This is a genomic window from Phyllobacterium sp. 628 (assembly GCF_014189505.1).
Lineage (GTDB): Bacteria > Pseudomonadota > Alphaproteobacteria > Rhizobiales > Rhizobiaceae > Phyllobacterium.
In genome coordinates this window covers 2810582-2923675 of the sequence record NZ_CP050301.1, presented here as the reverse complement: position 1 = coordinate 2923675, position 113094 = coordinate 2810582, and the positions used below count along the sequence as shown (strand labels likewise).

The window sequence follows — 113094 nt, the reverse complement described above, 5'->3', positions numbered from 1 at the left end:
TCAATGGCAATTGGCGTGTGACCTTCCGTTTCGATGGAAAGGACGTCGAGCTCGTTGATTATCTGGACTACCACTGAGAGGATGCTGCAAATGATGAAGACTCCACCTCATCCCGGTGAACTGCTCCGTGAAGATGTCTTTGAACCGCTCGGCATGAATGTTACCGAAGCGGCAAGCCGGCTTGCCATTTCGCGCGTTACGCTCTCCCGTATTTTGAATGGAAAGGCGGGGATAAGCCCTGATCTGGCTATTCGACTGGAACGGGCAGGCGTCAGCACGGCCAGGTTTTGGCTGACGTTGCAGACCAGCTACGAACTAGCAAAAGCTCTGCAGCACGAACAACCGCCCGTCAAAGCCATTCAGTTGCCCGACGCAGCATAGAGGTATTGGGGTAATTTTCTGGTTTTTTGCCTCTCTTGAGCAATTCATTCTTTGCCAGGGGGCGTTACAGGCGGTATGCGCTTTGGCGCAACGTCGAGACCGCATGATGAAACCGCTCCTGCCCAACCTGAAGCGATTCCTGCCCGCACTGGCACCGGTCAGTGGAATGGAGCGTTTGCGCGCCTGTTTCGGTGCGTTGCTTGGCGTCTTCATCACCGGCATCGTTAGTGAGGCAGCGCTGGGTGCAACGACGGCAGTGCCGTTGCTGATTGCGCCGATGGGCGCTTCGGCGGTGTTGTTGTTTGCCGTACCCTCAAGCCCGCTGGCCCAGCCTTGGTCCATCATTGCCGGTAATACGATTGCGGCGGTGATCGGTGTGACCTGCGCGATTTGGATACCTGATCTCGTTATCGCCTCTGCGGTCGGCGTGTCCCTTGCCATTCTCGCCATGATGCTCACGCGCTCATTGCATCCGCCGAGTGGTGCAGTTGCGCTGACTGCCGTGCTTGGTGGTCCGGTCGTGCACAATCTTGGGTATGGATTTGTGTTGTGGCCGGTTGGCCTCAACTCGCTGCTGCTGCTCGTTGCGGCGCTGGTTTACAACAATCTGACCGGGCGGCGTTATCCGCACATCGTGCCGGTGTCTGCCGCCAATGTGCACAAGACCGCCGATCCCTTGCCGACGCGGCGGCTGGGTTTTACCCCTGCTGATCTTGATACGGTTCTCCGCCAGTACGACGAGGTGCTGAATATCAGCCCGGATGATCTTGATACCATCCTGCACAGGACCGAAATGCAGGCCTATCAACGCCGCTTCGGCGAAGTGCGCTGCGAGCAGATAATGTCAACCGACCTTGCCACTGTGAAAGCCGATACGCCGCTGCATCTCGCTTGGGCTTTGTTGGTCAAGCATCGCATTAAGGCACTGCCGGTCGTCAATGCGCATCGCAATATCATCGGCATCGTCACCCAGACGGATTTCATGGAAAATGCCAATTGGAGCAGGGATGGCGATCTGAACATCGGTCTGGCGCGCCGCTTGCGCCGGGCCGTCAAGCTCGACCGCCGTGCGCAGCGCACCGTTGCCGATATCATGACGGCGGAAGTGCAGTTCGTCCGCCCGCAAACACTGGTGACGGAACTGGTGCCTGCCATGGCCGACCGGGGATTGCATCATCTGCCTGTGGCGGATGATAATGAAAAACTGGTTGGCATCGTCACGCAATCTGATCTGATCGCCGCGCTTTACAGCGGCAACATCACAGCTGAACGGCCGGGCGAACCGGCCATTTTAGCCGGATAAGCGGCCCCTGCATTCAAGGTCATTTTGCAGCGCACAATAAAATCGTTTGCTTTTTTGGCAAAGAGAGCCCATATGCCACCCAGGCGCTTGGACCGGACATATACCGGTCTTCCGATTGCGGACTTCGTGGCGTCTAAGACCTGCTGACACACTGTCACAGGCACGGCTGCGCAAGTCGCATGGAACTTCTTGTTCCTCGCGTCTCGTCGTTTACCTCAAAAATGTTGCATGCGGGTTGCGCCCTGCGATGCGTTTATGGCCCGCAATTTGTATTGCGTTTGGTCAATGAAAGAAGATTGAATTGGAAAATATTGAAAAAACCGGCTTTGCCGCCATGGGTCTGAATGCCATCCTGCTGAAAGCAGTCGAGGCAGCTGGAATGGCTACTCCCAAGCCAATCCAGGAACAGGCTATCCCGGCACAACTCGCCGGTCAGGACATTCTCGGCATCGCCCAGACTGGCTCCGGCAAGACGGCGGCTTTCAGCCTGCCGATCCTGCAGAAGATCCTGACCATCGGCGATAAGCGCAAGGGCAAAACTGCCCGTGCGCTCATTCTGGCTCCAACCCGCGAATTGGCCGTGCAGATCGAAGAGACGGTCCGCAAGCTGTCCAAGGGTGCGCATATCTCCACCGCGCTTGTGCTCGGCGGCGTATCGCGCGTGGCTCAGATCAACAAGATGCAGGGCGGCGTTGACGTTCTCATCGCAACTCCCGGCCGCTTGACCGATCTCGTGCGCGACAACCGCATCGATCTGTCCGAGACTCGCTGGCTCGTTCTGGACGAAGCCGACCGTATGCTCGACATGGGCTTTATCAATGATGTGAAGCGCATTGCCAAGGGCACACACCGCGATCGCCAGACCGCGCTGTTCTCCGCAACCATGCCAAAGGAAGTCGCAACGCTGGCTGAAAGCCTGCTGCGCAATCCGATCCGTGTCGAAGTGGCTCCACAGGGAACCACCGCTGCCGAGATCAAGCAGGTCGTGCACATGATCCCGACCAAGCAGAAGAAGCAGGTTCTTTCGGCCATGCTGAAGGATGAGACCTTGTCTTCGGTCATCGTGTTCACCCGTACCAAGCACGGTGCCGATGCGGTCACCCGTGTTCTGGAAAAGGACGGCTATGACGTGGCTGCCATTCATGGCAACAAGTCGCAGAATGCCCGCCAGCGCGCGCTTAACGGCTTCAAGGACGGTTCTGTCCGTGTTCTCGTTGCCACCGACATTGCCGCACGCGGTATTGATGTTGTCGGCATCAGTCACGTGATCAATTTCGATCTCCCGGATGAGCCGGAAAGCTACGTGCACCGTATCGGCCGCACAGGTCGTAATGGTGCATCGGGCAATGCGATCACTCTGTACGATCCGGCTGAAGAAGCGTCAAAGTTCAAGGCCGTCGAGCGCGTTACACGTATGCGCCTGCCGCTTGCCGATTCGCCGATTGATCTGTCGAGCCTGCCGGCACGTGTTGCCAGCAACGATCAGCGTCCAGCTCGCCGCGAAGGCGGCAATGGCGCACCGGGCAAGAAGCCGCATCGCGGTCAGGGCGCCGGCAAGCCGCGTGAAGCACGTGGTGAAAAAGTCTGGACCAATGATGGCGGTTCGCCTGAGCAGAAGCGTCCATTCCGCCGCAACAAGCGCAAGAGCTTTGGTGCCAAGGCTGCATAAGCTCTGAACCATAAAATCCATCAGGCCGTCGATACACCGTATCGGCGGCCTTTTTGTTGGTTGAGGCAGGTTGTATCCGCAAAACAAAACCGGACATTTCGCCATTCTGCGCTTGAACGGCGTGCATCGGACAAATAGGTTGAAGCCAAGCAGAATGAAGGACTTGGCCTATGTTGAATTCAGTGATCGACGCCATCGGGAACACCCCGCTTATCCGCCTCAGCAAGGCATCCGCTCTGACCGAGTGCGATATTTACGGAAAAGCCGAGTTTTTGAACCCCGGGCAGTCGGTCAAGGACCGGGCAGCGCTCTACATTATCCGTGATGCGGAAAATCGTGGCCTGCTGCGTCCGGGCGGGGTGATCGTCGAAGGCACAGCCGGCAATACCGGCATTGGCCTCACCATGGTTGCCAAGACGCTGGGCTATCGCACGGTCATTGTTATCCCCGAGACCCAGAGCCAGGAAAAGAAGGATGCGCTACGCCTGCTTGGTGCCGAACTCGTTGAAGTTCCGGCAGTGCCTTACAAGAACCCCGACAATTACGTCAAAGTTTCCGGGCGTCTGGCCGAACAGATGGCCAAGACCGAGCCGAACGGCGCGATCTGGGCCAACCAGTTCGACAATGTCGCCAACCGGCTGGCGCATGTGGAAACCACGGCGCCGGAAATCTGGCGCGATACCAATGGCAAAGTCGATGGTTTCATCTGCGCAGTCGGGTCGGGCGGTACGCTGGCGGGGGTTGCAGCAGGGCTGAAATCCCGCAACCCTGACGTCAAGATTGGTCTCGCTGATCCGCTCGGCGCGGCACTTTATTCCTATTACACGACGGGCGAATTCAAATCTGAAGGCGGCTCGATCACAGAAGGCATCGGGCAGGGGCGTGTCACGGCCAATCTGGAAGGTTTTACCCCGGATTTTTCCTATCAGATACCGGATGCCGAAGCATTGGATGTGGTGTTTGATCTTGTGACCGAAGAGGGGTTTTGCCTTGGCGGCTCCTCCGGCATCAACATTGCCGGTGCCATGCATCTGGCCCGCGATCTTGGTCCCGGCCACACCATCGTCACCATCCTTTGCGACTATGGCAATCGTTATCAGTCGAAAATGTTCAACCCGGAATTCCTGCGTTCCAAGGATTTGCCTGTCCCCGCGTGGATGGAGAAAAAGATCAATATATCCGTTCCGTTCGAAAGCAAGAATTGATGGCATACGACACAACAATCCTGTTCCGTGATGAGTCCTATCTGAAGGAAATCGAAGCGACGGTCCTTGCCGTCAACGAGCGCGGCGGCATCCTCACGGACCGGACGATTTTCTATGCCACGTCGGGCGGCCAGCCGGGTGATACCGGTATGTTTGTGCGCGCCGATGGCAGCACCATTGCGATTGCCGCGACCGTCACGGGCGAGACCAAGGAGGAAATCATCCATGTTCCCGCACCCGACCAGCCGGTGCCCGCTATCGGCGAAAAGCTATTGCTGCGCATCGATTGGGATCGCCGCTATAAGCTGATGCGCATGCATGCCGCCTGCCATCTGCTCAGCGTTGTCTGCCCATTCCCGATTACCGGCGCTTCCGTTGCCGAAGATGACAGCCGGGTCGATTTCGATCTGCCCGATGCGGGTGTGACCAAGGAAGGCGTGACGGAAAAGCTGATGGAACTGGTCAATGCCAACCATCCGATTTTCACCCGCTGGATTACCGATGACGAGCTTGCTGCCAATCCCGGCCTGATCAAATCGAAGAACGTGCGCCCGCCGACGGGCACGGGGCGCATTCGTCTTGTCTGCATCGGCAAGGACGCGTCGATTGACTCGCAGCCATGCGGCGGCACCCATGTCGCCATGACGGGTGAAGTGGGCGAAATCCATATCGGTAAAATAGAAAAGAAGGGCAAGGAAAACCGGCGGTTCCGCATCCGTTTCGGTGCCTTGCCGGAAGGAGAATGACCGTGTCTGACAAGAGCGCCTTTGTGGTTTCACCCGACTGGTTGCAGGAACGGCTGGGACAGCCCGGACTGAGCATTCTTGATGCGTCATGGTATTTCCCGTTCCTCAACCGCGATGCTGAGGGTGAATACAAAGCCGCGCATATTCCGGGCGCCGTGTTCTTCGACCATGAGAAATTGTCCGATCCGGAATCATCGCTGCCGCACACATTGCCCAAGCCAGAAGCCTTTGCCGCAGCAGTCAGCAGCATGGGCATCACCAATGATGATACGATCATTGTGTATGATGGCCCCGGCATGAACACGTCGCCGCGTGTCTGGTGGATGCTGCGCGTCATGGGCGCAAAGAATGTGTTCGTCCTTGACGGCGGTTTCGACAACTGGAAGAAAGATGGCAGACCCGTCACCAGTGAAGCCACAAAGATAGCGCCGTCAGCGTTCATTGCGGATTTTCAGGCGGACAAGGTGGCAAATCTCGCCGATATGCGGAAGATCGTTGACAGCAAGTCGCGGCAGGTTGCCGATGCACGCTCTGCCGGGCGTTTTATCGGCAAAGATCCCGAGCCACGCGAAGGGTTGCGGTCTGGTCATATGCCCGGAGCGCGCAGTGTGCCGTCCTCGACACTGGCCGACAACGGTTACCTCAAGGATTTGCCTGCTTTGCGTAAGGTGCTGGACGATGCGGGCGTGGATCTCAATGGACCCATCGCTACGACCTGTGGTTCAGGCATTACCGCTGCTGTGATTACATTGGCACTCGAATCCCTCGGCCATAAGGACAATATCCTTTATGATGGCTCGTGGACCGAATGGGGCGGACAAAAGGATACGCCGGTCGATATCGGCGAAGCGTGATGAGCGATAAACCCAAGATATTAAAGACCCGCGTGACGCTGCTTGAGATGGAGGAGCGGTCAGGCATTTCCGTGCCCATGCCTGCCAGTTTCAAGCTGGCGATCATGTCGGCCAAGCAGATTTCGCTGCCATTCTATCGCTTCCTCTATGAGCAGGTGGGCAAGCCGCATCACTGGTTCGTCCATCGCAACCTCAACGACGAGGCCCTGACGGCGATTATCCATCGCGATTCCGTCGATATCCATGTGCTTTATGTGGATGGTTCGCCCGCCGGATTTTTTGAACTGGTGCTCAATCAGCAGCCCGGCGTTGCCGAAATTCTCTATTTTGGTCTGATACCGGAGTTTCAGGGGCGGGGGCTGGCAAAATTCTTTCTCAGTGAAGCGATTTCCACCGCGTGGATGAGCAATCCGAAAAAGGTCATTATCGAAACCAACACACTCGACAGCCCGCGTGCCTTGCAAATGTATCAGCGCATGGGGTTCAAGCCGGTTGGCTTTGCCGATGCCGAGATTGAGGCTTGGCAGTAAAGTCAAAGATATTTTTTTGGATACTACTTTGGGATCGTAGCCGAAAGACAAATAACCCTTTACAGATTGAATATTATTGATCGGGGGATAGCATATGAACTTGAAGATAGTAGCATCTGGCTTGGCGTTAATTGCGGCGGGCTTTTTCCTTTCCGCATGTCAAACACCTAATCCCCAGGCGACAAAGACCGGTTCCGGGATGGAAAAGGTTTCAGTCAAAGCGGGAACAACAAAAACTCTTTCGGGCTTTTATTCAGTGAATGATGATTGTTCGACGCCGACAGTGCCGACGATGAAAGTCACCTCGGGTCCTTCCCATGGAACGGTCAGTTTTTCCCGTGGTACCGGCCATTCGGCCTTCACCGAAGGAGAGCGGCGGCGCAAGTGCAATTCGCGCACTATTGCGAAAATCTTTGTGAATTATACCCCTGCACCCGGGTTCACCGGCAAGGATTCCGTCTCTGTTTCTTCCAAGACATCGGGCAGCGATTTCTTTTCCTATATCAGTTTCGACATTAACGTTACCCAATAATGGGCACAGCGCGGCGGTCTGTCATTCAGACAGTCAGGCCGCAACGCGCGCCTGCTGTTCGGATTCTAGACTGGCGTTTGCCTGCAGCCGCAGCCCGAAAACGGCAAAAAGAAGCGAGAACCACATCGGGCTCCCGCTTTCGAAAAACACGGTTTCGACACAGGCCGTCAACACGCCATAAAGCCAGATGCGGATGAACAGGCGGGTCAAATAGGGATTGTTCGTGGTTTTGGTGGCCTGGGAGATATATTTCAGCGGCAGGAACACCAGCCATGTCAGTGTCAGCAGCAATCCCGGAATACCTGTTGTCAGCAAAATATCGAGATAGGCATTGTGTCCGTTGAATGCGGCAACGGCCCAAGTTTCAATGGAACCGCCGCCGTAGACAATCTCTTTGGTTCCCCAGAATAGCTGGAACCCGTAACCGGTGATCGGATTCTGGGAAATCGCGGTGAATGCCACCTTCCAAATGTCGGTCCGGTTGGTAAATGATGCATCAATACCAAGGGATGTTACGAAAGCCCGAACGGCCGGGGACACAGCCGAGCCGATCGTGAAGAAATTGATGAGCGCAATACTCCCCACCGCGATCGGAATGCGTGTCCATTTCCACGTCTCAAAGATGAATGCGAGAATGAGAATGCCGGGCAAAGCCGCTGTGGAGGTTTTTCCGCCGGTGTGCAGAAGAAAGATGACGGACAGGACCACGATCAACCCGCCCGTCACGCGCCGCTTCATGCTGTAGACATAAAGACCGAAAAAAACCGCGATAACCATGATTGCCGCTGCGGAATTCTTGTGAACGAACTGTCCGCGCCAGAAGCCTGCCAGCAATGGCTCGCGCACCTCCGATGCTTGGTGAATTGCCCGGACCGGCAGGAAAAACACGCCGAAATAGGCAACGGCAAGCATTATCAGCGTGGCAATCCCCAGCAGTTTGGCGAACCGCTCTTCCGTGGCGGGTAGCAGGAGAAATATGCCGGCATTAATGCAAACCAGCATGGCAAGAACCAGATGCTTCAGCGCTTCGGCGGGATAAGAGGAGATAACGGATACAAACGTATACCAGAGGAACAGGGTGCATAACAAAATGCGCGGCTGCAAAATGGTCTGCCGCATCGGGCTGAACAGCGCGAATAGTAAGTACGAGCCTGACAAAATCAGGATCGACAACTGGTTGATCAGATTGGAATCATTGGCGTTTGACGGGTCGCCCGACAGATCGGGAAAGGGCGTCGTATGAATCCAGAAGAAAAAGTACATCAGCAGGAACAACACTGCACCTGCAGTGCCTGAACTGTATTTGGCCAGTTTATCGCTGCTAATGCTCTCGAGGGTGGTCATGACCGCCTTGCTGCAACTCAATTTCCCGTTGATCTCATCCCCTTACATGGATGCAAATCGGTTGTCGTCCTGAATACGAATCTTTCCCATATGGAGCAGGCCGTCAATTGCGAGCTATGCAAAATCCCGTCGATCATCCCATTCTTAAGCATATGGCCCTGTCATTCAGAGGATTGTGCAAGAATACGCCCGCATCGATCTACCGGGTTTTGCTCTCCATATGGTTGCATGGGGTTCAACCATGGAGACTGGAATGCAAAAGACTTGGTTTATCACCGGTGCCAGCCGTGGACTTGGCGTTCAGATTGCAAAAGCAGCGTTGCGTGCCGGAGATCGTGTGGTGGCCGCTGGGCGCAGGAAAAGCGCGGTAACTGACAATTTCGGTCCGGACAGCGATCAGTTGCTCGCCGTCGAACTGGACGTGACGAATGCCGATCAGGCTCAGTCTGCCGTACAGGCAGCAGTATCACGCTTTGGCGGCATTGATGTTCTGGTCAACAATGCTGGATACGGCCAGTTGGGCTTCTTCGAAGAAAACAATATCGAATCGGTCAAGGCGCAGTTTGAACCAAATGTCTTCGGCGTTTTCAACGTCACGTGGGCTGCTTTGCCGGTGATGCGCGCCGCCCGGCGCGGTCACATCTTCAACATTTCGTCCATTGCCGGGCTTCGCGGCGCTGAGTTCGGTTCGCTTTACAGCGCCAGCAAGTTCGCGCTTGAAGGTTTTTCGGAAGCGCTGGCGCTGGAAATCGCCCCGTTCGGGCTATTCGTGACAATCGTCGAACCCGGCCCGTTCCGCACGGACTTCCTCACGGGCGATTCTCTGCGTATCGGCGATCAGAACGCCATTGCTGATTACGATGAGCGGCGGTCCAGCCTGCGTGCTTCATTTGAAAGCCGCAATGGCTCGCAACCGGGCGATCCGGCGAAACTTGCCGAAGCAATGGTGCTTTTGTCCAACGAAGCCAAGCCGCCTATGCGTTTCGCAGCGGGGGCCATGGCCGTCAACATCGCCACAACGAAATTTACCTGCATGCAGGCGGAGCTTGATCTCCGGCGGCAGCTTTCGCTGAATACGGACGGCGCGGAAGGCGGCTGGTAAACGTCGAAGCCTTTCCTGTAGTGGCGCAAGAAACGGGTGGTTCGCTGTGGTGATTGGGTGTTTTCTTCGGGGTAACGAAGGAGGTTACCATGACCATGATCCGTTTTATTGCAATGCCGACAACACTCGCCCGCCATTATCAGGCGGGCGGCGCCGATGCCAATGGCCAGAAGCCGGAAACCCATGTTTCCGACGGCGACGGCACACCTTGCCGTCACTGCCTGCAGAATGTGAAAGCGGGCGACAAATACCTGATCCTGTCACACCGGCCGTTTCCAGTGCCGCAACCCTATGCGGAAACCGGCCCGATCTTCCTCTGTGCGGAAGAGTGCGAACGGTATGACGAGACGGCTGATATGCCTGAAATGTTCCGCAAGACCAGCGACTATATACTGCGCGGTTATTCTCGCCAGGACCGCATTGTTTACGGCACCGGTGGCGTGATCCGTACCGACAATATTCCAGCGCGCGCAGCAGAATTGCTGGATCGCAATGATGTTGCCTATGTGCACATGCGGTCGGCAAAGAACAATTGCTTCCAGTGCCGGATCGAGTTGGATGAATCGAACTGGACCATTTGACGGCGGATCAAACGCAAAAAGCCCGGGCATGCCCCGGGCTTTTTCTTTGATTTATTGTATCAGGCTGCCAGAACAGCCTTGGCTTCAACCATTTCCAGGCCAAGCGCCTCGGCGACGGCCTGATTGGTGATGCGGCCCTTGTGCACATTAAGGCCATTGCGCAGATGCGGATTATCGATGAGCGCCTTGACGCCGCGATCCGCTAGTTGCAAGCCATATTGCAAGGTGGCGTTGTTCAGCGCATGTGCCGAGGTTACGGGCACTGCGCCCGGCATGTTGGCGACGCAATAGTGGATCACGCCATCAACTTCATAGGTTGGCTCGGAATGCGTTGTTGCATGCGAGGTTTCGAAGCAGCCGCCCTGATCGATGGCAACGTCAACAATGACCGCACCCTTTTTCATGCCTGACAGCATTTCGCGGGTGACCAGTTTCGGTGCTGCAGCGCCGGGGATCAGCACTGCGCCAACCACGATGTCGGCGGAGAAGACTTCTTCGTCCAGTGCTTCGATGGTGGAGTAGCGCGTGTGGATACGGCCACGGAACAGATCATCCAGCTGGCGCAGGCGCGGGATCGAACGGTCGAGAATAGTCACGTCTGCGCCGAGACCGGCGGCCATCTGCGCTGCATTGATACCAACGACGCCGCCGCCGATAATGGTAACCTTGCCGGGAAGAACGCCGGGCACGCCGCCGAGCAGCACACCGCGTCCGCCATTGGCCTTCTGCAGCGCCGTCGCGCCAGCCTGAATGGCAAGACGTCCGGCAACTTCCGACATTGGTGCGAGTAGCGGCAGGCCGCCGCGATCATCGGTGACGGTTTCATAGGCAATTGCGGTGACGCCGGAGGCAAGCAGGCCCTTTGTCTGTTCGGGATCGGGCGCGAGATGGAGATAGGTATAGAGGAGCTGACCTTCGCGCAGCTGCGCCCATTCGGACGGCTGGGGCTCCTTCACTTTTACAATCATGTCCGATTGCTGAAAGACTTCTTCGGCGGTTTTGACAATCTTGGCGCCAGCCGCCTGATAGGCTCCGTCATCGGCGCCTATGCCTGCTCCAGCTCCGGACTGGATAATAACCGTGTGGCCATGAGCGATGTATTCGCGTACGGCCCCCGGAGTGAGACCGACGCGATATTCATGGTTTTTGATTTCTTTCGGGCAGCCAACGCGCATTTATGCCTCCTCTTGAATGTTCACGGGAATTCCCGTTTGTGGCGCATATGACATCATGAATCGCTTCGAATGTCCTTGCTAAGCAGTATCGACCAACGTCATTTTTTCGATTATTCTTGCGCATAACTGCCTCTTCTTCGAAGAAAGATCGAATAATGTCATTGGACAAGATTGATATCGCCATTCTCGATAATCTGCAGAAAGACGGGCGCATGTCGAATGCCACACTGGCGGAAAAAGTCGGGCTGTCACAATCTGCCTGTTCGCGCCGGCTGGATATTCTGGAGAAGACCGGCGTTATCCGGGGCTATCATGCACGGCTTTCCAACAAGATGCTGGGCCATCCCGTCACGGTGATCGTCAACATTTCACTGTCAGGGCAGGCGGACAAACAATTGCGCGAGTTCGAAACGGCGGTGCGCCGCTGTCCCAATGTGCTCGTCTGCTATCTGATGTCGGGTGAATATGATTATCTGCTGCGCATCGCCGCCAAAGATCTGGAGGACTACGAGCGTATCCACAAATTCTGGCTTTCGGCCATGCCGCATGTGACCAAGATCAATTCATCTTTCGCGCTGCGTGAAGTTGCCGACCGCACCGGCCTCGGCGTCGAGACGGCGCTGATTGAAATTGCGGGGAATTAGCGCAAAGATATTCCGGAAGAGATTTGCACCATGGCGTGTGCCGTACAATGGCCGGCCAACTGGATCTGCATATCGGTGGTCATGTGCTTGATATTGGCTGTAGTCCAGGCTGGGCTGCTCTACGAGCAGCTTGGCTTCGTTAAGCATCTAACCCTTCAGGTGACACAATAGCAGCCGAAGCCATAGCAAGCCAAAGGCAGACAGCAAGTTTTCCTCGAAAGCGAGTCTGCTGTCGGGCAAGCTGGGCGGATTGCTGGAATTATGCGTATCCTACCCATCCCCTGAAACTCAGGCCCGCATAGAACAGGCTGACGTTGGAAAACCCGGCCGCGCGCAGCATCGCTTCGTCGTCCTCCGGCGACAAAATGGAAAGTTTCGTTGCGATGGCCCGCTTGGCGCTTTCGGCTTGAGCGGGGTCGATGCCGCCGAATGCAACGTGACGGGCGATCCACATGGACCGCTCGGGCTCGGTCTGAGGAAAACTGATGTGAGCGACGACGAATGGCGCGCCGGGCAGGAGGCGGTGATGAATCTGCCTCAACGTATCGAGGCGTTTGTCACGGGAAATGAAATGGAACGTCAACAGACTGACCGCAGCGTCAAACGGCCCCGCTGGCGCAGCATCTATATAACCCTCATGCAGACGGATCCGCGCTATATGCAATGCCACGATCTGTTCCGCCACCTGAAGCATATCGGCAGATGGATCAATGCCATCAAATGTCCAACCGGGATGATTATCGGCAAGAGCCTTTAATTCCAGACCGCCGCCCGCACCCAAAACCAGCACCCGTCCATGCGGCGAAACACGTTCCGCCAGCAGAAGCGATGTCATGCGATGAAGACTGGCGAAACCAGGCACTTGTCTGGGCGGTCCCTCGGCATAAGCACTCGCGTGGGTCGCGTTGAAAGCGGCAGTATCGCTGTCGGACATATTAGGAAACTGACTTTGACTTTTCATGTAACTACTATTGTTACGTTATGTGCCGCCTATGTCAAGAGGCCGACATCGACGGAGCGGGACGCTCCGAACTTTGCTTGCAGGAAAGATGATTTCGTCAGCGTACTGTTTCAAAAATCGGTTTTGCCGAAGTCCCGGCGGTAAGCATTGAGAACCTTGATGCGGGCGCGAACAAAGTCATCCCAACAGGAGAGCCGCGCATCATTGGCCATTTCGTCGGTTTGCCACGCCGCAACGGAGTAAGTGCAGGAATCATCGGCAAATTTCTTCCAGCTTGCCTGTGCAGCCATCAGCAGGTCTGCGGATTGAGGATTCTTGGCGCGAACGAGGCGCATGGTGCTGTTCAACGTCTCCGCAAGGTCCTCATCGAGGCCGTTGGCGAGACAGGCTCGCACCTCTGCCATGCTGGTCGCGTCTTTCTCACAGTCTTTGGCGCTGACTGGCGATGCGAACCCCACGATCGAGAGAAGGGCTGCACCCGATACAACCAGACGAGATTTCACAACGGATTGTTGGGCCTTGGGTCGGATCATCATCTTCATCCTCCGTATCTGGCTCCGACGGGTATTGCATATCTGCGGGGAACAGGCTCAATCCATTCACAATAGATCAGAGCCCAATTTCCAAAAAGCCGTATGGATCACTAGTGCATGCTGCCCTGGCCCGGAGTAATCCGCTTACTCGGCCGCTATCGCTTCAATAGCGCTGACGCGGAAGTGCTTGTTGTTATATTGCCGGGGCGAACAGCCCATGATCCGCTTGAATGCCGTACTGAAAGCCGTTTCGGATTCGTATCCAAGCGATGGGGCGATGACGGAAATGGGATCTCTTGAGTTTTCCAGTCTGTCGCCAGCCAGCATCATGCGCCATTGCGCGAGGTATTCCATGGGTGACGTACCGACCATCTCCTTGAATTTCTGGGCAAAGGTTGAGCGCGACATCCCTGCACGAACGGCCAGTTCCTGCAGGGTCCAGCGCTGCGCCGGATTATCGTGCATGGCGGTTATGGCGATGCTCATCTGCTTGTCGGCCAGAGCGAACAGCCAGCCGACACCGGTTGCCGATCCTTGCGCCAGATGCAGCCGCAATGCCTCAATCAGCATCATATGGGCGAGGTGCTGAATGATCAGAGAACTTCCCGCCTGCGGCTCGCGCAGTTCCAGCATCGTCCGCTCAACGAACCAGCGCAGCGCCGCCTGTTTATGCTTATCGCGAATGTGTACGGTCGGTGGCAGCATTCGAAGCAATATGTCCGCATGATTGCCGGACAGGGCAAAACGGGTGCTGAGGAGAAAGAAATCGCCGCCGCCATTGTATGTGACGATGTTGCCCTCGCGCGGAGCGGTAAAAATTGGAACAGCATCGGCCGGTTTCAAAGCCATGTCGCTAGCGATGCGAAACGGACGACCGCCGGGCAGAAGGAAACAGTCGCCGGTGTTCAGAAATACCGGATCAGCACTGCCTTCCACCCACAACCAGCACTGACCCGAAACCACGGCGCCACTTTTGATGCCTTTCTGCTGGTCAGGAAACTGAATTGACCATTCTCCACCCGCATCAAAACCCGCAGCCAGATAGTTGCGAGGTTTGAGCAGCGACAGCACGTTTGACAAAGGATCCATAAGGTTTCCGGACGATTGCGAAGGTAATCAGGATTTTACAGCATTGTTCGTCCTTGCTCAACCTCATATCCTGAATGCGAAGCGGCTGCGAAGGCAACTGTGACGTAAAATCATCCAGGAGAAATTGAATGCGTGTTTTTGTAACCGGAGCCACCGGTTTTGTTGGCTCGGCTGTTGTTCAGGAACTTATCGGGGCAGGTCATAAAGTGCTTGGACTCGCGCGGTCGGATGCGGCTGCAGCGTCGCTTGGTGCTGCCGGTGCCTGGGTGCATCGCGGTCAGCTTGAGGATCTGGACAGTCTGAAATCAGGAGCGGCCGCGAGTGATGCGGTGATCCATACAGGCTTTATCCATGACTTTTCGAAGTTCAAGGAGAGCTGCGAGATTGACCGGCGCGCCATTGATGCGCTCGGTTCGACACTTGCAGGCACTGATAAGCCGTTTATTGTCACGTCGGGGACAGGTTTGCTTTCGCCCGGCGAAATAGCAACTGAGGAGACAGTGCCTGCGGATGGCTTTCCCCGTGTTTCAGAACAGACGGCCTTTTCCGTCGCGTCACGTGGCGGGCGCGTGTCTGTCATCCGCCTGCCTCCATCCGTTCACGGCGATGGTGATCATGGCTTCGTCCCCATTCTCATCGATCTTGCTCGTGCCAAGGGCGTTTCGGCCTATGTGGGCGAGGGGCTGAATCAATGGCCAGCTGTCCACAGATTTGACGCTGCTCGCCTCTATCGGCTTGTGCTGGAGAAGGGGATTGCCGGCGCGCGATACCATGCCGTTGCCGAGGAGGGCATACCTTTCCGGGATATTGCCGGTGTGATTGGCCGCCGTTTGAACCTGCCGGTCATCCGCAAGACGAAAGAGGAAGCCGCAGAGCATTTCGGTTGGTTCGCGCATTTCACGGCGATCAACAATCAGGCTTCAAGCCAGCACACGCGCGACGTGCTGGGATGGGAGCCGAAAGAAATCGGTCTCATTCCGGATATCGACCGGCCACGTTATTTCGAGGCGTGATCTCGTAGCACCCGTGCGCGTATATTGTCCGTTACTGGGCGGACGTGCGTGCGCGGACCTGCTGATAGGCTGCCGTCAGACCGGCCAGCACTGCCGAGCTGCATTCCCCATTGGCACCGCGTATCGGGTCATGGATATGGCTTTCGCGCAGCTCGTCCATGAAGGCGTCCCACATTGGCTGGCCGCCTTCCTCAAGCAATTGTGCACGTATGCTGAGGTCTTCGCTGACAGGCAGGTGTTTGCGTCCCCAGGCGCCGATCATGGCGAGCATCGGCACCAGCTGAATTGCCGGCTCGGTGAGGCTGTAGATCGCCTTCTGGCTGTGGCTGGGATCGTCCTGTTTGATGATCAACCCCAATGACAAAAGGTGTTTCAGCCGCGCCGCAAGAATGTTGGAGGCTATGCCTTCCTGGGAATGGTTGAGTAAATCGCGGAAATGTCGTCGGTTGCCGAACATCATGTCGCGGATGATGATAAGACTCCATTTGTCGCCCATCACTTCCAAAGAGAGGTTGATCGGGCATCCCGACCGTTGTTCGATATTCACGTCTGCCATTCTCCGAAAAAAACCAGTTGCATTGTAGGATCAGTCGTGAAATATAGCAACCAATTGTTAAATGCAATCAGTTGGAGGATGGTATGACAAAAGTGCGTGTTGCGGGCTTTTCCCTTTCGACGGATGGTTTCGGCGCGGGGCCGGAACAGAGTTTGCAGGACCCGCTGGGCAAGCGCGGCAAGGAGCTTCATCAATGGGTCTTCGGCACACAGACCTTTCAAGCCATGTTTGGCAAAGACGGCGGTTCGCTTGGCGTTGATAACGATTACGCTTCCAGGGGGATGTCGGGCTTCGGTGCCTTCATTCTGGGACGCAACATGTTTGGTCCCATCCGAGGCGAATGGCCGGATGACACATGGAAAGGCTGGTGGGGGGACAACCCGCCATACCACGCGCCGACATATATCCTGACGCATTATGCCCGCGATCCCATTGTGCTGGAGGGTGGCACGACCTTCTACTTCATCACCGGGGGCATTGAAGCCGCGCTGGAGCAGGCGAAGGCCGCAGCGGGTGAACTGGACGTCAAGATCGGTGGCGGTGTCAGCACCGTGCGCCAGTATCTGCAGGCCGGGCTTGTGGACGAATTGCATTTCGCCGTTGCGCCCGTCGTGCTTGGAAAAGGCGAAGCTATGTTCACGGGCATTGATCTGCCAGATCTCGGTTTTCGCGTGACCGAACATATTGCAACGGAATATGCGACACACATCGTGCTGGCTAAATAGATATCGGCTCAACGCCACTAAAATGAACACTCCCGGCGCAGATATGCACCGGGAGTGTGTTTAAATGCTGCGGTTGTTAGTCCGCCCCCAGACTCTTAAGCACCTGATGCGCGACGGCGACGCGATCCTCATTGGGATAGTATTTGTTGGCCAGAATTACGATTCCCAATTGCTTCTTGGGAACGAACGCCACATAGGCGCCAAAGCCGTTGGTCGAACCGGTTTTGTTGATCCACACGTCGTCTCTTGGCTTCAATGGCGGCGTCAGCTGCTTCACAGGATTGGTCTTCAGGCTCATCTGGGAAGAATTGCTTGCCACCAGTGATTTAAGGCTGACTGGGGTGGCATATTGTTCCCAGATCATGTCTTGAACCATCTCGCCCGTATCGAAATATCCGGTATGCGTATCGGTGATCGCCTGCTGCAGCTTGTCGTCCAGCTTGATCATGTTCATGTTCGCTTTGACGAACCGGATCATGTCGCTGGCGGTGGATTTCACCCCATAAGCTTCCGCTGACAGCGGCGCTGACGTCACGCGGGTTGGCTCGTCTTTTTGCTGTATCCTTGCGCATAGTTGGACATTTGCGTCTTCGGCACATTGATATAAGTGTTTTTCAATCCAAGTGCTGGAAACAATGTGCCCTCTGCCAGCGTGGCGAAATCGCTGTTCATGCTTTTGGCGGTGATAACGCCCAGCATGCCGATGCTCGGATTGGCATAGCTCCGGTAAGTACCTGCTTTGTAAGCAGGTTTCCAGTTTTCAAAATAGGTCATGAGCTGATCGTCATTCTTGATCTCGTCCGGTACCTGCAGCGGAAATCCGCCCGCCGTATGGGTGGCGAGGTGCATCAGGGTAACATCGCCAAACGGCTTGCCCTGCATTGACGGCAAAAATTTACTCGTCTTGTCCGAAAGCGAAAGATGACCATTCACTTGAGCGAGGGATGCCATGGTTACCACGAAGGTCTTGCTGATGGACCCCAGTTCAAACAGGCTGGATTGGTCGATGGGTTTCCATGTTGTTTTGGATGCTACGCCATAATTGAACGTGTAGGTGTCTCCGCCGACAGTAATGCCGATGGCAACACCGGGGATGCCATACTTGTCCATGACGGGCTGTATCGCCTTATCCACGATGGCCTTCACTGTTGCTTCGTCAGCCGCATAACCGCCTGAAATTGCACAGGTCGAAAACAAAACTGCCAGCAAAATGGACTTTGCTCTGAACTTCATCGACGCTTCCTTCAAAATGTCTTAGGTGGGGCGCTTGGCGCCGCTGCACGGTGTGCCCGCGATATGTATGAGGGCTATTCTGCTAGGACAAACGATGATATCTCGGAGGAGCCATAAGAAAAGCTAGGTCATAATGGTTCGACAATATCTCCCGCTCAATGGCCTGAGAGCCTTTGAAGCCTCAGCACGACACCTGAGTTTCACCCGTGCGGCCATTGAATTATACGTCACCCAGGCGGCCGTGAGTCAGCAAGTCAAAAGCCTGGAAAAGCGCTTGAGTGTGCAGCTGTTTCAGCGGCTTCCCAGAGGTTTGAAGATCACGGCCGAGGGCGAAGCACTGTTGCCGACCGTGACCAGCTCGTTTGACCAGATGGCGACCACGCTGGAGCGGATAGAGGGAGGGCAGGTGCGGGAGGTTCTGTTTCTCGGCGCTGTCGGGACCTTTGCCGTCGGCTGGCTCTTGCCGAAATTGCCGGAATTCCAGCAGCGTCACCCCTTTGTTGATGTGCGTCTTTCGACCAACAACAACCGCGTCGATGTTGCGGCTGAAGGGCTCGACTTCGCTATTCGCTTCGGTAACGGATCGTGGCACGGCACGGAGGCGGTGCGGCTCTTCGATGCGCCACTTTCACCTCTATGCACGCCGGAATTGGCGCAGACATTGAAATGTCCCGCAGATATGACCGAATTGACACTTCTGCGCAGCTATCGTGCGGACGAATGGATGGTTTGGTTTGAAGCTGCCGGTATCCCGCCTTCTACTCGCATGAATAGAGGTATCGTGTTTGATTCATCTCTCGGCATGATGGAAGCGGCATTGCAGGGAGCAGGTATTGCGCTGGCGCCGCCGTCGATGTTTTCCCGGCACCTGGCAGCGGGTGCGATCGTGCAACCATTCGCCACCACCATATCGCTCGGAAGTTACTGGCTGACGCGGCTGCAATCGCGCGCCGTAACCCCCGCCATGACAGCGTTCTCAGAGTGGATCAGCTCAAAGGTCTAGGGATCAATGGGTTCTGACGCTAGGCCACAGCCACGATGACGTGTGCCTGAATTTTGGCAGCAACCTCGCCGCTGCCATGTCTGTTCGCAATCGCTGATGCGGCGTAGTCAGTGGCAGCTTGCAGTTTCCCCGCGTCTCTGGCCTCGATCTCGTTGCGAAGAGGAGTTCCCTGACAATAGGCAATAGCCGGATGGCGCGGTGAGGATGCGCGGCTTTGCTCGGCTGTGGTCTCGATTACCACACGGGAGAAACCTGCATCCTCCAACTCTCGACGGATCAGTGCGGTATCGTGGTAGCCATGCGGCGTGCGTGCCAGAAAGCGCGGCGGATTATTTGGAAAAACTTCTGCGAGCGCATTCGTCACATCATCTGCAAACACGTTCTCCTCGATGCGATCCCATACGTTGAATAAAAAATGTCCACCGGGCTTTAGCAAGCGCCTTGCTTCGCGGTAGCCAGCAGTGCGGTCGGGAAAGAACATTGCACCGAACTGGCAACAAACCAGATCGAAGGCCGCGTCTTCAAACGGCAGCGCCAGAGCATCCGCTTGGCGCCATTTGATGCGGGTATCAGGAGCTTGTCGCGAAGCGGCGTAGTCGAGCATCGGCTGATTCAGGTCGGTTACGATATAGTTTGCGCCCTGCGGCAGTCTTGGTGCCAAAGCCCGGGTGACAACCCCACTGCCGGCGGCAGTTTCCAAAACGGCGTTTGGCGACAAGGACGCTGCCCGTTGTGCAATATCTGCAGCGAACGGCTCGAAAATCAACGGCACCATATAGCGGTCATAGTTCTCCGGAATAGAGCCCGCGAACACTTTATCAGTTTCCGGCATTGCTTCTCACTTGTCGCCCGTTTGATGGCGCGCATGTTAGCATATATCTGTCCGCTTCGGGTCGTTCGCTACCAATTTGAATCGGCAGTCATCCGGCCATGTCTGTGATTGCACCGAAATTTATGGAGCTTCACCTCGCGCCAGATGAGGCGGCTATTGCAGCGCGCCGCCCTTGCTGCGGCCCAGCCGCCTGCGTACGGCATCACCGGCGCGGTAGATGAAAGCAGCGGGAGCGGGCAGGGTGCGGCGCATGAAAGCTATTTTCTTGAGATAGGTATCTATTTTCCAGGTTGCCCATGTGCCACCGCGAAAATACGCAACATCACCGGCGCGCAAGGTACGTGTGCCGCCGCCGGAGTCAGTGACATGAACTTCGCCCTCAAGGATGTAGACCGTTTCATCCCAACCGAAATACCAACGGAACGTGCCGTCCGTGCAATCCCACACGGCCGTATAGGCAGCCCGGTCGCGGCTTGCGGATTGTTCGAAGGAGCGGGCTTGCGGATTGCCTGCCAATATCCAATCCGGATTGATGGGAGCGGGCGTTAACTGCATGTCCAGCACGCTGCCGGATATGAGCGCCGGTTGGCTTGATCCCTTGAAAACGTTCGGCATTGTGCGCGTAACAGCAAGCACGGCGCTTGCGAACATTAATTTCCAGGCCATCATTCCCCCCAAAAGAACAGACGCCGCTGAAATACAGCTTATTCGTCAGGATTGCGTTAAAGCAAACGCCGAAATGGTAATGATCGATTGTGCATCTGACTGACGGCCAAGGTGTTACTTTTCATCTTTGCGAACCAGCTTGAGCGAGTAGCAACAGTTTCGTGCGAGATGTCTGGCGGGCGAGGCGAAGAACCAGCTGAATCGCCGGTTCCGGAAAATACGATCCCCCGATCATAAATTTCTCTGGCGCTCATTTTATCTGAAGCTATCTTGATCGCCGAATCTGACAGGTCTAACGGATCAAAGGGAATGTCATGCTGAACTACAGAAGCTCGCTTGTTGCCGCTCTCCTGCTTATCTCCGGCGGCACTCTGGTAAATGCTGCGGAAACCAAACCGAACGTACTATCCATTGAGAAGGAAGCGGGCAAACCTGTTGCCACCTTCACTGTAGAAGAGTTGGCAAACGCGTTTCCATCGAGAGTTCTCGAGACAACGACACCGTGGACCAATGGCGAGAAACGCCGTTACCGCGGCTCTTCACTGAAAGACATTCTCGCCAAGTATGGTTCCACCGATGCCAAGATCGTCACTGGCGTTGCGCTGGATGGCTTTGAAGCCAAGCTGGAGACAAAGGAAGTCAAGGCTTACGACCCGATCATCGCAACCGAAGTTGATTGTTCGGACGCCGATAGATTGGCGGCGACATGCAAGAAAGATCAGGAGTTCAGACCGCTGACCGATGCGGATCGCGGTCCTTTCTACGTGGTATGGCCTTATGAGCAACTGCCCAAATCAGGAAATTCCAACGATGAGAACTATCGCTGGATCTGGTTTCTGGCCGCCCTGCGCCCATAACTGAGAGACCTGTTTTCCATCAGTCTGAAATAATGTGCGGCGGGGCATCAGCAATGCGCGATGGCCCGCCGCTAGACCTATCCCGGCCAGAATAGCGACTAGGCCACCTGTACCGCCCAACATTTTGCCCAATTGCATGGTTCCCCCAGAAACAGCCAAGAACTATTTCTATAGCTTTCCGGTATTGCGAGCATAATATATCGGGAGCTTGCAGCCGTCTGTGATCTGGCGTGCCTTGCTCTGTCATTGCTGGTTTTGGTTAGCGAAGATAACCGGCCAAAGCCCCAACACCCCCACCGAATTGCGGGCCGACATTGACACCCGCCATCAACAATATGGCTGGCGCGCGCCGGATAGCTTCCTCGGCCAGAAAGAACATCGCCGGGTTGCTCAGACCTGCTATGAGCGGCAGAGGTTCAATACCTAAAATCATAGCCGATCCACTGACGCCGCCGATTACACCCGCGCCAGCATCAATATAAACAGTTGCACCCTGGATATCCGAGTACGTCAATTCGCTGCCTTTGAAAAAAGGTGCCATAAATACATAGCCACCGCTGGGAAATGCAGTTGCCGATCCGGCGCCCGAAATACCCTTGCCCTTATAGGTCAGGGCAGGCAATTTGACCTTGGGTATTTTGAATCCCGCCGAAAGGCCGGCTCCCAGTCCGCCATAGTAAAAGGTCTGCTGCACACCGGCTGGGTCAGTAAGAATGATCTTGCCCCCTGAACCCACGACGTAGCCGATACCAGCGCCGCCTGTAGCACCGGTTTCGTAATTCCAGGCACTCCGCCTCAAAAACATCCGCTTATCCTTTCAGGAAGATATGTTAGACAAGCCAGCCCAAGTGAAGCCAGCGCCCAAAACAGACAGAAAAATGGAGAGCGTCCAAATCGCACCAAACCGGTTGAGTGTTGCGCTCTGTTTGGGCGCTTCTGCACGGTAGCGGACTTCGACCTGATCGCCGACTTTTGTACCAAATACCAAGCCGCCTTGCGGATAGGAAATCTGCTCTCCGGCTTGAGTGATAAAGGAGATTTGGGGATGGCTTCCGCCAGCATTGAGCGCAGTGACATTGCCAGACGCCATAATACTGTTCTGCAGAAAACGTGTCGTGGTCACAACGGATACCGCTGCGGCAATCAAAAATCCGATCCCGATCGCCGTAAAAACAATCATTTTGACCACGCGTTTTACCGCCCCTGACCGATCCGGTTGCAGTTATCATACAACCATAATGGTTGTTTACCATGGTACGGAAATGCTGAACAGCTGGCATATGCCAGTTCTGCGGTCGTCCCGCTATACCCGCATTGCCGTTGGCGAACCAGCATGACAAACTCATCATAATTCGGTGATCTCAGGCGACTAACTAGATCGTCCGAACCCCATTGCGCAGGAGCTTAGCCATGCAAGAACCGTCATCTCTCACCCGCCGTTCCTTTCTGGCAAGCACGGCTGCAGCCGGGGCTATGGTCGCCCTGCATCCGTTTTCGGCCTACGCCGCAGCGTCGCAGGCGCATCTGCGCATTGTTGCCACGACGGATCTGCACGTAAACGTCTATCCCTATGATTATTATGCCGACAAGGCCAATGACACGATGGGCCTTGCCCGCACCGCGTCGATTATCGCCAAAATTCGCGCCGAATCGACCAATTCCATTGTTGTCGACAATGGCGACTTCCTGCAGGGCAATCCGATGGGCGATTATATCGCTTATGAGAAGGGTATGAAGGCGGGTGATGTCCATCCGATCATCAAGGCGATGAACACGATCGGCTACGAGGTAGGCACCCTCGGCAATCATGAATTCAACTATGGCCTCGATTATATGGACAATGTTCTGGGCGGTGCCGGTTACCCCTATGTCTGCGCCAATCTGGTCAAGGGCAAGCTCGCGGCAAACCCCGTGGATGATGCACTCTATCTCAAACCTTATCTGATCAAGCGGTATGAAATCGAGGACGGTGCAGGCAAGAAACTGCCTGTCAAAGTCGGGTTCATTGGTTTCGTGCCGCCGCAGATTACGCTGTGGGATGCGCAGAACCTCAACGGCAAAGTCGTCACCCGCGATATCGTCGAAGCCGCCAAGGCTTGGGTGCCGAAAATGAAGGAAGAGGGCGCCGATATCATCGTGGCTCTGTCCCATTCGGGCATTGCCGCCGGTGAGAGCAGCGGTATGGAAAACGCCTCGCTTTATGTGGCTGGTGTGGAAGGCATTGATGCCGTAGTCACTGGTCACCAGCATCTGGTTTTCCCCGATCCGAAGGATTTCGCCGGGATTGAAGGCGTCGATGTCAAGAAAGGCACGCTGCAGGGCAAACCCGCCGTCATGGCTGGTTTCTGGGGCTCGCATATGGGCCTCATTGATCTGCTGCTTGAGCGCGACGGCGAGAAATGGAAGGTTGCTGACTTCACCACCGAGGCACGCCCGATTTATGAGCGCGTCGACAAGGTGGTAAAACCATTGGTGGAAAGCCGTCCGGATGTGCTGGAGGCCGCCAAAGCTGACCATGAAGCAACGCTCGCCTATGTCCGCCGTCCGGTGGGCAAGACTTCGGCGCCGCTCTATTCCTATTTTTCGCTGGTCGCCGATGATCCGTCTGTGCAAATCGTCTCGAATGCCCAGACCTGGTACATCAAACAGATGCTGAAGGACACGCAGTGGAAGGATCTGCCTGTTCTTTCCGCCGCTGCTCCCTTCAAAGCGGGCGGGCGCGGCGGTGCTGATTATTATACCGACGTTCCTGCAGGCGATATCGCCATCAAAAATGTCTCCGATCTCTACCTCTATCCGAACACTGTGCGCGCCGTAGCAATTACAGGTGCGGATGTGAAGGAATGGCTGGAAATGTCGGCGGGTATTTATAAGACAATTGAGTCGGGGAAAGCCGACCAGCCGCTGATCGATACATCATTTCCTTCCTATAATTTCGACGTGATCGATGGCGTTTCCTATGAAATTGATCTGGCACAACCGGCAAAATATGGCTCGAAGGGTGAAGTGGCGCATGCGGACAGCAACCGTATTGTCAACTTGACTTTTGACGGAAAACCCATTGATCCCGCACAGAAATTTGTTGTGGTGACCAACAATTACCGGGCAGGTGGCGGCGGCAATTTCCCGGAATCAATGAGAGCAAGGTGATCTTCGTAGCGCCCGATACCAACCGCGACGTGATCGTGCGCTATATCGTTGATCAGAAGACGATCAACCCATCAGCCGATGACAACTGGAAGTTCGCCCCGGTCAAGGGTGCATCCGTGCTGTTCGATACAGGTCCAAAGGGCAAGAACTTCCTTGCTGACGTCAAGGCGGTGAAGATCGAGGAAGCTGGTGACGGCGAGAACGGTTTCGCCCGCTACCGCATCACCCTTTAGGTTCAAGCAGCTTTTTCATCTTGGCTGGCGCTTTTGCCAGCCAAGCAAGCTTGATGCGGTGGGACAGCTCCGCATCCGAAATCGCATCCAGATGGATCAGAATGTAGGGCCAGCCTTTGAAATGATCCGTCTCGAAATAAATGGCAGGCGCGCTTTCCATCAGCAGTGGCTTTTCCTCGAGCGGGCAATGGATCGCCAAAACATCTGGTTCTCTCAATCGTCCGAGAAATGATGTTTTCACGCGCAATGAGGGTGTGCCAAAGTGCGTGCTCCGGTTCAGCTCCGGCAGATGCAACGCTTCAGCAATCGCCCAGATGCGCTCGAAAGCTTCATTGAGCGAACCTGTTGTCATGATTTGTAGAAGACCTGCCGCACGTCGATATATTCCGAACGGAAACCCGCCTCGCAATAATAGAGGTAAAACTCCCAGAGCTTTTTGAAGCGCCCGTCAAAGCCCAAATGTTTCAGCTTGTCCCACGAACCCCAAAAGCGCTCGCGCCATTCAACCAACGTGCGGGCATAATCCTGCGGAAAAATGTTTTCGCGGTAGAGATGCAGGCCGAAATCCTTGCCGAGGCTTTTCAGCCGCGCCGGTGTCGGCAACATGCCACCGGGAAAGACATAGCGCTGGATGAAATCTGGACGCTTGCGATAGCGCTCGAATGAATTTTCGTTGATCGTGATGATCTGCATGCCGGCACTGCCACCCGGCGCCAGACAGTCCTTCACCTTGCCAAAGAATACCGGCCAGTATTTTTCCCCAACCGCCTCGAACATCTCGATGGAGGCAACGTGGTCATATTTGCCGGTCTCATCACGATAATCCTGAAACTTGATTTCAACCCTGTCCGACAGGCCCGCCTTGCGCATGCGCTCGGTAGCAAAATCGAACTGTTCGCGGCTGATGGTGAGGCCCGTGACATGCGCCCCGATCTCCCGCGCGGCAAATTCGGCAAAGCCGCCCCATCCGCAGCCGATCTCCAGCACCGTGCTACCCTTCGTGATGCCGATATTTCGGGCGAGGGCACGGTATTTTGCAGTCTGCGCGCTTTCCAGATCATTGGCACCTTCGGCAAACAGTGCCGAGGAGTAGGTCATGGTCGGGTCCAGCCATTCACGATAGAAGGCATTGCCAAGATCGTAATGGGCGGAAATGTTCTTGCGTGAGCGTGAACGGGTGTTTTCATTCAGCCAATGGCGCAGCCGCTGCACCGTGTTGACGAACCAGCTGGCACCGCCTGCAATATTTTCGCCGATCTGCTCGTTGACCACGAAGAGTTCGAGAAAAGTGGTCACATCGGGGCTTTCCCAGTCGCCGTCCATGTAGGATTCTGCGACCCCGATGGTCCCTCCGGCAAATGCCCGGCGCGGCAGGTTCCAATTATGCAGGACAAGCGCAGCGTCAGGACCGGATTCCCGTCCGCCCACCTTGAAAACCCGCCGGTCCGGCGTCGTGATGGTGAGCGTGCCACGTGGCAGGTGCGTCGCCGCGCGTAACGCCGCCTGAACCTTGAGGGGCAGGCCTTTCAATACAGCGCCGACATTTTCCGGCGTCAGCCATTTCAGCTGAGCCAATGTATCCGGTGTCGTTGTTCCATTCTGTGCCATGAGTTTGGTCTTTCATGCTTCGGCCGCAATATTTGCCGCCAAAAGACAAATGTTCAAGAGCAATTCATCTGTTGCGAGAGGACTTTTCGGTAAGCCGCCTATTCTTCCCAATACGGAATATCGGGGCGATTGGATCGCTTTGAGTTGCGGATACATGAAGATTGGGCTTGTACACCCCTTGTACATATACATTCGACATATATCAAAAGTAACTGTGAAATACTTTCGTACTCATTTTGCGATTTGCTGAATTACACAAATAATTACGGTGCTTAAATGCAACGGTGTTGGTCGAAAACAATACTTTTATAACAGTAACAAACAGAGTTCATTGTGAACATTCGTATTTTTGTTAAATCAAAAGGTTATTACTTCGACTATAGAAATAAATATAAATCAAAAATATTCAACAATATCAGTATGAAAATATATTTTTTAAATATTAAAAAACTCACAATAGTTAATCGCTTCTGTCGTATTTCGTCCTTTTATACAAAAAGCGACTGTACTTGGTGGAAATTAGATAAGATTTTTGACTGTTCGATAAGTTATTTTAAAGATATAAGAATTAAGTATTATGCAGGGAAGAACTACTGAGTCATTTGTAGTGAATCAGAGGTAGCTGCCATCGGCATAAATACCTTGAGGAGGATGAATGAGTTCCGGATATACCAAACGCAGTGCCATTGCAGTGGGATTTGCTGCTGCTCTTGGCCTCTCCAATCCGGCATTTGCCGCAACGGCCACCGGCAGTTTTACTGTCCAGATCACAATCCAGTCTTCCTGTATTCTGGTTAGTGCTTCGACCCTGACCTTCACGTCAGTCGGCGTGATTTCGGCCAATGATGATTCGAGCAGCGCGCTTTCGGTGCAGTGCACCAACACCACTCCTTACAATATTGGTTTGAATGCCGGCACGGGCGTTGGCGCAACCGTCGCCTCGCGCAAGATGACGGGACCCGCAGGAGCGCTGGTCAACTACACGCTTTATTCGGATACAGCCAGAACGGTCTTGTGGGGGCAAACCATCGGGACTGATACCGTTGCCGGAACGGGCACTGGCGCGGCGCAACCATACACGGTTTACGGGCGCGTTCCGGTTCAAACGACACCGGCTGCCGGTGCCTATACCGACACCGTAACGGTGACGATCACCTACTGAGGATAAGACAAAAAGGAGAACAGAATGCGATCCATGCTTACAGGCATCGGAGCGATGGGGCTCTTTATGCTAATTTGCGGCAGTGCAGACGCAGCTTCGTTGCGTGTCGCGCCGACAAATCTGGAGATGGTTGCGCCGGGAAGTGCGTCAGTTTTGACACTGACAAACGAAGCGAAACGGCCGATCAATGTACAGATCCGGGTGTTCCGCTGGACCCAGACAAATGGCGTCGAACAGTTGGAGCCCACCAATGATGTGGTGGTGAGCCCGCCATCAACGGTATTGTCCGGCAACAAGGACTATCTGGTCCGGGTTATCCGTGTCAGCAAAAAGCCGGTCGTGCGTGAGGAAAGCTACCGTGTGATTGTCGATGAACTACCGGACCCGGCCCGCCGCAAATCCGGAACGGTCGCCCTTGTTGTGCGCTATTCCATACCCGTGTTCTTCAAGGAGCCGGACGCATCGGCACCGAAAGTGACATGGACACTCAAGCGCGTCAATGGTTCGCTGGTGCTTGCCGCGCGCAACAATGGAGATTCCCGTCTGCGTTTGTCTGATTTGCAACTGACACAGGGCGGGCGTGATGTGGGAACACGAAAGGGGTTGGTTGGCTACGTCCTTGGCGGAGCGTCGATGCAATGGCCTGTTGGCAGCGGCAGGTCCGTTTCTGGCGGCTCGGTTGCCTTGAAGGCTCAAAGCGATTCTGGACCACTTGATGTCAACGTTGCGGTCAACGACCGTTAGTCTCCTTGTTTCACTCTGCATGAGCCCGTGCATTCTTACCTCTGGACGGGCTCAAGATACCAATGTTCAAAATACGGAGCAGTCCGTGCCGCAATCGGGTGCAGCCCAGGATGTTTATCTTGAGGTGTTTATCAATGATGAGGCGACTGGCCTGATCGGCGCTTTCCGGCAATTGCCCGATGGCGGATTGGCGGCACAGCCTCAGGAACTCAAAGATGTCGGGCTTGAGCCGGTTTCAGCAGCTTTAGACAAGGACGGATGGGCGCGTGTCGATCATTTGCCCGGTGTCGAGTATCGCGTTGATATCGAGAATCAACGCCTTTACGTGCAAACCAGTGACAAGGCCCGTTCAGCCAAGGTGGTGGACCTTAATCCAAAATCGGATGACGACCGGCCGAAACCGCAATCAAGCTATGGCGCCGTGTTGAACTATTCACTCTTTGCCAGCAGCGACGATCTGTTCTCGCGCAATGCAAAGCCGTTTCAAGGCATTTCCGGCGGCTTTGATGCGCGGTTCTTCAGCCCGTTCGGGACACTCAGCCAGTCATTTACCTCAAGTGTCACCGACAGTGACCTGCAGGGTTTCAAGCGCCTCAACACCACCTACACCTATTCGGATACTGAGCGGTTGATTACCTACCGTGCCGGTGATTTCATTTCCGGCGGTTTGCAATGGACGCGCCCGGTCTATCTCGGGGGCTTTCAGGTTCAGCGCAATTTTCATCTACGCTCCGATCTCGTTACCCTGCCAATGCCTGTTATCTCAGGCTCCGCCGCTGTTCCTTCGACGCTTGAGGTCTATACGCAAAACGTCAAGACCTATAGCGGCACCGTACCTTCCGGGCCGTTTCAGGTCACAAACTTTCCGGTGTTTACCGGCTCGGGACAAGCGCAAATCGTGCTGCGCGACACGCTGGGCCGCGAGACAAAAACCACGCTGCCATTTTATTCATCCAGTCTGCTGTTGCGCAAAGGGCTTCTGGATTTTTCCGGTGAGGTCGGTTTTCCCCGGCGTGATTTTGGCACCGAGTCCAGCGATTATGCCGGTGATGCCATGGGCATTGCAACGGCGCGCTATGGCGTAACCGACTGGCTGACATTGGAGGGGCATTTCGAAGGCGGTGTCGATCTGTTGAACGGCGGCCTTGGCGTTGCCTTTCCCATCGGGGGGTTTGGGGTCACGTCATTGGCTGTTGCCGGTAGCAGCCATGATGGTGATACGGGTTTTCTCGTCAATGGCTCGGTGGAACTGAGTTATCGCAATTATACGGTCTTTGCCCGCATGCAGCAGGCCTTTGGTGATTACGACGATGTGGCTTCGGTATCTGCCGATACCAGCCGCATCTCGATTTTTGATCCGAGCAGCACATTGGTCTATAGCCCGCGCGTACCGCGCTCACTTGCGCAGGTGACCGTGTCCGCTCCGGGACCGTTTGACCGGTCCAATTTCAACCTCTCCTATACGCAGATTGAATCGGCCATCGGCGAAAAGAACCGTATTGTCGGGGCGTCCTACAGCCAGTCGATATTCAAGAACAGTTCGTTCTATGCAACGGCCTTCACAGATCTTGCTGACAGCAAGAGTTTTGGCATTTTTGCCGGGATCACCATACCGTTTGACAACAACATCAACGTTTCCACCGGCTATGAACAAACTGCTGACGGTGCATCGGGCTTTGTCGATATGACCAAGTCCGAACGGCTGGAAGAGGGCAGTTATGGCTGGCGTCTGAGAACACGGGAAGGGGACAATCCGGACCGGCTGGCCTCGGCAAGCTATCGCGGCCGCTATGCCCGCGTGCAGGGGGATGTGGAACAGTTTGGCGGCAATACACGGGCGAGCGCACAGCTTGAAGGCGCGATTGCCGTTGCTGCTGGCGGCGTGTTTGCCACCAACCGCATCAATGATGCTTTCGCGGTGGTTGATGTGGGTGCGCCGGATGTTGAAGTGTTGTCGGAAAACCGGCCGGTGGGCAAGACCAATCGCAGCGGCAAGATTCTGGTGCCTGATTTGAGCTCTTACGAACCGAACACCGTGGCTATCGATCCGAAGAACCTCCCGGTTGATGCTACTATCGGTTCAACGCGCAATATTGTCGTCCCGGCTGACCGGAGCGGCGTTGTGGTTGATTTCCATGTCAGCCAGACCTCGGCATCGGCTGTTGTCGGGCTGGTGGACAAGAGCGGCAAGCCTCTGGAAGCTGGCTTGCAGGGTCATGTCGATGGGGCGCCCGATTCATTTGTCATCGGTTATGATGGTGAGACATTTATCGAAAAGCTGGGTGCGAAAAACAGTGTCACCATCGAGCTTTTGGATGGCGGCACCTGCAAGGCACAGTTTTCGTATCAGCCCAATCCGGGGACACAGGTGAAAATCAGCAACGTGGTGTGTCTATGAGAAACTGGTTGATCTGCTGCATCGGATTTCTCGGCCTATGGCTTTTGCCAAGTCCTGCCTTGGCGCAGTCGTGCCAGTTTACTGTTCCCAGCATGGTGTTTTCAGGCAGCACGATCCCCGGAACTGTCATCAACAGCATGACATCGGTAACCGCCGAGTGTCAGGGGCTGCTCGGACTTGGGCGGAAAGTGCTGGTCTGTCCGGATTTGAATGAAGGCAGCGGCGGTGCCACGGCAGGCGGGCGTAAAATGCTGAACGGAGCCAATGTACTCAACTATCAGCTTTTCCAGGATGCCGCGCGGTCCATCGTATGGGGATCGGCCATATGGCCCTATGCGGCGCGGGCTCCCGGATTTCTGGTGGAGTTCACCACCATTCTCGGACCTCTTCTTGGCGGTGGGTCCACAACGATCAATCTTTACGGGCAGATATTTGCCGGTCAGGCTGCCGCGCCGGCCGGAACCTATCTGTCGACCTTTGCCGGAGCGAATGCGACCTTTCGGTTTCGCTATGATGACGGGGCGGGGTGCGCGACGGCTTCGGGCGCAACCGGTTCGCCCGCATCCTTTACCACGCAAATAACACTCTCCAATGATTGCATGGTCACGGCCCAGAACATCGATTTCGGACCCAAGGGTGTGCTGAACAGCAATGTTGATCAGAGTGGTCAGGTCAACGTGACGTGCACGCCAACCGTGCCTTACAGCATTTCTCTGGGGCTTGGCGGCACCGGGACAAGTCCGACAACCCGCAAAATGACGAAGGCGGCAGAATCGATAACCTACGGGCTTTATCAGGACAGCAACCGGACGGTGCCTTGGGGCAATACGATACCCACCAACACGGTTGCTGGCACCGGTAATGGTACTGCGCAATCCATTACAGTCTATGGCCGTGTGCCGCCCCAGAACACCCCATCGCCCGGTGTCTACAGCGATACGATCATCGTTACCGTGACCTATTGAGCCCTGATCCTACAGCCAGATGACCTTGTTCTTGCCTGTGCGCTTTGCACGGTAAAGCCGCTCGTCTGCCTTGGCGAACAATTGGTCAAAATTCTCACCGTCGCCGGGAAAATTGGCAACCCCAATGCTGACTGTGACGCTCTGCACATTCTGGTAGGGCGTTGCCTCGACGGCGAGGCGCAGACGTTCGGCAAGTGCGGATGATCCCTGACTCGACAGTCCCTGACAGAGACCAATAAATTCCTCGCCGCCATAGCGGTAGAAGTGATCGGTCTTGCGTGTGCTGGCCAGCATTTTCCGCGCGGTCGCCTGCAGCACCAGGTCACCTGTCTGATGGCCATAGGTATCATTGATGCTCTTGAAATCATCGAGATCAATCGCAATCAGGCTGAAAGTGGAGCCCTCCCGGCGTGCCTCGGCAAACAGACGCGGGCCTTCGCTGGTCAAGCTGCGCCTGTCGCGTACGCCCGTCAGGCTGTCACGGCCGGTTTCTTCGAGCAGTCTCTCATATTTTTCGCGGTAGGTGAGCGTTTGGAACACTCCGAGCAGACTTGTCCGGCGCTCGCCTTCCGGCTGTTCCTTGAACCAGCGCAGATAGGCTGTGATCAACAGGCTATAGATTAGCGCGGCGGCCATCTTGGCGATCCAGCCACCATAGAGTGCCGACATGGGCGTGCCGCTGACATAGTGCAGAGCGGTGAAAAACCCGATCTGATCAAAGGTCAGGGTAATTGCCGACACGATGAATATGCGCAAAGTCTGATACCGCGCGAAATGGCGGCCGAGCTTTTCATAAAGCAGAATGATGGCAATGGAATCAACGAAGAGGATCGCTGTTCCCCACACCATCAGGAGACCCATCTCGTCGACAAAGGCAAGATCCGGCTGGCGGCTTGCGGGCAATTGCACGATCTCGTGGTTGCGGGCAATGAAGAGGAGGATGACCAGAAGAACGTTACCGACCAGCAAACCATAAATCGGCTGGCGGACAGTGAGGGCATCTTCCTTGATATAAAGGAGCAGGATCATCATCAGCTTGCCGGTAAACAGAATGGTCGATCCGGGGGAGATAATACCGAACGGCAACTGTATATAGAAGAATGCGGCGAGGTAGGTTTCGAGAAAGTGCATGACGCCAAGCGCGCATAGAAAAATCCCGAGCCCATAACGCTTGCGGTGATGCAAAAGCGCCGTCATGACGGCGAAATAAACCAATGTTTCGGTCAGAAGCAGCAGGATGTTGGATGCAATCATTGTCCGTGGCGCCCTCCAGCCAAGGCATTCAGTGTCGATGAAATCCTAACATAAAGTATTGATACTGGTAGGGAAAATCAAAATTGTTGCTGGAAAAGCAAAAGGCCGGGAGCTACCCGACCTTCCTAAACTTGCCTCAACACCAGTGCCAGTACATCCGTGGTCAAAAATGGAAACAAGCTGTTCGCTACGTGACGATTACTACCCTGGCATTGCGACAGAATAATGACGGCACGAAAATAAGGAAGCGCGTACGCAGTACAAATCGCGCTTGAATTGAAAGTGCCCGATCAAGGTAAAGACAGGGTTAACTTACCAAGCAATTTTATAATCTTGTTTGATAACGTTCCTTGCACGAGCGGCAGGGCGTGGTTCGACAAGCTCACCATGAGGGAGAATGAGGATTGCAGGGAGCTTTATTCTGTCACATGCGTGATTGGTATTGCAGCCAACAATTTCCCTTATGGTGAGCTTGTCGAACCACGCACAACGGCAGGTGCAGCAAATATATGGAACCACATACGTGCTCATCCATTTCTGGCGATAGTGCGTATATACATTTTTGATCGGAGATTGCATTTGCAAAAGTCTGACAGTTTTGGTGACCGGTTGACCCCGTCACTCATTGCTCTTGCTGCGTTGAATTTTTTTCTGGCCGATGCGCGTGATGGGCTGGGGCCTTTCCTCGATGCCTATCTCGCTACCCATGGCTGGACCTCGATGTCATTGGGTATAATCGCCACTGGCGGCGGTATTCTCGGCATGGTGGCAACGCCATTGTTCGGCGCGCTCGTCGATGGCACACCCTACAAACGCGCGCTGATCATCATTCCCGTATTGCTGGTCACCGCTGCTGCATTGCTGACGCTCAATTCTCCCAGTGTCGCCGTGGTGGTGGGCGGGCAGGCAATGACGGCTGTCGTCGGCGCTGTTGTTGGTCCCGCATTGATGGGGTTGACCCTCGGTCTCGTCGGTGAGGCAAAATTTCCCGATCAGGTCTCCGGCAATGAATTCTGGAATCATGCGGGCAATGTTGTCTCGTTGCTGGGGGTCTATATCACCACGGTTCTATGGGGACATTACGGCATTATCGGTATGATGATCGTCACCGCCATCGGCGCCATCGCCGCCACACTGATGATTGATCCGGACAAGATCAACCACAAGGTGGCACGCGGTCTGGCGACCGATAAAGGTGAGCCGGGGCCATCGGGGTATTCCGTGCTTCTGGAAACGCCCGGTCTTATCCTGCTGGCCTTCATTCTTCTCGTCTTTCACTTCGGCAACGCTCCTATGAGCCGCTTGATTGCCCAAGCCTTTTCCATCGAGCTTGGCACGCCGTTCCGCACCACTGCACTGATCACGGGCGTATCACAGCTGACCATGATTGCTGCCGCAGCAACGGCGCCTTGGCTGATCCGGCGCTTCGGCCTGTCCCTGGTGTTTTTTATCGCGCTGGTTGCCTTGCCGGTGCGCGGCATCATTGCCGGTTCTGTAGCGGATTTCTGGTCGGTCTATCCGGTGCAAATCCTCGATGGTCTCGGGGCCGGATTTATTGGCATCGCAACGCCGGTTGCGGCCGAGCGTCTGCTATCGGGCAGCGGACGGTTCAATGTTGGCCTTGCGGCTGTCATGACCGTGCAGGGTATCGGTGCCTCGCTCAGCAACGTCGTTGCTGGCTGGCTGGTTCAGCGCGGCGGCTATAGCCTTGCCTATTATGTGCATGGCGGTGTGGCACTGATTGCGCTTGTGCTGTTTGTCGGCTGGCGGCGGCAGATCGTCGGCGAGGCGCGGGCCATTCCTGTGCCAGCCTGAGATATGTCAGAGTTCGTGCAACCGGCCGATCGCCTTGGCTGCGGCCATGGGCAGATCCTCGGCAATCAGTCCGAAGCCTAGATCATGCGCGGCAGCGGCATGGATATAAACTGCGGCGCAAGCTGCCTCGAATGGCGGCATGCCCTGCGCCATCAACCCCGCCGTAATCCCGGCGAGAACGTCGCCCGAGCCTGCGGTCGCCAGAAGCGGCGTGCCATTGCTGTTGATCGCCGCGCATCCGTCCGGCGTGGCGATCACGGTATCCGCACCCTTGTAAATCACAATTGCATTGGAAAGCCGGGCGGCGGCGCGGGCACGTTCGACCTTCGACGGCGTTTTATCTTCGCCAATTTCGGGGAACAGCCGCTTGAATTCGCCCTCGTGCGGTGTCAGCACCAGCCTGATATCGCCGCGCGCTGCGGCAAACAGTTCGTCGCGGTGTTCCTGAAATGAGGTGATTGCATCCGCATCCAAAACCAGCGGCATCTGCTGTTTCAGCAAGGTCAGAGCGATCGAGCGTGCCCGTGGGCCAATGCCGAAGCCGGGACCGAGCACAAACGCTGCCGGGTTGCGCTTGTCGAGAAACACACGCAACTCATGGTCCGTCTCGCAGCGACTGAGCATGATCGAGGTCAGATGCGCAGTGTTGACGGCAAGGGATTCTGCTGGTGACAACAGAGTAACAGCGCCTGCGCCGCTGCGTGCCGCCGCCAGCGCCGACAGACGCGCCGCCCCTGTCGATGTGGCACCCCCGGAAAATACTGCCACATGGCCGCGTTTATATTTATGCGTATCAGCACCGGGCGAAGGCAAGTGCTTGCGCCACTGCGCCGGTGTGTTTTCGGCGCAAAGCAGTTTGATTTTCGCCAGAACATCGTCGGGTATGCCAATATCGGCGATAATAACCTCGCCGCAGAGAGCGCGTCCGGGATAAAGCAAGTGGCCGGGCTTTTTGCGGAAGAAACTGATGGTGCAGTCGGCGTTGAATGCTGTGCCCAGCGGCTGGCCGGTTGCGCCGTCAAGCCCGGAGGGCACATCGACGGCAATGCGCGTGACCAATGCTGCATTGCTGCGTTCAATGGCGGCAGCGGCGTTGCCGGTGACTGGCTTGTTCAGACCGGCCCCAAAAAGTGCATCAACCACCACGCTACCCGCTTGGGGTTTGAATGCGCTCAGGGCTCCGGCCTTGAGGCTGCAATCCTGCCGGGCAATGGCCGCATCGGAACGGGCTTTAGGCTTGTCATCGGCCCATACATGCACGCTCGCGCCGCTTTCGGCCAGCAGCGTAGCAATGACATAGCCATCGCCGCCATTGTTGCCGGGCCCGCACAGGATATGAAAGGCAGGTGCATCGCCATGATGGTTCAGAATATGGCGTGCGACCGCGTAGCCGGCGCGCAACATCAGCCCATAACCGTTAATAGGGCCTGCTGCGATGGTCAGCCTGGCGGCTTTCTCCATTTCTGCCGGGTTAAGAATCTCATCAGCCATTTCCAAACAATACTCTCTTCAAGAGTTTCCCACCCACTCAAATGGTAAGAGCGGCTTGGCCGGGATACAAGCCCGGCAATTCTTGTGCGCCGATGCATCCAAAATGCGCCTCATGCGTTCCTGATCGGTAATCTCAGGAGAAAAATCATGACTGCAACCCAGATCAAAGAACATATGGAAGTGATCGGCGCTGACGGCGTTCATGTCGGCACAGTGGATCACGTTGAAGGCGCGCGCATCAAGCTGACCAAGAAGGACAGCGGCGAGGGCTCGCATAAGGGTCATCACCACTATATTTCCACGTCGCTTGTCGCGGAAGTCGAGGGCAACAAGGTTCGCCTGTCTGCCAATGCCGACGTCGCTGTGATGTTCGAGGAAGAAGCATCCGACAAATAGCTGAACAATCGATGGCCGCTGCCACCTGCAGCGGTCTTACTGTTTTACAACGCACCCAAACGAGCCAACACCGCCCGTGGAATATTGTAATCCCGGATTGCGTTGTCATGGCTTTTTAAGCCGAACAGTTCCCGCTGGATAAAATAGGCATGGACCGCGCATGCAGCGGCTTTCAGTTGTTTGTCGCGATCCGGTGCATCCGCAGTTGAAAGTTGTGCGAGAGCCTGTTCAACCTTTTGTCCGGCCTGGCCGAGCGATGCTGCTGCTTCTCCCATGATTTCATAGTCAAGCGCACTCAGCACCGTATTCTGGTCGATGCGCCCTAAATTTTGCGGCAATCGAAATGACATGGGCCGTCGTCTTGCTGGTTTGAACGGGCGAAATTCCAGCACAAGAACTAGTAGCAGGCAAGAGGATGGTTTTACCGCGCCCAGACCATCAGCGAAATAATCACCACCAGAACGAAGGTGAAGATGAAAACGGCAATATCCGCTTCGCTGAAACGCGCGCGGCTGGTACCTGTCGTGTGGGGTTTGCGGCGGGGTTTGGCTTGGACAGCCAGCAGAATAACCGCTATGGCCGCGAGCAGAAGGGTAAGGTCATGCATGGTTAGAACCGTTGTTTTTTCTTCGGCTAACCTTAATTCCGGGGCCATAAGGATTCGATTCCGACTGTCATCGGCACACCTCAAGATAATATAAAGAATATTTTATTCTGATTTGGGCGCGGCCTGTTCAATTGCCGCTTGTCTGGGGCGAAGCAGGTATTTGCCCTGGCTATAGGCAGCAATGCCAAGCGACGCCATCACGCCGACGGTGACATCATAAAACGTCTGGGGGATGCTTGCCGGTCGCAGAAATGTAAAAATCAGCCAATTGATCCAGAACGGGTCTATGAGCAGGTAATCATGGCCCACCCATATCCACATGGCCGCCGCAACGAGACAAGCGCCCAAGATCACCAGAAAATATCCCAACGCCGACCGCATGTGCATTCCCCCAACAGTCAATGGTAAAACGTTACGCGGGTCGAAGGGAAGGGAGATTGTTAATGCCAACGCCGTTGTACGTGGTTCGCGCTTCGAAGAGTTCAGGGAGCGCTGCATGAGGGATAGGCTGCAAGATTGTTCCCATCAGCGTTGAACGTCGTGGCCAGCCTGTTCGAGTATCCAATCGCGGAAGCGGCGTACCTTTGGTGATATCTGGCGCGTTTCCGGATAGATCACATAATAATCCGATCCGGTTGAGGCGCAAATGTCGAAGAGTTGCACCAGCCGGCCGGAGTCGATCTCGGTTTGAAAAAAACCGGGGCTGACCAGCGCGACACCGCCGCCGGAGAGCGCCAGTCCGCCGATGATCTGCTGGGTATCAATGCCAACGCCGGGCTTGGTCATTACCAGCGGGCCTTCAACACCGGCCTGACGAAACCAGACCGGCCACCAATCATCATCCGGGGTGATCAGATGATAGTTGAGCAGGTCGGCCGGCGTTTCCGGACGACCATTGCGTTCCAGATAGGCGGGGCTGGCGAGGGCGGTGAACCCGCCCGAAAGCAACGGATGCGCCGTCATGCCCGGCCAATTTCCTTTGCCCGAGCGCACGCCGCAATCGATGCCTTCTGCAGCGTAATTCACCAGATGCGATGAAATATCGAACCGCACGGATATATCAGGGAATTTGGTCTGGAAATCGACAATGCGCGGGGTCAGCCAATTGCTGGCAAATGTGTGAACCACAGAGACCACCAGAACCGAGTTCTGCTCCTCGCGGATAGAGCGAAACGTATCGCCGAGTTCACCCAGCGCGCGGCGGATCACCGGAGCCAGAACCTCGCCCTTGGCGGTCAGCGTGACGCCGCGGGCAAGCCGTTGGAACAGCGGTGCTCCGGCAAATTCTTCCAGCAGTTTGACCTGATAACTCACAGCCGATTGCGTCATGTTCAGCTCGTCAGCCGCCTTGGTAAAATTCTGCAGCCGGGCAACAGATTCGAAAACACGGATGGCTGGAAGCGGCATGGAAGACATGGTTGACCTATTAAATGGCTTGATGGCTCGTGTCTTATTTTACGTTGGTACTCCCAGAAATAAAGAACTATTTCTCATAACACAGAAATGAGACTGATGACTTTAGGAGCCTGAAATGACCGAAGTTCGATATTTTGGCCTGAATCTCTCGTGGATGAGTTTTCCGGCAGCCAAGGAAGCCGCCGGACCTTCCGGCAATCTGGCTGATCTCAGCAGCCATCTCCTGTGCGACATTGACCTGACACCGGGTATGCGTTCGAGCCTGAAGCATTCTGACACGAACCGGCGCTGGCTGGACTATCGCCAGCCGCTTTGATGCCAACCATTTTGATACCTGCAAAACCCCGGATTCCCTCGTGGATGCCGGGGTTTTGTTGTTTTGGCGCGCTTTCGAGCGCGGCGCTGATATAAAGCGTCCGTCGAGATACCGGGATGAGATTCGCGTGGATGAGATCAGGACAGAACGTTTGGTGTTGCGGCGGGCCAGAGCGGACGATCTTGGTGCGATCCATGCCATTTTATCCGACCGGGAGGTGATGCGATACTGGTCCAGCGAGCCGCATCCGGATCTCGAAACATCACGCCAATGGCTCGAATCCATGATCAACGCGCCCAAATCCGAAAGTGATGATTTTATCATTACGCTCGATGGCGTCGTGATCGGCAAGCTCGGCATGTGGCGCACGCCCGAAATCGGCTACATCCTCTCACGCAATGCCTGGGGCAGGGGATACGCCTTTGAAGCGGGCAAGGCGTTCCTGCAATACATCTTTGCTCGCGGCCTTACCCACGCCATCGCGGATGTTGATCCGCGAAATACTGCATCCCTTGCATTGTTGAAACGGCTTGGCTTTACCGAAACGGGCCGGGCGGAGAAGAACATCTTCATCAACAATGAATGGTGCGACAGCGTTTATCTCAGGCTGGATGCACCCTTGGGCATTTGAACTACGGGGCTGACTGCTTGGTTTTCAATTGAGCTGTCAGGAATTTCTCTGCCATGAAGCCATAGCATCGGTGAAATATGAAAAGTGATCCGAGTATGGTGACGACCAGCCCGAGGACAGCCACGATCCAAATGACCGGATCGTTGAAACGGCCGGAAATTCCGCTTATTTCCCACATGTATTGAATGGCCATCCAATACATGGAGGGGCTGACAAGTCCCAATGCGTAAATCAGAGAAATGCAGAACAAAACTGCAATCAGCGTCAGGATTACTGCAAAATACAGAGCGAGGCTGACCCATGCCAAACGCCAGCGTTCGCTGCGCGTGGGAACGCGTCGTTGCTGTTTGACAAACTGCATCGCAGTTATCTGCGCTGATGCGAAAAGCACCCCGATATTCAGACCTACCGACGCGGAGTTTGGAATTGGTCCCACCTTTGCTTCATAGATAAACTGGCCTATGGCGACAACAATTGTCGCTGCAGCCAGTGAAAGCGCAAACCACCAGCAATACCGGCCAAGTGGCACCGGTTCGTCCACACCATTTGCCATCATATTTCCCCGACTTCGCCTTTGCGTGAATTTGTTGAGAGCTCAACGCTTCCTGTCTGTCTGTAATCAGTCGATGCCAATGGGGTTCAATGTGCACAAGACCGGAAGTGCCACTTCATCATATTATTTCATCATCTTTCCCGTGCGATCACCATAGATACTTCGCAGCAATATTTCCGAATGTCGCGCGATGAAGGCTTTTCAAAAGGACTGAAAAAATGGCGCGTCCGTGTTGTGAGGTCGCTTTGTTTCAATCTCGCTCAGTACATAATAGGGATGATAATCTTGGAAATACGACTTCCACACAATTAGCAAAAAGCAGCATAAGGCGAACGTCCCGATATTTGGCGGTCATGGAAATGGCGCAGAGAAAAAATACTGGCCCGATAAAATCTAACACCGCAATGATACCCGCCGATGCGTGAAGACACGTTCGACCGTAATTTTGCCATAGGTCGTTTTCAGATTGGAACAAGTTTCAACGATTTGCGTTTCAAAGCCATGCAAAACGCTCAGTTCAAACCGGTGACGGTTGAGTCACTCCACTCTTGCAAGCTGCGGAACATTGGTTCAGTGGCTGAAGCGGCTGAATTCCTTTCCAGTGACTGGCCAGGCGAACGTGGCAGAATTTATCTGCTTGCCCGGATGGCCTGTACCGAAGCGATGGAAGGCCACGCCACCGCCGCCATGGCGCGCTCGGTGTTTGTCGAGGCGACCATGGAAGCTGATATTTATGTCGAGAACACCACCTGGGTACGATAGCTTCAACATTGCTTGCTTTTGTCGCTGTGTTGTATCAACGCTAAATGCCGTTGATACACTCGCTAGAACTGACTATCGCTCAACTTTGAATGATGGCCCAAAACTCTTGAAACACTTTTGGCTTCTAGGCACCAGCATAAGGCCTTAGGCTGGGCTGTCACAACTGTGGGGAATGCAAAAAAGCTGGAATCTATTAATTGTTCTCTCGTAGAAATCTCAAGGGTATTGCTGGAGTAATTAAAGCTGACGTCGGGAAACTAAATGGCTGAAATCAGTAAAACAGCAGCTTCGCTTTCTATCCAAGGTGAATATTTAGATCACGATATCATTACCCAGAAATTGGGAGTTTTTCCATCTTCTTGGAAGAGGAAAGGCGAGCCTTGGTTTACGCCCAATGGCCAAAAGATGATCGCACGGTTTGGCATGTGGACGCGTAGCGTCCCAAGGCGTGACCCCGGTGATCTGGATGCACAAATCGCCGAGATTTTAAAGCCGCTTTCAACTGACCTGACCGTTTGGAAAGATATAACGTCTCAATTCAAAGCCTATATTTTTTGCGGTCTTTTTATGGAGGAGGGGAACGAAGGCATCAATGTCGCCCCGAAAACACTTGTTGCTCTTGGCTCCCGCGGGCTGAGTCTCGAATTCGATATTTATAGTCCTCCGAATGACGTCAATGACGAATAAATATCGCTGATTGGGGGAAAGGGCGGATTAAACCCGCCCCTCCATATCCCCGATATCAATACCATGCGTGTCGAACCACCATTCAGCCGGTTTGTCCGGATGTTTTGGCTTGAGCTTGGCATAATGCTGGCGCAGCCGTTCCTGCCGGACAAGCTCGTCATGGAAGAACGGATGATCGAGAAAGCCGTCTGACAGCGCCAGCCTTCGCAACAATTTGCGCAGGATATATCCTTGCTCTTTGTTGCCCGGACTGTAGCCGCTGGCAATGATGGACTGGATTGCGTCGATTAGGATCGCCTGCGGGTTTGGCGCAGGTGTGCGATTGACCAGCATATCCAGCCGGTCAAGTCCGAAGCCGGCGTCGATACAGGTGCCAAGCGGATTGACGATATTGCCGATTTCCACACCGTCCCGGTAGAACTCGGTGCAATAGCCGCTGACATTGCCATCGCTCCATATGCATTCCGGATCCGGAACAATGGGAAGACGCCCGCTGTAAAGCGGTCCCCAGTCGTCCAGCTTGTCCGGATGGATCGTGACATGGTCAGGCCATGCGCCGATACCGTCCAGAAAATCCAGCCAGAAGCTGATGGCTTCTGCCAGCGTCATTTGCCGGAAGGAAAACAGGCCGAGCATATTGAAACGGAGAAAATGGGTTCCATCGCCGATCTCATCGAGATCGCCCAATCGCAAACAGGACTGGATATTGGCGAATGTATCCTTGAAGGCAATGTCGGCGAACAATGGTTTGTATTGTTGCATTCCGGCACTACAGAACAGCGTTGTGCTGTCGAACGGTCGAACTGACAGGTTCAGGGAGAAATCGATTCCTCGATCCTGACAGAATCGCTGATATTGACGGATCAGGCGTCCCGCGATGACATAGGCAACCTCCTTTTGTTTGGGTGCAGGTGCAAAGATAGGGTGCGCCGAGAACGATGGCAAGAGAGCAGCCGGCTCTTCCGTCGGCTGTGTTCCGGAGCGCGGGAAACAAAGCAATTGGCCTACGTTTGCCGTGCTGCGCACGGTCACTATTTCAGTCGAAATGCGGAAACAGCAGGCAGGCCACCCAGGTGGCAAGAATGCATAGAATGGTAATGGCAAGCACGGACATCAAATCGTCTCCAAGTGCTTTTGCTAACACAGCGATTTACGACATTCAATCTTGTGAAAATACAAAAGTTCGTTACAGCATACCAAGTACAGGAGGCCTGTCATTGTTCGCGCCGTGTTTCCTATTGGCTGCCGGTCATATATGTCTAATGTTGGCGGGCGGCACGTCAGGCTTGCTTCCCACGATAGGAACCGATGGAACAGAACAATCAATCTGCACGTACTGGAGCCGTGGAAAGCGGGGCTATCTTCGCAACACTGCGTCTCGTTCTGGCTTATTGGATCGTCGAGTTCGTGGTCAGCAGTGTCGTGTGGTGGATCCTTGGTGTCGATCCGCTCGACTCTGCCTTGGGTAAACTCTCGCTGATGGTCATCACCATCGGCCTGACGATGCTCATGTCGGTCGTAATATCCAAAACGAGAAACCGGCATTTTGTGCACCGCGTTGTGCTCTATGTTCTGATGGCTCTGGCCGCTTCAGCTGTGTACCCCATAGCCGATCATATCATCTATATGGTCTGCATGCTGCCAGCGACGGTGTCATTCAATCAGGTCAATTTCGTTCACACCTTTGTCTATGGCTTCGCTCTGTTCAGTGGCTGGTCATGTCTGTATACGGCGCTGCTGAACCATTTTGATATCCGTGATCAGGAACGCAAGCTCGCCGCTTTGCGAGAAGAGGCCCTTTCGGCGCAGATCAGAGCGCTGAATTATCAGATCACACCCAAGTTTCTGTTCACGACACTGAGTTCCATCGCTCAGATGGTTGAAGAGGGGGCGGCCAGCCAGTCTGGCAAGATGGTGCTGCTGCTTGCGGCATTCATGCGGTCCATTCTAGAAATCGACCCGGCACGCGATGTGGCATTGGCAGAAGAACTCGATCTGCAGGCGGGCTATCTCGATATTGAGCGGGAACGTTTTCCCGACCGGTTGCGCGTTCAGATTGAGGTTGAAGCCGGATTGGAGAAGGCGCTGGTTCCAAGCTTCATCCTGCATCCGCTCATTGAGAATGCTGTCAATTTTGGCACGGCCACCATACACGACACGATCGATATCATCATTCGCGCCGACACAAGCGGTGACAATCTTAATCTGTCGGTGGAGCATGATGCCGGCATTGTGCAACGCAGAGATGAGGATATGCACGCGATGCGTGAAAATCTCACCCATGTCCGCCGGCGTATTCCCGAGATTGGCTCGCTGATCACGGGGTTTGTCGCGCCGGGCCGGTTCAAGACGTCTATCCTCATGCCATTGCGGCTGGCCTGATAAAGACTGTAGATTAGGCGTGTCAGCGGTCTGACAGCGCCAGTTTCAAACCAAAGCCGACGAATATCGCACCGGCAAAGGCATCAATGGTCCGCCGCGCCCGCTTATAGGCTCCAGCCACCGACGGGTGGCTGAGCGCAAAAACCAGACCGCCATACCAGATGGTTGATATCAGCACCATGACGACAACGGCAGCCGCACCGTGGGTCCACAGCGTGCCCGGTGCCATGGTGGCAGCAAACAGACTGGCGACGAACAGGGCGGATTTCGGATTGGCGAGATTGGTAGCAAGCCCGAGGCGCCATGCGCCCATCGGTGTCAGGCGGCCTTTGCTTGCCGGAACAGCCATCTCATCGCGCGGACGGCGTACTTGCCACAGCAGCCGCAGGCCGAGCCAGAGGAGATAGACACCACCCGCAATCTTCAAGGCCATATAGGCAATTGGCGCGGCCATGAACAGCGAACCGACGCCAAGCCACCCGGCAAGTCCCCAACAGAGGGTTCCGGTCAGTGTACCCGCAACCGCCGATACCGCGATCTTACGCGAACCGGTGAGGGTGCAGCGCACCACCATGAAAAAGTTGGGGCCGGGTGTCAGTGCCGCAATGGTCCAGATGGCTGCAACGGTCAGCAGAAACATGGTGTCTCCGGGAAATCGATGTTGATCTTTCGCCCCATGTATAACATCTATTGGCCACGTTCGGTAAGACCGCGCGCAGAGTCGGCGAATGAACCGTTATCGGCATGATGCAATGTTAAAAGCGCCGAGTGTGGCGACATTTTATTCGGCTTAGGGGGAGGCCCGACAATAACGGGGGATGGGATTGCCGAGCCTCACGTTGACACTGGAGAGCGACAACACGTAGAAGGTGATTGGCTGATGTGGCATTTTCAAGAAGATGCTGATCAACTATTGTTTATTGCAGGCACTCACTCGGGTGCAGGCATATTCCCGCTTCGTCTAATGGTAGGACACCGCCCTTTGAAGGCGTGAATCGTGGTTCGAGCCCATGAGCGGGAACCAGCCTTCATCAACGCACTGAGGCTGCGTTGCAATAACTCCAATGCATAACGGCGATTTGCCGGACTCGAACGGCACCTTTCACGGCTTGCAGCCCTTCAAAATACCCCGTCAATGATCGTGCTGGTGATGTGCATCGGGGAAATGCGGATGTGTATGGCTCATGGGTGAATGCCGGTGTATGTGCCTGTGTTTTGTTCCCGGTTCAACCGGGTAGTCATGATCGTGCTGGTGATGTTCGTCGTGAACGTGTTCATGTTCATGCTCGATTTCCGCGTGAGTATGCGGATGCTCGTGCTGTTCGGTCAGGTGCAGCCAGATACCCAGAGCCATTAATGCTCCGGCCAAAAGCAATTGCAGGGTGAGGGGGTCGCCAAGAGCAACTGCCAGTATGGCTCCCGCGAAGGGGGCGATGGAGAAATATGCGCCTGTGCGGGCGGTGCCAAGGTGTCTCAAACCAATGACAAACAATGCAAGGCTTACGCCATAGGCGAGAAAGCCAACTGCCATGGCTCCGGCCAGATTGGGCAAAGGTGGCAACACCGCGCCAGCAATAAGTGCCAGCACCAGATTGACCGAACCGGCGACAAGGCCTTTCACTGACGCTATCCATGAGGCATCGGTCAGCGAAACCTTGCGGGTGAGGTTGTTGTCGATCCCCCAAGCCAGACAGGCACCCAGAACAGCCAAAGCTGGCCAGAATCCGGAGAACGTCGCTTCGCCCGGCCAGCTTAAAATAATGGCGCCTACGACAATCGCCACCATGCCCAAAGCGATTCGCCTGTCAAAGTTCTCCTTGAAGGCAAACCAGGCCAGAAGCGCTGTAAACACGCCTTCAGCATTCAGCAGCAGCGAAGCACCAGAAGCGGGCATGCCGAGCAGCCCGGCCATCAGAAGAACAGGCCCGATAATTCCGCCGCACAGGATCGCCCCGGCAAACCACAGTGCTTCGGTGCGCGGCAGCGACACGACGGGCGCTCTGGTGATGCGCCGGTAGAGCCACAGGCCAATGCCCGATCCGAGATAGAGCAAACCCGCCAGCATCCACGGGCTGACTGTATCGAGCAGCAGTTTGGCCAGCGGTGTGCCTGTGCCAAACAGCAGTGCTGCTCCCAGCGCAGCCGGCACACCCGCTCGGCGCAAGCCATCCATCATGATCATGTCAGCTCCTCAATTCTCTGGAATAATGATCTTATCGCAGATGCGGGGCACTGTTCAAAAGCTTTGGGAGCGGCGGGATTCAATTGTTGTGAAACGGGAGGCACGGGGCTGAAAAAGCAAAAGGCTCAGCGATTTCTCGCTAAGCCTTTGAAGTGACTGGCTCCCCGGGCCGGATTCGAACCAGCGACCAACCGGTTAACAGCCGGTTGCTCTACCACTGAGCTACCGGGGAATAGCTACTCAGTCATCAGCGAGTTGGCCTATAGCAAAAGGGTTTCGCTTTTGCAAAGGACCATTTCGCTTTTTTTCACATAAAGTTCACAGGAAAGGATGACATGGAGGGCAACCGTTCCTACATCCGGGGTCTGTTGAGGCAAAAAACGATGGAATGGCTGAGTGACCGAACGCCCCGAAAACGCCGGTAAATATACGTCAAATGGTGCTGGAGAGCATCAGGGCGCGCCGAAACGGCGGCATATGCGTATCTTTGGCCGCCATGTGCCAATTCCGCAGTCGGTGGCAATGCGTCGCACACTTGGCGGCTCGTTGATTGTTGGCGGTATTCTCGGTTTTCTGCCGGTTCTCGGATTCTGGATGGTTCCGCTCGGTATTGTCGTGCTTTCGCATGATTCTGCCTTTGTGCGCCGCAAGCGCCGGCAGCTCGAAGTCAAAATCGGCCGCCGCTGGAAGGGCAACCGGACCTCAACCAGCAATAGCAAAGCCTGATTCTCGTTATTCACTGTCCGATTCACACGTTTGATTCGGCTCCCGCTTGGCGCATATCGCAGCCGCTGCTAAGCCACTATTCTTGATTGTGGTATTGCGGGGAGAGCGGCATGAAGAAATTCGTATCCATTGTGTGCGGGGTCGTCATAGGCTTCGTGGTTCTGGTTGGGGGGCGCTATTACCAATATGTCACCAATACCAGCACGCCCTATGACGAGGTTGGAATCAGCTTGAACAGCTACATGCCTGCGCCAATCAAAAAATGGGGCTGCGATCAGCTGAAGAAGAATTTTGCCAATAATCCGCCGCCCTATGGCTGTGCCGCCGAGATTGGCAGGGACTGGATGTAGCGCTTACTTGGAAATGGGGCTTCTCAGATTCGGCGGCGTGTACTTGCCTCGGTGATTGCCGCAATAAGTGCACGCAGGCCTCGTGTGACAGTCTTGTCCTGACGGATAACCAGCGCCAGTTCGCGGTGCAATTGGGGGATAAGCGGGCGCACAGCGAAGGCGCGGCGCTGTTCCGGTTCGCGCACCGCCATGGCGGGCAGAATCGCCCAGCCTAGCCCGGCGCGCACCAGCTCCTTGATGGCTTCGACACTGCCGAGCGACATGACCGGTTGGAGAGAAACCCCGCTCGCCTCGAACCAACGGTCGATAATGCGGCGCGTGTTGCCGGAGGGCTCGAACAGAATCAATGGGTTCTTCGCCATTTCCGCCGCCGTGACTTCCGGCGGCATGACCGCGCCAGTCGGCGCAACGGCAACAAACTCATCGCGGAGGATCGATTTGATTTCGAGCATCCGGCCAGCAGCAGGCATGGTGACGAGCGCGACGTCGAGCACGTTATCCTCCACCGCCTTGACCATATCGCCGGTATTGCCCGTGCTTACAGTAATGTCGAGCGACGGAAAGCCCTGCCGCAAACTGCGCAGGATCGGTGGCAGTAGATAAATGCAGGCCGTGGCGCCGGTGCCAAGCCGCACCCGTCCGATGGTCTCTGTCGAGTAGCGGGCCATGGCATCAACGGCGCTCGACACTTCGCGGTTTATGCGTCCTGCATGGGCCAAAAGCTCAGCTCCGGCAGCCGTAGGCGTGGCTTTGCGGCCGATTCGCTCGATCAGGCGCACGCCGAGACGTTTTTCCAGTTGGCGCACCTGCAGGCTCACAGCTGGCTGGCTGAGGTTCAGCCGATCTGCTGCGGCGGAAAAACTGCCGAGTTCGATGACCTCAACGAATGTCGCAAGCTGATCCAGGCTGAGAGATGACACAAAGCTTTCCTTATAATTCGTATAGGCCACCAAAGCTTCTTTAATAAGCGAAATGGGGACAAAGTACCACTGCTTGCCACGCCGACGAACGGCGAAAGGAGCTCATGCAGGAGAGATTTTCAGGTGACAGTCCGGAACCACGATATCCGATCCATTTTACAACGCGTTGACTGGTATTTGACGGCCGCGTCCCAGTCCCGATTCCACCAACTGGCCACTTTGCGTACCCTCGAGCCGCACCTTTTGAATGATATTGGTGTGACGCCAATTGAGGCCTTGCGCGGAAAACTGAAAGACAATTCTGAGGATAATCAAATATTTGGCAGGAACACCTCTCGATTTGATTCCGCCACTTTGCATATCCGCCCCGCCCAAGATGGGGATATGGCCGCGGTGCAGGAAATCTATGCTTACCATGTGCTCAACGGTATCGCCTCCTTCGAAGAGCAGGCGCCATCCCTCGATGAAATGCGGGCACGGCGTGCGGCTGTGCTGGCTGCCGGGTTGCCCTATCTGGTCGCCGAGATGAACGATGATGTGGTTGGCTATGCCTATGCAACGCTCTACCGGCCACGCCCAGCCTATCGCTTTACCGTGGAGGATTCGGTTTATATCGCCAACGGTCTTTCAGGGTATGGCATCGGTTCTGCCTTGCTTGGCGAGCTGATCCGGCACTGCGAAGCTGGCCCGTGGCGCCAGATGGTGGCGATTATTGGCAATAGCGGGAATACCGGCTCGCTGAAACTGCATGGCCGTCTTGGGTTTGAAAATATTGGAACCCTGCGTTCTGCCGGTTTCAAATTCGGCCAATGGGTGGATACGGTGCTGATGCAAAGGCCGCTGGGACAGGGCAATTTGTGCGATCCTGCCACCGCCACTGCTGGCAAATCTTGTTGAACGGCTTAATCGTATTAAAACAAATGGTTGGCTGTGCGAACAGCGATCAGCCAGAATATCAGTGCTGATATCGCTCCCGATATTGCAAGGATCAATCCAAGACCAATGCTGAGGCTTGGTGCTGCGAATAGAAGGCCGAGAACAGCGCCGGAGAAGGGAAAGAGCAGGACGGATTTACGCTGCATGGCATTGTCGATGGCCATCGCGAGCAAAGCGGGCAAGGCCGCAATGATGGCGATGAACGGTCCAAGGGAAAATGCATCGCTGCGCAAGGCGCCAACATTTTGGAATTGGTCCCATCCAGCCAGTCCGATGAAAAATCCGGCGCTTGCCACATATGAAGCAATGATGAGACCGATGAAATAAAGCATGACTCTGGCTATGCGTTTTGCAGGGAATCTCCCGGCAAGATGCCGCAATATGCCGTTCTGTTCGGGTGCTGAAGGCGTCGCCATGGCGGTATCCGGTCTTTGCGTAGCAATAATCGACAGAAACAGGGATCCATTCTGCATTCAATCTCTGCCCGCAGATAAATGTCAGAGAACTTAAAGATTCTGCCAATCAATTTTGATGGTTCGCCGACATCTTTTTGACTTCATGCGAAAAGCGAGAACGAATTTCATCGGAATGACTTGACGGCGCTCTGCGGGTTTCCTAGAGAACGGCACCGAAGATTCAACGCTTCCAGCTTGGATCTGAACGGATGAGGCCTCGTGGCGGAGTGGTTACGCAGAGGACTGCAAATCCTTGCACCCCGGTTCGATTCCGGGCGAGGCCTCCAAATCTCCCATCCACTCCCTGCAGATCATAAATGACGTTGGCGATAGCGCAAAAGAAACCCGCACGATCATTTCTGAAACGTGCGGGGTATAAACTGTAACCTTTTATTATTGTGGGAAGGCCCCGGGAACAGCGTCGCCAGGCAGGTTCGGCGCAACGGATGCAAGCGGTTCGCTTGCAGTCTTGTTCTTCGCCAAAGCCTCCCGAAGCAACTGCCATTCGCGCTCGTGGCGCTGATAGACTTCCTGTGGAACGGTTTTGATCGTCATCCTGATCTCCGAAGTTAATTTCCGGTAGTTGAATCGCCGGACATGAAACGATCGAAATAGGTTCCCGTTCCACAGTTCAAATCAACAATTGCGACGATCTTTTACAATTCAGCGATTATATAATTTCAATCGAATTAGATGACATATTCACCCACAGAAAAATATATTGAGCCTAAATTGTATTTAAATTTCAATGAAATTTCCAAGCCAGGCCGTATTCTTTGGACGGCCGGAGAGGTGCCGGGGGAAAGGGCGATTCGAGGGATTTGTTCTTGCCGTTGCTGCGGCGCTGCGATTTATAGCTTACCCGCCAGAGCGGTTCGTATCGCCGGTTCGTCCGTGTCATTGAACTGCAGAAATATGTCATCGCCGACCAATTCGTGGATCTCGCGCAAATAGGGGGCAGCGTTGCTGTTCTGCCCAAGGGCAAGATAGGAGCGGGCAATGGAGAGCGAGGCGAGCGGTTGTTCGTGGCTGAGGCACCATTCGCGCGCCATCTGTGAAATCGCGATGCCTTCGTCATAGCGGCCAGCATCAAAGAGCGCCGCACCGTAACCGCTCTTGATCCAGAAATTGATATCAGCACCCTGAAGATGCTCATCGGCGATGGCCGAGGCTTTTTCCCAATGTTTCACCGCCAGCAAAGGTTCGCCGCTGGCACCCAGCCGGATACCTTCATTGGCCTGATCAAAGGCTTGCCGCTCTTCATCGTTCATGGATATGGTCACTGGTGCATCATTGAACCGGGGCAGGATGTTTCCTGCACTTCTGCCGGATCGTTAAGCGAACCCTGCCGCATATTCTAGCTTGAACGGCGTTCGGAATAACGGCGATAGACACCGCGACCGGCATTCTTGGCGATATAAAGCGCAGCATCCCCACACCAAAGCAGGCTTTCCGGGGTCTGGCCATCGCGCGGTGCCAGTGCAGCACCGATTGTCGCCGCTATTTTGATTGGCGTGTCACCACCAAGATCATAGGGCTGGGATATCGATCCGATAATCCGGTCAGCCACGCGGGCAGTCTCTTCCGCAGTGACCTGAATGAGCACAATGGCAAACTCGTCCCCGCCAAGGCGATAGACGACATCATTCTTGCGCAGGCATGATTGCAGGCGGTCGGCGACGAGCTTCAGAAGGTTATCACCATCGACGCGTCCGTACTGTTCGTTGACCGTCTTGAAGCTATCAATATCTATACAAAGAATGGCAAATTCTATGCGGTCAACGAAGTCGCTCTCGCCGTAAGACGCGCAAAGACTATCAAGATGTTCTTCAAGTGCATCCCTGTCGGCCAGTCCGGTGAGTTCGTCGTGACTGACGGGGAAATCGCCTAGTCCTTTGAAATCAATCATTTACGCCTAATTCCTATCGCCGCTTGCCGATTCCATGTCCCTGCGCGCGAGAATGGCAGGTGCTTGCTATCAGTTCAATCACAGAATCGGGTCGGTACGTGAGCGGAAAACTGTGGCAAGGTAAATAAAACTATCCTTCATACTGTATAGTTTACCACGGATTATCAACCAGTTCGACAGCTGTTTTTGTTTTATCCGTCGGCGCGAAGTCTGGAACACTATAGGCCAAGATTAACGATGGTTGTTTTGAACGGGCTCGTAAACAGCCTGGGGCTTGCCAAAAATATTCGTAAATTCGTGCCGTGAGGCAACGTGGTGCAGACAGAGATTCTGTCCGCTGGCTCATTTCAACCGGATGTATGAGTGCGCCGCCCAATGTTCGTGTCGTCCACTCTTGAAAACGGATGCGAGCGTTGCACAAAGATTACGGCGTGTCAGAAACCAGCGATAATTCTGTACAAATGGCAGCTGTGTCAGCCCGCCACGGCAGACATTGATTGACGATGGCTTAATTTTTTGTCACATCCTCTCTTAAATTATTGCTTCTGCTGGAGTGATCCGGCAGAGGTGTGTTATGCGCTTGCATGCGCTTCATGCTGCAAGTGCCATGTCAGGAAAGCTTGTAGACCATGACGCTGAATTTTGAAGAACTTCGCATCAAGATGGTCGACAATCAGTTGCGTACGACTGATGTAACCGACAAACCCTTGCTTCAGGCGTTTCTGGATGTTCCGCGCGAAAAGTTTGTGCCAAATGCCCGCGCGCCGCTGGCTTACATTGATGATGATGTTCAGGTGTCTGCCGGGTTTGCGCAGTCTGGCCCACGTTATCTGATGCAGCCATCGCCTTTCGCCAAGCTTGTCCAGCTTGCCAATGTCCAGCCCGAAGACGTGGTTCTGGATATTGGGTGCGCAACCGGATACTCGTCAGGCGTGCTTTCGCGAATCGCAGGGTCGGTTATCGCCGTTGAAAGCGAAGCGGATCTGGCCGAACAGGCAACCGCCATTTTATCGGGACTTGGTTATGACAACGTCGTCGTCGTAACCGCGCCGCTGCAAGGAGGCTACGCTTCCGAGGCGCCTTATGACGTCATCCTCATTGAGGGTGGCGTTGATCACGTTCCTGGTCCATTGTTCGATCAGCTCAAGGACGGAGGACGTCTGGTTGCGGTGGAAGGTAGCGGAAATTCTGGCAAGGCAATGATCTACGTCAAGAACGACGGGGTGGTTTCTGGACGTCGTGCCTTCAATTCGGCCGTGAAGCCGCTTCCCGGTTTTGAAAAGGTTGCTGAGTTCGAGTTTTGATTGTCGCATATGAGACAAAAGTGCAACGGTCGGCCACTTTGTTCGGATATAAAAAAATGTCCTGGGTGGTCATCTTGCAAATCGAGCGTGAATGACCGACATGTGGTCGAACCAATCGGTTCGGTCCGGGGTTTCCAAGTTTAGAGAATGAAGGGGTTTATAGTGTTCATAGCGGGTAAGCGAGTACTCACCGCGGCGCTGCTGTCGGCGACGGTCTTGACCACTACGCCTTCAATGGCAGAAACGATCCTTGGCGCTATGGCCAAGGCGTATCAGAATAACTCCACCGTCAATGCTGATCGCGCTGGAGTTCGGGTCACAGATGAAGGCGTTGCCGTTGCAAAATCCGGTTATCGTCCGACAGTTTCGGCGACAGCTGAATTCAATACGCAGGCCAGACGGCTTGACGGCGGTTCGAATAGTCATTCGAACACCGGTACGTTCGGCATCACAATCAATCAGATGCTGTTTGACGGTTTCCAAACCAAAAATAACGTTGCATCGGCCAAGACTCAGGTTCTGGCAGCGCGGGAAAATCTCCGTAACAACGAGCAGAACCTGCTGTTCAGTGCAGCACAGGCCTATATGGACGTCTATCAGGCGCGCCAGATTGCCGTTCTGCGCCAGAAGAACCTTGAATTCCTGGACGAGCAGCTGCGTGCTGCAAAGGCCCGTTTTGACGTAGGTGAGGGTACACGTACCGACGTTGCGCAGGCTGAAGCTGAAAAAGCCTCGGCAATTGCAACGCTCAATGTCGCCCGGGCTGACGTGAAGACAGCGGAAGCGACGTACATCCAGATCGTCGGCGCAGCTCCAAATGGTCTTAAGTCGGCTGGAATGGCCACGAGGAACCTGCCTAAATCAATGGATTCGGCATTCAACGTCGCATCCGCGGGGCACCCGGCGATTTTGGCGACGCAGTATGCGCTCGATGCAGCCGGTTACAGCGTGAAGTCCAATGAGGGCGCGCTCCTGCCTCAAATTGGATTGAGCGGGGTCGTACAGCGCAACGAGTTCTTTTCCGGGACGCAGACAACGGACAGCGTCGATTCAACAACCGCTACTGCAGGGCTCACGCTGACAATTCCGATCTACAGCGGTGGCCGCACTCCCGCTCTGGTTCGTCAGGCCAAGGAAACGGCAGCACAGCGCCGGATCGAGGTTGATGTGGCTCGCGACAGCGTCCGTCAGGCCATTGCCAAGGCGTGGTCGCAAATGGAAGCGGCGAAGGCTTCCATCATTGCGCAGAAGACCGTGATTTCCGCTTCTCAACTGGCGTTGAATGGCGTCATCGAGGAGCGCAAGGTTGGTCAGCGGACAACACTCGACGTGTTGAATGCACAGGCTACCGTTTTGACGGGTCAGATTGCGCTTGCTCAGGCCGAGCACGATAGCGTTGTGACCAGCTATGCTGTTCTTCTGGCTGTTGGCCGGTTGTCGCCATCGCAGATCGGCTTGCAGGTGGCTGAATACAAGCCGCAAGAGCATTACGATGCGGTTCAGGACAAGTGGTTCGGCTTGCGCACGCCAGACGGGCGGTAATAGCTTCAAAATAGCACTGATTTGTCAGCGGCCGGCGGATACCATCCACCGGCCGTTGATTTTTTATCCATCAAATCGTGATTTTTGGCTTTGCCATAAAAGTCTGTGGGTTAGCCCGTAAGATTCGCCCAAGGGATTCTCAAAGCCGACACAAGTCTCTACACTGAATTCAGATTCTGTTGCCCCGCAGCGAAACAAGATGTAGTAGGCGAGAGTATCATGGCACAATCATCTAGTGTGGCGCGCGAACCTTCCATGGAAGAGATTCTCGCGTCCATCCGCCGGATTATCGAAGAAAGCGATACGACACGCACGGATGATGTTTTGCCCACTCCAGTGAATTCCGACATACCCGTCCATACACCCGCTGCCTCAATGCCAGTGCAAACTTTTGACGCGTATGAAGACGAGGAAGAACTTGCACCGCGCGAGGGTATCGCCGTTTCCCATGCCACGCCGCAATCCTATGAAGCGCCCTTGAACCGGCCAGCATCCCCGTTGCAATCCAAGCTGGTTGAGCGTGAACCTGTTGAAGATGAAGTGGTTTTCCAGCCAGAAACTGCCAAAGCTCCGGTACTCACCGCAGCGGAATTGCGGGGACCTGTGGATTATGGTGTTCGCGAACCTGAAGTGTTTGAAGCGCCTGAGGTTGCGGTAGAGGCGCCCGTTGCCGCGACTGCGCCCGCGCCGGAACCGGTTCACGAAACGGTCGAAGCTTCACATGAACCTTCAGAATCCAGTATTGGTGACGAAGTTTCGCTGGATCTGGAACGCGCGCTGGAGCCTATCCTGTCGGAAGCAACCGAACGTCAGGTCAGTGCAGCCTTTGGCGACCTGTCTTTCGCGGTTCAGAATGAACAGCGCCGCTCCTTCGATGACATCGCGCAGGAAATTATGCGCCCTCTGCTGCAGGATTGGCTCGACAACAATCTGCCAAATCTGGTCGAGCGGCTGGTACGTGAGGAAATCGAGCGTGTGGCGCGGGGCGGCAAGCGCTGACATCATCGCACATCGCTGATAATTTAGCGCGTATGGCAAATTTCCTGATAGACCTCGCTTTGGTATCGGAACTCGCTATCTGAGGGCCGTGCAGCCAAGTCACATACTTGGCATTTTCCAAGTCTTCATTGACTTATGTTCAGCCATTCGGTTTACACCGTAGCTAATTCCTTTCCGCAAATGACGGGCTATTTTTATGCTTGATAAGACCTATGACGCAGCGGCCGTAGAGCCGAAGATTGCAGAACGCTGGGACGAAGCCGGCGCATTCAAGGCTGGAGCCGGTTCGAAACCTGGTGCAGATCCCTTTTCTATTGTCATTCCTCCGCCCAATGTGACTGGTTCGTTGCACATGGGCCATGCGCTGAACAACACCATTCAGGACATTCTCGTGCGCTTCGAGCGCATGCGCGGCAAAAACGTCTTGTGGCAGCCCGGTATGGATCATGCGGGTATTGCAACGCAGATGGTCGTTGAGCGCCAATTGATGGAGCGCCAGCAACCCGGCCGCCGCGCGATGGGGCGCGAAAAATTTGTCGAGCGCGTATGGGAATGGAAATCCGAGTCCGGCGGCATTATTGCCGGTCAGTTGAAGCGTCTGGGCGCATCTTGCGACTGGTCGCGCGAGCGCTTTACAATGGACGAAGGGCTGTCCAAGGCCGTTCTTGAGGTTTTTGTAACTCTCTACAAAGAAGGTCTGATCTACAAGGACAAGCGGCTGGTCAATTGGGACCCGAAGATGCTGACGACAATTTCAGATATTGAAGTCGAGCAGCGGGAAGTCAAAGGTCATCTCTGGCATTTCCGCTATCCGCTTGAGAACGTTCCTTTTGATCCGGAAAACCCGCATACATATATTGTTGTCGCAACGACGCGGCCTGAAACCATGCTTGGGGATACGGGGGTTGCCGTCAATCCAAAAGACGAACGTTATCATGCTGTGCTCGACAACAACGTTGTCTTGCCGCTGGTTGGACGTCTCATTCCTATCGTTGGTGATAATTATGCTGATCCGGAAGCTGGCTCGGGCGCTGTCAAAATCACGCCTGCCCACGATTTCAATGACGCGGATGTCGGCAAGCGCAATGGTCTGCGCCAAATCAATATCCTGAATACAGACGCATCTATCTTCCTTAAAGAAAACAACGACTTCTTTGAAGGGTTGGAGAAATCGAGTCACCTGGATCAATTGGTGCATACGCTGGATGGCAAGGATCGTTTTGCTGCCCGCAAGCTGATTGTTGCCATGATGGAAGAGGGTGGCTATCTCGAGAAGATTGATGATCATACCCACATGGTTCCGCATGGTGATCGTGGCGGTGTGCCGATCGAGCCTTACCTCACCGATCAGTGGTATGTGAATGCCGGTGAACTTGCGAAGCCGGCGATTGCCAGCGTACGCGAAGGCCGTACCAACATCGTGCCCAAAAATTGGGAAAAGACCTATTTTGAATGGATGGAAAACATCCAGCCTTGGACGATTTCTCGCCAGTTGTGGTGGGGACACCAGATTCCAGCCTGGTATGGCCCGGACGGGCAGGTCTTTGTTGAGAAGACCGAAGAAGAGGCTTTGAGCGCTGCGGTTCAGCATTATCTGGCGCATGAAGGCCCGATGAAAGCCCATGTGCAGGACCTTCTGGAAAACATGAAGCCTGGCGAAATCCTGACGCGGGACGAGGACGTGCTTGACACGTGGTTCTCATCCGCTCTGTGGCCGTTTTCTACTCTTGGTTGGCCGGACAAAACACCGGAACTGGCCACTTACTATCAGACAGATGTGCTGGTGACCGGTTTCGACATCATCTTTTTCTGGGTTGCCCGGATGATGATGATGGGCTTGCACTTCATGAATGAAGAGCCGTTCCATACCGTTTATTTGCACGCCCTTGTGCGTGACAAGAACGGTGCCAAGATGTCGAAGTCCTCGGGCAACGTTATCGACCCGATCGAACTGATTGATGAGTACGGTGCTGATGCGCTGCGCTTCACGCTTGCCATCATGGCGGCGCAGGGACGCGACGTTAAGCTGGATCCAAGCCGCATTGCCGGCTACCGCAATTTCGGCACCAAGCTTTGGAATTCCACCCGCTTTGCCGAAATGAACGGTGTTGCACGCAATCCAGACTTCCGCCCTGAGAATGCAAAGCTCACCGTCAATCGCTGGATATTGACTGAACTTACCAATGCGGTGCGTGATGTCACGGATGGCATCACCGGTTACCGTTTCAACGAGGCGGCAGGCGCTGCTTATCGGTTTGTCTGGAACCAGTTCTGCGACTGGTACATCGAATTGCTGAAACCCGTCTTCAATGGCGAAGATGCAGAAGCTAAAGTGGAAGCACAGGCGTGTGCGGCCTATGTTCTGGACGAGATTTACAAGCTGCTGCATCCGTTTATGCCATTCATGACGGAAGAGTTGTGGGCACACACGGCGGGCGAAGGACAGGCATGCGCAACATTGCTTTGTCATGCAGAATGGTCAGAACCAGATTTTCTGGATGCGGAAGCGGCAGCGGATATCAATTGGCTGATCGATCTTGTGACGGGCATTCGTTCGGTGCGCGCCGAGATGAACGTCCCGGCCTCAGCCACAGCTCCGCTCGTGGTTATCGGTGCCAACGATGCCACAAAAGACCGGCTGCAACGCCACGAGGCGTCCATCAAATGGCGTGCCCGTGTCGAGACGATCACATTTGATGAAGAAGCGCCCAAAGGCTCGGCGCAGTTTGTTATCGGGGAAGCAACAGCATGCCTGCCGTTGGGCAGTCTGATTGATGTGAAAGCCGAAGTCGCGCGTCTCAACAAGGAAGCTGGCAAAATCACCGATGAAATCGGTAAGATCGACAAGAAACTTGGCAATGAAAAGTTTGTTGCCAACGCAAAGCCGGAGATTGTCGAGGCAGAACGCGAGCGCCTCGTGGAATTGCAAGCATCGATTGAAAAGATCGAGACGGCCATACGCCGCGTGAGCGAAGCAGGTTGATCGCTAGCTGATTTGGACTAATTGATTCTCAATTTGATTGATTTAATTTGCCTTCCCCTTGAAAAGCAGGGGAAGGCACCCCATTTTCGACAGTCATTCGCCCCAATTCGGTCATTTTTGACTGCCGTTGCATTTGAGCAACAATGGCGCTTTTCGGCTGAAAACTGTGGTTTTTCGTTGCCTAATACCGGACGGCAGCCCGCAAATTCTGAAAAATTCAAAGCAAAAGCTGCGAAAACCTCAGTTTTTCGAATTTTAATGCTTTGATCTCTCACAACTGCCTATCCCAAACAAGTTGCACGATTCTCGGGCTTTGTTACCTATTACGTATTGGTAACAATTTTGCTGAACTGTGATCACGGGTTCAGGGTTTTCAGGTCTCGGGGAGGACTTAATGACTAAGACTATTTCGACAATTATCGGCGGCGCGCTTCTTCTGACAGGTGTTGCTTCTGCTGCTCAGGCTGGTGGCCTTGAGCGCGGCGGTTACAACTGGGATCTCCTCTTCAGTGAAGAACGTTTTGCGACTGAAGGCGGCGTGGTTTACGTTATGCCTGATCGCAAGATCAAGAATGCCAAGGATACCGATCCGCGCGATGGCAACAACAACAACAAGAAATCAACTGCAAGCGAAACCCCGGATTATTCGGTTTACAAGTTTGGCGCGAAGGTCGGCATCACGCCTGATCTGGATTGCCTTGGCACCTATAGCCAGCCATGGGGCGTTCACACAAAGCCAGGTTCGAATTGGGCTGGTGCAAATCAGAACATTGAAACCAAGGTTACCAGTGATGACTGGGGCTTGACTTGTTCCTACAAATTCAATGTTACCGAAAAAGGCTCCTTCCGCCTGATCGGCGGCGTGTCGTACCAGGAAGTGTCAGGTTTTAAGACACGTCAAGTTCATCCAGGCTTTCCGGGCCGTTTCGACGGCACAGGACGTCTTGATCTCGAAGGCAACGGTGTTGGCTGGCGCATTGGTGCAGCTTACGAAATTCCGGAAATCGCATTCCGTGCCAGCTTGATGTACAACGCTGCAGTTGATCTGGGCGATGTAACAGGCACTCTCGATTTGAGGCAGTCGCCTTTGGCTCCAGGTCTTGGCGGCCGGGTGACCGATGTTTACGGTACGGCAGAGATGCCGCAGTCAGTTGAATTCAAGCTGCAGAGCGGTTTTGCTCCGGGCTGGCTGGCTTATGGTTCCGTCAAGTGGGTTGATTGGAGCGTCCTCGATGTCATCGCTTTCTGCCCAACTGCTACAAAGGGTAAAATTGCTTGCGGTGCTGCTTCTCCGGCACGCGCCACATCGCTTGATCTGATGTTCCAGGATGGCTGGACTGTAACAGGCGGCGTTGGTCACAAGTTCAACGACCAGTGGAGCGGACAGCTTCAGGTTAGCTGGGATCGCGGTACTTCGACCGGTTTGACGACACAGACGGATACCTATCTCTTGTCTGGTGGCCTCGCATACTCGCCCAATAAGAATGTTGAAATTCGTCTTGGCGGTGCAATCGGTATGTTGTCTTCCGGCTCCTACGGACCAACTGCCTGCCCGAATGCGGCAAAGAAGTGCGGCACCGATGCCACTTATGACTTTGGCGACGATCTCGTAACTGCCGTCTCGCTTTCCGGCAAGATGAAGTTCTAAATCTAAAGCACGATTGAATAGGAAAGCCCGGTATTGTTACCGGGCTTTTTTGTATAAGCACGCGGCTGTATTGGCCGGTACAATTGATGTGGCTCAAAAGTAAGACTTTCTCCATTACGTTTTGTGACGATTCAGCAACACTTCTGCGCGATGATTTGCAAGGCGGAGGCAAGGGGCGATTTTGCCCATTTTGCGCCACAAACCCGGAGCAACTCGATAGGGCGGCAACCGGTAAGTGGTTGAAGAAATATCGAGCATGGTGCTGATATTCCGCCCGGGGCAATGATGGACGCACAACCGATCTTCCTGACTTCTCTCAATAGTCTTTACGCGATGTCGGAATTGGCGCGCTGCCCATTTGATTCCAAATCTTCAAGTCCAATACGCTCACCAAACCTTAGCCGTACTATTGCCGGAATACGGTCAAACGATCGCTGGAATGGTGTGCAGAATGGGCGGGTAACGATACCTGCAACGCTTTTGCCGATGCATGGTGAAAATTGGATGGCCCGCAGCTCAATTGCTGCTGGTGCTGGAAATTGGCCCTTTATTCATATGGTTGAGCGCGGCGTTTCCGCGACGCATGTGACTTGGGCGAGGAAAGTGAACTGTCATGCTTGCCATTGATCGCTTCGCAGCCCCGCTTTTCGGGATTGGTCTTGCATTGAGCGCCATGACTTTGCCTTGCCATGCTTTCGATACCAGCAATGAAATGAATGAAGATTCGAGCCCGTTTGCGCTCTTCAAGTTTGGTTTCTCCGCATACAAGAATGGTCACAAGGACGAAGCGGTCAAGGCACTGCGCTTTGCTGCGGAGAAGGGCCATCAGGGCGCGAACTGGAAGCTGGCGCGTATGTACGCGGAAGGCGACGGCGTCAAGGAAGACGACTACGAAGCCTATAAGATGTTTGCGCAAGTCATTCACGAAGGTGCGGATCAAGGCACCGAGAACGAGAGCTATGTGGCGGACGCGCTCGTAGCGCTTGCCGGCTATGTCAAACGCGGTATCCCGAATTCACCCATTCGTTCGGATCCTGGTGCCGCACGCGATCTTTATCTGCAGGCAGCGTCCAATTTCGGCGATCCTGATGCGCAGTTCGAGCTTGGTAAAATGTTGATCAAGGGTGAGGGCGGTCAGCCTAACCCCAATCAGGCTGCGCGCTGGTTCCGCCTTTCGGCTCAGAAGGGTCATGCAGGCGCACAGGCTATGCTTGGCAATTTGCTGTTCCAGGCGGGAAAAACCGTACGTGGTCTCGCAATGATGACGGCCGCATTCGAGCGCGCTTCCAAACAGGATCGCGTCTGGATCGGAGACATTCAGGAACAAGCATTCTCTATCGCTGATGAGGCAGACAGGCGGACTGCCATTGTCCTTGCGCAGGACATTATCAAAACCGGCGACTTCTAAGCTTTTACAATTGAATAGCTAGATAATGGATATGGCCACCGGCACATGGTCCGATGGCTTTTCCCACGCGCGCACGTGTTTTTCGATGCTGGCTGACTCGAGCCTGTTGGCGGCTTCGGGGGACAGCATCAGGTGATCAATGTGAATGCCATTGTTCTTCTGCCATGCGCCTGCCTGATAATCCCAGAACGTGTATATGCCGGCTTCATCCGCGACTGAGCGGATCGCATCTGTAAAACCCAGGTTTTCCAGCCGACGGAAAGCCTGACGCGTTTCCGGCTGGAACAGGGCGTCATTCACCCATGCTTCCGGGTGTTTGGCATCTTTCGGCTCGGCAATGACGTTGTAATCTCCGGCAAGGACCAGCGGTTCTTCCAGAGCAAGCCGGCTTTCAGCCCAGCGCTCCAGCCGTTCCATCCAGCGCAGCTTGTAAGGGAATTTTTCCGTGTCGATTGGATTGCCATTGGGCAGATAGAGCGAAACCACACGAATAGCGCCGGATTCCGTCGAAAAGACTGCTTCGATGAAACGTGACTGTTCGTCTGCGTCGTCGCCGGGAAGCCCGCGTGTGACTTCGTCAGGCGTTTTTTGGAGAGAATGGCGACGCCGTTAAAACCTTTTTGACCGTGGGTTTCGACGTGATAGCCGAGCGCTTCCAGTTCAGCCCGGGGAAACTGCTCGTCAACAGACTTGATTTCCTGCAGGCAGACAATATCCGGATTTGACTCCTGCAACCAGGCAATGAGGACTTCGATCCGCGCTTTCACGCCATTGATATTCCAGGTGACAATTTTCATGGGAAACAATGACTTTGCTGATTTTCGATTGCATGGAAGTCGGCAACAGCTGTTCTCGACCGTGGTTGGAAGGTTACCGGTTTGGCAGCCAAGCGGTCAAGCTGTTGCAGGTATTTGTGATCAGGTCTGCACACGTTCATGACACGCGATTGCTGGCTTTATTGCAGACGCTTATCCCAAAATGCAAAAAGCCGTCGTGAGACGGCTTTTACAACTGGCAAATGCCGCTCGATCAAACGGAGAAACTGGTACCGCAGCCGCAGGACGATGTCGCGTTGGGATTGCGAATTTGAAATGACTGGCCCATCAGATCATCGACAAAATCAATTTCCGAACCGCCGATATAGGGCAGGGAAATGGAATCGATCAGCACCTTGGCGCCGAGTTTTTCAATCACGATGTCATCGGCATCCTGCGCATCGACGAGATCATATTTATAGGAAAAGCCCGAACAACCACCACCTTCGACAGAAATACGCAGAGCCGTTTTATCTGGATCAGACTTCAAAATAGCCGATATGCGCTTTGCTGCAGCATCGGATACAGAAACATTCATTGCTTCGCTCATTATTCACGCTCCAAATGCGGATTAATCCGCAGCGCTGCGGCATGAATTGACATTGTCATGTCACACCTTGCCATTCATCATACACCATAGCTAAGAATTGGCGACCACGAAGTCAACGACATCGCTGGTTGTAAAACGGGAAGGCACTTAAATCTATTATGTCGATGCACGGTATTGGCTTCGGTTACAGGGAGAGGGCATCCTATGCCTGTGATCCGCAAAGCAGCCGGGGGCGGCTTGTCCCGGAAAATGAAAGCCCGACGCGCACAGTCTTTCAGCGCGACCGCGACCGCATCATTCATTCCACGGCTTTCCGCCGCCTGAAACACAAGACACAGGTGTTTATTGCCCATGAGGGCGATCACTATCGCACCCGCCTGACCCACACGATCGAGGTTGCACAGATCGCGCGTGCTCTGGCCCGGTCGATGCGACTGGACGAGGATCTGGCTGAAGCAATTGCGCTGGTCCATGATTTTGGCCACACCCCGTTCGGCCACACAGGCGAAGATGCGCTCAACGAAAAGATGCAGGGCTTTGGCGGCTTCGATCATAATGCGCAGTCATTGCGCATCGTTACCAGCCTTGAGAAACGCTATGCGGAGTTCGATGGACTCAATTTGACGTGGGAGACGCTCGAAGGTTTGGTGAAGCACAACGGACCTTTGACTGGTCCGAACGGGGAAGGATTGAAGCATCCGGTACCGGCGGCTATTCTTGAGTATAACAGCCAGTATGATCTTGAGCTGGGGAGCTTTGCCTCGCTTGAAGCGCAATGCGCAGCCATCGCTGACGATATTGCCTACAATGCTCACGATATTGACGACGGGCTTCGGTCAGGCCTTCTTTCCCTGGACGCCCTCGAAGAAGTTCCGGTTACGGGTGACATCCTGCGTGCGGTAAGAGAAAAGTATCCTGTTTTGGACGACGTGCGCACCGCCCACGAAATCGTGCGGCGGCAGATTACCATCATGGTCGAAGATGTCATCTGCACCGCACAAGCCAATCTGGACAGTCTCAAGCCCCAATCCGTTGGCGATATTCACGGTGCCGGCCGCACCATCGTTGGTTTTTCCGACGCCATGCGTGGCAAGGAAAAGTTGCTCAAGAACTTTCTTTACAAGAATTTGTATTTTCACGAGAGCGTTGTCCGGATCAGAAAATCCGCTGACAAAATCGTGAGAGATTTGTTTGACGCTTATCTCGCTGATGAACAGACAATGCCGGAGGGCTGGCGGGACGGGCCAAAGCAGGATGATCTGGTTGCTCAAGCTCGGCTTGTCGCCGACTTTCTGGCTGGCATGACAGACACCTATGCTGTGCGTGAGCATCGCCGATTGTTTGACCACACGCCCGAATTGGCTTAAGCGAGGGGCCAATCGCGGTCAATGGACCGCATCAATTTGAAAAACCCGATCGAGTATAACGTCATGAACATCTTCGCCGATTTCGACGCGCGGATTAAAAAAGCCCTGCAAGCGCTTGAATTAAAGACCATTGAAGGCGCTGATGTGGACCTTTCCCGAGTTGGAGTGGAACCTCCGCGCGATCCCAGTCATGGCGATATTGCCACCAATGCGGCCATGGTTTTGTCCAAAGCCGTTGGTCAAAATCCGCGCGAACTGGCGATCCGGATCAGTGAAGCCCTGAAAAATGACCCCGATGTTGGCTCTGTTGACGTCGCTGGCCCAGGTTTTATCAATCTTCGTTTGAAAGATACCTATTGGCATCGGCAGCTTGCCGGAATGCTGGCTGCTGGCCTTGATTATGGCCGGTCAAAGCTTGGCTACGGTCATCGGGTAAATGTTGAGTTTGTATCGGCCAACCCAACCGGACCAATGCATGTCGGACATTGCCGGGGCGCGGTCGTAGGCGATGCTCTGGCCAACCTCCTGTCCTTTGCTGGTTATGACGTTACCAAAGAATATTACATCAACGATGCCGGTGCGCAGATCGATGTGCTCGCAAATTCCGTCGTGCTGCGTTACCGCGAAGCGCTTGGCGAACATATCGGCGAGATTCCGGCAGGACTTTATCCCGGCGATTATCTCGTTCCGGTCGGGCAGGCGCTTGCGGCTGATTATGGCACGAAACTTCTGGCCATGCCGGAAGAAGAAATGCTGGATATCGTCAAAGACCGCACCATCGCTGCCATGATGGTCATGATCCGGGAGGATCTTGCGTCGCTCAACGTGCATCACGATGTGTTTTTTTCCGAACGGACCCTGCATGCGGACAATGCGAAGCAGATTCGTTCAGCCATCAATGATTTGACGCTCAAGGGCCATGTTTACAAAGGCAAGTTGCCGCCACCCAAAGGCCAAGTGCCTGAAGATTGGGAAGACCGGGAACAGACTTTGTTTCGTTCAACCGATGTCGGCGATGATATTGACCGGCCGCTGGTAAAGTCCGATGGGCAGTTCACCTATTTCGCCGCTGACGTTGCTTACTTCAAGGACAAGTACGACCGGCATTTCGACGAAATGATCTATGTGCTTGGCGCCGACCATGGCGGTTACGTCAAGCGTCTGGAGTCGCTTGCCCGTGCCGTTTCCGGCGGTACAGCCAAGCTTACCGTTCTAATCTGCCAGCTGGTCAAGCTCTATCGCAATGGCGAGCCGGTGCGGATGTCAAAGCGTTCGGGCGAGTTTGTGACCTTGCGTGATGTCGTGGAAGAGGTAGGACGCGATCCCGTCCGGTTCATGATGTTGTACCGGAAGAATGATGCACCGCTGGATTTCGACTTTGCCAAGGTGACAGAACATTCCAAGGACAATCCGGTCTTCTACGTTCAATACGCGTCTGCGCGGTGCCATTCGGTGTTCCGGCAGGCCATCGAGCAGCTGGGAATCGGTGAAGAATCATTGGCGGCAAGTGCCGCACATTTCGATTTGCTGACCGATGAAAGCGAAATTGCGCTCATTCGCAAGCTTGCGGAATACCCGCGTTTGATTGAAACAGCGGCAGTTCATCAGGAGCCGCACCGCCTCGCTTTCTACCTTTATGACCTTGCCAGTTCACTGCATGCGCAATGGAATAAAGGAACCGAAAACGCGGACTTACGTTTTATTAAGGTTAACGATCCAAACTTGTCTCAAGCCAGGCTAGGGCTGGTTCAGGTTGTTTCGAAGGTTTTGGCGTCCGGATTGTCTATCATTGGTGCGGATGCCCCGACCGAAATGCGCTGAAAAGCGTAGAAATCCTGTCAACTTTTGCCCACATTGCGCTGGTATGGCCAATGCGTGACGTCTTTTGACGTCCATAGTTGAGAGTACAGGATTAACGCCATGGCGGACAACTATCTTCAGCGTTCTCACCGGCAGGATGATTCGCGATTCGGTAATGACGATCCTTTGATGGAGCTTTCCCGTATTATGGGAGAGCCGATAGAAGAGGAAAAATCAGCAACCGGATCCAGCGAAGATTTTGCTCTGGATCTGGAACGGGAGCTTATGGGGGACTTTGAAGAAAGCCCTCAGACTCCTGCAAATCCAGTGCAGGCTGCGCACGATCACAGTGATGCTGTGGAACAGGACCCGTTCGCAAACTTCGATCTGCAGGACGCGGTTGAGCGCGAATTGATGTCGAATGAAGAGCCATCTCATTCCCATCCTGCCGCCGAGCCGGCACGAGAAGTGATTTCCGAGCCTATCGCGATCTATGAAGAACCTGACTACGCAGATTATGAGCCGGAAACGGCTTATGTCGATGGCGAAGCAGGCGAGGGATTCATGGCCAGTGAGCCAGTGGCAGCCGCTCCTGAACCAGTCGCGGCACCTCGCGTGGAACCTGCTGCCCTATATAGCGAAGAGAATGTTCAGCCGGAGCGCGCAATTGTTGCAGCGCCTTCGCTGAGCCTTGAAGATGAACTTGAAACCTTGCTTGCGGGATCTGCAGCGCCGGTTGTTCAGCGTTCAGCCAATGCCTCTTGGGGTTATGGCTCGCAGGCGCCGGTTGTGGGCCGGACTGAACCTGCTCCGATTATCAGCCGCGCAACATCCTATCAGCAGCCCGTCACCCAGCCTGCTTACGTACCGCAGCCTGCGGCTTACCAGCCGGCCCAGATTGAAACTCAGGTTATTCCTGAGCCAGTCCAGGTACAGGAAGCCGTTCAGGCACCGGAAATTTCTCAGGCGCAGAGCGAGCCACTCGACGATTTCGATGCTGAAGAGTTGATGGCAGCATTCGATGATTTCGAAGTGCCTTTGGACGAGGAAGATCACGCGCCTGTGGCTTCAATGGAAGCCGAGCTGCCGCGTTATCAGAGTCCGGTTCATTCATATGCGCCTGTCCAGAGCGAAATTGCTGCTCCCATCGCGGCTGTCGCTGACGACGTTCATCATCTGCCTGATCCGCAGGACTTGAGCGATTATGCTGATGAGCTTGACCGCGCCGCTTCCACAATTGCGTCAGCGCCGGATGTTCACACGATGGCAGTGACTGAAAATCGCGTCGAATACACCGAATCTCTTGATTTGCCGGAAGTGCATTACGAGGATGATGTTCCTCAGCACAATGGTTTGGGTGAACTCGAAACTGAGTTCGCGGAAGTTTTTGGCTCTATTGAAGCTGAAGATCAAAGAGGCGGTCATACGGCTGTGCAGGAAGAACCTCAGTCTGCGGCGCCAGCCAAGGATGAGTATGCAGATATTTTTGCTGATGTTTTTGGCAACGAGGCAGAGCAGGGCCGGTATAGTCCTGCCAGCTATGCTGCTGGAGCAGGTGTTGCGGCCGTTGCCGCTGCCGGAATTGCGTCTGCCGGTTCGCATCAGGCTAAACCCATTGCCAGCAATTATAGCAATGGCCCCGAAGACGACATGGATTTCGGCTACGACCCAAAGCGCGATGATGTCGGCATGGCGGCACCGGCCTATGCAAAACCTGCAGCCCGCAAGCGCAGTTTCCTGGTGCCCGGCGCCGTTGCTGCAGCTGTTCTCGTCGCGGTTACGGGTGCAGTCGCCTACAAGTGGACCAGCGGTTCCAGTGGCACGCCTGTCGTGATCATGGCAGACAAGGCGCCGATCAAGGTTCAGCCTGAAACAACGGCAAACACGATCGTTCCCGCTCAAGACAAGATGGTTTATGAGAAGGGAGCGACCGCCGATACGTCTGCACCCAAACAGCAGCAACTCGTGACAACGAAGGAAGATCCGGTTGATCTTGCTGCCGATGAAGACGAGGACGTATCAGGCGCAAAGGCTGAAGAGCGGGTTGATCCTGCCAGTGCAAATGTGGCTGCCAACGACCAGCAGGCCCAGCCCAACAGTGCCATTGCCCCGCGCAAGGTTCAAACCATGGTTGTGAAGCCTGATGGGACAATGGTTGCAGCAATCCAGCAGACACCAGATCCGGTTAGTTCCGGCCCAGCAGCTGCGCCGGTAACGCGCCCGGCTCCTGCGCAGGTCCAGGCTAATGCCAACCCGCTTCCAGCCGGTAACGACCAGATTGGCTCGCTCGCCGCAGCCAGCAATCCTGCTGCGCAGGTAAAGCCGGCACCGACGGTTGAACCATTGTTCGCTCCCAAGCCTCAGGCGGCTGCGGGCAAATTGCCAGCCAAGCCGGTTGAGACCAAGAAGATCACACCTGAGACTGTTGCATCGGTTTCGCCAAAGAATGTTCCAATCGTCGACTCCCGCCCGGGTGAACAGCCTTTGAATGTAGTGGATCGTGTTCCACCACAGAAGGCTGCTGCTGCCGGACAGCAGGTTGCTTCGGTTGCGGCTCCAGGCAGCTACCTGATCCAGATCGCTTCACAGCCGACTGTCGAGGGCGCGCAGAAGACTTACGCATCCCTGTCGCAGAAACATTCAGGTGTTATCGGTGGTCGGGGCGTTGATATCAAACAGGCTGATATTGCCGGTAAAGGGACCTTCTACCGGGTTCGCATTCCGGCCGGCTCCAAGGATGATGCGGTCAATCTTTGCACCAAGTACAAGTCCGCTGGCGGCAGTTGCTTCGTAACGCAATAATCCTGCAGCCATGAATGATGGAAAGGCGGCCATTGGCCACCTTTTCCTTTTTTGCATCAACGAAGTAGACTCTTGATATGAGCGAATCAAAAGCATGGATCGCCGGTACGTCCGGTTTGAAACTGACACCTGACGAAATCGCGTTCTTTCGCGATGAACGGCCGTGGGGTTTTATATTGTTTGCCCGCAATATCAGCGAGGCGGCACAGATCGAAGATCTGACGGCGCATTTGCGTGATCTCGTGCGGCGTGAAGAGGCTCCTGTTCTGATCGATCAAGAGGGTGGCCGCGTCCAGCGCCTGCGCCCGCCATTGGTACCGAATTATCCAGCCGGTTCTGCATTGGGCGCTTTATTCCGGGAAGACGAAGAAGCAGGATTGCGTGCTGCCTGGTTATTGTCGCGTCTTCACGCATTTGACCTGTTAAAACTGGGCATCAACGTGGATTGCCTGCCGGTTCTCGACGTCCCTGTCGAAGGTGCCAATGAGGTTATCGGCAGCCGCGCCTATGGCAATCATCCGGAAATTGTAACGGCAATGGGCCGGGCGGCCGCCGAGGGACTTCTGGCCGGTGGAATGCTGCCTGTGATGAAGCATATCCCCGGTCATGGACGTGCATTTGCCGATACACACCATGAGTTGCCGACAGTCACAACCCGGCTTGAGGAGCTGGAGGAGCACGATTTCGCCCCGTTCCGGGCGCTGGCACATTTGCCGATGGCAATGAGCGCCCACGTTATTTTTTCGGCGGTGGACCCCAAGAACCCCGCTACGACCTCAGGCAAGGTGGTGGAAGAGATTATTCGTGACCATATTGGCTTTGACGGGCTTTTGATGAGCGATGATGTCTCGATGAACGCACTTTCTGGGGATTATTTTGATCGAACCAAAGCAATCTTTGCCGCGGGTCTCGATATCGTGCTTCATTGTCACGGCATTATGGAACAAATGACAGCGGTGGCCTCATGCACACCCGAACTCGGCGGTAAGGCTCTGGAGCGGGCGCAGCGGGCGATAAAGTACGCAAAGAAACCCGATGCTTCAAACGAGGCGGAAATCCGGGAAGAATTCCAGCGCTTTTTTGAGGCGGTGGCATAGAAACGAGAGCGATTTGACGGCGACGGAACAGAAAAGCAATGGCAAGAACGCAGCGCCCATGGAAGCGCTGTGGGAAAGCGCGTCTGATCGTGGCGTCAGTGAGCCGTCGCTGCTGATTGATATCAAGGGCTTTGAAGGCCCGCTGGATCTGCTTCTGCATCTTGCGCGCAATCAGCGGGTCGATCTGGCGCGGATTTCCGTGCTTGCCCTTGTTGAACAATATCTCGTCTTCATTCGTCAGGCACAGGCACTACGGCTCGAACTTGCTGCCGATTATCTCGTCATGGCGGCGTGGCTGACCTATCTGAAGTCCAAGCTGCTGATCCCCAAAGCGCCGGGTGATGAAGGCGAGAGTGGCGAAGAGCTGGCGGCAACGCTGCAGTTTCGTCTGAAGCGGCTGGAGGCCATGCGCGAAGCGGCGACCAAGCTCGTCAATCGCAACCGGCTCGGGCGCGATGTTTTTGCGCGCGGCATGCCCGAGGCGGTGATCGTCGATCAGACCAACATTTACTCTGCCACGCTTTATGAGTTGCTGACCGCCTACGCATCGCAGCGCCAAAAGCAGGCGACGTCGCATGTGCAGATTGCCCGTCGCAGTGTCTGGTCGCTGAAAGACGCCCGAACCATCCTGATGCGGCTCATCGGCGAAATGAAAGACTGGACGGCGCTCGACCAGTATCTGCTCGAGTTCATTGCTTCGCCAAACGAGCGCGCCACCGTGCTTGCGAGTTCCTTTGCTGCAAGTCTTGAAATGGTTCGCGAAGGCCATATGGAAATTCAGCAGACTGGCGCATTCAAGCCGATTTTCCTGCGTGACCGCGCGCCACGACCTGCAGAAAAAACGGGACAACCACCGCTCACAACAATGAGGGACGTGGTCAATGGCTGAAACGAATTCACTGCATTTGCGGCCTGATAACGATGAAAGTGATGCCCGCGAGGCTGAATGGAAATCGACGATTTCTGTTTCCGATGCATTGCGCATGGCAGAAGCCATCCTTTTTGCCTCGGCGGAGCCAGTTACGGTGCGGGCACTGGAAGAGCGTTTGCCATCCGGGATCGATGTTCCGGCACTTCTGGGCGAACTTCAATCAACCTACTCCAAGCGTGGCATCAATCTTTTGCAGGTTGGTGGTGCCTGGGCTTTCCGGACCGCTGCCGATCTCGCATTCCTGATGAACAGGGAAGCCGTCCAGCAGAAAAAGCTGTCGCGTGCTGCCCTCGAAGTTCTTGCGGTCATTGCCTATCATCAACCGGTTACCCGCGCGGAACTGGAAGATATTCGCGGGGTCGAGACATCAAAGGGAACATTGGATGTTCTGATGGAAACCGGCTGGATCAAGTTCCGCGGCCGCCGCCGCACACCCGGCCGGCCCATTACCTATGGCACAACCTCCTCATTTCTTGATCATTTTGGTTTGCAGGAAGTACGTGATCTGCCGGGTATCGACGAGTTGCGCGGGGCAGGACTTTTATCAGCGCGCATGCCTGCGAATTTCGCTATTCCTGTTCCTGTCAATGATCCGGATGAGTTGACAGAGGATGAGGATCCGCTGACAGATATTGATCTTGAAGAATTGGGGCTTTTAACGCCGCGTGTAGAAAACGACTGAATTTTTATTTGCCACATTTCTGCGCCATGGTGGCGCAAATATACCAATTTGCAGAATTTGTTAGCGGTAATTCAATTCGGGCTTGCACCACGCTTACACGAATGTGAAACAAGATTATGCACTTGTGTTTGAAAAGCACGGGGAAAAGGCATAGATGAGCTCAGACTGTTGAGCGAATGCGAGGGTAAAATGGGTAGTTTTTCAATTTGGCACTGGTTGATCGTTCTGGCGATCGTGCTTTTGGTTTTTGGTCGCGGCAAGATTCCTGAATTGATGGGCGACGTTGCCAAGGGTATCAAGAATTTCAAGAGCGGCATGAGTGATGATGATACAGCCGACAATTCCAAGACGATTGATAATCAGCCAAATCAGCCGGTGAATTCAGTCAAGGAAAAGACGACAAAGTCTTAAATGGCAGGCAATAGCCTTGTCCTGCACGCGGCGTCAGTGCTGCGTTGTGGCTGGAGCATGATGAATGTTTGAAGTGGGTTGGTCGGAAATCCTGGTGATCGTGATCGTATTGATCGTGGTAGTCGGGCCAAAGGATTTGCCGAAAATGCTGCGTGCGTTTGGCAAGGCAACTGCCAAGTTCCGTGCTACGGCAGGTGAATTCCGCAAGCAGTTCGATGAGGCCCTCAAAGAGGCTGAACTCGATGATGTGCGCGATATTATCAACGATGCCAAGAGCCTCGACCCGCGCAATGACATTCGCAAGGTATTTGATCCGGTCCGCACGATCGGTGAAGAAATTCGCTCCACGCTGAAAGATGCAGGCACTGCGGCTAAGGACAATCTTGCTGTTCCAGATCCCTCTGCTCCGGGCGCCACGCAATTGCAGCCGCAGGCCATGGAGCCTGTCGCGCCGCTTATGACTGCGGCGACGCCGAAAAAGGCAAGCCGATCCGCCAAGCCGAAACCTGTTGCTGCTGAAAAAGTGGTGCCAGCGACTGCAGCCAAAAAAACCGCCGCCGCCAAAGCCGTTGCCGCCAAACCTGCGGCAAAAGCAGCGCCGGCCAAGGTCGCTGCCAAAGTGGCGCCAAAGCCGGTGCAGGTCGCTGCCGCAGCACCATCACCAGCAAAAAGAACGGCAAAGCCGCGTGCTAAAGGCAAGGCTGGCGATACGGGGACACAATCTTGAGTAAGACTGAAGACGAAATTGACAAGAGCTCAGCACCGCTGATCGAACATCTGATCGAGTTGCGCCGCCGGCTGATCTGGGCATTGCTGGCGTTTTTTGTCGCGTTTCTGTTTTGCTTCCACTTCGGCAAGCAATTGTTCAACTTGCTCGTCATCCCTTATCAATGGGCTGTCGGTTGGGCTGGGTTTGATCCGGCCAAGGCACAGTTGATCTACACCGCACCGCAGGAGTTTTTCTTCACCCAGGTCAAGATTGCCATGTTTGGCGGTATCGTTCTGGCATTCCCGGTTATTGCTTCGCAGATCTATAAATTTGTCGCGCCGGGCCTCTACAAGAATGAACGGATGGCCTTCTTGCCGTTCCTGATCGCGTCGCCGCTGCTGTTTCTCATGGGTGGCGCGCTCGTCTATTTCTTTTTCACACCCATGGTCATGTGGTTCTTCCTTGCGATGCAGCAGACCGGCGGGGCAGGCGAAGTACAAATCTCGCTATTGCCGAAAGTGTCGGAATATCTCAGCTTGATCATGACGCTGATCTTTGCGTTTGGTCTGGTTTTCCAGCTGCCTGTGGTGACGACATTGCTCGCCCGCGTTGGCTTGGTTGGCTATGAAGGCCTGCGTTCGAAGCGTAAATATGCGATTGTTATCGCGTTCATCGTGGCTGCGGTGATTACGCCGCCAGATCCGCTCAGCCAAATCGGTCTTGCGCTTCCGACGATCCTTCTCTACGAGATTTCCATCTGGATGGCGCGTCTGATCGAGAAAAAGCGTGAGGCAGCTGATGCCGAGGCTAAATCAGAGTCCGGCGATAGCGATAGTTCCTCCTGACGCGACCACTGGTTCCGCCGGACAATCACGTCCAAAATCAAACGATTATTGCAAGATGGCTTTATTCCCATGCTCGATATCAAATGGATCCGCGAGAATCCGCAAGCGCTTGACGCAGCTCTGGCCAAACGAGGTGTAGAGCCGCAGTCATCGCGCCTGATCGAGATGGATGAAAAGCGCCGTCAGCACATTGTTAAATTGCAGGAAGCTCAGGAGCGCCGCAATGCGGCCTCCAAAGAGATCGGCAAGGCGATGGGAGCCAAGGATCAGGCGACCGCTGACCGCCTGAAGGCCGAAGTCGCTGAGATCAAGATATTCCTGCAATCCGCCGAGGAGGAAGAGCGCCAGCTTGACCGGGCGTTGAATGATGCGCTCTCGGTTCTTCCCAACGTTCCGCTGAATGACGTTCCAACCGGCAAAGATGAAAACGGCAATGTCGAGACGCGCCGGTTCGGTCATCTCAAGAACTTCTCCTTTGAACCGAAGGAGCATTTCGAGATTGGCGAAAACCTCGGCTATATGGATTTCGAACGAGCCGCCAAGCTATCGGGCAGCCGCTTCACCGTTCTGAAAAGCCAGTTGGCCCGCCTGGAGCGTGCGCTTGGTCAGTTTATGATCGACCTGCACACGACAGAGCATGGCTATATGGAAGTCAATCCGCCGCTTTTGGTCAATGATGATGTCCTTTATGGCACCGGGCAGTTGCCCAAGTTTGCCGAAGACCTCTTCAAGACGACTGATGGCCGTTATCTGATCCCGACCGCTGAAGTTCCGCTGACCAATCTCGTGCGCGAAGAAATTCTCGATATTCGTGATTTGCCCATTCGCATGACGGCTTTGACCGCTTGTTTCCGTTCGGAGGCCGGATCTGCCGGCCGTGATACGCGCGGTATGTTGCGCCAGCACCAGTTCATGAAGGTTGAGCTTGTATCCATTATGGATGCGGAGAGTTCCATTGCCGAGCACGAGCGCATGACGGCCTGTGCTGAAACCGTATTGAAGCGGCTCGATCTGCCGTTCCGCACGATGACCCTGTGCACCGGCGATATGGGCTTTGGTGCGCAGAAGACCTACGATCTCGAAGTGTGGCTGCCTGGTCAGAAGGCCTATCGCGAAATCTCCAGCTGCTCGGTGTGTGGCGATTTCCAGGCGCGGCGCATGAACACGCGCTATCGTCCGGAAGGTGAAAAATCAACGCGTTTCGTTCATACGCTCAATGGTTCTGGCACTGCGGTTGGCCGCGCGCTGATTGCAGTCATCGAGAATTATCAGAATGAGGATGGCAGCGTAACGGTTCCTGAAGCACTTGTGCCTTACATGGGCGGACTGAAACGAATCGAAAAAGCCGCATAGGAGAGGGCGATGCGCATTCTGCTGACCAACGATGATGGTATTCATGCGGAAGGTCTTGCTGTTCTTGAACGCATCGCCCGCCAGCTTTCCGACGATGTCTGGGTTATTGCGCCGGAAACCGACCAGAGTGGCCTCGCGCATTCGTTGACGCTGTCGACGCCTTTGCGTTTGCGCGAAATCGACAACCGGCATTTTGCTGTGCGCGGCACTCCCACGGATTGCGTGATTATGGGTGTCAAGCATCTGATGCCGGAACCGCCGGACCTGATCCTTTCCGGCGTGAATTCGGGTTCGAACACGGCGGATGATGTAACCTATTCCGGCACGATTGCTGCTGCCATCGAAGGCACATTGCTCGGCATCGGCTCCATTGCGCTGTCGCAGGAGTATAATCTCAATGGTGGTGAACGTATCCTGCCATGGGAAATTGTTGAGCAACGGGCTCCGGCTCTGCTGAAAAAGCTGCTTGGTGTCCAATTGGCCAAGGGCGTATTGCTCAATGTGAATTTTCCGAGCTGCAGCGGCGGTGAAGTTGCTGGCGTTCGTGTGACAGCACAAGGCAAGCTTTCCCACGGTCTGACGATTGAAGAGCGGCAGGATGGGCGCGGACTGGCTTATTATTGGTTGCGCTACGGTCGCGGCAAAGATGAGCCTGCCGAAAACAGCGACGTTGCTGCCATTCGCAAGAACTACATTTCCATCACGCCGCTTCAACTCGATTTAACGGCGCATGAAATGCTTCAGACACTGGAAAGTGCGTTTGCATGAAGCCTGTACTTTCGGAACGTGAGGGGTTTGCGGCTTTCGTCTTGCGGATGCGGTCTCTGGGATTGACGGATCAGCGGTTCATCGGAGCTTTTGAAGCCACACCGCGCATGGGTTTTGTATCGGGCAATCTTGGAACTGTCGCTTACGGCGACCGGATGCTGCCGATTGAATGCGGTGAGTTCATGGAAGGGCTCGACCTGCAGGCGAGGCTCATCAAATCACTCGATCTGGAGCCAACGCACCGTGTATTGGAGATCGGAACCGGTACCGGTTTCACCGCTGCCATCATGGCCCGGCTTGCCGGGCGTGTTTTATCCATCGAGCGCTACCGCACATTGATCGAACTGGCGCAGCAGCGTCATCAGGCTTTGAAGCTGGAAAATATCTTCATCAAGCATGCGGATGGCAAACTGGGTTTGACGCATGATGGTCCGTTTGACCGGATTATTGTCTGGGCGGCTTTCGAAAGCATGCCCCGCCAATTTGTCGATCTGCTCTCATCCAATGGCGTCATGATCGCGCCTATCGGCCCGGTTGATGGCAGGCAGGTTGTCTCGCGTTTATCGAAAATCGGAAGCCGTTTTGAGCGCGAGGACATGATGCCTGCGCGGTTTCTGCCGTTGATGGATGGCGTCGCAACAGCGTTGTAATACAACTTTTCCGCGAATGAACCCATGCAACCCTTTAAGGGTTTGGTGAATCTTTTACAAATTTTTTGCTCATTTTAACGGTCGAGTAACATTAACGCGGTTTAATCGTCCCATATTCTTGTATTGAGTACGGGCGGGACATGCGATGCGTTTGAGTGTACTAGACAAAGCGTCACGGCGGCTGGCACTGAATGCCAGCATTCTCATGATTGCCGGTTTGGCTGCAGGTTGCAGTTCGGGAGTGTCGCGCTTCACCAGTGCTGACTTCAGCTCCGGCTATAGCGACAACCAGCGTGCGATCATGCAGCCTCAAAATACGACGGCGCGGCCTTACACGCCACCGGTTGATTCCACATACACGGCTTCGGTCAATCGCAACGCTGGCGGTGTTCAGCGCGGTGCTCTTCCGCCAGTGGGTGCGGCAAGCGCTTCGGCGCTTCCACCAGTTTCCTCGCAGCCAATGCGTCCGGCCCTGGCGCCAGCAACGGCTGCGCCTGTTCGCCAGCAAGTGGCGTCGGCTCAACCCATGGGTGGTACGGTGCAGGCACCGCCGCTTGCTTCGGCATCAGGTTCTCTGAAGACACCGGATGGCCGTGAAGCGCGGATGCCAACCAAACCTGCCGAAGCGCAGGCACCAGCTGCGTCGGCAAATAAAGCCGCACAGTCCAATCATTCCGGCTCCTACACGGTGCAGAGCGGCGACACGTTGCATGCGATTTCACGCAAGACCGGCACCAACATTGAGGCTCTGAAGCAAGCCAATAATATGAAGGATGGTACGGTCCGCGTTGGCCAGACGCTGGTGCTTCCGGCAACCAGCGCATCAATGGCGCAGAATGTTGCTGCGAATATGAAGCCAAAGGGCGCTGTTGATCAGGTCAAGACCGCAGCAACGCCTCCGGTTGAGCAGCCAAAGGTTGTGGCAAGCACAGCACCGATTGCGCCGACGCAGACGGACACGCAGGCAAAGCCTTACACACCGCCCCAAGCCAGTGAAAAGGTGATCGACGATGCCGAGAAGGACGTCGCTTCGGCACCGTCGGCCACGGGTGCATCGCAGATGCGCTGGCCGGTACGCGGCCGCGTGGTTGCCAATTACGGCAAGGGCAATGACGGTATCGATATTTCGGTTCCGGAAGGTACGCCTATCAAGGCTGCTGAAAACGGCGTGGTTATCTACTCCGGCGATGGCTTGAAGGAATTCGGCAATACCGTTCTGGTCCGCCATGACAATGGTCTGGTTACGGTTTACGGTAATGCCAGCAAGCTGAATGTGCAGCGTGGCCAGAAGGTCAAGCGCGGCGAAGAGCTGGGTAAATCAGGCATGACCGGCAATGCGTCCTCGCCAAAGCTGCACTTCGAAGTTCGCAAGAACTCGACGCCGGTTGATCCTTCGAAATATCTCGAGTCTTGATCAGATCAGGTTCCAATCAAAAGGCCCGCGCAGCATGATGCTCGGGCCTTTTCTTTGTTTATAGCTTCTTGCCCAGACGCCCGGCGAGGTCCTGGGTAAATTGCCAGGCGACGCGTCCCGAGCGTGATCCACGTGTCGTGGACCACTCGAGTGCTTCTGCATGCAATTGTTCGTTTTGCATCGGCAGATCGAAATGCGCCGCATAACCATCGATCATCAAGAGATAATCATCCTGGCTGCATTTGTGGAAACCAAGCCACAGACCAAAGCGGTCAGAAAGAGAAACCTTTTCTTCGACAGCTTCTGATGGATTGATGGCTGTTGAGCGCTCATTTTCGATCATATCGCGTGGCAGGAGATGCCTGCGATTGGAGGTCGCGTAGAAAATGACATTGTCCGGGCGGCCTTCAACACCGCCTTCGAGCGCTGCCTTGAGCGACTTGTAGGACGTGTCGTCATGATCAAATGACAAATCATCGCAGAACAGAATGAAACGATAATGTGTGTCCTTGATCGCTGCCATGAGGGCAGGGAGACTGTCGATGTCTTCACGATGGATTTCGACCAGCTTGAGCGTGTTGTCGTTGTCCGGAGCCGCGCTGTTTACGGAGGCATGAACGGCTTTGACCAGCGATGATTTTCCCATGCCGCGGGCACCCCACAACAGGACGTTGTTGGCCTGCAAGCCATCGGCAAAGCGCTTGGTGTTATCGAACAGGATATCGCGGACGCGATCCACACCTCGAATGAGCGAAATATCGACGCGGTTGACCTTTTGTACAGGATCAAAGGTGAGGTGATCAGGGTTCCAGACAAAGCAATCTGCGACATCAAGGTCAACAGGTTGTTGTTTTGGCGGCGCCATGCGTTCCAGCACGGCAATCAGACGGTCAAGCTTATCTGCCAGCAATTCCTCGGACATTCTCATCAAGCCTTTGTTTTTTCTGCATTCAAGCCACTATCATGTTGACGATAAATCGAAAAGCAGCCTGCGGGATTTTGCATGGTTGCTTTTCCCATTCCAAACATTGTATTGCGCAGGCTCTGATAACATTCAAACACGTATTACTCTGGAGATTGTCTCTATGTTCGTAACTCCCGCATATGCACAGACAACAGGTATCGGTGGTGCGCCGGAAATGCTGATGAGCATCCTGCCATTCATCCTGATTTTCGTGATTATGTACTTCCTGATTATCCGCCCGCAGCGCACGCAGATGAAGAAGCGCGAAGAGCTTCTGAAGAACATCCGTCGTGGCGACACGATTGTGACCGGCGGCGGTTTCGTTGCCAAGGTGACAAAAGTTTTTGAAGATACAGGCGAACTGGAAGTCGAAATCGGTGAGGGCGTCAAGGCGCGCGTCATTCGCAGCCTGGTGTCCGATGTACGGGTCAAAGGCGAACCGGTTGCTGATAACAAGAAATAAGTCATAGTTACGGGGCGGCATCAAGCCGCCCTGTTGATTCTGAGGTCGCGACTGCATGCTTTACTTTAGCCGCTGGAAGACTCTTTTCATTTGGGCCGTTGTTCTTGCAGGCGTGATCCTGGCTTTGCCAAATCTGTTTACCCCTATCCAGTTGGCGAACCTGCCCAACTGGCTGCCGAAGAAGCAACTTGCCCTTGGACTGGATCTGGAGGGTGGTTCCCGCATCCGTTTGCAGGTTGATAAAGACAAATTGGCCGACACCGACTCGACCATTGAGGTCATGAACCGCCGTCTGGATGAACTTGGCTATACCAATCCTCACGTTGAAAGCCAGCGAAACGGCCGCGTTCTTGTGGACGTGTCAGGTCTTTATGACTCGCAGCTGCTCAAGGATATTTTGAGCCTTACCGGCCACCTCAGCTTTCGCATGATCGATACATCCATGCCCGTGCAGCAGGCCATTGACGGCACGCCGCCGCAAGGTTCGGACGTCGTCTATTCCTTTGATGATCCGCCCGTTGCCTATCTCGTCAAAAAAGATCCGATTGTCACCAACGGCAATTTCGTTGGTGCGCAGGCCGGTGTTGACACAGCCACCCAGCAGCCGGTCATCACATTCAAGCTGGATAGTGCAGGTGCAGACCGTTTCTCAAAGGCTACCAAAGCCAATATCGGTCAGTCTTTCGCCATTGTTCTTGATGATCAGGTGCTCTCTGCACCTGTAATCAGCGAAGCTATTCCCGGTGATACGGGGCAGATATCGGGCAATTTCGATCTATCGGGAGCCAGTAATCTTGCAATCGTTATGCGCGCTGGGGCTTTGCCTGCGCCTGTTACGGTTATTGAAGAGCGGTCGGTGGGTACTGATCTCGGTGCCGCTGCCGTAGCGTCTGGCAAAATCGCCGCACTCATCGGCGCTGGCCTTGTCATTCTCTTCATGCTGCTGACTTATGGGCTACTTGGTGTGATCGCCAATATCGCCCTGATCGTCAACGTGATCCTGATCCTTGCCGTGCTGACCTTGCTTGGTGTGCCCCTGAGCCTTGCTGGCGTGGCCGGTATCGTTCTGACCATCGGTATGGCTGTCGATTCCAACGTGCTTATCTATGAACGCATCCGTGAAGACCGGCGGGCAGGCTTTTCTGTCATTCAGGCGATTGATTCCGGCTTTGCCAGGGCGCTTGCTACCATTGTTGACGCCAATGTCACGACGCTGATCGCCGCTCTGGTGCTCTTCATTTTGGGCACCGGTCCAGTGCATGGCTTTGCCGTAACCGTTACAATCGGTATCGTCACGACTTTGTTTACAACGTTCACCCTTACCCGTTGGATGGTATCGGCTTGGGTACAATGGTCAAAGCCGAAGGAAGTACCCGGCGCGCTGCTGAAACTCGTGCCTTACGGTACCAAAATCCGCTTCATGCGTTTGCGCAGCCTGACGCTCGGTTTCTCCGCGCTGTCCAGCGTTGCGGTTATTGTGCTGTTCATTGTGGTCGGCATGAATTTCGGTATCGACTTCAAGGGCGGAACGATGGTCGAGATCGCCTCCAGTGAGGGGCCAATTGATCTCGATGATGTCTATAGCCGTCTTGATGATTTGAATATTGGCGACGTCAAAATCGAACCCTTCAAGTCGGACGACCGTGCTCTGATCACTGTCGGCAGCCAACGTGAAGGCGAAAATGCCGAGCAAACGGTCGGCGTCAAAATTCGCGGCGAACTGGACCAGGATTATGAATTCCGCCGGGTCGATGTGATTGGCCCGACTGTGTCAGGTGAGCTTGCCAAGGCTGGCGGCTTGGCTGTTGCATTGTCGCTTCTGGCAATCTTTGTCTACGTGTGGTTCCGCTTCGAGTGGCATTTTGCGCTCGGTGCAATCATTGCAACGATCCACGATGTTGTGCTGCTGCTTGGCTTGTTCATTATCCTTCAGATGGAGTTCAATCTCTGGAGTATTGCCGCTTTTCTGGCCATTGTCGGCTATTCGCTCAACGATACGGTTGTTATCTATGATCGTGTCCGGGAAAACCTGCGGCGCCATGGCAACAGTGTTTCGCTGTCTGCTATTCTCGATGCGTCGATCAATCAAACCCTGTCGCGTACAATCTTGACCTCGCTGGCGACATTCCTGGCGTTGATCGTGCTCTATATCTATGGTGGTGACGATATACGTTCCTTCGCCTTGACGATTGCGGTCGGGATCGTGGTTGCAACCTATTCGTCGATCTTCGTTGCTGGTCCTTTGCTTATGCTCTTTGGTCTGAAAGGGCGTGATGTAATCGATGACAGCCGGCCGGAAGCTGTTTCCGGGCAGAGCGGAGCATAAGCAAGTTGTGGTAAAAGGCATTGAAATCAGAGACGCTCATTTCCCCGGGCGTGCGCCTATTGATGCCTATGGCAATGGTGGTTTCCGGTTTGCGGATATGTCGCATCGCGGTTCAATTCTTTGCCTGCCATCCGGTATTCATGGCTGGGCACCCAGGATTGAAACAGCACTGACAGCGGACGACTTTGCGCTGGTTCTGGAGCAGGCTGCTGACATCGAGATTTTGCTCGTCGGGATGGGGACAGAACTTCGCCGTTTACCACAGGTCTTGCGGGATGTTTTGCGAGAACATCGTATTTCGTCCGACCCGATGAGCACCGGGGCTGCAGTGCGCACCTACAATGTTCTTCTGGCCGAAAACCGGGCGGTCGCTGCGGCATTGATAGCCGTAGATTAATCCCGCGCTTCTCTGTATCTCAACGCCATGAACGCAAATGAAACCCATTGCCTGCAGTTGCTGCGGGATGCCGACCCTGATCGCTACCTTTCCGTTCTATATGCACCGGAGGGCAAGCGTGGAGGCTTGGCAGCGCTTTATGCATTCAATGTGGAGATCGCTCGTATCCGCGATCTGATCCACGACCCTTTGCCGGGTGAGGTGCGCTTGCAGTGGTGGCGCGATCTGATCGCTGGAACCGAGCATGGCGAGGTCTCGGGCAATCCTGTTGCTGCAGCACTGCTGGAAGCGATCAAGACCTACAATCTGCCACGCGCAGCTTTCGACAATTATTGCGAGGCGCGCATCTTTGATTTTTATGATGATCCGATGCCGAGCCGTAATGATCTGGAGGGTTATTGCGGTGAGACAGCCGCAGCGTTGATCCAATTGGCTTCGCTGATCCTTGATGCGGAAAAGGCTCCGGCATATGCGGACGTTGCCGGGCACGCGGGTGTGGCGCAGGCTGTGACAGGATTGTTGCGACTTTTGCCTTTGCATCGGCGGCGCGGGCAGGTTTACGTACCTGCGGACATTCTGGCTGCCGTTGGTTGCAGTTCTGAAATGTTGCTCGAAGGTTCGGACAAAACCGCCATCAAACGTGCTGTCGATGCGATGATTGCGCTCTCTGAAGATCATCTTGGCAAGTATGAGGCCGCCGCGAAGGCTTTGCCCGCAGCGCTGCGCCCTGCCTATCTGCCGGTTGGCCTTACCAGAATCTATCTGAACAAGCTCAAGGTCGGTGGCTTCGACGCAGCAAACGAGATTTTGAACATCTCACCGCTTCGGCGTCAGTGGGCGATGCTTCGCGCATCAATGCGCTGATCGTGGGTTCAAGGTGGTGCGTGGTTCGCCCTTCGACAAGTTCACGAAGCTCACCATGAGGGAGAGTGTTGACTGCAAGGCCAACTAAACGTTGCCGGGTGAGTTCCCTGCAACGCTCAATCTCCCTCATGGTGAGCTTCGTGAGCTTGTCGAAGGGCGAACCACGCACCACTTAACTTGCAGTTCAACACTATTTACTCAGCGGCCTGAGCAATAGCAGGCAAACCCAGCCATGCACGGCAGTCTGCCAAAGCCCGTGCGCTTATAGCGCGGCGCTTGGCATTGGTCTTGTCTTTGCCGCGAAGCCGTTTGCCCTCTGTCTTCGGTGCTTCAATCGGCGGGAATAGACCGAAGTTGACATTCATCGGCTGGAAAGACCGTTTGCCGGGTTCTTCGTCGCTGACGATGTGACCACCGGTGATATGCCCAAGCAGGGCACCGAAAGCCGTCGTAACCGGTGGCGGCGTCAATTCCAGTCCAAGCCGCTCAGCCGCCGCAAACCGGCCGGCAAGCAAGCCGATAGCCGCTGATTCCACGTAGCCTTCGCATCCAGTGATCTGCCCGGCAAAGCGCAGACCGGGGCGTGATTTCAACTGCAGTGTCGGATCAAGCAGGATAGGGGAATTCAGATAGGTGTTGCGGTGCAAGCCACCCAAGCGCGCAAATTCCGCATTCTCAAGACCGGGAATCATCCGGAAGATATCGGTTTGTGCGCCGTATTTCAGTTTGGTCTGGAAACCGACCATATTATACAGCGTGCCGAGGGCATTGTCCTGCCGCAGCTGTACGACCGCATAGGCCTTCACAGTGGGGTTGTGAGCGTTGGTGAGGCCCATTGGCTTCATAGGGCCGTGACGCAAGGTTTCAGCGCCACGTTCCGCCATGATTTCGATGGGCAGGCAACCGTCGAAATAGGGGGTGCCTTCCCATTGCTTGAATTCAGTCTTGTCACCGGCGATGAGTGCCTGCACGAATGCCTCGTACTGCTCCTTGGTCATCGGGCAGTTGATATAGTCCTTGCCTGTCCCGCCGGGCCCGACCTTGTCGTAGCGCGACTGGAACCAGCAGACATTCATGTCGATACTGTCAAAATGCACGATGGGTGCAATCGCGTCGAAAAAGGCGAGGGCGTCTGCACTGGTTTCTTTGCCGATAGCCTCAGCCAGTGAAGGGGCCGTCAGCGGGCCGGTCGATATGATAACCTTGTCCCACTCTGCGGGTGGCAGACCGGTAATCTCTTCGCGTTCAATGGTAATAAGCGGATGGGCTTCAAGCTTTGCTGTCACCGCTTGAGCAAACCCGTCGCGATCAACCGCAAGAGCGCCGCCAGCGGGCACTTGATGTGCATCAGCCGACGCAATGATCAGCGAATTGGCGAGGCGCATTTCTGCGTGGAGGACACCAACGGCGTTGGTCTCGGCATCATCGGAACGGAATGAATTGGAGCACACCAGTTCGGCCAGATCCTGCGTCTTGTGCGCATCGGTGCCGCGAACGGGGCGCATCTCATGCAAGATAACGGGGATACCGGCCTCAGCCAGTTGCCAGGATGCTTCGGAACCGGCGAGACCGCCGCCAATAATGTGTACGGGTTTGTTTGACATGGCACCCCAATAAACCCTTTGGCGTTGCGCATCAATGGTGCAAAAGCCGCCGCAGAATGTCTGTAGCGGCTTTTGTGCTTACGCGAGAAGTCAGGCGCTGGCTGCGCCCAGTTCAGCCAGATCAGCATCATCGAGTTTCAATGAGGCCGCTTTGATCAGGCTCTCCAATTGTTCCAGTGACGTGGCGCTGGCAATCGGCGCCGTCACCCCTTCGCGATGAATAACCCATGCGACTGCAACTTCAGCCTGTTTGGCTTTATGTTTGTCAGCTACGGTATCCAGCGCCGCGAGGATTTTAAAGCCGCGTGGATTGAGGTAATCCTTGACGCCGCCGCCACGCTGGCTTTTGCCGAGGTCCGCTTCGCTGCGGTATTTGCCCGAGAGGAAGCCGCGGGCGAGGCTGAAATAGGTTATGACGCCGATATCTTCAGCGACACACAGGTCGCGCAATGGGCCGTCATAGCTATCCCGGTTATAGAGATTATATTCGGGCTGCAGGACGTCATAGCGTGGCAATCCCTTGTCTTTTGCGACATCGAGTGCGGCACGCAGCTGATCCGCATCAAGATTGGACGCACCAATGGATTTAACCTTGCCGGCTTTGAGCAATGTCTCGTAAGCCGACAGAGTTTGTTCATAGGGCGTTTCCGGATCCGGCCAATGCGAAAGGTAAACATCGATCGCGTCTGTCTGCAGCCGTTTTAGCGATGCTTCAGCGGCTTTGGCGATGTAGGCAGGCGTCAGATCCTTCTTGCCTTGCCCCATATCCCCGCCGACTTTGGTGATGATCGTCACCTTATCGCGGGCATTGCGGGATTTCATCCATTCGCCGATGATTGTTTCGGATTCACCACCGGAATGGCCCGGAACCCAGCTCGAATAAACATCTGCCGTATCAATAGCGTTGAAACCGGCGGCGATAAAACGATCGAGAAGATCGAACGAGGTCTTTTTATCGGCTGTCCAGCCAAAGACATTTCCACCGAAAACCAAGGGCGCAATGGATAGGCCGGTCCGGCCAAGTGGACGTTTCTGCATGATTGTTCTCCCGGGAGGATGCGATGGGAGTTGAAATGTAAGGCGATTGAAGATTGGTTTCTACCCGCAACCAGCAATCATGCTAACCAAAAATGCAAATTGTTGGAATTTTGACCTTTATCCTTGATATAATCAGGCCATGCAAGCGCTTGGCTCAAAGCTCGGTCTGCCGCTGCTTCTGATCGCAGGTGTTTTGGTATGGGCACCCGGCGCCCAAGCGCAAAGTTTTAGTATCTGCCACGGCTATGGCTGTTATTTTCGAACACAAGTTACATTGACACCGGCAGATCAGAGCCGAATTGCAGCCCTCATGGCCGGTGGGCGTAAATCTGCCGAAGCGGAGCGCACAGCCATTCGGCGTGCAGTGCAGATTTTTGAACTTCGATCGACGCAGGTTATCGGCGTTGCAGACCGTCCCAGGATGGAGTTTGGCAAAGCGCGTGAGAAAGGCCAAATGGATTGCGTTGATGAATCAACCAATACGGATCATTTCCTGCGCTATCTGCAAGCTTTCAGGCTGCTGCGTTTTCACACAGTGGCCGATCGCGATGCACGAGGAAGCTTTTTCGACGGCCGGTATCCGCACTTTACTGCGGTGCTGCGTGATCGCTCCGACACTTCGTGGGCAGTTGACTCATGGTACGAGCCTGCGGGTGGAAAGCCGGATGTGATGTATCTGTCCAAATGGAAGGAAAGAGGTTTCAACAGCCAGCGCTAAGCAAGAGGATAGCGGGGCTAGAAACAACAACACCCACCGCGGGAGGAGGTGCGGTGGGTGCCGTTAAGTAAAGACCGGCTGGGAGGAGGAGTGCCGGCCTTTGATCGCGGAGGCTCTGGGAGGAGGATGAGCCCCGGCGATATTCTTTATGCGATTAGCGTACTGCGGACTTCTTTGCGACGAACGGGATGTCCGAGCGGGCGATGCCCAAGTCGCTCAATTCACGGGTCGACAGACGGTTCAGCTCGGAAACCGTGTCACGATAACGGCGCCAGTTGCTGTAAGAGCGGATAAGGTTCATTTCAATCACCATTTCATTCAGTTGTTTCGTTGATCACTCTTGATCGTTGAACTGAAGATAGTGGATGTATGCCCGAATGTGCAGAGCCAAGTTTGCAGGTCAGCTATGCAGATGTTGCATTGCGTCATTAATCGATTTTAATTGCTGCGTCGCACAATTGTCATCTTCGTGGCTGTTCGCCCGAATCCGGCTGCAATTGCGTTTTGAATGTGGCTGGCGTTACTAATCTGCCAAGGCGACTCAGGAGCAGGACGCATGATAATACCCTGGACGGTGCGCAGGCATGTTGCGCGGTGGCAACGTGACGGCCTCATCGATGAAGTCACTGCAGACCGTTTACGCAAGGATATTGACGGGCATGGCATCAGCTTTGGACTGGGCAATGTGTTGGCGATATTGGGCGCCATACTTCTCGGCGCTGCGCTCCTTTCCTTGATAGCCGCAAATTGGGAGGTTATGCCGCGTCTCGTGCGCGTTGGTCTCATCCTCGCTGTTCTGTGGGGCGGCTATGTCGGTGGCGCATGGCGTGCAAGCCGGGATGACAAGGTTTTCAGCGAGGCTCTCTATCTTATTGCTGCCATCGGCTTTGGCGCTGGTATCGCACTGATTGGTCAGATGTACCATTTGTCGGGCGACATGGCTTCCGCTGCTTTGATGTGGACGGGTGGCACAGTTGTGGCAGCCTTGTTTCTGCGGTCACCGGCACTTGTCTCGGCGGGCATCGTCATTGCAGGTATCTATCTGCTCGCCAGTCAGGGGCCGGAAACTGCCTCCCGTTTAAGCTATCTTTGGCTTCTGCCGACCTTTGCCGTCATGACGGCAGGCTTAATCTGGTACACAAGGAGCCAGTTGGCGCGGCACTTCCTGGCTGTATTGTTGCTTCTGTTTGTTTGTGTTGTTCACTTTGATCTTGATACCAATGCGATATTAGCAATTGCGCTGTTTACCGGTCTCGCACTGTTTTTGCTGGATGCACTGCGCCCGGCCGATCTGAATCGCATGACGGGCTGGAGTGTTAGTCTGGGAGCATATGGATTCTTGGCGGCGCATATGGTGTTGATGATCTTTCAATTCGACGGATACATGAATGACCGCCCTCGGGAAGTGCTGCTCGGCTTTGCCATATTGGCTCTTGCGATTGCCGGACTTGCCTTATCAGGGCATCGCAATCTTGCGGTTCGATGGAGCGCTTACCTCATATTTTGCGCTGAAGTGCTTTACCTTGCATTTGAAACCATCGGAACAATGATTGGCACAGCGGGTTTTTTCCTCACCGTTGGGGTGCTCGTATTGCTGCTTGCAGTGTTTGTTATCCGTATGGAGCGCCGTCTTCAGAAAAAGAGTCTGATTGAAGGTGTATCAATATGAAAACAAAGGTAAATCTTCTGGTGTTAGCCGGCGTGACAATCGCAATTCTGCAGTCCGGTGTGCTCTATGCGATGGTCGAAAAGCGCGCCATGATCTTGCGCAATGGTACGATGATTACGCTGCGGACAGAGCCGGTTGATCCACGCGATCTGCTGCGCGGAGAATATGTCCGGCTGGGTTATAGCATTTCTACCGTGGACGTTGCCAAAGTCACGGGCGAAAAGCCAGATACCAAGGGTTTTATCGATATCTACGTGACCGTGAAGCAAGCACCGGATGGTGAATGGGGCTTTTCCAGCGCGTCCTGGCAAAAGAGAACTGATATTCCTTCCGGTGAAATCCAGATTCGCGGTCAGACGTTGAATAACTCCTATTCCGTCGTCAACGATATTTACCGGGTCAATTATGGCATTGAGCGCTACTACCTTCCTGAAGGATGGGGTCACGCTATTGAAGACGTGCAGAAAGAGCGCAGGATTGATGCCGTAATTGCCGTGTCGAAAGCTGGCGAGGCACAAATCCGTGCCTTGAAGGACAATGGGCGGCTGCTTTATCAGGAGCCGCTATATTAGAAAAACCTCCATTTTGAGCAGCGTAAATAATGCTGTCCAAACAGAGGCTTTTTCCTTTGACCCTGCGAAAGACGGTGATATAGAGACCGGCGCTTGGGGTTCAGTGAACGCTCAATCAGCGGATATGGCGAAATTGGTAGACGCACCAGATTTAGGTTCTGGCGGGAGACCGTGGGGGTTCGAGTCCCTCTATCCGCACCATAATTGAATTATTTGAATATCTTATGTGTATTGCGAGTTTGAGAGTCTTCCCTCGATCTCCCGTCCGATCGAAGCACGAATAAAATCACGTATCAGACGTTGACTGGAAGTATCCAATGTCAATCTTGCTCCATCTAATACGGCGAAACAAAACGCGGAACCACCTGACGGCCAGCAACTGCTCCGCCCATACTGTCTGTAAAAGGTAGGGGGAAGCGCCTTATCCAATGCTTCCATAATGGACGCGACAAAGGCTCGCTTCTGATTTTCATCACCGGTCGTTAAGTCTGAATATGTCGCCATGGGCTTGCCAATGAGCGTTCCGTTACGCCGCAAGGCAAACTTTAATGTCATGCTCATGCCTGCGCTGTCTGCTGGTGGTTGCCAGCAGGCGAAGATGGCATCAAACATTTCACTGATTGTGTTGACGGGGGTGGGGTCAGAACAAGGTCGTGTCTGTGCCAAACCTTTCCCGGAAGCAAAAACAACTATCGTCAATGTAAATATGAGTGTCAAAAAGCCATAGCTCTTTGAAGACCCGTTCCGGGACGTCGCATAATCTTCAGCCATTCCGGCCTACTCCAATTTTCACGGGGGCAACAACGATATTCAGTTATCGGGAGGTTGACGCGCTTTATCTTTCATTTTGGCTTCCAGCCGATGGCATCACGCAGGAACGCATAACCCAGTGCGATAAAGCTGGCGCGTTCCTTGTTGTCCTTGCCATAGCCGTGTCCGCCTGCCTCGGGCTCATAGAAATAGGCGGGATAGCCAAGACCTTGCAGCTTTGCCGCCATTTTGCGGGCATGTCCCGGATGAACGCGGTCATCTTTACGTGTTGTTGCAATGAGAATCGGCGGGTAAGGGCGGCCCGGCACAGCGGTGTGATAGGCCGAAATGTCCTTCAGGAACGCCCAGTCTTCCGGCTTGTCGGGATCGCCGTATTCATCGATCCAGCTCGCACCGGCAAGAAGTTTGCTGTAGCGGCGCATATCGATCAACGGAATGGTGCAGAAGAGGGCGCCGAACCGCTCGGGGTAACGGGTCAGCATATTCGAGATCAGCAGCCCGCCATTGGAGCCGCCCTCTGCCGCAATGCGATTGGCGCGGGTAACGCCGCGCCGAACCAGATCAGCGGCGATGGCTGCAAAATCATCATGCGACAATTTCTTGCCAGCCCGGCGTCCAGCATCATGCCATGCAGTACCAAACTCGCCGCCGCCGCGCAGGTTGGCGACAACACTTGTACCGCCCCGTTCGAGCCATAGTTTGCCGATTGATGCGCTGTAATAGGGCTCCAGCGATAGGCCAAACCCACCATAACCGGTCATGTGCACCGGCGCGTCGCCGGTCTCCCCCTTGGGGCCGATCTGCGTATAGGGGATGGATTCGCCATCGGATGACACTGCCTCATGTCGCGTTATCACCAACCCCGTTGCATCAAAGACAGCGGGGCTTTGTTTCAGCAATACGGGCGCGGCGATGGCATTTGGCTTGGCAATATCCAGAAGCAATACATGTGCTGGCGTTATCGGGTCTTGAGCGGAAACAAGCAATTCTCCGTTGGCGTCGACATCCTCGACATCCAGTGACCAAACATTGACCATGCCCTGCGAGGGGAGAACATTGATCGGTGTCCTCGTCCATGCCCCCTCTGCGGGTTGATAAATCTCAAAACGCGGCGCCAGATTGTCAAGGAACGAGATGACAAGTTTTTTGTCATTCCAGAAGAAACCCTGAAGTGCGCGGCGTGGCGCAGGTTCAAACAGAATCTGAAAATTTCGTTCTCCAGCGAGAAACGCCGAGAGTGAAACACCCAAAAGCGTATCAGCAGGGTAGGTAAGACCGGAAACCGTCCATGCTTCGCGCGGCTTGATTGTCAGCCAATCGTCATAGCAATTCCACCAAGCGGTCTTCGGGACCTCTATACGCTGCTTAGAACCTTCGCGACCACCAAGCCAGCCAATCGTTTCAAAGAACGAGAGCTGTTCAACAAAAAAGACGCGCTCACTGCCACTGCTGTGATCGATATCTGCCCCAACGGCCATTGATTCCGGCGGGCATTCGAAAATTACCGGTGTCTTCAACGGGTCGGTTCCACGTTTCCAGATGCGTACCGTGCGGGCATACCCCGATTGGGTAGCCATACCTTCGCCCAGTGCGCTTGAAATCAAGACCGTATTGAGATCGAGCCAGCCAAGACTGCCCTTCGCCTCCGGTAAATTGAATCCATCGGGAATAAAGGCGCGGGTATCCAGATCAAACTCGCGGTGCACGACCGCGTCGCTGCCACCGCGCGACAGCCGCACAATAACGCGCTGGCGTGCTGTGGGTTCGATGTAGGCACCGCCCCAGATCCAGTCGTCGTTCTCTGCTGTGGCAAGCCCGTCGATATCAAGCAGAACATCCCAGTCGGGCTTTGCCGTGGCATAGGAATTCAATGTGGTTCGCCGCCACAGGCCTCGCGGGTTCTGTGCATCCTGCCATACATTGTAAACATATTCGCCTCGCCGGGCGATCATGGGGATCTTGTCCGGCCGATCAAGGATGGCCGTCAATATATCGCGATCATGCTCGAATTGCTGGCCGCCAAAGCGCTGCAACGTTGCGGCGGATTGGCTTGCCGCCCATTCGAGAGGCTGCGTGCCATCGATTTCTTCCAGCCAGAGGTGCGGATCATCGTCTGGGGCATCAATGGTCGGGCGAGGGTCTTGATGGGTCATGCTTTCACCTTCCGCAAAGAATCTGCGGCTCAGTCTGGTCAATGCGGCTCGTTTTGCAATGACCAATTGGTTTGATTGGAAGCACCCACCAAAGAAAATCGCGCCGAAATGAGTTCGACGCGATTTTGTTCGTTTCCAGGCCGCATACTTGTTTTAGTGAGCGGGGGCTTCTTGCGCAGGCGTTGCTGCCGGTGCCTTCTTGCGTCCGATGGAGCGGAGCGCAACGTAGAACACCGGTGTCAGGAACAGACCGAAGAAGGTGACGCCCAGCATGCCGGAGAATACGGCCGTACCCAATGACTGACGCATTTCAGCGCCGGGGCCTTGAGCAATCATCAGCGGTACGACACCGAAGATGAAGGCAAAGGCAGTCATCAGAATTGGACGCAGGCGCAGACGGCTGGCTTCGATAGCAGCTTCAACGGGCGTGGCCCCTTCGTCCTGATGCTGACGGGCGAATTCCACGATCAGGATCGCGTTCTTCGCCGCCAGACCAATCAGAACGACGAGACCGATCTGGGTCAGGATGTTGTTGTCCATCCCTCTCAAATACACGCCGATCAATGCGGCAAGGATTGCCAACGGCACGATCAGGATGATGGCCAGCGGCAATACCCAGCTTTCATATTGTGCAGAGAGCGCAAGGAAAACGAATACCACGGAAAGCCCGAAAATCAGGATTGCCGTATTGCCGGTCTGCTTTTCCTGCAATGCCAGTTCCGTCCACTGGAATGTGGTGCCGGCAGGCAAGGTCTTGGCTGCCAGCGCCTCCATCTTGTCGAGAGCCGTACCGGTGGAAACGCCGGGTGCAGCATTGCCCTGCAGTGGCACCGACACGTACATGTTGTATCGTTGCACGAGCGAAGGCCCGTTCGTATCCTTGATATTAATAAGCGTGCCCAGCGGCACGAGTGCACCGGTTGCAGAACGCACCTTCAAGGCAAGGATGTCGGTTCGATCCAGCCGGTATTGCTGGTCGGCCTGTGCCCGTACCTGATAGACGCGCCCGAACGCATTGAAGTCATTGACATAAGACGTGCCAAGGTTGGTCGAAAGCGCTTCAAAGATGTTTGGGATGGGCACATTCAGCGCCTGTGCCTTGTCGCGGTCCACCTCAAGGAAGTACTGCGGACTATTGGCGGAGAAGGTGGTGTAGACGCCCGTCAGACCTTGGGTCTGATTGGCGGCACCCATCATCTGATAGGCCAGTCCCAGAACACGGCGCATATCGGAACTGTCGCGATCAAGGATCTGCATCTTGAAGCCGCCGGCATTGCCGACGCCACGGATTGGCGGGGGTGGTACGGCGATAATGAAAGCTTCCTGGATGCTCTGTAGACTTCCATAGATCTGGCCGATAATCGAATTTGCTGTTTGGCCATTCTTGATCCGTTCATCAAACGGCTGGAAAGGCGCAAAGACGACACCGGAGTTTGACGCATTGGTGAATGTTGCGCCGTTGAAGCCGGCAAAAGCCACCGCGTTTCTGACACCCGGAATGCCCCGGATGATCTTCGATGCCTTTTCAATCACAGCATCCGTACGGGCCAATGATGCTCCGTCAGGTAGCTGTACCACAACGATCGCATAGCCCTGATCCATTGGCGGAACGAAGCCGCGCGGAACCGTGTTCAGCATGAGCCATGTTGCCCCGAGCAAGGCGACAAAAACCAGCAAGGAGGCCCCAAGGCCAACCCACGAGCTGACCAGACGCCGGACGATCCACGAATAGCCGTTCGCCATCTTGTCAAAGCCCGTGTTGAAGCCATTGGCCAAAGTTCGGCCAAAACGGGCTGCCGAGTTGTTAGAAACCGCATGACCGTGTGGACGCAGGACAATCGCTGCCAGGGCAGGCGAGAGTGTCAACGAATTCAAAGCCGAAATGGCGGTTGCGGCTGAAATGGTCACGGCAAACTGCAGATAGAATTGACCGGAAATACCCGGAATGAAGGCAGTTGGCGCGAACACCGCAATCAGCACCAGAGAAATGGCGATAACCGCAGTTCCCACTTCATCCATTGTCACATGCGATGCTTCTTTCGGGCTCATACCCGCTGCGAGATTTCGCTCCACGTTCTCGACCACGACGATGGCATCGTCGACCACAATACCGATGGCAAGAACCAGACCGAACAGCGTCAACATGTTCAACGAGAAGCCGAACGCTGACAACACGGCAAAGGTGCCGATGAGCGAGACCGGGATGGCGACAATCGGGATGATTGATGTGCGCCACGACTGGAGGAAGACGAGCACAACCAATGCCACCAGAATGACGGCTTCGAAGATCGTCTTGTAAACATCGGAAATCGATTCCGCGATAAATTCCGTCGGATCATAAACGATGTCGTATTTCAGACCCGGAGGGAAATCCTTGGCAAGATCATTCATCGTCGACCGGATCGTTTCGGCTGCCGCCAGCGCATTGGTGCCGGGACGGCTGAAAATACCAAGAGCAACTGCCGGACTTCCGTCAAGATAGCTGTTGGTCACGTAATCCTTTGCGCCAAGCTCGATGCGGGCCACATCCTGCAATTGCACGAGACGGCCATCTCCGCTGGTCTTGACGATAACGTAGCGAAATTCTCTCGCGTTGCTGAAACGGCCTTGCATTGTCACGGTGTACTGGAAGGCGCTGGTGCCGGGGGTAGGCGGACCGCCGATGTTGCCGCCGTTCACCTGCACGTTCTGATCGCGCAACGCCTGCACGACGTCCGCCGAGGTCATGCTGTAGGAAGCGAGCTTCTGCGGATCAAGCCAAATGCGCATGGAATACTGACGTTCACCGAAAATGGTGATGTCACCAACGCCGTCCAACCGCAAAAGAACATCGCGGATGCGGGTATTGGCATAGTTCGAAGCGTAGAGCTGGTCGTAGCGGTTGTCAGGCGACAGGATATGCACGACCATCATCAGGTCGGGCGAACTCTTTGTCGTCGTGATGCCGTTACGCTGCACGTCCTGGGGCAATTGCGGTACGGCGATCGCCACGCGGTTCTGTACAAGAACCTGCGCCTTATCGAGATCCGTGCCCAGCTTGAAGGTAACTGTCAGTGACATCGAGCCATCTGCGGTCGAATAGGAGGACATATAAAGCATGTCCTCAACGCCATTGATCTGTTGCTCAATCGGCGTCGCCACCGTGTTGGCAATCGTTTCAGCATCGGCGCCGGGATAGGCTGTGCGCACCACAATGGTTGGCGGTGCGATTTCCGGATATTGAGCCACGGGGAGCTGCGTATAGGCGATGCCGCCTACAATCAGCAGGACTATCGACAGAACCGATGCAAAGATCGGTCTGTCGATAAAGAAATGCGCAAACCTCATTGACCTGCCTCCGTCGCCTTTGCTTCCTGTGGAAGCTCAACGAGTTCGGGTTTGACCTTGATGCCAGGGCGAATGCGCATCAATCCGTTGATGACGACGGACTCGTCGCCGGTCAAACCGCTGCGGATGACACGGTAGCCGTAATTTTTCGGTCCGAGGCGGACGGGCTTGGTCGTGACTGATCCATCGGCATTCACAACATAGACGATGCGTTCATTCTGATCGGAGCCGACGGCTTCATCAGGGACAAGAACACCTTTATATGTATTGGATGCGGCGATTTCGACGCGGCCAAACAGGCCGGGCTGCAGAATGAATTTGGGATTGTCGAAGCGTGCGCGCACCCGCATTGTGCCGGTTGCGTCGTCAAGCCGGTTCTCAGCGAAGTCGAGCTTGCCCTTGAATGGCGGCTGGTTTGAGTCGGTCAGCGTTACCGTTACTTCCAGACCACCACCGCCTTCCTGCAGATCCTTACCGTTTTCACGTGCTGTTTTCGCATAGGACAACAGGTTGCGCTCATCCACATCGAAGTAAAAATCGATGGGATCAAGCGAAACGATGGACGTGAGAATTGTGTCGTTCGCGTTGACGAGGTTGCCGACCGAAATCAGGCGGCGATCAATGCGGCCGTCCTGCGGTGCGGTGATTTGCGTGTATGTCAGATTGAGCTGGGCTGCATCCACAGCCGCCTGCGCACCCGCTACGCTGGCCTGACCAGCCAGGAATGCACGCCTCTGATCATCCAGCGTTGAAACAGACAACGTGCCGCTGCCGGTGAGGGATTGTGTCCGCTTGAACTGCGCTTCGGCATAGGTGAGTGTCGTATTTGCAACCTCAAGGTTGGATTTGGCTTGCGCCAGTGCCGTAATGTAGGGCCGCTGATCGATGGTGAAGAGCGGATCGCCCTTCTTCACCAGCGTACCATCCTTGAAGTGAACCGTATCAAGATAGCCGTCGATACGCGACCGCACCGAGACCTGATCAACGGCCTGGAATCGTCCGATGAATTCATCGCTGTCGATGACATCCCGCACAACGGGTTTTGCCACTGTTACGGTGGGGGGAGGCGGCGCTTCCTGGGCAAGCGCTGACGATGCAGTCATCAGCGCGATCGCAAGACCAAGCTTGAATGGGGAGAAAGAATTTCGTGACAAGAGCAGGCCTCCATAACGATAAGACTTCCGCGCATATTGAGACGCGTTTGCATCTCTGTCCGCATCAGCAGTTTGTCACGCAGGCGTCGCATCGGATTATCGACTGACTGAAACAGCTGGACGCTGGTGCCGCGGACAAACAAGTCAATTTCTAACAGTTTGGGTCGGGATATTTCCTTAGTACCGCAGGGATCAGCGCGAGAGGCAATTCCGGCTTTGAAAGGTACGAGTCCTAGATAGCTGTCGATAGTCCCCACAAAGGTGAGATTTGCACAGTTGCAGATTGTTGTCACTCAGCAAATATTTCACTTCTAATTGTTTCATAGCAACCTTGAAATGCTATCTGGTTGTAACAAGCTATAGCGCGCGCTGCATTTTCGCTCTAACCGGCCGGGCTCTGCCATTGATTTTTGTACGCAGTGCAAGTAAATGAAGCCACCAATCGGTAAGGGTGCAATTTCTTCCGCGGCTCCGTGACACGTTCTATTGTATGAATTGTGACACAAATAAAGAGCAGAACGAGAAATAAAGCAATAAAATCAACGTGGATGGCTTGGGCCTTGCTCATTCCATCTGCACCAGAAGCCACACGATGGCAGACAGTTTTTCTCCCGCAATTTGGCTGATCAGCCGGCGACGGCGGGACAAATGTTAAAAAAGTGAAGGTTTGGACATGCAGGTTACTGAAACGCTCAATGAAGGGCTGAAGCGCGAGATCAAGGTCGTTGTACCGGCCAAGGATCTGGAAGCAAAGCTTTCCGAACGCCTCCAAGGTGCCAGCGCCAAGGCGCGCATCAATGGCTTCCGCCCCGGCAAAGTGCCGCTCAATCACTTGCGCAAGATGTACGGCAAGTCCTTTATGGCTGAAGTCGTCAATGAGATCCTCAGCGATTCCTCACGCACGATCCTTGCCGACCGCAACGAAAAGTCCGCCACTCAGCCGGAAGTCGCTATGACGGAAGACGAGAAGGAAGCAGACAAGGTTCTCAACGGTGAAGCCGATTTTGAATTCACGCTGAACTACGAAGTCCTGCCAGCGATCGAACTCAAGGATGCTTCCAAGATTAGCGTCACACGCGAAGTTGTTGATGTGACCGATGCGGAAGTTGAAGAGCAGGTCAAGCGCGTTGCCAGCTCTGCCCAGACTTTTGAGACAAAGAAGGGCAAGGCCGAAACTGGCGACCGCGTTACCATGGATTACCTCGGCAAGATCGACGGTGAGCCATTTGAGGGCGGCGCTGACACGGATGCGACCCTGATCCTCGGCTCCGGCCAGTTCATTCCAGGTTTTGAAGATCAGCTCGTCGGCGCCAAGGCTGGTGACGAAAAACAGATCAAGGTTACGTTCCCGGCTGAATACGGCGCGGCGCACCTTGCAGGCAAGGATGCCACCTTCGACATCACCGTCAAGGAAATTGGCAAGCCGGGCGAACTTGAAATCAACGATGAGACTGCCAAGAAGCTCGGCATTGAAAGCGCCGATCGTCTGCGTCAGGTCATTCGTGAACAGATCGAAAGCCAGTACGGCTCGTTCACACGCCAGAAGGTCAAGCGTCAGATTCTTGATGCGCTGGACGGCGAGTACCAGTTCGAATCGCCAGAACGTCTGATCAATGCCGAGTTCAACAACATCTGGGCCCAGATCGGTCAGGATTTGCAGCAGGCTGGCAAGACTTTCGAAGACGAAGACACAACGGAAGAAGCAGCGCGCGAAGAATATCGCAAGCTGGCTGAACGCCGCGTCCGTCTCGGTCTCGTTCTCTCCGAAATCGGCAACAAGGCTGGTATCGAAGTGACCGAAGAAGAACTGCAGCGCGCTGTTTACGATCAGGTTCGTCAGTATCCTGGTCAGGAACAGCAGATTTATGAATTCTTCCGCAAGACTCCGGAAGCAATCAACAATCTGCGCGCTCCAATCTTTGAAGAAAAGGTTGTCGACCACCTTCTCTCGTCCATCAATGTCACCGACAAGAAGGTGACCAAGGAAGAGCTGATGGCTGAAGACGAGTCGGATGAAAAGTCCGGCGAAGCCAAGAAGCCTGCAAAGAAGGCAGCGCCGAAAAAGGCAGCCAAGAAGAAGACTGAAGACGAAGCATAAGTTTTCGCACTGTTCAAAGAAAAGGCCGCTTCATGCGGCCTTTTTTGTTGTCCGCGCGCCCCAGAGTTCATGCATAATGCGCTGGTCTCGATTGATTCCTGCGGATAGTGCGCCATGACCCTTGCTGCATTCGCGCCATATGAGGCGCTTGCTGAAAAACTTGTCCCTCACGCCACGGATGGCTCAAGCGACGGTTCGCATGATCTCTCGCATCTTCTGCGTGTCTGGAAAAACGTGGTGGCAATCCATGCTGAGGAGGGCGGGAACATGCAAGTGCTGGCTGCCGCTACTGTTCTGCATGACTGTGTTGCGGTTGAAAAGAACGCGCCGCTGCGCGCGCAGGCTTCGCGCCTTGCCGCTGAGAAAGCTGCACAGCTGCTTGCTGGTCTTGGCTGGGTACAGTCACAAATCAGTGCGGTTAGTCACGCCATTGAGGCTCACAGTTTTTCTGCAGGAATAGTGCCTACAACATTGGAAGCGAAAATCCTGCAGGACGCGGACAGATTGGATGCGATTGGAATGGTGGGTGCCGCGCGATGCTTCTACATTGCCGGCCGGATGGGCAGCGGGCTTTACGATCCCTCTGACCCGCGTGCGACGGCACGTGCTTTCGACGACAAACGCTTTGCCATCGATCATTTCCAAACCAAATTATTTAAACTGGCTGCTGGTTTCAACACCAGGACAGGTGCTCGGATTGCGCAAATACGGCAGGAGCGGCTTCACCGTTTTCTCAACGAATTTCTTGATGAAATCTAGAGCAAATTTTGTTTATTCGAAGCCAGTTCTGTTTCTCGGATGGCGAGACAATCCACGCGGAAGGTAGCGAGGCCGATGTTTACCCATCGGACGAAGCTGCCTGACAAAGCGGGTGTCCGCCAGCCGGAAACCCAGCCGTTGGTTTGCTGTGCACACCAACACGCTTTCATATCTGCCGGTCGAATTATGCGCATTTCGGTAGAAATGCGGTTCGACCGGTGGGCCGGGTGAATTTGGTCCAATTCCTGCGGGCTTTGACTTCGCCCGATGGGTAAACATCGGGCTCGTCAAACCCCTTGCTCTTGCCCACAAATTCCCTCCGGCAGAACGGCTCCGAATAAGCAAAACTTGCTCTAGGCGCTGCTTGTGATTTGTTGATGCAAGGCGACCGCAGCTGCCAGCAACTCGGCATTGTCTTTTGCCATTGCACCTGTGGGTAGAAGATTGCCGTCCTCAAGCCCGATGCGGCTGTCAAAACCCTTGGCTATCGCATGTTCATAGATGGGCCAGACGCTCGCTTCGTCACCATGCATGAGGATCGGAAGTTTGACATTGGCGCGCTTCAGGACTGTATGAATATCGTTCGCTGCAGCCAATCCTTCATCGGCATCCTGTTCATTGATTTCAATGAGAACGCGCAGGCATTTCGTGGCATCGGGCAGGGTAATGAATCGTTCAGCATCGCGAACAGACCAGAGCCCGGCTTCAATGCCCATGCCTTTGCTGAGCGCCAGCTCGATCAAATCATCCGCATCATCCTCGATCAGATTGATTGAGACATAGTCCGGCAAGACGGTCCATTGGCGAATTGGTTCTTGCCGGGCAACGCCGCCGGGATGAATACGCCAATGGGTGGACAGGCCGATTGGAATGCCAGGAACGCTCATCCGGATGGCCCGCAACGTTTGTGCGACTTCATCAGGGTCAAGCGTTTCCAATCCGTCCGGTCCGCGTGGATGGATATGCAGTTCGTCGGCGCCGGCGGCGACGGACAGTTCTGCATCTTTGGCGAGTTCTGAAGCTGTAAAAGGCACGGTGTCGTGAAAATCCCGTGTGCGTCCGCCATTCAGACAGGCCTGTAACATCGTTTCCTCCACTTTCGGTACCTTCGCAGTCACATTATAGCGGAACGGCTCCTGACATCGCTCTGTCAGGAGCCGACACTCAACGTCAGTTCTGGATCGGGATCCAGATTTCCATACCGCCATTGCCTGTGCGCGGATCAAATTCCGGTCCATAGCGTTCGAAATTCGGCGCATCCACCAATACATGGCCGGATTCTGGCAACCATTTGCCCCATATGGTCATGATGGTGCTGCGTATGGTCGAGATGTGTTTCCGGTGGGAGAACACCAGATAAGTCTGGGCAGGGATACGTATACGGGCGAATTCGTCGGGAATATCCGAGAAATCCTTCACCTCGGCTCCGGCAATATAGTCAAAATTGTTTGCATCATCGCCGTTGCAGCAAACGCCATAGGCAACATTGCCTACCTGACCGGAGATTTGGCCGAAATAGGGATTAAACCGCTGCCATTGCGCCGGGATAGCGGCGCTGGTCTCGCAGGTATAACGTTCGCCGATACCGGCGATCAGCATCGGCTTGCCGTTCTCAACGCGTGGTTCTTCTAAGTCTGTAATGAATGCCTCATCCATTTTGATTGCCTCCACAAGCGGGATGTTTTCGGTGTGGCGCTGTGCACGGACCTGTTCAGGTGTAAGACCGAACTGATCGCGGAACGCCCGCGTGAATGCTTCATGGGAGTTGTAACCGGCATTGAGAGCGACGCTAAGGATGTCTGGAGCGCCGTTGCTGAGTAATCTTGCGGCTTCCGTCAGCCTGCGGCCACGAATATGGCTGCTGACCGAACGACCCGCAAATATGCCAAATACACGCGACAGGTAAAAACGCGAAAGACCCGCGACACCGGCGATATCATCAAGCGTAATTTCTTCCGCGAAATGCCCCTCGACATACCAAATCGCCTTCTCAACCGGATTCATGTGAACTCTCCATGTATGCACGGCATTTCACTACAGGGCTTGAAACCGGTGCATTTGATCGTATTTGCGGTCCTAGTGTGATTTTGCCTGTCTTTAAAAAAGTTTCATGCCTTTCAGGCTCGCATGACCGTTCTTGCCAATGATGATATGATCGTGCACGACGATGCCCATCTGTCCGCCAATATTGGCGATTGTCTTGGTCATTTCGATATCGGCTCTGGATGGTGTTGGATCTCCGGACGGATGATTGTGCGCGAGGATGATGGCGCTTGCCGAAAGCTGAAGCGCACGCGCAATGACTTCCCGTGGATAGACCGGAGTGTGATCGACAGTGCCGACTTGCTGCACTTCATCCGCAATGAGGGCATTTTTCTTGTCGAGGAAAAGGATCCGGAATTGCTCGCGCGATTCGTGAGCCATGGCAGCCGTGCAATAGTCGATCAACTTGCCCCATGAACCCAGCACCGTGCGTTCGTGCATATCGCTGCGGATTACCCTATGGGCGAGAGCGGACGCGAATTTGAGATCGAACGCTACGGTTGGACCGCAGCCTTTTATTTCCTGCAGTAAATGTTCCGGTGCACCCAAAACCTCAGCCAAGGTTCCAAAACGCGCCAGCAGCGCCTTTGCAAGAGATTTGGTATCGCCTTGGCGGATGGAACGGTAAAGCAGCATTTCCAGCATCTCATAGTCTGCCAAGCCTTGATGACCGACTTTCTGGAAGCGCTCCTTCATGCGTTCGCGGTGACCGATATAGTGAGGACCTTCCACCGGAGGGTCAATTTTGCTGGCCGGGCTGGATGCACCGGCCTTTTTTCAACACCAGGTTGTTTTTGGAGGGGTGGTGGAGAAGGTTCAGTGAGGAAGAGGGTCTTTTGTGGCTCGTCTTCGCTCATTGGGGCCTATGTTCCTAATCGAGTTTCAATCCCGGAGCGAAGAGCCCGGCGGGAGAGAGTGTAAACACCTCACACCCGTCTGCCGTGACACCCACCGTATGTTCGTATTGCGCTGTCAATGAACGATCCCGTGTGACAGCCGTCCAACCATCCGCCAGCACTTTCACATGCGGACGGCCAAGATTGATCATTGGCTCGATGGTAAAGATCATGCCTTCGCGCAGTTCTACACCTTCGTTCGGCGTGCCATAATGCAGAATATTGGGCGCATCATGGAAAAGATGGCCAACACCATGGCCGCAGAAATCGCGAACCACCGAGCAGCGCTCCGCTTCGGCATAGTTCTGGATGGCTGCGCCGATAGCACCGGTGCGTGCACCAGGGCGAACCGCAGCGATGCCGCGCATCAGGCTTTCATGTGTTACTTCCATGAGCCGTTCTGCAGCGCGCTTGATTTCGCCAACCGGATACATGCGGCTTGAGTCACCATGCCAGCCATCAAGAATGTAGGTGACGTCGATATTGACGATGTCGCCTTCACGCAATGGCTTGTCATCCGGGATGCCATGGCAAACAACGTGATTGATCGACGTGCAGGACGACTTCGTATATCCGCGATAGTTCAGCGTTGCGGGCAGGGCGCCGTGATCGGCGCCAAATTCGAAAACAAAGCGGTCGATGGTATTCGTGGTCACACCCGGCGCAACCAGGCCTGCCAGTTCATCAAGGCAGCGCGCTGTAAGCCGGCAGGCCTTGCGGATGGCGGTAAAGCCTTCCGGGCCATGCAGCCGAATTTGCCCGGTGTTTTTTAGGGGCGCGCTCTGTGCATCAAGATAGGTAACCATAGTGCCTTCCGCTTGGCGTCAATCAATAATTGGTATCGTGCTCGTTGCGACAATACCGGTCGATGTGATGTGGCATCTTATTGCATAAGCTTCAACCCCACGCCGCATTGCCCGTTCAAAAGCTCGTGCGTAGACCGGATCAAGATCACCGCAGATTTTCAACCGATCGCAATCGCGGCGCTGGATCACATAGAGCATGACACCACGGAAACCATTTTCGACCATGTTGCCGAGTTCGTCCAGATGTTTTGCGCCGCGGGCTGTGGGAGAATCCGGAAATTCGGCGAGACCGGCAGTTCGCGAGAAGTGAACATTCTTCACTTCCACATAGGTGGAAGGCTTTTGCGGGTCATGGAGGAGAATGTCGATACGTGAATTCAGGCCGTATTTCTGCTCGCGCTTCAATTCGGCATAATCGGCCAAGGACGGTATCAGGCCTGCGAGAATGGCTTCTTCGGCAATGCGGTTGGGTAAGCCCGTATTGATGCCGACAAGCGTGCCTTGAGCCTCAACGATCTGCAGCGTATGGGCATATTTGCGCTTTGTATCGTCTGACCGGGAAAGCCAGACGGGAATGCCTGAATCGGTCAATCCCAGCATGGAACCGGTGTTCGGCACGGAACTTGTGATCGGGCGACCATCATCAAGAATGATATCGGCAAGAAATCGCTTATAGCGCTGGATAAGCTTGCCGGTAACCAAGGGTGCGGAAAAGATCATATTCGAGGAATATCCGAGACGACAGGCTCGAACAATCGCTATTTATGAGAGATTCTGGATCGCCTTGAGCATTTCGGCGAATGACATATCCGCCATGAGAACGACCGCTGTGGCAACCAAGCCTGCCAGCATAAATGTTAAAGTGGTCTTTGCTTGTGTGCTCATGATCATGTTTTCCTGCATATGATCATTAGGACAGGCAAACGTGCTGAGATTGTGTTGGCCTTAAGCTTATTCGCGGGCCGGTTGAAAAAGAACGAAAAAAAACCTGCCTTAAGAAAGGCAGGCAAATTTGCTCTGGGGTGGGAGAATTCGGGTTCGTTTGGAGGTTAAACCGAACCCTACTGCTAAGATCGGAATCTCAGCAGTGATTGATGATAGGTCAGGTCAGGATTACAATCTCATAACTTTCTTTAACAGCCTGTGACAAAGCTTGAAGGCTGTGGATTGACCGCATATGATTTCCCGGCAAATCTCATGCAAACTCCGCATATTTGCATGATGCAACCGGGACGGGCGATGTGATTGTTGAATATCCCGACTTTAAAAAGCCGGTATGAGCGGGGAAAACTCTGGCAGGACGCCCACAGCGAGCGCGTCATACTGCTGTTGCAGGATCAACCTCACAATAGCCTAAATGGCTTATTACGTGCTGCGTGCTTATCAAAAAGCCGCATCTGCGTTGTAAGCAGTTGGCAATAAGATCTTGATTATTTGAGAAGAAAACCTGGTACGCCCAAGGGGAATCGAACCCCTGTTTGCGCCGTGAAAGGGCGCCGTCCTAACCGCTAGACGATGGGCGCCTGCAGGTAAGCGGCTTATAATGAAACAGTTTTTCTGCCGCAACCCCATAATGCATTCTTTTTTGGGAAAAAGTGAAAATTGTTCGTCTGCATCTGGGGGTAACTCAGTAAACAATGACAAGGCAGCGCCGAATTTGTTGGTTTTAGATTCTTCGACGGCCACCACAGCGCCAATTCCAGTCGCGCGTCGGGCCAATATCGACATGCACTGATTCGGTGCTGCAATATGTTCCCACACCGCCGCGCCCCGGCATGGAGCGAGCGAAGTTTGCCAATTCCCACTTGGAAATACCTGGAACCTGAATGTCAGCTGCCGCACAGGACATATGCAAGGAAGCCTTCGCGCCATTCACCAGACGATTATAAGGAGGGCTGCGGTACCCCGATGTTACAATCACCGATTTACCGAACCGCCGTTCGATTGATTTGAGCATTCCCACCAATTGTGGTTTCAAACATGCCACATCAACACTTTCACGCTGAACTCTGAGGCCATTGGGAGCAAGGCGAGCGAGACCGGCAGCAGATGCGAGAATCACCGGTGCGGACGCTGCTTCCACATCATCATCTGCATAAAGGCTGTCGCGTTGCATAATCTGAATGCCGCCATTCGGACGCACGCCCGGAAGAGTCGCGAGATAATTTGTCGCCGACGGCAAACCCGCAACACTCGCCATGTGAACATCCGGATTCACGGCTTTCAACTGAGCAAATGCTTTTGGCTGAATAACCACTTGCTGGCGCTTGGACGAATTGGCGTTGTTGGCAAAGAGCCGCACGAGTTGGCCATTGTCCTGGCCTTGAGGACGAGTAGCCGGTTTCCCCTCTGCGCCGACAGATTGCCCCGATTCACCCGACGCGACCTGCGCTTTGGTTGTCTTACCGGCAACTGGCGTCTCCGCTTGTTGCGGCTGTTCGACGGGTGCGGGTTCTGCAGTCTTTGACCAGCTGCCAAACAAAGATGTTCGCACTGGCGGCTTTACTGCTGCCGTTGGTGCACTTGCGACCTGCTGGTTCTCAGGCTGGGCGGCCGCAGTGCTTGAACCCAAGAGCGGTGTTTTTCCATTGGCAGGTGGGGGCGTCGCCGCTGCTATGGCCGCATTGACGGCAGCTTTGTCCTGCGCTGGCTGAGCGCCTGCTCCGTGGGCGGCTTTCAGCGCGTTGGTTTCCGAGCCTCCGGCAAGTGCCAGCGCTTCTGGCGAAACCTGCGCTGTCCCGGTTGCAGGCATCGCATTGGCTGTAGCAGGGGAAACCTCGCCGGTCGCTGTCGTTGTGCTTTCTGGCGCAACGCTGAGGACTGTAGCGGCAGTGGGTGCGGAACCGGTTGACGTGCAGGATACTGTAGCCATGGCAAACAGCGTAACAACACATATGACTGTGCTTGCCCTGAAGGCCGTTATTGAGGCTGACAGCTTGTTCAACGATTCCCCCGTCTCGTCTTTTCCGGCGTTTGCAAAGGTTCAGTCCAATCCGCTTTGTGTGAGCAGGAAGCTCGCGAAATCTGTTGAAGTGCAAAAAACACCGGCAGAGAGTTATCAAAGTTAATGGTTTTTAAACGTCTCCACAAGCGCAGGGCTATAGGTGGAATAAGGCGAAAAAGTGATTAGTCACTTTCCTGCCATGATCGCCAAAGCAGAATAATGACTGCAACCCCAGCAAAACCGGTGGTTTTAAACTCTGATACGGACATAGGTTCCGGGCGCGTCGGACAGAATTTCCGGGCCGTTTTCTCCAGGCAGGCGTGCGGGAACACGCTCGTTGTCCTGTGATTCGATCCATTTGTGCCAATGATTCCACCAGGAGCCGGGATGCTCGGTTGTATTGGTCAGCCAATCATCAAATGCGCCGGTCGGGGAATTACCGGTCCAATATTGGTACTTGTTCTTGGCTGGCGGGTTCACCACGCCGGCAATATGTCCGGAGCCTGCCAGAACGTAGGTGACGTCACCGCCGAAATATTTGCAGCCGGTGAAAACCGACAAGGCAGGTGCAATGTGATCTTCTTTGGCCGCCAAGTTGTAGATCGGGATTTTGACATCACCGAGCGACAGATTTTCTCCAGCCAGTTTCATCATTCCCCGCACCAGATTGTTATCGAGATAACAGTTGCGCAGATAATAGGAGTGGTTGGCAGCGCTCATGCGTGTGGCATCAGCGTTCCAGTAAAGAAGATCGAAGGGAACCGGATCGCGTCCGCGCATGTAATTGTTGACGACATAGGGCCAGATCAGGTCACCGGAGCGCAGCATGTTGAAGGCGGTCGCCATGCGTGTGCCGTCCAGATAGCCTTCGGCGGACATTGCAGCTTCCAGAGCTTTGATCTGATCTTCATCAACGAAAACCTTGAGATCACCGGCATAGGTGAAATCAACCTGTGTGGTGAAGAGCGTTGCACTCTTGATGCGGTTTTCGCCTTCCTTGGCAAAAAGCGCGAGGGCAGCGCTCAACAAAGTACCACCGACGCAATAACCAATGGCGTTGACGGCTTTTTCACCGGTTGCGCTCTCGATTGTATCAAGCCCAAACCGGAGACCTTCATTGATATAGGCAGTCCAGTCCTTCAAAGCGTGGCGATGATCGGGATTGACCCATGAAATGACGAAGACCGTATGGCCCTGATCAACCGCCCATTTGATGAAGGATTTCTCCGCATTCAGATCAAGAATATAAAACTTGTTGATCCATGGGGGGCAAATCAGCAGAGGGCGTTTCAGTACATCCTTGGTGGATGGCTCATATTGGATGATTTCAGCCACATCACTGCGGGCAATCACCTTGCCGGGGGTGGTTGCAACATTCTCGCCCAGCGTAAACTTGGTCAAATCTGACTGGCGCAGACGCAAATCACCGCCGCCCGCGACAATGTCCTCCGCCAGCATCTTCATGCCTTTGACGAGATTCTGGCCGTTGCTGGCGACAGTTTCCTTGTAAAGTTCCGGATTGGTCAGCAGAAAATTGCTTGGCGAGATCGCTGTTGTTAGTTGTTTGACGTAAAATGCAGCCTTGTGTTTTGTATGGTCATCAAGACCTTCAGCATTGGTAACAAGCTCACCAGCCCAATTGGCGGTAACCAGATAGGCCTGTTTGAGAAAATCAAAGAAGGCATTTTTGCCCCAGTCTTCGTCCGTGAAGCGTTTGTCGCCTTTGTCTGGTTTGACGATATCTTCGACATCCTCGCCGCTCATGCGGCGGATTGAATTGGACCAGATGACCATATAGCTGGAAAAAAGCTTGGTTTGCGCTTCCAGCGCGCGGGCCGGTTCAGACAGCCAGTATTCAGAGACTTTGGACAGGGTTTTAACGACGTCGGTGACGGGATCAGCGATAGTATCGCGTTTCAAACCCTTCTCGCGCGGCTCGACCCAGGCAGAGGCAGCCTTGCCGGCCTGCTCGATCATATGGGCAACGTTGCGTGCAAAGGCCTCCGGATCCTTGATGACATAATTGTCGAGGTTCGGCGTTTTTCCGCTCTTGTCGCCTGGATTGTCCATATATTTCCTTCCTCCCGCCGATCCTCCCGATCGACATTATTGACATGATAACACACGTCAGAGCAATCGACATTCAAATGAAGCATTCAATTGGAAAGGCGTGCCTTTCTTGCTGATTGCATTGGAGCTGGAGAAACAGAATTGAACCTATTTGAATGTGCGTTCCTCTAATGCTATCCCTCTAATGTGCAATTCTTATAACCACGATGAATATTGATTCCGGCAGTCAGGACAAACGATGAATATCTCGGTCAAAACCATTCTCCGCTTTTCGGTTGGCGCCGTTATGATTGCCGGTTTGGGTGCATGTGCAAATATGCCTCCTGAACCAATGTCCAATTCACCACTGACTGGCCCCGTTAATACCGGCACCTATCCTGTGTTCACACCGGATCCAAAAGGTGAAACCGCCCAACTTACGCCAGATCAAAAAACTGCTCTGCAGAAGAAGCTTGTTTCCGCAAAAGGCGGGCAGGGCAATGCCACGGCCAACCCGGCCGCCGTCGCCAAGAAGCAGGCAGAGATGAAGAAGCTGATCCAGCAGCAGCAGGACGATCTGAAGGCCATTGAAGGCCAGCAATAGCAGACCGTAGAAACCGGTCACGAAGACACCGCATTTCGGTGTCTTGCTCAAAAAATCCCAGGCGGGATAACGTGATTGTAATCAAGGATGCGGCCTGCACAAAAGGTCAATGATTGCTCGACCGTTGTATCGTTTGGGTGTATAGCGCACCCGCACATTAAACCCATTTTTACCGGACCCAAGCCTATGGAAGAATTTCATAAAGTTCGCCGCCTGCCACCTTACGTTTTTGAACAGGTCAATCGCCTGAAGGCCAGCGCGCGAGCGGCGGGTGCGGACATTATCGATCTGGGCATGGGTAACCCCGACCTTCCGACGCCTCAGGGCATCGTGGATAAACTGTGCGAGGCCGTTCAGGACCCGCGCACGCATCGTTATTCATCGTCCAAGGGCATTCCCGGTCTTCGCCGAGCTCAGGCCGCTTATTACGAGCGCCGTTTTGGCGTGAAGCTCAATCCTGATACGCAGGTTGTAGCAACGCTTGGCTCGAAGGAAGGCTTCGCCAATATGGCGCAGGCGATCACAGCGCCGGGCGATGTCGTGCTTTGCCCTGATCCAACCTATCCGATCCATGCTTTCGGCTTCATCATGTCCGGCGGCGTGATCCGTTCCATTCCCGCGATGCCGGATGACCAGTTCATCCCGGCGCTTGAACGCGGCATTCGGCATTCAATCCCGAAGCCGCTGGCGTTGATCCTTAACTACCCATCCAATCCGACGGCGCATGTGGCGTCTTTGGATTTCTACAAGGATGTTGTTGCGTTCGCCCGCAAGAATGAAATCATCATTCTGTCGGACCTGGCCTATTCCGAGATCTATTTCGACGATGCGCCGCCTCCGTCCGTCCTGCAGGTACCGGGTGCTATCGATGTTGCGGTGGAATTCACCTCCATGTCGAAGACATTTTCCATGCCCGGTTGGCGTATGGGGTTTGCCGTTGGCAATGAACGGCTGATCTCGGCGCTCACCCGGGTCAAATCCTATCTCGATTACGGCGCGTTCACGCCAATTCAGGTGGCTGCAGCCGCTGCACTCAATGGCGATGGATCTGACATTGCCGAAGTCCGCGCTATCTACAAACATCGCCGCGATGTGCTGGTGGAGAGCTTTGGCCGTGCGGGCTGGGATATTCCGGCACCGGCAGCCACCATGTTTGCCTGGGCACCTATTCCGGAAAAATTCCGCAGCCTTGGTTCGCTGGAATTCTCCAAGCTGCTGATCGAACATGCTGATGTTGCGGTTGCCCCCGGTATTGGTTTTGGCGAACACGGCGATGACTATATCCGTATTGCCCTGGTCGAGAATGAACATCGCATCCGTCAGGCAGCCCGCAATCTCAAGCGGTTTCTTGCAACAGCCGATGAAAAGCTGCACAACGTCATTCCGTTGAACGCGCGCCGCTAACCCGGCCGCCGAAACCGGAATTCGCGGCGCCTGCGGGCGCCGCTTCAGGCTAAAACATTTCAGGGAAATGAACGATGAGTGATGCGCTGCGCGTGGGAATCGCCGGACTGGGCACTGTTGGTGCCTCGGTTCTGAAAATTTTGCGGGACAAGGGCGATATGCTCACCCGTCAGTGCGGCAAGGAAATTATCGTCACCGCTGTTTCAGCCCGTGATGCCAAGCGTGATCGTGGGGTCGATCTTTCAGCGGCCACGTGGTTCGACGATCCCGTAGCCTTGGCAAAATCCAACAATATTGACGTTTTCATCGAATTGATTGGCGGCGACGAAGGCCCGGCACGCGCCGCTGTGGAAGCTGCGCTCAAGTCTGGCCGCCACGTGGTAACTGCCAACAAAGCGCTTTTGGCCAAGCATGGCGTGTCCTTGGCCAAGATTGCCGAGGAGAAGGGCGTATTGCTCAACTTTGAAGCGGCGGTGGCTGGCGGTATCCCTGTTATCAAGGCTCTGCGAGAGTCACTCACCGGCAACACCGTATCGCGTGTCTATGGCATCATGAACGGCACCTGCAACTACATCCTGACGCGGATGTGGGATGAGGGCATTTCATTTGAGGATTGCCTCGCCGATGCCCAGCGTCTTGGTTATGCCGAGGCTGATCCTACATTCGACATCGAAGGCAATGACACGGCCCACAAGCTGGCGATCCTGACCAGTCTTGCCTTCGGCACACAGATTGCCGCTGATGACATCTATCTTGAAGGCATCAGCAATATCTCGCTGGCCGACATCAAAGCGGCTGATGAACTCGGCTACCGCATCAAGCTGCTTGGTGTGGCGTTGATGACCGACAGCGGCATTGAGCAGCGCGTACATCCGACCATGGTTCCGGTCGAGATCCGTCATTGCACAGGTGCACGGTGTGACCAATGCTGTTGCGATTGAAACCGACCTGCTCGGTGAACTGCTGTTGTCGGGTCCCGGCGCTGGTGGTGCAGCGACTGCTTCGGCTGTAATTGGCGATCTCGCCGACATTGCAAAAAGCCGCCCCGGATTTCAGCATGGCCCCGTCTTCGGGACGCCAGCAAAATCTTTGGCGCCGTACAAACGCGCCAAGATGCGCTCGCATGAAGGTGGTTACTTTATCCGGTTGACGGTGCACGATCGCGCCGGCGTGTTTGCTGCGATTGCCAAACGCATGGCTGACAACGACATTTCGCTGGAATCGATCGTTCAACGCCAGAGCGCCGATAATCAACCCGATGCGACCAAGACAGTCATTCTTGTGACGCACGAGACCACTGAAGCAGCCGTCAAGAAAGCTCTTGAGGGTATCGTCAAGGACGGCCACGCGACAGACAAGCCGCAAATGATCCGGATCGAACGCGCTGGCTGACAGGTTCGACACGATTGAAAATGGAGCGCCACCTCAGTTCAATCTGGAGTTATCCGGCTGGACTGCGGTGGTTTCTTTTTAGGCATTCTGCGAAATTATCGGGTTTGTAAAAGACTTGTATTGGTTCGTGAACGGCCGCTAGGCCGTTTAATCGATTAGCTTTTTCGGCGAGGGCGCTTTCCGGCCAATAGGGTCTTGCCGCTGCTTCGCGACTTTGACAAAAGGTTTGCACAGCAATGCTAGGAAGAGCCCTGATGATCCGCAAAAGGGTATCTCCACACGAACGCAGGATAGATTTATGCCGAAAACTTCCGACCAGACTTCGATGGGCCTCGACCGTATTCTGACCCTTGAGCTCGTCCGCGTGACCGAACGTGCCGCCGTAGCTGCTGCGCGCCTGCGCGGACGCGGCGATGAAATGGCTGCCGATCAGGCCGCTGTCGATGCCATGCGCCAGGAACTGAACCGTCTTCCAATCAGCGGTACGGTTGTCATCGGTGAAGGCGAGCGCGACGAAGCACCAATGCTCTATATCGGCGAAGAAGTCGGCACCCGCACTGGTCCTGAAGTCGATATCGCGCTTGATCCGCTGGAAGGTACGACCATCTGTGCGAAGAACCTGCCCAATTCGCTGGCTGTCATTGCGATCGCTGAAAAGGGCAATTTGCTTTACGCACCAGACGTTTACATGGAAAAGATCGCGGTTGGACCGGGTTATCCCGCAGGTCTGATCCAGCTCGACGCATCGGCTGCTGAAAATATCGCTGCCGTCGCCAAAGCCAAGGGTGTGCCGGTCAATGAAATCACTGCCTGCATTATGGATCGTCCGCGCCACGCGCGTCTGATCGAGGAGGTGCGCGCAACCGGCGCCTCGATTCGTCTTATTGGTGATGGCGACGTAGCCGGCGTGATCCATACAACAGACCCTGACGAGACGGGCATCGATATCTATATCGGTATTGGCGGTGCGCCTGAGGGCGTTCTGGCAGCGGCAGCGCTGCGTTGCATCGGCGGCCAGATGCAGGGCCGCTTGCAGCTTAACAGCGATGACAAGATTGCACGCGCTGCCAAGATGGGCATCAGCGATCCCAAGAAGATCTACACGATGGAAGAAATGGCCAAGGGCGATGTCCTGTTCGCGGCTACGGGTGTGACCGACGGCAATATGCTTTCGGGCGTGAAATTTGCGCGCGACTACATCCAGACGCACACAATCGTCATGCGCTCGCACTCGCAAACCGTGCGCGAGATCAAGGCGAAGCATCAGGATATGTCAAAGTTCCAGTAAAAACCGGTACTTGAACAATGCCAATGCCCTGTTGCTTCTTCGGATCAGCAGGGCATTTTATTAACTGCGTTCATGGCTGAATGGGAATTGCCCTATTGGGGCCATGCTTTTTGAGCTATTTTCATATCGGGAGTTCATATCGGTGGAACAGCCATGAATATCCGAACGAATATAACCAGTTGCATTGTTTCGGCGCTTGCGCTTCTTGCGCCGCTGAATCTCGCCTGGGCACAGGACCCGTATCTTGATCTTATTCAGGGATACCGGTCCAATTCCATTGCCAGCAGTTTTCCGCAGAGCGTCGGGCCGTTCAATTTGACCAAGCACGTCGTCAATCCGCAAGATTTCGGGGTGACCGCCGAGTATCAGGCTGTTGACGCCAACGCCACGGTTGTCATGGCTGGTGTAAAGGCCAACAACAAGGATGCTGCCTATCCGATCAAGGACGGTGCCGATGATCCGGTCGTACGCGATCTCTTTGAAAAGGCAACGCAATATCATGCGGCACAACCTAACGAGATAGCCCAGCAAATCAGCTTGCCTTATGGTGCGGGCCTCTCCATGCCATGCGTCAGTGCGGACGCAGCCCAGGACAAGCATGCCTTTCTGGTGTGCGTTGTCGGTATGCACAGTCGTTATCTGCTCATTCAACCGGCGGCCAATTACACGAACGGCACCAAGGAAGCGGCTGAACGCACACTTTCGGAGTTTGCAACGTCCATCGCCACGACCATGAGCGCCATTGGCGCACCACAAGCGCCTCCACCTCCACAGTAATTGCGGTTTTGTTCACCGGATTGATCCTTTGAAGCATTGCATTCGTGCCTGCCGGATGATTGAACGCTTGCATGGCACCTGAACGGCTCTTCCTCGGCGTAGAAAATTCGGCAACCGGTCTCAAATGGATAGACCGGCTGGGACCACGCGAAGCGAATGTCGCGCTTGCCATGGCGCAAAATTATGGTTTCCCGGATTTGGTGACCCGCGTTCTGGCCGGGCGAGGTGTTGGTGTTGACGACGCTGCTGCATTTATGGAGCCGACGATCAAGAGCCTGATGCCGAATCCCGCATCGCTGACGGATATGGAGAAGGCGGCGGACCGGATCGCTAAAGCCATTGGAAAACATGAGA

Annotated in this window: 108 protein-coding genes, 5 tRNA genes and 5 pseudogenes (2 of these 118 only partly in view); 70 read left to right on the top strand and 48 right to left on the bottom strand. The window is 54.6% G+C overall.

Going from position 1 to position 113094, the window contains the following annotated elements:
- The 9 genes from HB779_RS16040 to HB779_RS16000 all read left to right on the top strand — a co-directional run.
- Positions 1–77 carry the 3' portion of a type II toxin-antitoxin system RelE/ParE family toxin gene (locus HB779_RS16040; protein WP_188343290.1) on the top strand. It extends 202 nt beyond the left edge of the window, so only the last 77 of its 279 coding nucleotides appear in the window; the start codon falls outside the window, past its left edge; the stop codon is at positions 75–77.
- 13 nt (positions 78–90) lie between these two features.
- Entirely contained in the window at positions 91–381 is a 291-nt protein-coding gene (locus tag HB779_RS16035; protein WP_188343289.1) for a HigA family addiction module antitoxin, read from the top strand.
- A 103-nt stretch (positions 382–484) separates the two neighbouring features.
- A complete protein-coding gene (locus HB779_RS16030) occupies positions 485–1684 on the top strand; it encodes an HPP family protein (RefSeq protein WP_188343288.1) in 1200 nt (399 codons plus the stop codon).
- Between the two features lie 334 nt (positions 1685–2018).
- Positions 2019–3353, top strand: coding sequence for a DEAD/DEAH box helicase (locus tag HB779_RS16025; RefSeq protein WP_188345963.1), 1335 nt, complete (start codon positions 2019–2021; stop codon positions 3351–3353).
- A 170-nt stretch (positions 3354–3523) separates the two neighbouring features.
- Entirely contained in the window at positions 3524–4558 is a 1035-nt protein-coding gene (locus tag HB779_RS16020) for a cysteine synthase A (RefSeq protein ID WP_188343287.1), read from the top strand.
- The gene (locus tag HB779_RS16015) at positions 4558–5304 is read left to right on the top strand and encodes an alanyl-tRNA editing protein (RefSeq protein ID WP_188343286.1); all 747 of its coding nucleotides are present in this window, start codon (positions 4558–4560) and stop codon (positions 5302–5304) included. Before HB779_RS16020 ends, HB779_RS16015 begins: the two co-directional genes overlap by 1 nt.
- A 2-nt stretch (positions 5305–5306) precedes the next feature.
- On the top strand, positions 5307–6158 hold the full coding sequence (gene sseA, locus HB779_RS16010; protein ID WP_188343285.1) for a 3-mercaptopyruvate sulfurtransferase: 852 nt from the start codon (positions 5307–5309) through the stop codon (positions 6156–6158).
- On the top strand, positions 6158–6688 hold the full coding sequence (locus tag HB779_RS16005) for an N-acetyltransferase (RefSeq protein WP_188343284.1): 531 nt from the start codon (positions 6158–6160) through the stop codon (positions 6686–6688). The genes sseA and HB779_RS16005 overlap by 1 nt, the downstream gene beginning before the upstream one ends.
- A 199-nt stretch (positions 6689–6887) precedes the next feature.
- Entirely contained in the window at positions 6888–7220 is a 333-nt protein-coding gene (locus HB779_RS16000; protein ID WP_188343283.1) for an Ig-like domain-containing protein, read from the top strand.
- A 33-nt stretch (positions 7221–7253) separates the two neighbouring features.
- Here HB779_RS16000 and HB779_RS15995 read toward each other — a convergent pair whose 3' ends face one another.
- Positions 7254–8564, bottom strand: a complete 1311-nt coding sequence (locus HB779_RS15995; RefSeq protein ID WP_244642390.1) for an O-antigen ligase — start codon at positions 8562–8564, stop codon at positions 7254–7256.
- A 253-nt stretch (positions 8565–8817) separates the two neighbouring features.
- On the opposite strand from HB779_RS15995, the gene HB779_RS15990 reads away from it, so the two are divergent.
- Positions 8818–9666: an SDR family NAD(P)-dependent oxidoreductase gene (locus HB779_RS15990; RefSeq protein WP_188343282.1), complete on the top strand. Its 849-nt coding sequence runs from the start codon at positions 8818–8820 to the stop codon at positions 9664–9666.
- Between the two features lie 89 nt (positions 9667–9755).
- Positions 9756–10247: a DUF1203 domain-containing protein gene (locus tag HB779_RS15985; RefSeq protein ID WP_188343281.1), complete on the top strand. Its 492-nt coding sequence runs from the start codon at positions 9756–9758 to the stop codon at positions 10245–10247.
- Positions 10248–10306: 59 nt separating this feature from the next.
- On the opposite strand, the gene ald is transcribed toward HB779_RS15985, so the two are convergent.
- Complete coding sequence (ald, locus tag HB779_RS15980) at positions 10307–11422, bottom strand: alanine dehydrogenase (RefSeq protein WP_188343280.1); 1116 nt, start codon at positions 11420–11422, stop codon at positions 10307–10309.
- 155 nt (positions 11423–11577) lie between these two features.
- Here ald and HB779_RS15975 point away from each other — a divergent pair, with 155 nt between their 5' ends.
- Positions 11578–12066, top strand: coding sequence for an Lrp/AsnC family transcriptional regulator (locus HB779_RS15975; RefSeq protein ID WP_188343279.1), 489 nt, complete (start codon positions 11578–11580; stop codon positions 12064–12066).
- 259 nt (positions 12067–12325) lie between these two features.
- Here the strand turns inward: HB779_RS15975 and HB779_RS15970 are convergent, their stop codons facing one another.
- The 3 genes from HB779_RS15970 to HB779_RS15960 form a co-directional block, all read right to left on the bottom strand.
- Entirely contained in the window at positions 12326–13000 is a 675-nt protein-coding gene (locus tag HB779_RS15970; protein WP_188343278.1) for a class I SAM-dependent methyltransferase, read from the bottom strand.
- 137 nt (positions 13001–13137) lie between these two features.
- Entirely contained in the window at positions 13138–13563 is a 426-nt protein-coding gene (locus HB779_RS15965) for a lysozyme inhibitor LprI family protein (RefSeq protein WP_188343277.1), read from the bottom strand.
- 141 nt (positions 13564–13704) lie between these two features.
- The gene (locus HB779_RS15960; RefSeq protein WP_188343276.1) at positions 13705–14649 is read right to left on the bottom strand and encodes an AraC family transcriptional regulator; all 945 of its coding nucleotides are present in this window, start codon (positions 14647–14649) and stop codon (positions 13705–13707) included.
- Positions 14650–14777: 128 nt separating this feature from the next.
- On the opposite strand from HB779_RS15960, the gene HB779_RS15955 reads away from it, so the two are divergent.
- Entirely contained in the window at positions 14778–15662 is an 885-nt protein-coding gene (locus HB779_RS15955) for an SDR family oxidoreductase (RefSeq protein ID WP_188343275.1), read from the top strand.
- Between the two features lie 31 nt (positions 15663–15693).
- Here the strand turns inward: HB779_RS15955 and HB779_RS15950 are convergent, their stop codons facing one another.
- On the bottom strand, positions 15694–16209 hold the full coding sequence (locus tag HB779_RS15950; protein ID WP_188343274.1) for a helix-turn-helix domain-containing protein: 516 nt from the start codon (positions 16207–16209) through the stop codon (positions 15694–15696).
- 92 nt (positions 16210–16301) lie between these two features.
- On the opposite strand from HB779_RS15950, the gene HB779_RS15945 reads away from it, so the two are divergent.
- Positions 16302–16943, top strand: a complete 642-nt coding sequence (locus HB779_RS15945; protein WP_188343273.1) for a dihydrofolate reductase family protein — start codon at positions 16302–16304, stop codon at positions 16941–16943.
- 76 nt (positions 16944–17019) lie between these two features.
- Here HB779_RS15945 and ampC read toward each other — a convergent pair.
- Positions 17020–18176, bottom strand: a pseudogene (gene ampC, locus HB779_RS15940) (class C beta-lactamase).
- Between the two features lie 133 nt (positions 18177–18309).
- Between ampC and HB779_RS15935 the strand changes: the two are divergent.
- Positions 18310–19179: a LysR family transcriptional regulator gene (locus HB779_RS15935; RefSeq protein ID WP_188343272.1), complete on the top strand. Its 870-nt coding sequence runs from the start codon at positions 18310–18312 to the stop codon at positions 19177–19179.
- A 19-nt stretch (positions 19180–19198) separates the two neighbouring features.
- Here HB779_RS15935 and HB779_RS15930 read toward each other — a convergent pair whose 3' ends face one another.
- Together HB779_RS15930 and HB779_RS15925 are read right to left on the bottom strand one after the other, a co-directional pair.
- Positions 19199–20011, bottom strand: coding sequence for a class I SAM-dependent methyltransferase (locus HB779_RS15930; RefSeq protein ID WP_188343271.1), 813 nt, complete (start codon positions 20009–20011; stop codon positions 19199–19201).
- A 153-nt stretch (positions 20012–20164) separates the two neighbouring features.
- The gene (locus HB779_RS15925; RefSeq protein ID WP_371823933.1) at positions 20165–20662 is read right to left on the bottom strand and encodes a cupin domain-containing protein; all 498 of its coding nucleotides are present in this window, start codon (positions 20660–20662) and stop codon (positions 20165–20167) included.
- On the opposite strand from HB779_RS15925, the gene HB779_RS25450 reads away from it, so the two are divergent.
- Both HB779_RS25450 and HB779_RS15920 read left to right on the top strand, forming a co-directional pair.
- A complete protein-coding gene (locus HB779_RS25450; RefSeq protein WP_244642388.1) occupies positions 20565–20780 on the top strand; it encodes a hypothetical protein in 216 nt (71 codons plus the stop codon). The two genes, HB779_RS15925 and HB779_RS25450, sit on opposite strands and share 98 nt — an antisense overlap.
- A 211-nt stretch (positions 20781–20991) precedes the next feature.
- A complete protein-coding gene (locus HB779_RS15920; RefSeq protein WP_188343269.1) occupies positions 20992–21534 on the top strand; it encodes a hypothetical protein in 543 nt (180 codons plus the stop codon).
- Between the two features lie 259 nt (positions 21535–21793).
- On the opposite strand, the gene HB779_RS15915 is transcribed toward HB779_RS15920, so the two are convergent.
- Positions 21794–22339: a hypothetical protein gene (locus HB779_RS15915; protein WP_188343268.1), complete on the bottom strand. Its 546-nt coding sequence runs from the start codon at positions 22337–22339 to the stop codon at positions 21794–21796.
- A 12-nt stretch (positions 22340–22351) separates the two neighbouring features.
- The gene (locus HB779_RS15910) at positions 22352–22714 is read right to left on the bottom strand and encodes a DUF3592 domain-containing protein (RefSeq protein WP_188345961.1); all 363 of its coding nucleotides are present in this window, start codon (positions 22712–22714) and stop codon (positions 22352–22354) included.
- A 230-nt stretch (positions 22715–22944) separates the two neighbouring features.
- Between HB779_RS15910 and HB779_RS15905 the strand changes: the two are divergent.
- Positions 22945–24917, top strand: a pseudogene (locus tag HB779_RS15905) (bifunctional 2',3'-cyclic-nucleotide 2'-phosphodiesterase/3'-nucleotidase).
- Here the strand turns inward: HB779_RS15905 and HB779_RS15900 are convergent.
- Positions 24907–25269 (bottom strand): MmcQ/YjbR family DNA-binding protein, encoded by a 363-nt coding sequence (locus HB779_RS15900; protein ID WP_188343267.1) that lies wholly within the window; start codon positions 25267–25269, stop codon positions 24907–24909. The pseudogene HB779_RS15905 and the gene HB779_RS15900 sit on opposite strands and share 11 nt — an antisense overlap.
- On the bottom strand, positions 25266–26525 hold the full coding sequence (locus tag HB779_RS15895; protein ID WP_188343266.1) for a cyclopropane-fatty-acyl-phospholipid synthase family protein: 1260 nt from the start codon (positions 26523–26525) through the stop codon (positions 25266–25268). The genes HB779_RS15900 and HB779_RS15895 overlap by 4 nt, the downstream gene beginning before the upstream one ends.
- 655 nt (positions 26526–27180) lie before the next feature.
- On the opposite strand from HB779_RS15895, the gene HB779_RS15890 reads away from it, so the two are divergent.
- The 4 genes from HB779_RS15890 (at position 27181) to HB779_RS15875 (ending at position 31794) form a co-directional block, all read left to right on the top strand.
- A complete protein-coding gene (locus HB779_RS15890) occupies positions 27181–27687 on the top strand; it encodes a spore coat U domain-containing protein (protein WP_188343265.1) in 507 nt (168 codons plus the stop codon).
- 24 nt (positions 27688–27711) lie between these two features.
- Positions 27712–28431, top strand: a complete 720-nt coding sequence (locus HB779_RS15885; RefSeq protein WP_188343264.1) for a molecular chaperone — start codon at positions 27712–27714, stop codon at positions 28429–28431.
- 85 nt (positions 28432–28516) lie between these two features.
- On the top strand, positions 28517–30829 hold the full coding sequence (locus HB779_RS15880) for a fimbria/pilus outer membrane usher protein (RefSeq protein ID WP_244642387.1): 2313 nt from the start codon (positions 28517–28519) through the stop codon (positions 30827–30829).
- On the top strand, positions 30826–31794 hold the full coding sequence (locus tag HB779_RS15875) for a spore coat protein U domain-containing protein (RefSeq protein ID WP_188343262.1): 969 nt from the start codon (positions 30826–30828) through the stop codon (positions 31792–31794). Before HB779_RS15880 ends, HB779_RS15875 begins: the two co-directional genes overlap by 4 nt.
- Positions 31795–31803: 9 nt before the next feature.
- On the opposite strand, the gene HB779_RS15870 is transcribed toward HB779_RS15875, so the two are convergent.
- Positions 31804–33048: a diguanylate cyclase gene (locus HB779_RS15870; RefSeq protein WP_188343261.1), complete on the bottom strand. Its 1245-nt coding sequence runs from the start codon at positions 33046–33048 to the stop codon at positions 31804–31806.
- Between the two features lie 579 nt (positions 33049–33627).
- Between HB779_RS15870 and HB779_RS15865 the strand changes: the two genes are divergently transcribed.
- The gene (locus HB779_RS15865; RefSeq protein WP_244642386.1) at positions 33628–34863 is read left to right on the top strand and encodes an MFS transporter; all 1236 of its coding nucleotides are present in this window, start codon (positions 33628–33630) and stop codon (positions 34861–34863) included.
- A 6-nt stretch (positions 34864–34869) separates the two neighbouring features.
- On the opposite strand, the gene HB779_RS15860 is transcribed toward HB779_RS15865, so the two are convergent.
- Positions 34870–36354 (bottom strand): NAD(P)H-hydrate dehydratase, encoded by a 1485-nt coding sequence (locus HB779_RS15860; protein ID WP_188343259.1) that lies wholly within the window; start codon positions 36352–36354, stop codon positions 34870–34872.
- Between the two features lie 147 nt (positions 36355–36501).
- Here HB779_RS15860 and HB779_RS15855 point away from each other — a divergent pair, with 147 nt between their 5' ends.
- Positions 36502–36750: a DUF2171 domain-containing protein gene (locus HB779_RS15855; RefSeq protein ID WP_188343258.1), complete on the top strand. Its 249-nt coding sequence runs from the start codon at positions 36502–36504 to the stop codon at positions 36748–36750.
- 44 nt (positions 36751–36794) lie between these two features.
- Here the strand turns inward: HB779_RS15855 and HB779_RS15850 are convergent, their stop codons facing one another.
- From HB779_RS15850 to HB779_RS15835, 4 genes are all read right to left on the bottom strand, one after another.
- Complete coding sequence (locus tag HB779_RS15850; protein ID WP_188343257.1) at positions 36795–37100, bottom strand: DUF6665 family protein; 306 nt, start codon at positions 37098–37100, stop codon at positions 36795–36797.
- A gap of 71 nt (positions 37101–37171) precedes the next feature.
- Complete coding sequence (locus HB779_RS15845; protein ID WP_188343256.1) at positions 37172–37357, bottom strand: hypothetical protein; 186 nt, start codon at positions 37355–37357, stop codon at positions 37172–37174.
- Positions 37358–37459: 102 nt separating this feature from the next.
- Positions 37460–37855 carry a hypothetical protein gene (locus HB779_RS15840; RefSeq protein WP_188343255.1) on the bottom strand — a complete coding sequence of 132 codons (396 nt, stop codon included), beginning with the start codon at positions 37853–37855 and terminating at the stop codon, positions 37460–37462.
- 27 nt (positions 37856–37882) lie between these two features.
- A complete protein-coding gene (locus tag HB779_RS15835; protein WP_188343254.1) occupies positions 37883–38764 on the bottom strand; it encodes a LysR substrate-binding domain-containing protein in 882 nt (293 codons plus the stop codon).
- A gap of 124 nt (positions 38765–38888) precedes the next feature.
- On the opposite strand from HB779_RS15835, the gene HB779_RS15830 reads away from it, so the two are divergent.
- Both HB779_RS15830 and HB779_RS15825 read left to right on the top strand, forming a co-directional pair.
- Positions 38889–39089: a hypothetical protein gene (locus HB779_RS15830; protein ID WP_188343253.1), complete on the top strand. Its 201-nt coding sequence runs from the start codon at positions 38889–38891 to the stop codon at positions 39087–39089.
- 127 nt (positions 39090–39216) lie between these two features.
- Positions 39217–39720, top strand: coding sequence for a GNAT family N-acetyltransferase (locus HB779_RS15825; protein ID WP_188343252.1), 504 nt, complete (start codon positions 39217–39219; stop codon positions 39718–39720).
- A 1-nt stretch (position 39721) separates the two neighbouring features.
- Here HB779_RS15825 and HB779_RS15820 read toward each other — a convergent pair whose 3' ends face one another.
- Positions 39722–40273 (bottom strand): ABZJ_00895 family protein, encoded by a 552-nt coding sequence (locus HB779_RS15820; RefSeq protein WP_188343251.1) that lies wholly within the window; start codon positions 40271–40273, stop codon positions 39722–39724.
- Positions 40274–40690: 417 nt separating this feature from the next.
- Here HB779_RS15820 and HB779_RS15815 point away from each other — a divergent pair, with 417 nt between their 5' ends.
- Both HB779_RS15815 and HB779_RS15810 read left to right on the top strand, forming a co-directional pair.
- Complete coding sequence (locus HB779_RS15815) at positions 40691–41035, top strand: DUF982 domain-containing protein (protein ID WP_188343250.1); 345 nt, start codon at positions 40691–40693, stop codon at positions 41033–41035.
- 261 nt (positions 41036–41296) lie between these two features.
- Positions 41297–41722: a DUF4279 domain-containing protein gene (locus tag HB779_RS15810; RefSeq protein ID WP_188343249.1), complete on the top strand. Its 426-nt coding sequence runs from the start codon at positions 41297–41299 to the stop codon at positions 41720–41722.
- A 27-nt stretch (positions 41723–41749) separates the two neighbouring features.
- Here the strand turns inward: HB779_RS15810 and HB779_RS15805 are convergent, their stop codons facing one another.
- A complete protein-coding gene (locus tag HB779_RS15805) occupies positions 41750–42667 on the bottom strand; it encodes an alanine--tRNA ligase-related protein (RefSeq protein ID WP_371823932.1) in 918 nt (305 codons plus the stop codon).
- A 363-nt stretch (positions 42668–43030) separates the two neighbouring features.
- Here HB779_RS15805 and HB779_RS15800 point away from each other — a divergent pair, with 363 nt between their 5' ends.
- Positions 43031–44104 carry a sensor histidine kinase gene (locus tag HB779_RS15800; RefSeq protein ID WP_188343248.1) on the top strand — a complete coding sequence of 358 codons (1074 nt, stop codon included), beginning with the start codon at positions 43031–43033 and terminating at the stop codon, positions 44102–44104.
- 22 nt (positions 44105–44126) lie between these two features.
- Here the strand turns inward: HB779_RS15800 and HB779_RS15795 are convergent, their stop codons facing one another.
- On the bottom strand, positions 44127–44744 hold the full coding sequence (locus HB779_RS15795; protein WP_188343247.1) for a LysE family transporter: 618 nt from the start codon (positions 44742–44744) through the stop codon (positions 44127–44129).
- 310 nt (positions 44745–45054) lie between these two features.
- On the opposite strand from HB779_RS15795, the gene HB779_RS15790 reads away from it, so the two are divergent.
- Positions 45055–45128: transfer RNA gene (locus HB779_RS15790), tRNA-Gln, on the top strand.
- A 108-nt stretch (positions 45129–45236) separates the two neighbouring features.
- On the opposite strand, the gene HB779_RS15785 is transcribed toward HB779_RS15790, so the two are convergent.
- Positions 45237–46286 (bottom strand): DMT family transporter, encoded by a 1050-nt coding sequence (locus HB779_RS15785; RefSeq protein ID WP_188343246.1) that lies wholly within the window; start codon positions 46284–46286, stop codon positions 45237–45239.
- 157 nt (positions 46287–46443) lie between these two features.
- Positions 46444–46518: transfer RNA gene (locus HB779_RS15780), tRNA-Asn, on the bottom strand.
- Positions 46519–46763: 245 nt separating this feature from the next.
- Here HB779_RS15780 and HB779_RS15775 point away from each other — a divergent pair.
- Positions 46764–47012, top strand: a complete 249-nt coding sequence (locus tag HB779_RS15775) for a hypothetical protein (RefSeq protein ID WP_188345959.1) — start codon at positions 46764–46766, stop codon at positions 47010–47012.
- Positions 47013–47122: 110 nt separating this feature from the next.
- Positions 47123–47362 carry a hypothetical protein gene (locus tag HB779_RS15770; RefSeq protein WP_188343245.1) on the top strand — a complete coding sequence of 80 codons (240 nt, stop codon included), beginning with the start codon at positions 47123–47125 and terminating at the stop codon, positions 47360–47362.
- 23 nt (positions 47363–47385) lie between these two features.
- Here HB779_RS15770 and HB779_RS15765 read toward each other — a convergent pair whose 3' ends face one another.
- Positions 47386–48282 carry a LysR family transcriptional regulator gene (locus HB779_RS15765; RefSeq protein ID WP_188343244.1) on the bottom strand — a complete coding sequence of 299 codons (897 nt, stop codon included), beginning with the start codon at positions 48280–48282 and terminating at the stop codon, positions 47386–47388.
- A gap of 315 nt (positions 48283–48597) precedes the next feature.
- Between HB779_RS15765 and HB779_RS15760 the strand changes: the two genes are divergently transcribed.
- Positions 48598–49179 (top strand): N-acetyltransferase family protein, encoded by a 582-nt coding sequence (locus HB779_RS15760; protein ID WP_371823931.1) that lies wholly within the window; start codon positions 48598–48600, stop codon positions 49177–49179.
- Between the two features lie 14 nt (positions 49180–49193).
- On the opposite strand, the gene HB779_RS15755 is transcribed toward HB779_RS15760, so the two are convergent.
- Positions 49194–49691, bottom strand: a complete 498-nt coding sequence (locus HB779_RS15755) for a hypothetical protein (RefSeq protein ID WP_188343243.1) — start codon at positions 49689–49691, stop codon at positions 49194–49196.
- A 195-nt stretch (positions 49692–49886) separates the two neighbouring features.
- Between HB779_RS15755 and HB779_RS15750 the strand changes: the two genes are divergently transcribed.
- Positions 49887–49960: transfer RNA gene (locus HB779_RS15750), tRNA-Cys, on the top strand.
- Positions 49961–50066: 106 nt separating this feature from the next.
- Here HB779_RS15750 and HB779_RS15745 read toward each other — a convergent pair.
- The 3 genes from HB779_RS15745 to HB779_RS15735 form a co-directional block, all read right to left on the bottom strand.
- Positions 50067–50228, bottom strand: a complete 162-nt coding sequence (locus HB779_RS15745) for a hypothetical protein (RefSeq protein ID WP_188343242.1) — start codon at positions 50226–50228, stop codon at positions 50067–50069.
- A gap of 296 nt (positions 50229–50524) precedes the next feature.
- On the bottom strand, positions 50525–50956 hold the full coding sequence (locus HB779_RS15740; protein ID WP_188343241.1) for a M48 family metallopeptidase: 432 nt from the start codon (positions 50954–50956) through the stop codon (positions 50525–50527).
- 74 nt (positions 50957–51030) lie between these two features.
- Positions 51031–51582 carry a GGDEF domain-containing protein gene (locus tag HB779_RS15735; protein ID WP_188343240.1) on the bottom strand — a complete coding sequence of 184 codons (552 nt, stop codon included), beginning with the start codon at positions 51580–51582 and terminating at the stop codon, positions 51031–51033.
- Between the two features lie 629 nt (positions 51583–52211).
- Between HB779_RS15735 and HB779_RS15730 the strand changes: the two genes are divergently transcribed.
- The 6 genes from HB779_RS15730 to HB779_RS15705 all read left to right on the top strand — a co-directional run bounded on the left by HB779_RS15730 (position 52212) and on the right by HB779_RS15705 (position 61466).
- On the top strand, positions 52212–52886 hold the full coding sequence (locus tag HB779_RS15730; protein WP_188343239.1) for a protein-L-isoaspartate O-methyltransferase: 675 nt from the start codon (positions 52212–52214) through the stop codon (positions 52884–52886).
- 147 nt (positions 52887–53033) lie between these two features.
- Positions 53034–54428: a TolC family outer membrane protein gene (locus HB779_RS15725; RefSeq protein ID WP_188343238.1), complete on the top strand. Its 1395-nt coding sequence runs from the start codon at positions 53034–53036 to the stop codon at positions 54426–54428.
- A 219-nt stretch (positions 54429–54647) separates the two neighbouring features.
- A complete protein-coding gene (locus HB779_RS15720) occupies positions 54648–55427 on the top strand; it encodes a PopZ family protein (RefSeq protein ID WP_188343237.1) in 780 nt (259 codons plus the stop codon).
- Positions 55428–55623: 196 nt separating this feature from the next.
- Positions 55624–58410, top strand: a complete 2787-nt coding sequence (locus HB779_RS15715) for a valine--tRNA ligase (RefSeq protein ID WP_188343236.1) — start codon at positions 55624–55626, stop codon at positions 58408–58410.
- Positions 58411–58804: 394 nt separating this feature from the next.
- Positions 58805–60058 carry an OmpP1/FadL family transporter gene (locus HB779_RS15710; protein WP_188343235.1) on the top strand — a complete coding sequence of 418 codons (1254 nt, stop codon included), beginning with the start codon at positions 58805–58807 and terminating at the stop codon, positions 60056–60058.
- 613 nt (positions 60059–60671) lie between these two features.
- The gene (locus HB779_RS15705; protein ID WP_188343234.1) at positions 60672–61466 is read left to right on the top strand and encodes a tetratricopeptide repeat protein; all 795 of its coding nucleotides are present in this window, start codon (positions 60672–60674) and stop codon (positions 61464–61466) included.
- Between the two features lie 18 nt (positions 61467–61484).
- Here HB779_RS15705 and xth read toward each other — a convergent pair.
- Both xth and erpA read right to left on the bottom strand, forming a co-directional pair.
- Positions 61485–62263: pseudogene (gene xth, locus HB779_RS15700) on the bottom strand (exodeoxyribonuclease III).
- Between the two features lie 232 nt (positions 62264–62495).
- Positions 62496–62831, bottom strand: coding sequence for an iron-sulfur cluster insertion protein ErpA (gene erpA, locus HB779_RS15695; RefSeq protein ID WP_188343233.1), 336 nt, complete (start codon positions 62829–62831; stop codon positions 62496–62498).
- 158 nt (positions 62832–62989) lie between these two features.
- Between erpA and HB779_RS15690 the strand changes: the two genes are divergently transcribed.
- The 13 genes from HB779_RS15690 (at position 62990) to HB779_RS15630 (ending at position 77660) form a co-directional block, all read left to right on the top strand.
- Entirely contained in the window at positions 62990–64198 is a 1209-nt protein-coding gene (locus tag HB779_RS15690) for a deoxyguanosinetriphosphate triphosphohydrolase (RefSeq protein ID WP_188343232.1), read from the top strand.
- A gap of 63 nt (positions 64199–64261) precedes the next feature.
- A complete protein-coding gene (argS, locus tag HB779_RS15685; RefSeq protein WP_188345957.1) occupies positions 64262–66019 on the top strand; it encodes an arginine--tRNA ligase in 1758 nt (585 codons plus the stop codon).
- Positions 66020–66118: 99 nt separating this feature from the next.
- The gene (locus HB779_RS15680; RefSeq protein WP_188343231.1) at positions 66119–68800 is read left to right on the top strand and encodes an SPOR domain-containing protein; all 2682 of its coding nucleotides are present in this window, start codon (positions 66119–66121) and stop codon (positions 68798–68800) included.
- 77 nt (positions 68801–68877) lie between these two features.
- Positions 68878–69897, top strand: coding sequence for a beta-N-acetylhexosaminidase (nagZ, locus tag HB779_RS15675; protein ID WP_188343230.1), 1020 nt, complete (start codon positions 68878–68880; stop codon positions 69895–69897).
- Positions 69898–69955: 58 nt separating this feature from the next.
- Complete coding sequence (locus HB779_RS15670) at positions 69956–70786, top strand: ScpA family protein (protein ID WP_188345956.1); 831 nt, start codon at positions 69956–69958, stop codon at positions 70784–70786.
- A complete protein-coding gene (gene scpB, locus HB779_RS15665) occupies positions 70779–71510 on the top strand; it encodes an SMC-Scp complex subunit ScpB (protein WP_188343229.1) in 732 nt (243 codons plus the stop codon). Before HB779_RS15670 ends, scpB begins: the two co-directional genes overlap by 8 nt.
- 189 nt (positions 71511–71699) lie before the next feature.
- Positions 71700–71921 (top strand): twin-arginine translocase TatA/TatE family subunit, encoded by a 222-nt coding sequence (locus HB779_RS15660; protein ID WP_188343228.1) that lies wholly within the window; start codon positions 71700–71702, stop codon positions 71919–71921.
- A gap of 64 nt (positions 71922–71985) precedes the next feature.
- Positions 71986–72648, top strand: a complete 663-nt coding sequence (gene tatB / locus HB779_RS15655; protein ID WP_188343227.1) for a Sec-independent protein translocase protein TatB — start codon at positions 71986–71988, stop codon at positions 72646–72648.
- On the top strand, positions 72645–73475 hold the full coding sequence (tatC, locus tag HB779_RS15650) for a twin-arginine translocase subunit TatC (RefSeq protein WP_188343226.1): 831 nt from the start codon (positions 72645–72647) through the stop codon (positions 73473–73475). Before tatB ends, tatC begins: the two co-directional genes overlap by 4 nt.
- A 69-nt stretch (positions 73476–73544) precedes the next feature.
- Entirely contained in the window at positions 73545–74828 is a 1284-nt protein-coding gene (gene serS, locus HB779_RS15645) for a serine--tRNA ligase (protein WP_188343225.1), read from the top strand.
- Between the two features lie 9 nt (positions 74829–74837).
- On the top strand, positions 74838–75596 hold the full coding sequence (gene surE / locus HB779_RS15640; protein ID WP_188343224.1) for a 5'/3'-nucleotidase SurE: 759 nt from the start codon (positions 74838–74840) through the stop codon (positions 75594–75596).
- A complete protein-coding gene (locus tag HB779_RS15635) occupies positions 75593–76246 on the top strand; it encodes a protein-L-isoaspartate(D-aspartate) O-methyltransferase (protein ID WP_188343223.1) in 654 nt (217 codons plus the stop codon). Before surE ends, HB779_RS15635 begins: the two co-directional genes overlap by 4 nt.
- Before the next feature lie 145 nt (positions 76247–76391).
- On the top strand, positions 76392–77660 hold the full coding sequence (locus tag HB779_RS15630; RefSeq protein ID WP_188343222.1) for a M23 family metallopeptidase: 1269 nt from the start codon (positions 76392–76394) through the stop codon (positions 77658–77660).
- A 58-nt stretch (positions 77661–77718) separates the two neighbouring features.
- On the opposite strand, the gene HB779_RS15625 is transcribed toward HB779_RS15630, so the two are convergent.
- Positions 77719–78582: an ATP-binding protein gene (locus HB779_RS15625; protein WP_188343221.1), complete on the bottom strand. Its 864-nt coding sequence runs from the start codon at positions 78580–78582 to the stop codon at positions 77719–77721.
- Between the two features lie 163 nt (positions 78583–78745).
- On the opposite strand from HB779_RS15625, the gene yajC reads away from it, so the two are divergent.
- The 4 genes from yajC to HB779_RS15605 are packed head-to-tail and all read left to right on the top strand — an operon-like array spanning position 78746 to position 82674.
- On the top strand, positions 78746–79087 hold the full coding sequence (yajC, locus tag HB779_RS15620; protein WP_188343220.1) for a preprotein translocase subunit YajC: 342 nt from the start codon (positions 78746–78748) through the stop codon (positions 79085–79087).
- A 55-nt stretch (positions 79088–79142) separates the two neighbouring features.
- On the top strand, positions 79143–81413 hold the full coding sequence (secD, locus tag HB779_RS15615) for a protein translocase subunit SecD (protein ID WP_188343219.1): 2271 nt from the start codon (positions 79143–79145) through the stop codon (positions 81411–81413).
- A gap of 7 nt (positions 81414–81420) precedes the next feature.
- Positions 81421–81810 (top strand): Mth938-like domain-containing protein, encoded by a 390-nt coding sequence (locus HB779_RS15610; RefSeq protein ID WP_188343218.1) that lies wholly within the window; start codon positions 81421–81423, stop codon positions 81808–81810.
- 27 nt (positions 81811–81837) lie between these two features.
- A complete protein-coding gene (locus HB779_RS15605) occupies positions 81838–82674 on the top strand; it encodes a phytoene/squalene synthase family protein (protein ID WP_188343217.1) in 837 nt (278 codons plus the stop codon).
- A 194-nt stretch (positions 82675–82868) separates the two neighbouring features.
- Here HB779_RS15605 and trmFO read toward each other — a convergent pair whose 3' ends face one another.
- Positions 82869–84278 (bottom strand): methylenetetrahydrofolate--tRNA-(uracil(54)-C(5))-methyltransferase (FADH(2)-oxidizing) TrmFO, encoded by a 1410-nt coding sequence (gene trmFO, locus HB779_RS15600; RefSeq protein WP_188343216.1) that lies wholly within the window; start codon positions 84276–84278, stop codon positions 82869–82871.
- A gap of 90 nt (positions 84279–84368) precedes the next feature.
- Positions 84369–85316, bottom strand: a complete 948-nt coding sequence (locus HB779_RS15595; protein WP_188343215.1) for an aldo/keto reductase — start codon at positions 85314–85316, stop codon at positions 84369–84371.
- A gap of 310 nt (positions 85317–85626) precedes the next feature.
- Here HB779_RS15595 and HB779_RS15590 point away from each other — a divergent pair, with 310 nt between their 5' ends.
- Positions 85627–86034 carry a hypothetical protein gene (locus HB779_RS15590; RefSeq protein ID WP_244642384.1) on the top strand — a complete coding sequence of 136 codons (408 nt, stop codon included), beginning with the start codon at positions 85627–85629 and terminating at the stop codon, positions 86032–86034.
- A 154-nt stretch (positions 86035–86188) separates the two neighbouring features.
- Here the strand turns inward: HB779_RS15590 and HB779_RS15585 are convergent, their stop codons facing one another.
- Positions 86189–86335: a DUF1127 domain-containing protein gene (locus HB779_RS15585; protein WP_100001090.1), complete on the bottom strand. Its 147-nt coding sequence runs from the start codon at positions 86333–86335 to the stop codon at positions 86189–86191.
- A gap of 255 nt (positions 86336–86590) precedes the next feature.
- On the opposite strand from HB779_RS15585, the gene HB779_RS15580 reads away from it, so the two are divergent.
- From HB779_RS15580 to HB779_RS15570, 3 genes are all read left to right on the top strand, one after another.
- Positions 86591–87703 (top strand): DUF2157 domain-containing protein, encoded by a 1113-nt coding sequence (locus HB779_RS15580; protein WP_188343214.1) that lies wholly within the window; start codon positions 86591–86593, stop codon positions 87701–87703.
- The gene (locus tag HB779_RS15575) at positions 87700–88275 is read left to right on the top strand and encodes a GDYXXLXY domain-containing protein (RefSeq protein WP_188343213.1); all 576 of its coding nucleotides are present in this window, start codon (positions 87700–87702) and stop codon (positions 88273–88275) included. The genes HB779_RS15580 and HB779_RS15575 overlap by 4 nt, the downstream gene beginning before the upstream one ends.
- Before the next feature lie 118 nt (positions 88276–88393).
- Positions 88394–88476, top strand: a tRNA-Leu gene (locus tag HB779_RS15570).
- Between the two features lie 21 nt (positions 88477–88497).
- Here HB779_RS15570 and HB779_RS15565 read toward each other — a convergent pair.
- The 4 genes from HB779_RS15565 to HB779_RS15550 form a co-directional block, all read right to left on the bottom strand.
- The gene (locus HB779_RS15565) at positions 88498–89046 is read right to left on the bottom strand and encodes a hypothetical protein (protein WP_244642383.1); all 549 of its coding nucleotides are present in this window, start codon (positions 89044–89046) and stop codon (positions 88498–88500) included.
- 71 nt (positions 89047–89117) lie between these two features.
- Entirely contained in the window at positions 89118–91199 is a 2082-nt protein-coding gene (locus tag HB779_RS15560) for a prolyl oligopeptidase family protein (RefSeq protein ID WP_188343212.1), read from the bottom strand.
- A 153-nt stretch (positions 91200–91352) separates the two neighbouring features.
- The gene (locus HB779_RS15555; RefSeq protein WP_188343211.1) at positions 91353–94526 is read right to left on the bottom strand and encodes an efflux RND transporter permease subunit; all 3174 of its coding nucleotides are present in this window, start codon (positions 94524–94526) and stop codon (positions 91353–91355) included.
- Positions 94523–95629, bottom strand: a complete 1107-nt coding sequence (locus tag HB779_RS15550) for an efflux RND transporter periplasmic adaptor subunit (RefSeq protein WP_188345954.1) — start codon at positions 95627–95629, stop codon at positions 94523–94525. The genes HB779_RS15555 and HB779_RS15550 overlap by 4 nt, the downstream gene beginning before the upstream one ends.
- A 724-nt stretch (positions 95630–96353) precedes the next feature.
- Between HB779_RS15550 and tig the strand changes: the two genes are divergently transcribed.
- Complete coding sequence (tig, locus tag HB779_RS15545) at positions 96354–97778, top strand: trigger factor (protein ID WP_188343210.1); 1425 nt, start codon at positions 96354–96356, stop codon at positions 97776–97778.
- A 114-nt stretch (positions 97779–97892) separates the two neighbouring features.
- Positions 97893–98537 carry an HD domain-containing protein gene (locus tag HB779_RS15540; protein ID WP_188343209.1) on the top strand — a complete coding sequence of 215 codons (645 nt, stop codon included), beginning with the start codon at positions 97893–97895 and terminating at the stop codon, positions 98535–98537.
- Between the two features lie 353 nt (positions 98538–98890).
- On the opposite strand, the gene HB779_RS15535 is transcribed toward HB779_RS15540, so the two are convergent.
- The 8 genes and pseudogenes from HB779_RS15535 to HB779_RS15505 all read right to left on the bottom strand — a co-directional run bounded on the left by HB779_RS15535 (position 98891) and on the right by HB779_RS15505 (position 105154).
- Complete coding sequence (locus HB779_RS15535; protein WP_188343208.1) at positions 98891–99622, bottom strand: 3-keto-5-aminohexanoate cleavage protein; 732 nt, start codon at positions 99620–99622, stop codon at positions 98891–98893.
- 85 nt (positions 99623–99707) lie between these two features.
- Entirely contained in the window at positions 99708–100541 is an 834-nt protein-coding gene (locus HB779_RS15530; protein ID WP_188343207.1) for an AraC family transcriptional regulator, read from the bottom strand.
- A gap of 93 nt (positions 100542–100634) precedes the next feature.
- Positions 100635–101318: pseudogene (gene radC, locus HB779_RS15525) on the bottom strand (DNA repair protein RadC); the annotation flags it as partial.
- Positions 101319–101451: 133 nt separating this feature from the next.
- A complete protein-coding gene (map, locus tag HB779_RS15520; protein ID WP_188343206.1) occupies positions 101452–102282 on the bottom strand; it encodes a type I methionyl aminopeptidase in 831 nt (276 codons plus the stop codon).
- 18 nt (positions 102283–102300) lie between these two features.
- The gene (gene sfsA, locus HB779_RS15515) at positions 102301–103002 is read right to left on the bottom strand and encodes a DNA/RNA nuclease SfsA (RefSeq protein ID WP_188343205.1); all 702 of its coding nucleotides are present in this window, start codon (positions 103000–103002) and stop codon (positions 102301–102303) included.
- Positions 103003–103044: 42 nt separating this feature from the next.
- Entirely contained in the window at positions 103045–103167 is a 123-nt protein-coding gene (locus HB779_RS25615; RefSeq protein WP_256440604.1) for a hypothetical protein, read from the bottom strand.
- A 563-nt stretch (positions 103168–103730) separates the two neighbouring features.
- Positions 103731–103805: transfer RNA gene (locus tag HB779_RS15510), tRNA-Glu, on the bottom strand.
- Positions 103806–103948: 143 nt separating this feature from the next.
- The gene (locus tag HB779_RS15505) at positions 103949–105154 is read right to left on the bottom strand and encodes a D-Ala-D-Ala carboxypeptidase family metallohydrolase (RefSeq protein WP_244642382.1); all 1206 of its coding nucleotides are present in this window, start codon (positions 105152–105154) and stop codon (positions 103949–103951) included.
- Here HB779_RS15505 and HB779_RS15500 point away from each other — a divergent pair.
- Positions 105153–105350, top strand: coding sequence for a hypothetical protein (locus HB779_RS15500; protein WP_188343204.1), 198 nt, complete (start codon positions 105153–105155; stop codon positions 105348–105350). The two genes, HB779_RS15505 and HB779_RS15500, sit on opposite strands and share 2 nt — an antisense overlap.
- A gap of 125 nt (positions 105351–105475) precedes the next feature.
- On the opposite strand, the gene phaC is transcribed toward HB779_RS15500, so the two are convergent.
- Positions 105476–107296, bottom strand: coding sequence for a class I poly(R)-hydroxyalkanoic acid synthase (phaC, locus tag HB779_RS15495; protein WP_188343203.1), 1821 nt, complete (start codon positions 107294–107296; stop codon positions 105476–105478).
- Between the two features lie 238 nt (positions 107297–107534).
- Here phaC and HB779_RS15490 point away from each other — a divergent pair, with 238 nt between their 5' ends.
- The 6 genes and pseudogenes from HB779_RS15490 to recJ form a co-directional block, all read left to right on the top strand.
- Positions 107535–107879, top strand: coding sequence for a hypothetical protein (locus HB779_RS15490; protein ID WP_188343202.1), 345 nt, complete (start codon positions 107535–107537; stop codon positions 107877–107879).
- Positions 107880–108065: 186 nt separating this feature from the next.
- A complete protein-coding gene (locus HB779_RS15485) occupies positions 108066–109283 on the top strand; it encodes an LL-diaminopimelate aminotransferase (protein ID WP_188343201.1) in 1218 nt (405 codons plus the stop codon).
- 74 nt (positions 109284–109357) lie between these two features.
- Positions 109358–110675 (top strand): annotated as a pseudogene (locus tag HB779_RS15480) (homoserine dehydrogenase).
- 298 nt (positions 110676–110973) lie between these two features.
- Positions 110974–111963, top strand: a complete 990-nt coding sequence (glpX, locus tag HB779_RS15475; RefSeq protein WP_188343200.1) for a class II fructose-bisphosphatase — start codon at positions 110974–110976, stop codon at positions 111961–111963.
- Positions 111964–112116: 153 nt separating this feature from the next.
- Entirely contained in the window at positions 112117–112740 is a 624-nt protein-coding gene (locus HB779_RS15470) for a hypothetical protein (RefSeq protein WP_188343199.1), read from the top strand.
- 71 nt (positions 112741–112811) lie between these two features.
- Positions 112812–113094: the 5' portion of a single-stranded-DNA-specific exonuclease RecJ gene (gene recJ, locus HB779_RS15465; RefSeq protein ID WP_188343198.1), read on the top strand. The gene runs 1508 nt beyond the window's last position; the window shows 283 of its 1791 coding nt (coding positions 1–283); it begins with the start codon at positions 112812–112814; the stop codon falls past the right edge of the window.

Excerpts from the sequence above, each read along its gene's own strand:
- HB779_RS15725 (WP_188343238.1), top strand. The coding sequence starts at position 53,034 with ATGAAGGGGTTTATAGTGTTCATAGCGGGTAAGCGAGTACTCACCGCG.
- serS (WP_188343225.1), top strand. The coding sequence starts at position 73,545 with ATGCTCGATATCAAATGGATCCGCGAGAATCCGCAAGCGCTTGACGCA.
- HB779_RS15575 (WP_188343213.1), top strand. The coding sequence starts at position 87,700 with ATGAAAACAAAGGTAAATCTTCTGGTGTTAGCCGGCGTGACAATCGCA.
- HB779_RS15565 (WP_244642383.1), bottom strand. The coding sequence starts at position 89,046 with ATGGCTGAAGATTATGCGACGTCCCGGAACGGGTCTTCAAAGAGCTAT.
- HB779_RS15930 (WP_188343271.1), bottom strand. The coding sequence starts at position 20,011 with ATGCCGGAAACTGATAAAGTGTTCGCGGGCTCTATTCCGGAGAACTAT.
- HB779_RS15730 (WP_188343239.1), top strand. The coding sequence starts at position 52,212 with ATGACGCTGAATTTTGAAGAACTTCGCATCAAGATGGTCGACAATCAG.
- HB779_RS15970 (WP_188343278.1), bottom strand. The coding sequence starts at position 13,000 with ATGTCCGACAGCGATACTGCCGCTTTCAACGCGACCCACGCGAGTGCT.
- map (WP_188343206.1), bottom strand. The coding sequence starts at position 102,282 with ATGGTTACCTATCTTGATGCACAGAGCGCGCCCCTAAAAAACACCGGG.
- HB779_RS15660 (WP_188343228.1), top strand. The coding sequence starts at position 71,700 with ATGGGTAGTTTTTCAATTTGGCACTGGTTGATCGTTCTGGCGATCGTG.
- HB779_RS15830 (WP_188343253.1), top strand. The coding sequence starts at position 38,889 with ATGACCGAAGTTCGATATTTTGGCCTGAATCTCTCGTGGATGAGTTTT.
- HB779_RS15530 (WP_188343207.1), bottom strand. The coding sequence starts at position 100,541 with ATGAATCCGGTTGAGAAGGCGATTTGGTATGTCGAGGGGCATTTCGCG.
- HB779_RS15755 (WP_188343243.1), bottom strand. The coding sequence starts at position 49,691 with ATGCAGAATGGATCCCTGTTTCTGTCGATTATTGCTACGCAAAGACCG.
- HB779_RS15900 (WP_188343267.1), bottom strand. The coding sequence starts at position 25,269 with ATGACAACAGGTTCGCTCAATGAAGCTTTCGAGCGCATCTGGGCGATT.
- HB779_RS15800 (WP_188343248.1), top strand. The coding sequence starts at position 43,031 with ATGGAACAGAACAATCAATCTGCACGTACTGGAGCCGTGGAAAGCGGG.
- secD (WP_188343219.1), top strand. The coding sequence starts at position 79,143 with ATGCTTTACTTTAGCCGCTGGAAGACTCTTTTCATTTGGGCCGTTGTT.
- HB779_RS15720 (WP_188343237.1), top strand. The coding sequence starts at position 54,648 with ATGGCACAATCATCTAGTGTGGCGCGCGAACCTTCCATGGAAGAGATT.
- HB779_RS16025 (WP_188345963.1), top strand. The coding sequence starts at position 2,019 with ATGGGTCTGAATGCCATCCTGCTGAAAGCAGTCGAGGCAGCTGGAATG.
- HB779_RS15555 (WP_188343211.1), bottom strand. The coding sequence starts at position 94,526 with ATGAGGTTTGCGCATTTCTTTATCGACAGACCGATCTTTGCATCGGTT.
- HB779_RS15820 (WP_188343251.1), bottom strand. The coding sequence starts at position 40,273 with ATGGCAAATGGTGTGGACGAACCGGTGCCACTTGGCCGGTATTGCTGG.
- HB779_RS15885 (WP_188343264.1), top strand. The coding sequence starts at position 27,712 with ATGCGATCCATGCTTACAGGCATCGGAGCGATGGGGCTCTTTATGCTA.
- phaC (WP_188343203.1), bottom strand. The coding sequence starts at position 107,296 with ATGGACAATCCAGGCGACAAGAGCGGAAAAACGCCGAACCTCGACAAT.
- trmFO (WP_188343216.1), bottom strand. The coding sequence starts at position 84,278 with ATGTCAAACAAACCCGTACACATTATTGGCGGCGGTCTCGCCGGTTCC.
- yajC (WP_188343220.1), top strand. The coding sequence starts at position 78,746 with ATGTTCGTAACTCCCGCATATGCACAGACAACAGGTATCGGTGGTGCG.
- HB779_RS15540 (WP_188343209.1), top strand. The coding sequence starts at position 97,893 with ATGACCCTTGCTGCATTCGCGCCATATGAGGCGCTTGCTGAAAAACTT.
- HB779_RS15855 (WP_188343258.1), top strand. The coding sequence starts at position 36,502 with ATGACTGCAACCCAGATCAAAGAACATATGGAAGTGATCGGCGCTGAC.
- HB779_RS15635 (WP_188343223.1), top strand. The coding sequence starts at position 75,593 with ATGAAGCCTGTACTTTCGGAACGTGAGGGGTTTGCGGCTTTCGTCTTG.
- HB779_RS16035 (WP_188343289.1), top strand. The coding sequence starts at position 91 with ATGATGAAGACTCCACCTCATCCCGGTGAACTGCTCCGTGAAGATGTC.
- HB779_RS16030 (WP_188343288.1), top strand. The coding sequence starts at position 485 with ATGATGAAACCGCTCCTGCCCAACCTGAAGCGATTCCTGCCCGCACTG.
- HB779_RS15810 (WP_188343249.1), top strand. The coding sequence starts at position 41,297 with ATGGCTGAAATCAGTAAAACAGCAGCTTCGCTTTCTATCCAAGGTGAA.
- HB779_RS15960 (WP_188343276.1), bottom strand. The coding sequence starts at position 14,649 with ATGGATCCTTTGTCAAACGTGCTGTCGCTGCTCAAACCTCGCAACTAT.
- HB779_RS15485 (WP_188343201.1), top strand. The coding sequence starts at position 108,066 with ATGGAAGAATTTCATAAAGTTCGCCGCCTGCCACCTTACGTTTTTGAA.
- HB779_RS15875 (WP_188343262.1), top strand. The coding sequence starts at position 30,826 with ATGAGAAACTGGTTGATCTGCTGCATCGGATTTCTCGGCCTATGGCTT.
- HB779_RS15845 (WP_188343256.1), bottom strand. The coding sequence starts at position 37,357 with ATGCATGACCTTACCCTTCTGCTCGCGGCCATAGCGGTTATTCTGCTG.
- HB779_RS15935 (WP_188343272.1), top strand. The coding sequence starts at position 18,310 with ATGGTTCGACAATATCTCCCGCTCAATGGCCTGAGAGCCTTTGAAGCC.
- HB779_RS15995 (WP_244642390.1), bottom strand. The coding sequence starts at position 8,564 with ATGACCACCCTCGAGAGCATTAGCAGCGATAAACTGGCCAAATACAGT.
- HB779_RS15590 (WP_244642384.1), top strand. The coding sequence starts at position 85,627 with ATGGCCGGTGGGCGTAAATCTGCCGAAGCGGAGCGCACAGCCATTCGG.
- scpB (WP_188343229.1), top strand. The coding sequence starts at position 70,779 with ATGGCTGAAACGAATTCACTGCATTTGCGGCCTGATAACGATGAAAGT.
- HB779_RS15535 (WP_188343208.1), bottom strand. The coding sequence starts at position 99,622 with ATGTTACAGGCCTGTCTGAATGGCGGACGCACACGGGATTTTCACGAC.
- HB779_RS15985 (WP_188343281.1), top strand. The coding sequence starts at position 9,756 with ATGACCATGATCCGTTTTATTGCAATGCCGACAACACTCGCCCGCCAT.
- HB779_RS15945 (WP_188343273.1), top strand. The coding sequence starts at position 16,302 with ATGACAAAAGTGCGTGTTGCGGGCTTTTCCCTTTCGACGGATGGTTTC.
- HB779_RS15770 (WP_188343245.1), top strand. The coding sequence starts at position 47,123 with ATGAAGAAATTCGTATCCATTGTGTGCGGGGTCGTCATAGGCTTCGTG.
- HB779_RS15895 (WP_188343266.1), bottom strand. The coding sequence starts at position 26,525 with ATGGCACAGAATGGAACAACGACACCGGATACATTGGCTCAGCTGAAA.
- HB779_RS15670 (WP_188345956.1), top strand. The coding sequence starts at position 69,956 with ATGGAAGCGCTGTGGGAAAGCGCGTCTGATCGTGGCGTCAGTGAGCCG.
- HB779_RS15785 (WP_188343246.1), bottom strand. The coding sequence starts at position 46,286 with ATGATCATGATGGATGGCTTGCGCCGAGCGGGTGTGCCGGCTGCGCTG.
- HB779_RS15840 (WP_188343255.1), bottom strand. The coding sequence starts at position 37,855 with ATGCAGCGCTCCCTGAACTCTTCGAAGCGCGAACCACGTACAACGGCG.
- HB779_RS15775 (WP_188345959.1), top strand. The coding sequence starts at position 46,764 with ATGCGTATCTTTGGCCGCCATGTGCCAATTCCGCAGTCGGTGGCAATG.
- HB779_RS16005 (WP_188343284.1), top strand. The coding sequence starts at position 6,158 with ATGAGCGATAAACCCAAGATATTAAAGACCCGCGTGACGCTGCTTGAG.
- HB779_RS15870 (WP_188343261.1), bottom strand. The coding sequence starts at position 33,048 with ATGATTGCATCCAACATCCTGCTGCTTCTGACCGAAACATTGGTTTAT.
- tatB (WP_188343227.1), top strand. The coding sequence starts at position 71,986 with ATGTTTGAAGTGGGTTGGTCGGAAATCCTGGTGATCGTGATCGTATTG.
- HB779_RS16020 (WP_188343287.1), top strand. The coding sequence starts at position 3,524 with ATGTTGAATTCAGTGATCGACGCCATCGGGAACACCCCGCTTATCCGC.
- HB779_RS15550 (WP_188345954.1), bottom strand. The coding sequence starts at position 95,629 with ATGACTGCATCGTCAGCGCTTGCCCAGGAAGCGCCGCCTCCCCCCACC.
- HB779_RS15595 (WP_188343215.1), bottom strand. The coding sequence starts at position 85,316 with ATGCAGAAACGTCCACTTGGCCGGACCGGCCTATCCATTGCGCCCTTG.
- HB779_RS16015 (WP_188343286.1), top strand. The coding sequence starts at position 4,558 with ATGGCATACGACACAACAATCCTGTTCCGTGATGAGTCCTATCTGAAG.
- HB779_RS15925 (WP_371823933.1), bottom strand. The coding sequence starts at position 20,662 with ATGTTCGCAAGCGCCGTGCTTGCTGTTACGCGCACAATGCCGAACGTT.
- HB779_RS15815 (WP_188343250.1), top strand. The coding sequence starts at position 40,691 with ATGCGTGAAGACACGTTCGACCGTAATTTTGCCATAGGTCGTTTTCAG.
- HB779_RS15705 (WP_188343234.1), top strand. The coding sequence starts at position 60,672 with ATGCTTGCCATTGATCGCTTCGCAGCCCCGCTTTTCGGGATTGGTCTT.
- HB779_RS15890 (WP_188343265.1), top strand. The coding sequence starts at position 27,181 with ATGAGTTCCGGATATACCAAACGCAGTGCCATTGCAGTGGGATTTGCT.
- HB779_RS15500 (WP_188343204.1), top strand. The coding sequence starts at position 105,153 with ATGGCAAACAGCGTAACAACACATATGACTGTGCTTGCCCTGAAGGCC.
- nagZ (WP_188343230.1), top strand. The coding sequence starts at position 68,878 with ATGAGCGAATCAAAAGCATGGATCGCCGGTACGTCCGGTTTGAAACTG.
- HB779_RS15835 (WP_188343254.1), bottom strand. The coding sequence starts at position 38,764 with ATGCCGCTTCCAGCCATCCGTGTTTTCGAATCTGTTGCCCGGCTGCAG.
- HB779_RS25615 (WP_256440604.1), bottom strand. The coding sequence starts at position 103,167 with ATGAGCACACAAGCAAAGACCACTTTAACATTTATGCTGGCAGGCTTG.
- HB779_RS15605 (WP_188343217.1), top strand. The coding sequence starts at position 81,838 with ATGAACGCAAATGAAACCCATTGCCTGCAGTTGCTGCGGGATGCCGAC.
- HB779_RS16000 (WP_188343283.1), top strand. The coding sequence starts at position 6,888 with ATGGAAAAGGTTTCAGTCAAAGCGGGAACAACAAAAACTCTTTCGGGC.
- erpA (WP_188343233.1), bottom strand. The coding sequence starts at position 62,831 with ATGAGCGAAGCAATGAATGTTTCTGTATCCGATGCTGCAGCAAAGCGC.
- tig (WP_188343210.1), top strand. The coding sequence starts at position 96,354 with ATGCAGGTTACTGAAACGCTCAATGAAGGGCTGAAGCGCGAGATCAAG.
- HB779_RS15860 (WP_188343259.1), bottom strand. The coding sequence starts at position 36,354 with ATGGCTGATGAGATTCTTAACCCGGCAGAAATGGAGAAAGCCGCCAGG.
- HB779_RS15490 (WP_188343202.1), top strand. The coding sequence starts at position 107,535 with ATGAATATCTCGGTCAAAACCATTCTCCGCTTTTCGGTTGGCGCCGTT.
- HB779_RS15505 (WP_244642382.1), bottom strand. The coding sequence starts at position 105,154 with ATGGCTACAGTATCCTGCACGTCAACCGGTTCCGCACCCACTGCCGCT.
- HB779_RS15680 (WP_188343231.1), top strand. The coding sequence starts at position 66,119 with ATGGCGGACAACTATCTTCAGCGTTCTCACCGGCAGGATGATTCGCGA.
- HB779_RS15580 (WP_188343214.1), top strand. The coding sequence starts at position 86,591 with ATGATAATACCCTGGACGGTGCGCAGGCATGTTGCGCGGTGGCAACGT.
- sfsA (WP_188343205.1), bottom strand. The coding sequence starts at position 103,002 with ATGATCTTTTCCGCACCCTTGGTTACCGGCAAGCTTATCCAGCGCTAT.
- HB779_RS15975 (WP_188343279.1), top strand. The coding sequence starts at position 11,578 with ATGTCATTGGACAAGATTGATATCGCCATTCTCGATAATCTGCAGAAA.
- HB779_RS15745 (WP_188343242.1), bottom strand. The coding sequence starts at position 50,228 with ATGACGATCAAAACCGTTCCACAGGAAGTCTATCAGCGCCACGAGCGC.
- HB779_RS15585 (WP_100001090.1), bottom strand. The coding sequence starts at position 86,335 with ATGAACCTTATCCGCTCTTACAGCAACTGGCGCCGTTATCGTGACACG.
- HB779_RS15690 (WP_188343232.1), top strand. The coding sequence starts at position 62,990 with ATGTCGATGCACGGTATTGGCTTCGGTTACAGGGAGAGGGCATCCTAT.
- HB779_RS15920 (WP_188343269.1), top strand. The coding sequence starts at position 20,992 with ATGCTGAACTACAGAAGCTCGCTTGTTGCCGCTCTCCTGCTTATCTCC.
- HB779_RS15910 (WP_188345961.1), bottom strand. The coding sequence starts at position 22,714 with ATGATTGTTTTTACGGCGATCGGGATCGGATTTTTGATTGCCGCAGCG.
- HB779_RS15795 (WP_188343247.1), bottom strand. The coding sequence starts at position 44,744 with ATGTTTCTGCTGACCGTTGCAGCCATCTGGACCATTGCGGCACTGACA.
- HB779_RS15715 (WP_188343236.1), top strand. The coding sequence starts at position 55,624 with ATGCTTGATAAGACCTATGACGCAGCGGCCGTAGAGCCGAAGATTGCA.
- HB779_RS15965 (WP_188343277.1), bottom strand. The coding sequence starts at position 13,563 with ATGATGATCCGACCCAAGGCCCAACAATCCGTTGTGAAATCTCGTCTG.
- HB779_RS15955 (WP_188343275.1), top strand. The coding sequence starts at position 14,778 with ATGCGTGTTTTTGTAACCGGAGCCACCGGTTTTGTTGGCTCGGCTGTT.
- ald (WP_188343280.1), bottom strand. The coding sequence starts at position 11,422 with ATGCGCGTTGGCTGCCCGAAAGAAATCAAAAACCATGAATATCGCGTC.
- HB779_RS15625 (WP_188343221.1), bottom strand. The coding sequence starts at position 78,582 with ATGTCCGAGGAATTGCTGGCAGATAAGCTTGACCGTCTGATTGCCGTG.
- HB779_RS15710 (WP_188343235.1), top strand. The coding sequence starts at position 58,805 with ATGACTAAGACTATTTCGACAATTATCGGCGGCGCGCTTCTTCTGACA.
- HB779_RS15630 (WP_188343222.1), top strand. The coding sequence starts at position 76,392 with ATGCGTTTGAGTGTACTAGACAAAGCGTCACGGCGGCTGGCACTGAAT.
- glpX (WP_188343200.1), top strand. The coding sequence starts at position 110,974 with ATGCCGAAAACTTCCGACCAGACTTCGATGGGCCTCGACCGTATTCTG.
- HB779_RS15990 (WP_188343282.1), top strand. The coding sequence starts at position 8,818 with ATGCAAAAGACTTGGTTTATCACCGGTGCCAGCCGTGGACTTGGCGTT.
- HB779_RS15560 (WP_188343212.1), bottom strand. The coding sequence starts at position 91,199 with ATGACCCATCAAGACCCTCGCCCGACCATTGATGCCCCAGACGATGAT.
- HB779_RS15735 (WP_188343240.1), bottom strand. The coding sequence starts at position 51,582 with ATGATTGATTTCAAAGGACTAGGCGATTTCCCCGTCAGTCACGACGAA.
- HB779_RS25450 (WP_244642388.1), top strand. The coding sequence starts at position 20,565 with ATGTCCAGCACGCTGCCGGATATGAGCGCCGGTTGGCTTGATCCCTTG.
- HB779_RS15470 (WP_188343199.1), top strand. The coding sequence starts at position 112,117 with ATGAATATCCGAACGAATATAACCAGTTGCATTGTTTCGGCGCTTGCG.
- argS (WP_188345957.1), top strand. The coding sequence starts at position 64,262 with ATGAACATCTTCGCCGATTTCGACGCGCGGATTAAAAAAGCCCTGCAA.
- HB779_RS15850 (WP_188343257.1), bottom strand. The coding sequence starts at position 37,100 with ATGTCATTTCGATTGCCGCAAAATTTAGGGCGCATCGACCAGAATACG.
- HB779_RS15915 (WP_188343268.1), bottom strand. The coding sequence starts at position 22,339 with ATGTTTTTGAGGCGGAGTGCCTGGAATTACGAAACCGGTGCTACAGGC.
- surE (WP_188343224.1), top strand. The coding sequence starts at position 74,838 with ATGCGCATTCTGCTGACCAACGATGATGGTATTCATGCGGAAGGTCTT.